We start from the raw sequence: 112,843 nt of genomic DNA, 5'->3' as shown, positions 1-112,843 counted from the left end.
GGCGGCCCACCGAGGCGGGACTAGGGCAAGATCTACTTGTACCGGTAGACGATCCGGCCACGCGTGAGGTCGTACGGAGACAGCTCCACCACGACCCGGTCGTCAGGGAGGATGCGGATGTAGTGCATGCGCATCTTGCCGCTGATGTGTGCCAGGACCTGGTGGCCGTTCTGGAGCTCGACCTTGAACATGGCGTTCGGCAGAGACTCGACGACAGTGCCCTCGATCTCGATGGCACCTTGCTTCTTGGCCACGCTTCGCCCTTCGAATCGACTACCTTGATCGACTTCCGTGCCCGCATGGAGACATGCGCATACACGAGAGCCGACGAGTCAGTCTACGTCAGTACCCCCGGAAAGACGAATCTCGTGATTCTGCCCCACCCCGGAGATCACTAAGCCCCGCGGCCCCGCAATCAGCCCAGCGGATCCGGCGCCGCCGTGACACCCAGTTCCGCGAGCTTGGCCTTGCCGCCGTCGGGGGATGTGAGGACGAGAGGGCCCTCCTCCGTGAGGGCGACCGAGTGCTCCCAGTGCGAGGACCACGTGCCGTCCGTCGTGATGACCGTCCAGTCGTCCGAGAGCGTCTCCGTCTTCGGCGTACCGAGGGAGACCATCGGCTCGATGGCGAGGCAGAAGCCGGGGACGAGCTTCGGGCCCTTGCCGCGGCGCCGCTCCACGTAGTTCAGCAGGTGCGGGTCCATGTGCATCTCGGTGCCGATGCCGTGGCCGCCGTAGTCCTCGACGATCCCGTACTTGCCGCCGCCCGGCTTCGGCTGGCGGCGGATGTACGACTCGATGGCGCGGGAGATGTCCACCAGCCGGTTGCCCTGCTTCATCGCCGCGAGCCCGGCCCACATGGACTCCTCGGTGACCCGGGACAGCTCGATCAGCTCCGGAGCGTGACCGGACCCCACGAAGGCCGTGTACGCCGCGTCGCCGTGCCAGCCGTCCACGATGGCGCCCGCGTCGATCGAGATGATGTCGCCGTCCTCCAGGACGACGTCGTCGCTCGGGATGCCGTGCACGACGACCTCGTTCTTCGAGGTGCAGATCGTCGCCGGGAAGCCGCCGTAGCCGAGGAAGTTCGACTTCGCCCCGTGCTCGGCGAGCACCTTGCGGGCCACCTCGTCCAGATCCTTGGTGGTCGCGCCCGGCACGGCCGCCTCACGGGTCGCCGCGTGGATCGCCGCGACGACAAGCCCCGCCTCCCGCATCTTGCGAATCTGGTCGGGGGTCTTGATCTGCACCATGGGGGCCTGCGCTCTCCGTCATCCGGTACGAGTACGAGGGTTACGTACGTCCAGTACCCACCAACACTAAGGCCGCGGCCCCCTCGACGGGGAACCGCGGCCTCAGGCACGTACGAAGGAAGCGCTCAGCGCTTCAGGGCCTCCATGGCCCGGCCCGTGACTTCCTCGACCTTGCCCAGGGCGGAGATCGTCACGACGAGCCCCTGCTCCCGGTAGTAGTCGATGATCGGCTCGGTCTGCGTGTGGTAGACCTCGAGCCGCTTGCGCACGGTCTCTTCCTTGTCGTCGTCACGCTGGTACAGCTCGCCGCCGCAGGTGTCGCAGACACCCTCGGTCTCGGGCTGCTTGTACGTGACGTGGAAGACGTGTGCCGAGTCGTTACGGCAGATGCGGCGGCCGGCGATGCGCTTGACCACCTCGTCCTCGGGGACCTCCAGGTCGAGGACCGCGTCCAGCGTGACGTCGTCGGCCTTGAGGGCGACGTCGAGCGCCTCGGCCTGCGAGACGTTGCGCGGGAAGCCATCGAGCAGGAAGCCGTTCACGGCGTCCGCCTGCTCCATGCGGTCCTTCGCCATCCCGATGGTGACCTCGTCCGGGACCAGCTGGCCGGCGTCCATGTAGGACTTGGCCTTCTTGCCCAGCTCCGTGCCCTGGCTGATGTTGGCACGGAAGAGGTCGCCCGTGGAGATGTGCGGAATCGACAGGTTCTTGGCCAGGAACGCGGCCTGCGTTCCCTTGCCAGCACCGGGCGGCCCGACGAGGACGATTCGCATCAGCGGAGGAACCCTTCGTAATTGCGCTGCTGGAGCTGGCTCTCGATCTGCTTCACCGTCTCCAGGCCGACACCCACGATGATCAGGATGCTCGTGCCACCGAACGGGAAGTTCTGGTTTGCCCCGAAACCAACCAACGCCATCGTCGGCACGAGAGCGATCAGGCCCAAGTACAGCGAACCCGGCCAGGTGATCCGGTTGAGCACGTACGAAAGGTACTCAGCGGTCGGTCGGCCAGCCCGGATGCCCGGGATGAAGCCACCATACTTCTTCATGTTGTCGGCGACTTCCTCGGGGTTGAACGAGATCGCCACGTAGAAGAACGCGAAGAAAACGATCAGGAGGAAGTACGTGACGATGTAAATCGGGTGATTTCCCTTGGTCAGGTGGTCGTCGATCCACACCTTCCACTGCGAATCTCCACCGGCGAACTGGGCGACCAGGGCCGGAATGTAGAGCAGCGAGGAGGCAAAGATGACAGGGATCACACCCGCCTGATTCACCTTGAGCGGGATGTACGTGGACGTACCGCCGTAGGAACGGCGGCCGATCATGCGCTTCGCGTACTGCACCGGGATACGGCGCTGGGCCTGCTCGACGAAGACGACCAGGGCGACCATGACGAGGCCGACGAGGATGACCGTGCCGAACTCGATCCAGCCGTCGGCCAGCGAGCCCTGCTTCTTGATGGCCCACAGGGCGGACGGGAAGGTGGCGGCGATCGAGATGAACATCAGGATCGACATGCCGTTGCCGATGCCCTTGTCGGTGACGAGCTCGCCGAGCCACATCATCACGCAGGTACCGGCGGTCATCGTGATGACCATCGTGATCGTGATGAAGATCGACTGGTCCGGGACGATCTCGCTGGCGACCGGGCAGCCCTGGAAGAGCGCGCCGGTGCGGGCGGTGGCGACGAGGCCGGTGCCCTGAAGGATGGCGAGCGCCACGGTCAGGTAGCGGGTGTACTGCGTGATCTTCGCCGTGCCGGCCTGACCCTCCTTCTTGAGGGCTTCCAGACGCGGGATCACCACGGTGAGCAGCTGCAGAATGATGCTCGCGGTGATGTACGGCATGATGCCGAGCGCGAAGACCGTGATCTGCAGCAGCGCGCCACCGCTGAACATGTTGACCAGACCGAACAGGCCGGAGCTGGAGTTGGCCTGGTTCATGCACGTTTGGACGTTCTGATAATCCACGCCGGGGATCGGGATGTGCGCCCCGAGCCGGTAGATCACGATGATGCCCAGCGTGAAGAGCAGCTTCTTGCGCAGGTCGGGCGTCTTGAACGCCCGGGCGAACGCGGTGAGCACGGTGCCTCCTGCGACCCCCGCGCGCGTGCGTCAGAGGTGACGGTCTTGAGGATTCGACAAATACGTAAACGGTCTAACGGCCAAGACCCGGGATTGGTGCCGGGGGCACACAAAGCCCGGAACTTAACAGCGGACGCCACCTTACCGGCGTAACTGCCCCCCTTGGAACGACCAACCGGGGATGCCCCATATGTGGGGCATCCCCGGTAGGGACGTTCACGTCATCAAGACGCCTGATTGGCTCAGACGAGCTCGGTGACCGTACCGCCCGCGGCGGTGATCTTCTCCTTGGCGGAGCCGGAGACGGAATCGACCGTCACCTGCAGCGCCACGGAGATCTCGCCCTGGCCCAGGACCTTGACGAGGCTGTTCTTGCGCACGGCACCCTTGGCCACGAGGCCCTCGACCGTGACCTCGCCACCCTCGGGGTAGAGCGAAGCCAGCTTGTCCAGGTTCACGACCTGGAACTCGGTCTTGAACGGGTTCTTGAAGCCCTTGAGCTTCGGGAGACGCATGTGGAGGGGCATCTGGCCACCCTCGAAGCGCTCCGGAACCTGGTAACGGGCCTTGGTGCCCTTGGTACCACGACCGGCCGTCTTACCCTTCGACGCCTCACCACGACCGACACGGGTCTTGGCGGTCTTGGCGCCGGGGGCCGGACGGAGGTTGTGGATCTTGAGCGGGTTCTGCTCACCCATGATCAGTCGACCTCCTCGACCGTCACGAGGTGGCGGACGGTCTGCACCATGCCGCGGAACTCGGGACGATCCTCCTTGACGACCTGCGTGTTGATGCCCTTGAGACCAAGGGAACGCAGGGTGTCACGGTGGTTCTGCTTGCTGCCGATGTACGACTTCGTCTGCGTGATCTTGAGCTGCGCCATTACGCACCAGCCCCGGCACGCGCACGCAGCAGGGCCGCGGGAGCGACGTCCTCGAGGGGCAGACCACGGCGAGCCGCGATCTCCTCGGGACGCTGCAGACCACGCAGGGCCTCCACCGTGGCGTGCACGATGTTGATCGCGTTGTCGGAGCCGAGCGACTTCGACAGGATGTCGTGAACGCCGGCGCACTCGAGCACGGCGCGCACCGGACCACCGGCGATAACACCGGTACCCGGGGACGCGGGCTTGAGCAGCACGACGCCGGCAGCCTTCTCACCCTGGATCGGGTGCGGGATGGTGCCCTGGATACGGGGGACCTTGAAGAAGTGCTTCTTGGCCTCCTCAACACCCTTGGCGATGGCGGCCGGCACCTCCTTGGCCTTGCCGTAACCGACACCCACGGTGCCGTCACCGTCGCCCACTACGACGAGCGCAGTGAAGCTGAAGCGACGACCACCCTTCACAACCTTGGCGACGCGGTTGATCGCGACAACGCGCTCAACGTACGCGGTCTTCTCGGCGGCGTTGCCACCGTCGCGACCCTTCCGGTCCCGCCGCTCGCCGCCACCGGCACCGCCACCGCGGCGCTGGGGTCCAGCCATTGGAATTACCTCTCTCTGTTTCCGCTAGCTACGCAGCATCAAAAAGCGCTGCGCGAACGGGCAAGACTCAGAACTTGAGTCCGGCTTCGCGGGCGGCGTCCGCCAGGGCAGCGATGCGCCCGGCGTACTGGTTACCACCACGGTCGAACACGACAGCCTCGACACCGGCGGCCTTGGCGCGCTCGGCGACCAGGGCGCCGACCGACTTGGCCTGCGCGGACTTGTCGCCCTCGCCGCCGCGGATCGACGTGTCCAGGGTCGACGCCGACGCGAGGGTGTGACCCTTAACGTCGTCGATGACCTGCGCCACGATGTTCCGGTTCGAGCGCGTCACGACCAGGCGCGGACGCTCGGCCGTACCCGACATGTTCTTGCGGATACGAATGTGGCGGCGCTTGATGGCCGCACGCTTGTAAGCGTCGCCCTTAGCGATCTTCTGACCGTATGCCATGGCTTACTTACCCGCCTTTCCGACCTTGCGGCGGATGACTTCGCCTTCGTACTTGACGCCCTTGGCCTTGTACGGGTCGGGCTTGCGCAGCTTGCGGATGTTGGCCGCAACCTCGCCGACCTTCTGCTTGTCGATGCCCTCGACCGAGAACTTGGTCGGACCCTCGACCTTGAACGAGATGCCCTCGGGCGCCTCGACCAGGATCGGGTGGCTGTAGCCGAGCGAGAACTCCAGGTTGGAGCCCTTCGCCAGGACGCGGTAACCGACACCGCTGATTTCGAGCTTCTTCACGTAACCCGTGGTCACGCCGGTGATCATGTTCGCCACCAGCGTGCGGGACAGGCCGTGGAGGGCCTTGTTCTGACGCTCGTCGTTCGGGCGGGTGACGGCCAGAACGCCGTCCTCACCCTTGGCGATCTCGATCGGCGCCGCAACGGTGTGGCTCAGGGAACCCTTGGGGCCCTTCACCGAGACCGTCTGGCCGTCGATGGTGACGTCCACGCCGGCGGGAACCGTGATGGGGAGCTTGCCAATACGCGACATAGCTGTTTCCTCCGATTCCTTCCGCTACCAGACGTAGGCGAGGACTTCCCCACCCACGCCCTTCTTGCCTGCCTGCTGGCCGGTCAGGAGACCGTGCGACGTGGAGATGATCGCCACGCCCAGGCCACCGAGGACCTTCGGCAGGTTGGTGGACTTCGCGTAAACACGCAGACCCGGCTTGGAGATGCGCTTGATGCCGGCGATCGAACGCTCACGGTTCGGGCCGAACTTCAGCTCCAGGACGAGGTTCTTGCCGACCTCGGCGTCCTCGACCTTCCAGCCGGTGATGAAACCCTCCTGCTGGAGGATCTCCGCGATGTGCGACTTGATCTTGCTGTGCGGCATCGACACGGAGTCGTGGTATGCCGAGTTCGCGTTCCGCAGACGCGTAAGCATGTCTGCGATCGGATCAGTCATGGTCATGAATTGGCCTTCGGCCTCTCTCGCCGGGGTTTCCTGTATGCGCCATCCCTCTCCCCACACAGGGGCGGGACGGGTGCGGCGCGGGGACCTACGGCGTAGTAAGTCGGTCAGGGCGGCAGAAGCGCCCAACCCTCCTAGCGTAAGCCATGAGAGCTGGGGCCTCTGCCGACCCTCTACTTACCGAGAGATCCGGGCAATCCCAATTAAGGGACTACCAGGAGCTCTTGGTCACGCCCGGCAGCTCGCCACGGTGAGCCATCTCACGAAGGCACACGCGGCAGAGGCCGAACTTGCGGTACACGGAGTGCGGGCGGCCGCAGCGCTGGCAGCGCGTGTAGCCCCGGACACCGAACTTCGGCTTACGAGCAGCCTTGGCAATAAGAGCCTTCTTCGCCATCTCGCTTACGCCTCCTTGAACGGGAAGCCGAGGTGACGCAGAAGGGCACGGCCCTCGTCGTCGTTGGTCGCCGTGGTGACCACGGTGATGTCCATACCCCGGACGCGGTCGATCTTGTCCTGGTCGATCTCGTGGAACATGACCTGCTCCGTGAGACCGAAGGTGTAGTTGCCACGGCCGTCGAACTGCTTGGGGGACAGGCCGCGGAAGTCGCGGATGCGCGGCAGCGCGAGCGACAGGGTGCGGTCCAGGAACTCCCACATGCGGTCGCCACGGAGCGTGACGTGGGCACCGATCGGCTGACCCTCACGCAGCTTGAACTGCGCGATGGACTTGCGAGCCTTGGTGATGGCCGGCTTCTGGCCGGTGATCGTCGTGAGGTCACGGACGGCACCGTCCATGAGCTTCGAGTCACGGGCGGCGTCGCCGACACCCATGTTCACGACGACCTTCACGAGACCGGGAATCTGCATGACGTTCTCGTACGAGAACTCCTCCTGCAGCTTCGCCGTGATCTCCTCGCGGTACTTCGTCTTGAGACGCGGAGTGGTGGTGGTCGTCATCAGATGTCCTCACCCGTCCGCTTGGCAACGCGGATCTTGTTGCCCTCGTCGTCGAAGCGGTAACCGACGCGCGTGACAACCTTGTTGCCGTCCTTCTCCACGACCAGCTGGACGTTGGAGACGTGGACGGGGGCCTCGGTGGTCACGATGCCGCCGGCCTGCGAGCCGCTGGCGGTCGGGCCGGCCTTCGTGTGCTTCTTGACCCGGTTGACACCCTCGACCAGGACGCGCTCGTCGCGCGGGTAAGCGGCAATGACCTTGCCCTGCTTGCCCTTGTCCTTACCGGTGATGACCTGGACCAGGTCGCCCTTCTTGATCTTCATGCTTACAGCACCTCCGGCGCGAGCGAGATGATCTTCATGAACTTCTTCTCGCGCAGCTCACGGCCCACCGGGCCGAAGATACGGGTGCCGCGAGGGTCGCCGTCGTTCTTCAGAATGACGGCGGCGTTCTCGTCGAAGCGGATGTACGAGCCGTCCGGACGGCGGCGCTCCTTGACGGTGCGAACGATGACCGCCTTGACGACGTCACCCTTCTTCACGTTGCCACCGGGGATCGCGTCCTTGACGGTGGCGACGATGACGTCACCGATGCCCGCGTAGCGGCGACCCGAGCCACCGAGAACACGGATGGTGAGAATTTCCTTCGCACCCGTGTTGTCGGCGACGCGCAGTCGCGACTCCTGCTGGATCACGTCTATCTCCTGTTTGTCTGCCGGTTCCCGGTGCAGAAGCGCTAGTGACTAGCGCTTCTGCACCGAGCCTGGCGGAACGAACTCTGAGGGATGCCTCAGAGAATTACTTGGCCTTCTCGAGGATCTCGACGATGCGCCAGCGCTTGCTCGCCGACAGCGGACGCGTCTCCATCAGGAGGACGCGGTCGCCGACACCGGCAGCGTTCTGCTCGTCGTGCGCCTTGAGCTTGTTCGTACGGCGGATGACCTTGCCGTACAGGGCGTGCTTGACGCGGTCCTCGACAGCGACGACGACGGTCTTGTCCATCTTGTCGCTGACAACAAGGCCCTCACGGGTCTTGCGGAAGCCGCGGGCGGCGGTCTCTTCAGTCACAGTCTTCTCGCTCATCAGGCGCTCTCCACCGTCTCGATGCCCAGCTCGCGCTCGCGCATGAGGGTGTAGATCCGCGCGATGTCCTTGCGGACGGCCTTGAGCCGGCCGTGGTTCTCGAGCTGACCCGTCGCCGCCTGGAAGCGGAGGTTGAACAGCTCTTCCTTGGCCTCGCGGAGCTTGGCGACAAGCTCCTCGTTGCCCAGCTCGCGCAGCTCAGACGCCTTGGTTCCGGCCGACATCACGCTTCACCTGCCTCGCGCTTGACGATCTTGCACTTCATCGGCAGCTTGTGAGCTGCACGAGTCAGCGCCTCGCGCGCGGTCTTCTCGTTGGGGTACGACAGCTCGAACATCACGCGTCCGGGCTTGACGTTGGCGACCCACCACTCCGGGGAACCCTTACCGGAACCCATGCGGGTCTCGGCAGGCTTCTTGGTGAGGGGGCGGTCCGGGTAGATGTTGATCCAGACCTTGCCGCCACGCTTGATGTGACGCGTCATGGCGATACGAGCGGCCTCGATCTGACGGTTCGTCACGTACGCCGGGGTGAGGGCCTGAATGCCGTACTCACCGAACGCAACCTGCGTGCCACCCTTGGACATACCGCTGCGCTTCGGGTGGTGCTGCTTGCGGTGCTTGACCCTACGGGGGATCAGCATTTCGGTCAGGCCTCCGTTCCGGTGCTCTCAGCCGGAGCAGCGGCGGGCGCCTCGGCCTTGGGGGCCTCGGCGGCCGGAGCCGACTGCTGCGGCTTGCGACCGCGACCGCCACGCTCGCCACCACGGCCACCACGGGCCGGGCGGTCGTTGCCGCCACGGGCCGGACGGTTGCCGGCGCGGGCTGCGGCGTTCTCGGCGCGAACCTCGGCGATGTTCTTGACGTCGCCCTTGTAGATCCAGACCTTCACGCCGATGCGGCCGAAGGTCGTCTTGGCCTCGAAGAAGCCGTAGTCCACGTTGGCGCGGAGCGTGTGCAGGGGCACGCGGCCCTCGCGGTAGAACTCCGAACGGGACATCTCGGCACCGCCGAGACGACCGCCACACTGGATCTTGATGCCCTTGGCGCCGGCCTTCATCGTGCCCTGCATGCTCTTGCGCATGGCACGACGGAAGGAGACGCGGGAGGACAGCTGCTCGGCAACGGCCTGGGCAACCAGCTGAGCGTCGGTCTCGGGGCTCTTGACCTCGAGGATGTTCAGCTGGACCTGCTTGCCCGTGAGCTTCTCGAGGTCACCGCGGATGCGGTCGGCCTCGGCGCCACGGCGGCCGATGACGATGCCGGGACGAGCGGTGTGGATGTCCACACGCACGCGGTCACGGGTGCGCTCGATCTCAACCTTCGAGATGCCGGCGCGCTCCATGCCGGACGTCATCATCCGACGGATGGCGACGTCTTCCTTGACGTAGTCCTTGTACAGCTTGTCGGCGTACCAACGCGACTTGAAGTCGGTCGTGACACCGAGCCGGAACCCGTGCGGGTTTACCTTCTGGCCCATTACCGGGTTCCTTCCTTGCTGCTGACGACCACGGTGATGTGGCTGGTCCGCTTACGGATCCGGTAGGCACGGCCCTGAGCACGCGGACGGAACCGCTTCAGGGTCGGGCCCTCGTCCACGTACGCCTCGCTGATGAACAGCGAAGAGGCGTCAGGGTGGTCGTAGTTGTGCGCGGCGTTGGCGATGGCGCTGTCGAGCACCTTGCCCACCGGCTGGCTAGCGGCCTGCGGGGCGAAACGCAGGACCGCCTGAGCCTCCGTGGCATCCATGCCACGGATGAGGTCCACCACGCGGCGGGCCTTCATGGGCGTGACGCGGATGTACCGCGCCTGGGCCCTGGCTTCCATGGTTGTCCCTTCGGTGTTAGTCATAGTCGATTCCACCCCGCCTTAGCGGCGCTTCGACTTCCGGTCGTCCTTGACGTGACCCCGGAAGGTGCGCGTCGGCGAGAACTCGCCGAGCTTGTGGCCGACCATCGACTCGGTGACGAACACCGGGATGTGGGTCTTGCCGTTGTGCACCGCGATCGTGTGACCCAGCATGCTGGGGATGATCATCGAGCGGCGGGACCAGGTCTTGATGACGTTCTTGGAACCGGCTTCGTTCTGAGCGTCCACCTTCTTCACGAGGTGGCCGTCGACGAAGGGTCCCTTCTTGAGACTGCGCGGCATCTAAACCCGCTCCTAGCGCTTCTTGTTCGACTTGCGGCGGCGGACGATGTACTTGTTGCTCGCCTTGTTGCGATCACGAGTACGACCCTCCTTCTGGCCCCACGGCGAGACCGGGTGGCGACCACCGGAGGTCTTGCCTTCACCACCACCGTGCGGGTGGTCGACCGGGTTCATGACGACACCACGCACGGTCGGGCGGACGCCCTTCCAGCGCATGCGGCCGGCCTTGCCCCAGTTGATGTTGCTCTGCTCGGCGTTGCCGACCTCGCCGACGGTGGCGCGGCAGCGCACGTCGACCAGGCGGATCTCGCCGGAGGGCATACGAAGGTGGGCCATCGAGCCCTCCTTCGCGAGCAGCTGCACGGAGGCACCCGCGGAGCGGGCGAACTTGGCGCCACCACCGGGACGGAGCTCGATCGCGTGGATCGTGGTACCGACCGGGATGTTGCGGAGCGCCAGGTTGTTACCGGGCTTGATGTCGGCAGCGGGGCCGTTCTCCACCTTGGCGCCCTGCGCGAGACCGCGCGGGGCCAGGATGTAGCGCTTCTCGCCGTCCGCGTAGTGCAGGAGCGCGATGCGCGCAGTGCGGTTCGGGTCGTACTCGATGTGAGCGACCTTCGCCGGCACGCCGTCCTTGTCGTGACGACGGAAGTCGATCACTCGGAAGGCGCGCTTGTGTCCGCCACCCTGGTGGCGAACGGTGATCCGACCGGCGTTGTTACGGCCGCCCTTGCTGTGCAGCGGGCGGACCAGCGACTTCTCCGGCGTGGACCGCGTTACCTCGACGAAGTCGGCGACGGAGGAGCCACGGCGGCCCGGCGTCGTCGGCTTGTACTTGCGGATTCCCATTTCTCAGTCCTCGTCCGATATTCGGACCAGGGTCTCCGTTAGGAGGCCTGGCCGAAGATGTCGATACGGTCGCCCTCAGCGAGGGTCACGATGGCGCGCTTGGTGTCGGCACGCTTGCCGAAACCGGTGCGCGTACGCTTCCGCTTGCCCTGACGGTTGATCGTGTTGACGCCGGTGACCTTGACCGAGAAGACCGCCTCGACGGCCTGCTTGATCTGGGTCTTGTTGGCGCCGGGGGCCACGACGAACGTGTACTTGCCCTCGTCGAGCAGCGCGTACGACTTCTCGGAGACGACCGGCTTGACGAGGACGTCGCGCGGGTCCGAGAAGGACTTGCTCAGCGGGGTCGGCTCAACGGCGACCTTGCCCTCGGTCGCGATGCGCTTCGCCTTGGCGACGCGCGCGGCCTTGGCGGCCTTCGCAGCCTTGGAGGCAATGCTCGGGTGACGCGTAGCCATCAGGCCTCGCTCCCTTCGGTGTCAGCGGCCTTGGGGCCAGACACGAAGGACTCGAAAGCGGCCTTGGTGAAGACCACGTCGTCCGAGACGAGAACGTCGTACGTGTTCAGCTGGCCCGGCTCCAGGATGTGGACCTGGGGCAGGTTGCGGGCGGAGAGCCACGCGGCCTCGTCGGCGCGGTCGGCGACCAGGAGCACGTTCTTGCGCTCCGAGATCTTGCCGAACAGCGTCTTGGCGGCCTTGGTGGAGACCTCGCCCTCGACCACGCCGGAGACGACGTGGATGCGAGCGTTGCGGGCCCGGTCGGTGAGGGCGTGACGCAGCGCGGCAGCCTTCATCTTCTTCGGGGTCCGCTGCGAGTAGTCACGCGGCACGGGGCCGTGGACGACGCCACCGCCGGCGAACTGCGGCGCACGGGTCGAGCCCTGACGGGCGCGGCCGGTGCCCTTCTGGCGGTACGGCTTCTTGCCACCGCCGCGGACTTCGCCACGGGTCTTGGTCTTGTGCGTGCCCTGACGGGCAGCGGCCAGCTGTGCGACGACGACCTGGTGGATCAGCGGAACGCTGATCTTCTCAACGTCGAAGATCTCCGCGGGGAGCTCGACGGACCCGGCCTTGTCGCCCGCCGGCGAAAGGATGTCAACAGTGCTCATCGGTTACCTCAGGCCCCCTTGGTCGCGGTACGGACCAGGACGAGGCCGCCGTTCGGACCAGGAACCGCGCCCTTGATGAGCAGCAGACCCTTCTCCGCGTCAACGGCGTGGACGGTCAGGTTCTGGGTGGTGACCCGCTCGTTGCCCATGCGGCCCGCCATGCGGGTGCCCTTGAACACACGGCCGGGGGTGGCGCAGCCGCCAATGGAGCCCGGCTTGCGGTGGATGCGGTGGGCACCGTGGGAGGCCTTGCCGCCCTTGAAGTTGTGCCGCTTCATGCCACCGGCGAAGCCCTTGCCCTTGCTCTGGCCGGTCACGTCCACCTTGACGCCGCCGTCGAACACCTCAGCGGTGATCTCCTGGCCGAGGGTGTACTCGGACGCGTCCGGCGTACGAATCTCGACGAGGTGGCGACGGGGGGTGACATCGGCCTTGGCGAAGTGGCCCTTGAGGGGCTTGTTCACCTTGCGCGGGTCGATCTCGCCGAAGGCGAGCTGGACGGAGTCGTAACCGTCGACGTCGTTGGTACGAACCTGGGTGATCACGTTCGGACCGGCCTTGACGACGGTGACCGGAACAACACGGTTGTTCTCGTCCCACACCTGCGTCATGCCGAGCTTCTCGCCCAGGATGCCCTTGATCTGCTTAGTCATCTTCAGATCACCGGCCCTCAGAGCTTGATCTCGATGTCGACGCCGGCCGGAAGGTCGAGTCGCATCAGGGAGTCAACGGTCTTCGGAGTCGGGTCGAGGATGTCGATGAGGCGCTTGTGCGTGCGCATCTCGAAGTGCTCGCGAGAGTCCTTGTACTTGTGCGGCGACTTGATGACGCAGTACACGTTCTTCTCGGTAGGCAGCGGCACCGGGCCCGCGACCGACGCACCAGTGCGGGTCACCGTCTCGACGATCTTCTTCGCCGAGGAGTCGATGACCTCGTGGTCGTAGGCCTTGAGCCGGATGCGGATCTTCTGTCCCGCCATGGCTACTTAGTAGTCCTGTCTCTCGTAACGCTCTGGAACCCGGGGGCCCTGTTTCACACTTCCTCCGCCCCACGCGGTCGGGCGTGTCGCAGTCCCGCTCACAGAAATATCCGCATGGATTTCCCTGCTAAGGGTCTGCGGCCGAAACCGCATGCACGGGGGAAGAAACCCACCGAGCGCCTGGTCGGGGAACCGCGCTGAGCTTCCCGGAAGATTCCCGTACGTCCGGCCGATTGCTACCCCGAGGGATAGATACAGCCGACGAGTACTGTGGGACTCGCTTCCGGTCCTCCCGGCGGGAGGCGCGCAGCATCGGCACTCAACCGAGCAACCCCGACAGTCTGCCACACAGGGCACGTCGGGGGCCAATCGAGCCGAAGAGAGTACCCCCTCAGTGACGAAGGTCAAACCAGGGGTGTCCGTGTCGCGCTGCCGCGTCCCCTCACCGTACGCCCCGCATTGGCCTGTACCAGCCCCTTGCTCCCGTTGCCCGTACGCCTCAAGCTCCCTTCATGGAGCTGGAGTTGCGGCATCTCAGGACGGTCCGGGCGATCGCCGATGCGGGCAGCCTCACCCGGGCGGCGACCGCGCTGGGGCTCGCGCAGCCCGCACTGAGCGCCCAGCTCAAGCGCATCGAACGAACACTCGGCGGAGAACTGTTCGAGCGCGGTCGGCACGGGGTGCGCGCCACCGCCCTCGGCGAGCTGGTCCTGGAGCGCGCCCGGATCGTACTGCCCGCCGTGTCCGGGCTGCAGCAGGAGGCGACCCGGTTCTCCCGCTCCCGGCGGGCCCATGAGCGGCTGCGGCTCGGCGGCACGCACGGCCCGCTGCTCGGCGCCCTGGTCGACCGGCTCGCCGAGGAGCTGCCGGACACCGCCGTGACCACTCGCGCCTCCTGGTCCGAGCGGGAGCTCGCGGACCACGTGGACCAGGGCCTGCTCGACTTCGCCCTGCTCGGCACCTGCGGCACCGCTCCCCCGCCGGGCCCCGCCCACCTGGAGTGGCGGGAGATCGCCCTGGACCCGGTCTGCGTGATGCTGCCTGACGGGCATCCGGCGGCGGACCGCGGCGAGGTCGAGCTCGCCGCGCTCGCCGTCGAGGCCTGGGCCTGTGTGCCGGGCGACGGCTGCTTCGCGGACTGCTTCACGGCGGCGTGCGCCCGCGCCGGCTTCACCCCGCGCCGCATGTACGAGACGGACACCGCGTCCTGCGCGCACCTGGTGCGGGTCGGCCGGGCGGTGGGCCTGTGCCGGGCCACGTTTCCGCCGACGCCGGGCATCACCGTGCGCCCGCTCGCCGGGACCCCGCTGCTGTGGCGGCATCTACTGGGGCTGCACCCCGGCGCCCAGCACCCGGACACCGCCGCGCTCCTGTTCGCGCAGGCACGGGCCGCGCACGCGGACGCCGCGCGCACCGCCGCGCGGCTTCCATAACGCCGGCCCCCGGGGTCGGCCGACGTCTTATGCGGCCCGGCCCCGACTCCTACGGTTTCGGCACCTCCCCACCGACACGACCGAAACCGAGGAGACGCCATGCTCCACAGACGCACCAGGGCCGTGTGCGCGGCCCTGACGACGTCGGCCGCGCTGATCGTCGCGGGGCTCGGCAGTTCCGCGACGGCCGCGCCCACGCCCCCGGCCGCCGAGACCCTCCGTACCGACGAGGCCCCGCCCGCCCTGCTGAACGCCATGCAGCGGGACCTCGACATCGACCGCGCGCAGGCCCGTGCGCGCCTGGCCAACGAGGCCGACGCGGGCGCCACCGCCGGGAAACTGCGGCTCGCGCTCGGCCGGGACTTCGCGGGTGCCTGGGTGCGCGGCGCCGAGTCCCAGCGGCTGACCGTCGCGACGACCGACGCGGCCGACGTCCCCCGTATCGAGGCGGCGGGCGCCCGCGCCGCCGTCGTGGCCCGCACGCTGTCCGCGCTCGACGCCGCCAAGGCCCGCGTCGACCGGGCCGCGAAGAGCCACGACACCACGAAGACACCGGTCTGGTACGTCGACGTGGCCTCCAACTCCCTTGTCGTGGAGGCGAGTCGGAGCGCTGCCGCGTCCGCGCTGCTGAAGGCCGCGGGGGTGGACCCCGGGCTCGTACGGGTCGTCGCGTCGAAGCAGCAGCCGAGGCCCCTGTACGACCTGCGCGGCGGCGACGCGTACTACATCAACAACTCAAGCCGCTGCTCGATCGGCTTCCCCGTCACCCGCGGCACCACGCAGGGCTTCGCCACGGCCGGGCACTGCGGGCGGGCGGGCAGCAGCACCACCGGGTCGAACCGGGTCGCGCAGGGCACCTTCCAGGCGTCGACCTTCCCGAGCAACGACATGGCGTGGGTGGCCGCCAACTCGTCCTGGACCGCGACCCCGTACGTGAACGGGTCGAGCGTCCAGGTCGCCGGCTCCACCCAGGCGCCGGTCGGCTCCTCCGTGTGCCGCTCAGGCTCCACGACCGGCTGGCACTGCGGCACGGTCCAGCAACTCAACACCAGCGTCACCTACCCCGAGGGCACGATCTCGGGCGTGACCCGCACCTCGGTGTGTGCCGAACCGGGCGACTCCGGCGGCTCGTTCATCTCCGGCAGCCAGGCCCAGGGCGTCACCTCGGGCGGCTCGGGCAACTGCACCAGCGGCGGCACCACGTTCTTCCAGCCGATCAACCCGCTGCTGCAGAACTACGGCCTGACGCTGAAGACCACGGGCGGCAGCGACCCGGGCGACCCCGGAGACCCCGGCGGCACCTGGGCCGCGGGCACCGTCTACCAGTCCGGCGCCACGGTGACGTACGGCGGAGCCACCTACCGCTGCCTCCAGGCCCACCAGGCCCAGCCCGGCTGGGAGCCGCCGAACGTACCCGCCCTCTGGCAGCGCGCATGACCGCGCCCTGAGGACACACCTCTCCGTCGGCGCCACGGGGGCCGGCGGCGAGGCACGCGCGGGAGCGTCCGGCAAAGGCCCGGTACAGAGACCGAGGTCACCGGAACCCGCGCATCCTGTTGCCCCTCTGTGGAGGTGAACCACCTGAACAGAGGCGAGCGCCCCACTCCCGAACGCTGCCTCGGCAGCGAACGGAGTGCACGCCACCGTGCGGGAAAGACCTGCAACACCCCAGCCGTACATATCCGTTGGGCGCGGCCCCGGCCGTCGCGGCGCCCTCGTCGGCGGCGCCGCGCTCGCCGCCGCGGGCGCCCTCTCCGCCTGTTCGCGCACCTCCCCCGCGCCGCCCCGCACCACCGTCCCCTCCCCCGCCACAGGACGCGCCGCCGCACAGGCCGAGCGCGCCCTGCTGCTCCAGGTCCTCGCCCACCCCGACGACGACCTGTACTTCATGAACCCGGACACCCGGCAGGCCCTCGACGCGGGCACCCCGGTCGTCTGCGTGTACGTCACCGCGGGCGAGGCGGACGGCCGCAACAAGACGCCCGCCGAACGCGACCCGGCCCCCGACAAGGCCGCCTACTCCTCGGCCCGCCACCAGGGCCTGCGCCAGTCGTACGCGACCCAGCTCGGCCTCCCCGCCTTCACCCGCTGGACCACGAACGCCGTCCGGCTCCCCGGCGGCTTCCAGGTCGAGGTCGACTCGCTCCAACACCGGGGCCGCAGCGTCGAGTTGGTGCACCTGAACCTCGGCATGCACACCCCCGAAGGGCACATGGGCGTCCCCGCGCTCTGGCGCGAACCGGGCCTCCTGCTGCGCACCCTCGTCCCCGTGGGCTCCCCACTCCGCGCCGTCCAGACGTACGACCGCGAGTCCCTGGTCGACGTCCTCGTCGCGCTCTTCGAGCGGTACCGCCCGACCGTCGTGCACACCCTCGACCCGGACCCCGACATCCAGCACAGCGACCGGCTCACGCGGATCCGCGACAGCGAGCAGCCGGGCTACTCCGACCACGCCGACCACACGGCCGTCGCCTGCTTCAGCTGGGCCGCGCTGATCCGCTGGTCGCAGCGGGCCAAGGGCGGTCCCCCGGCGTTCGCCGCCACCGCCTTCCGCGGCTACTACAACAACCACTGGCCGAAGAACCTGCCGCCCCAGGTCCTCGAGGAGAAGGCCGCCCAGCTCGTCCCGTACGGCGCCGCCCCCGACTGGAACTGCGGCAACCCGTCCGGCTGCGGCGACTACAACGTCGGCGGCGACCGCCCCCTCACCAACCGCAAGGGCTGGGTCCGCGCCACCCACTACCGGTATCCCGGGCCCCGGCTCGCCCTGGTCCCGGGCGCCGGCGGACGGCTCACCGCGTACGGGGTGCTGGGCCTGCGCGCCGTCCGGTACACCGAGAAGGACGGGGAGTTCGGGGACCCGGCCGACCTGGGCGGCGGCCCCCTCGCCCCCTCGCTCACGGCGCTCGCGCTCCCCGACGGCCGCCACCTCGTCATCGGTCTGCGCCTCGCGTCCGTCCAGGACGGCGACGACGTGCGCGAGATCGTGGCCCTGGAGCGGCAGGCGTGGAAGGGCCTCGGCAACCCGGAGAGCGATCCCGACCGCGGCCGCCGCATCGGCGTCCCGGTGGCCGTCGCCGCCCCGGACGGCCGCGTCCACCTCTTCGTACGCAATGCGGGGCAGGGCATCAGCACGCGGGTGCGGGACCTCTCCGGGGCCTGGTCCCCGTGGCGCGACCTCGACGGCGGACCGGTGCAGGACGGGCTCACGGCGGTCGTCCACGACGGGCAGGTGCACGTCTACGCCCCCGGGCGCGACACCGTCCACCACTGGGCCCCGGACGGGCCCGCGCCGCTGTCGGGGCTGCCCGCCCCGGCCGACGCGGTCGCCGTGTCCGGCGGCCGCCTCCACTACCGCCCACCGGCCTCCGCCGAGCTGCTGTCCCCCGGCGGCCCGCGCATCGACTTCCCCGGCTACGGGCCGGTGGTGGCCGCCGGCACGCACCTCCTCGGCCGGGACACGAGCGGCCGGATCCAGCTCCACCACGCGGGCCGCACCACCCGCCCGAGCACGGCACCGGTCACCCTGGACGGCCCCGCCCTGGCCCTGACCTCCCGCGGCCCGGCCGCGGCGGGCCTGTCCCCCGACACACGGCCGTGGCTGTGGCGGCCGACGCAGGTGCGCGCGTAACAGCGGGAGGACAGCAGAAAGGGCCCGTACGACCGAAGTCGTACGGGCCCTCTCAGGTGCTCTATGAGCAGGTGCTCCAGGAGCTACCAGGCATCAAGCCCAACAGGTAAGTGAGACTTACTTGTTGATCTTGGTGACCTGGCCGGCGCCCACGGTCCGGCCACCCTCACGGATGGCGAACTTCAGGCCCTCTTCCATGGCGACCGGCTGGATGAGCTGGACGGACATCTCGGTGTTGTCGCCCGGCATGACCATCTCGGTGCCCTCGGGGAGGGTCACAACGCCCGTCACGTCCGTCGTACGGAAGTAGAACTGCGGACGGTAGTTGTTGAAGAACGGCGTGTGGCGGCCACCCTCGTCCTTGGACAGGATGTAGGCCTGGGCCTCGAACTCGGTGTGCGGCGTGACCGAACCGGGCTTGATGATGACCTGGCCGCGCTCGACGTCCTCGCGCTTGATGCCACGGAGGAGGAGACCGACGTTCTCACCGGCCTGGCCCTCGTCGAGCAGCTTGCGGAACATCTCGATGCCGGTGACCGTGGTGGTGGTCTTCTCGGTCTTGATGCCGATGATGTCGACGGTCTCGTTGACCTTGAGGACACCACGCTCGATACGACCGGTGACGACCGTGCCACGACCGGTGATCGTGAAGACGTCCTCGATCGGCATCAGGAACGGCTTGTCGACGTCGCGCTCCGGGGCCGGGATGGCCTCGTCGACGGCGTGCATGAGCTTGAGGACCGAGTCGCCCCACTCCTTGTCGCCCTCGAGCGCCTTGAGCGCCGAGACCTTGACGACCGGAACGTCGTCGCCCGGGAACTCGTACTCGGAGAGGAGCTCACGGACCTCGAGCTCGACGAGCTCCAGGATCTCCTCGTCGTCCACCATGTCGGCCTTGTTCAGGGCGACGACGATGTACGGAACGCCGACCTGGCGGGCCAGGAGCACGTGCTCCTTGGTCTGCGGCATCGGGCCGTCGGTGGCGGCGACCACGAGGATGGCGCCGTCCATCTGCGCGGCACCCGTGATCATGTTCTTGATGTAGTCCGCGTGACCCGGGCAGTCGACGTGGGCGTAGTGACGCGCCTCGGTCTGGTACTCGACGTGCGCGATGGAGATCGTGATACCGCGCTGGCGCTCCTCAGGAGCCTTGTCGATCTGGTCGAAGGCCGAGGCCTCGTTCAGGTCGGGGTACGCGTCGTGCAGCACCTTGGTAATGGCGGCCGTGAGGGTCGTCTTACCGTGGTCAATGTGACCGATGGTGCCGATGTTGACGTGCGGCTTAGTCCGCTCGAACTTCGCCTTCGCCACTGGGTCCTCCTGTGGAGTGGTTCTGTACGCCTTGCTTCATCGGCGCCAGGTGATCTTTGCTGGAAAGCCGGGTTCCCGGGGCAATTCGCGGCTGTTGCCGCGAATTGCCCCAAGAGCTCCGGAGTCAAGCCTAAAGCGTGAACTCTAGTGAGTTACTCGCCCTTGGCCTTCGCGATGATCTCCTCGGCGACGTTCCGCGGAACCTCGGCGTAGGAGTCGAACTGCATCGAGTAGCTCGCGCGACCCGACGTCTTGCTGCGGAGGTCGCCGACGTAGCCGAACATCTCCGAAAGCGGGACCAGGCCCTTGACGAGGCGGGCGCCCATCCGCTCCTCCATGGCCTGAACCTGGCCACGACGGGAGTTGATGTCACCGATGACCTCGCCCATGTAGTCCTCGGGCGTGGTGACCTCGACGGCCATCATCGGCTCAAGGAGCACGGGACCGGCCTTGCGCGCGGCCTCCTTGAACGCCTGCGAACCGGCGATCTTGAAGGCGAGCTCGGAGGAGTCGACCTCGTGGAAGGCACCGTCGAGCAGCGTGATGCGAACACCGGTCATCTCGTAACCGGCGAGGATGCCGAACTGCATGGCCTCCTGGCAGCCGGCGTCGACCGAAGGGATGTACTCCTTCGGGATACGACCACCGGTGACCTTGTTCACGAACTCGTAGCTCGCGTCGCCACCCTCGATCGGCTCGATCGAGATCTGCACCTTGGCGAACTGGCCGGTACCACCAGTCTGCTTCTTGTGCGTGAAGTCGACCTTCTCGACCGTCTTGCGGATGGTCTCGCGGTACGCGACCTGCGGCTTGCCGACGTTGGCCTCGACCTTGAACTCGCGGCGCATGCGGTCGACGAGGACGTCGAGGTGGAGCTCACCCATACCACCGATGATGGTCTGGCCGGTCTCCTCGTCCGAGTGCACCTGGAAGGAGGGGTCCTCCTCCGCGAGACGCTGGATGGCGACACCCAGCTTCTCCTGGTCACCCTTGGACTTGGGCTCGATGGCGACCTGAATGACCGGCGCCGGGAAGTCCATGGACTCCAGGATGACCGGGTTCTTGTCGTCGGACAGCGTCTCACCGGTGGTGGTCTGCTTCAGGCCCATGACGGCGACGATGTCACCGGCGCCCACCGACGCGATCTCCTCACGCTTGTTCGCGTGCATGCGGTAGATCTTGCCGATGCGCTCCTTCTTGCCCTTGACGGAGTTCAGCACCGCGGTGCCGGCCTCCAGGCGACCCGAGTAAACCCGGATGAAGGTGAGCTTGCCCAGGTGCGGGTCGCTCGCGATCTTGAACGCGAGGGCCGCGAGCGGCTCCTCCTCGGACGGCTTGCGCGCGACGACCTTCTCCGGGTCCTTCACGTCGTGACCCTCGATGGAGTCGACGTCAAGGGGGGTCGGCAGGTAGCGCACGACCGCGTCGAGCAGGGGCTGAACGCCCTTGTTCTTGAACGCGGTACCGCAGAACACCGGGGTGACCGTGGTGTCGGCGGACTTGCCGGACGCGATGGTGATGCGACGGATCGCGGCGTACAGCTGCTCCACGGTGGGCTCGGTGCCCTCCAGGTACAGCTCCATCATGTCCTCGTCGTTCTCCGCGACGGCCTCGAGGAGCTTGCCGCGGTACTCGTCCGCAGCCTCCTTGTGCGTGTCGGGGATCTCGACGGTGTCGTAGGCCTCGCCCTTGGCGGCCTCGGCCGACCAGACGTACGCCTTCATCGTGACGAGGTCGACGACACCCTGGAAGTCGGCCTCGGCCCCGATGGGGAGCTGCATGACGAGCGGCTGGGCGCCCAGGCGGTCCGAGATCATGTCCACGCAGCGGTGGAACTCGGCGCCGGTACGGTCCAGCTTGTTGACGAAGCAGATGCGCGGCACGCCGTAACGGTCGGCCTGACGCCACACCGTCTCGGACTGCGGCTCGACACCGGCGACACCGTCGAACACCGTCACGGCACCATCGAGCACACGCAGGGAGCGCTCCACCTCAACGGTGAAGTCGACGTGCCCCGGGGTGTCGATGATGTTGATCGTGTAGTCGTTGTTCTCGAGCGGCCAGTGGCAGGTGGTGGCAGCAGACGTGATCGTGATGCCACGCTCCTGCTCCTGCTCCATCCAGTCCATCGTGGCGGCGCCGTCGTGGACCTCACCGATCTTGTACGAAACGCCGGTGTAGAACAGGATCCGCTCGGTGGTGGTCGTCTTGCCCGCGTCGATGTGGGCCATGATGCCGATGTTGCGCACCTTGGCCAGGTCAAGCGAAGTGGTAGCCATAAGGCTTCAGTCTTCTCTCGGTCTCGATGTGGGTTGCGACTACCAGCGGTAGTGCGCGAAGGCCTTGTTGGACTCGGCCATCTTGTGCGTGTCCTCGCGCTTCTTGACGGCAGCACCGAGGCCGTTCGAGGCGTCGAGCAGCTCGTTCGTCAGACGCTCGGTCATCGTCTTCTCGCGGCGAGCGCGCGAGTAGCCGACGAGCCAGCGGAGCGCGAGGGTGTTGGCGCGGCCGGGCTTGACCTCAACCGGCACCTGGTAGGTCGCGCCACCGACACGGCGGGACTTGACCTCGAGGGTCGGCTTGATGTTCTCAAGCGCGCGCTTCAGCGTGATGACCGGGTCGTTGCTGGTCTTCTCACGCAGGCCCTCCATGGCGCCGTACACAATGCGCTCGGCGGTGGAGCGCTTGCCGTTCAGCAGCACCTTGTTGATGAGGGAGGTCACCAGAGGAGAACCGTAGACCGGGTCGATGATGACCGGGCGCTTCGGGGCGGGGCCCTTACGAGGCATTCTTACTTCTCCTTCTTGGCGCCGTAGCGGCTGCGGGCCTGCTTGCGGTTCTTGACACCCTGGGTGTCGAGCGAACCGCGGATGATCTTGTAACGAACACCGGGCAGGTCCTTCACACGGCCGCCGCGCACGAGCACGATGGAGTGCTCCTGCAGGTTGTGTCCCTCACCCGGAATGTAGGCCGTGACCTCGATGCCGCTGGTCAGACGCACACGCGCGACCTTACGGAGGGCCGAGTTCGGCTTCTTCGGGGTGGTCGTGAACACACGCGTGCAGACGCCACGGCGCTGGGGCGAACCCTCGAGTGCGGGCGTCTTGTTCTTCTCGACCTTGTCCTGCCGGCCCTTCCGGACCAGCTGCTGGATCGTAGGCACTACTTCTCCGGTTTCTGTGTGCCGAGTAGTAAAGCTAACCTGGAACGTTTCCCGACCCACGCGGTCGGGTGTGTCGAATACTGCAGACCCCCACCGAAGGCGGGAAGGCGGCAGATTGCGGTGGCCATGATCGGACTCGCCGTGCGGCTGAAGACACGCACACGAGCCCAGGCACACCCCAGGCACAAGGTCTGAGCGTACCTATCTCATACGCTGTGGTCAAAACAAATACCCCGGAGCCAGGACACGCCGGGCGCGACCGCTCCTACTGGCCGGCCGCCGACACCACGGCCGCGACGATGATCAGCGTCCAGAAGGCCACGCCCAGCCAGCCGAGCACCAGCCCGGCCACCGCCATGCCGTCCCCGGTCTCGCCCCGCTCGCGGATCTCCTTGCGTGCCATGTGGCCCAGGACCACCGCGGGGATGCTGGAGGCCCCGGCACTGAAAATCGTGCCCACACCGCACACCAGGGCCCCGATCGCCTTGCCGTTGGTGGCCGGCGGGGGCGGCGGCAGAAACGTCCGCGGCACACCCGTCATCTGCATCTGCTGCTGCGGCGCGGGCCCCTGCGGCAGATCGGCGACGAGCATGCTCAGCTCCCCCACGGTGCGCGCCTGGTAGGCCCGCTCGATCCGCTTCTCGTACTCGCTCTGCTGCAGCCGCCCCTCGGCGAACCCGGCACGCAGCACATCGACGGCGCGCTCCCGGTCCGCGTGCGCGGCCAGCATCGACGGCTGATGACCCTGCTGGCCCGGCCACGGGACCGGCTGCCACGACGGATTCGACACGAGACCACTCCCCCGGGACCCGACTGCACAAGTCTTCTGCCCTCAATAATGCTTCAACGCCGATTATCCGCCACTGGTTCCCAAGTCAGTTCCACTACGGCTGATTGTTGCCAGTCTCTGCGCCGTGGCCCTCACGTACGTTGAATGGTTGCGAATCCAACATGGCTGATCACGGGGGCGGTGGATGTCGGCGGGGCGTACGCGCGCGTGGGACGACGACGGTTTCGATGACGGCGTGCCGTTCCTGGCCAGGCTGGAGAAGGAAGACCGCGCGGCCCTGTTGGAAGTGGGTCACCTCATGCGCTATCCGACGCGCAGTGTGCTCATGCACCAGGAAGAGCCATCCACCCATGTCCTGCTCCTGCTGCACGGCTGGACCAAGGTCACAGCCATCGCGGCGAACGGCTACGAGGCCCTGTTGGCGCTGCGCGGCCCCGGGGACATCATCGGGGAGGGCGCGGCGCTCAGTGGTCGGCACCGCTCGGCGACCGTGTCCACCCTGGAACCCGTCGAGGCGGTGGTGGTGGACGAGACGCGCTTCACCGCTTTCCTCGCCGCCAACCCGCACGTCGCGCTCCGTCTGTTGAGCCTGACCACCGACCGGCAGCGTGCGACCGACCGACGACGGCTCGAATGGGCGGCTCTGACGGTGCGCGAACGGCTCGCCGTCCTCCTGCTGGAGCTCGTCCGCACACACGGGCATCGCACCGCCGACGGCATCGAGCTCACGGTCCGGCTCAGTCAGCAGGAGTTCGCGGGCTCCGTCGGCTCCTCCCGTGAAGCAGTGGCTCGGCTCCTGAAGGAATTACGGGACAAGCGTGTAGTGGTCACACAGCGCCGCCGCATCGTCGTACTGCGGCCCGAGGTGTTGCGCCGCATCGTCGGCGAGCAGCCTGCCTGACCGCCGCGCAAGTTCTGTGCACACGGTCACAGTTCGTCAGTGTCATCGGTCCTCGGCCATTTCTCCTGGTCGCGCCATCGTGCTGCATACACGACAGCGACCCGCGAGAGGCAGACCATGACCGATCCCATGCACCGGACCATCCTGCTCTTCGACATCGAACGGTTCGGTTCCCGCGACGACGTGGAGCAGGGCATCCTGCGGCGGCTCCTGTACGAAGTCGTGGACTCCACGCTGCTCGCCGCCGGCATCCAGGAGTCCGCCTGTCTGCGGGCAGACCGTGGCGACTCAGTCATGGAACTGGTGGACGCGCAGGCCTCGGTGCCGGCACTGGTGAAGACGCTGCTGACCGAGACGCCGGCCCAGCTGCACAACAAGAACCGCTTGATGGCGGCAAGCGCGCAGATGCGTCTGCGCATCGTTCTCTCCGCCGGGTACGTCGCCATCGACGACCTGGACGGCTGGGTGGGCTCGGACCTCAACCATGCGGTGCGCCTGCTGAACTCCGACCCGCTGCGCGACGCGCTCAAGCGGAACGAGGACGCCAGTGCCCTGTGCGTGTCCGACGGCATCTACCAGGGCGTCGTACGTCACGGCCCGCTGGGCGTACGCCCGGACGACTTCCACCGGATCACAGTGGAGACGAAGGAGGGGCCGACGGTGGCCTGGCTGCATGGGCAGCCGAGTACATCGGAGGACGCCGCCGACTCGCGCACCGCGTCCCCCGCACCCGCACCCGCACCCGGTCAGACGCTGATCGGCGGCAACCAGTACGGGCAGGCCGGTGGGACCAACCACGGCGACATGACCTTCACCTTCGGTGACCGCGAACGGGGCGGGTCTCGGTGAGCCCGGCCGAGGCAACCGCCGCGGCGGACAATGCGCAGGACGGCGAGCAGAAGCAGGAAGAGGCGGCGGAGTCACAGGAACAGCAGCGCCAGAAGGCCTGGGCCGCACGTCAGGCACTCATCACGCACGGCCCCGACTTCATCTCCACCCTGGTCGGCGGAGATCAGTTCGGCCAGAGCGGGGGCATGCATTTCGGCGACACGATCCTGCACATCGGCGGCCGCTCGGAGGCTCCGCGTACGAGGTCGGGACCGATCCCGCAGGCACGCGTCGTGGAACTGGTCGATGTCTTCCGGGAGACCCCGGCCTTCCACAAGGCTCTGGCCCGCCTACGGACCGACCGGGTCGTCCTCCTCGTAGGCGGACGGGAAACAGGCCGCCGTGCCGCCGCCATGATGTTGCTGCACCAGCTGGGCATCGAGGGACTGCGTTCCCTCGCGCCTGGCATCGCCTTCGCGGCGCTGCCCGAGCACGTCGACGCGGCAGGCGGATACATCGCACGCGACCTGGCCGTCAGCAGGAACCGCCCGCTGCACGAAACGCATCTGCATGCCTTGCAAGAACAGTTGGACCGCACCGGCGCGTACCTGGTGATCACGGTCGAACCCTCCGCAGCCCTCAACGGCGTCCCGTGCGAACGCTGGGAACCGCCGGCAGCCGAGGACATGCTGCACGCGCACGTCACCGCGGCCGTCGGCCCGGCCGACTGGGACACGGTGTGCGGACGTGCACCGGTACGGGAATTCCTCGCTCGCCGTCCCTCACCGCGTGAGGTCAAGCAGTTCGCGCCGCGGCTCGTCGCTCTGCACCGTGGCGAGATGGACGAGGGTCAGCTCGCGGCATTCGGGGAGCAGGCCCTGACCGAGCGGGTCTCCCGCTGGCTCACCGAGGACAAGCCGATCCTGCGCGACAAGGCGTTCCTCGTGTCCATGGCCGTCTTCGACAAGGCGCCGTACGCGGTGACCGCCGAGTTGAGCGACGACCTGTTCGTCCTGCTGCAGGCGATCGAGGACCCTCGTGCGGCGCCGTGCATACCCGTCTTCGGCAGTCCCCGGGAAGAACGCATCCGCCTCGCAGACGCCGTGGGATCGGTGACCACGGTGGTCACCGAGTGGGGGCCGCTCCAGGGCCAGTTCGTCGCCGAGTTCCGCGACAAGGAGGCGGCGAACGCCCTGCTGACACAAGTCTGGAATCTCCACCCCTCCGCGCGCCCCGCCCTCGCGGAGTGGATCCGGCAGCTCGCCCAGGACCGCCGTCCGCTGGTGCGGACCCGAGCGGCCGCCGCGGTCGCCCAGCTCGCCACCGCCGACCTGACGTCCGCCATGGCCCACTTCGTCGAGCCGTGGGCCGACGCCAACGACGCGAACGCCTGGCTGACCGCGGCCAACGCCCTCACCATGGCCCAATTGCTGGGCGTGCCGACCATCCCCCAGATCCTGCACGGCTGGTGCACCGGCGAGCGCAAGGGCAGGCGCTGGACGGCCATCCGCACGTACGGCCTGCTGGGCCCCCTGTACCACAAGGAGGCTCTGGAAGCCCTCCTCGACGCCATTCACCAGCAGGTCTACGTGGACGGTGACCTGGCGGACACGGACGAGGAGGACACGAAGGAGGAGGCCAGCCAACTCGCCGACGCGCTGCAGCTGCTGCTCCTGGCGGTCGAGGGACCCGTGCTGACGGCCTTGGCCGAACGTCTCGACGACAAGAAGGTCCGCGCCCACGCGGTGTTCGCGTTCCTCCGGGCCTGTGGGCAAACGACCGAGGCCGGCGACCGGCCCTTTGTCCTGGACTGGTACGCGCGCGCCACAGAGACCGGGGACACCGAAGCCACCCGCGCCCTCACCACGTTCTGGCAGGCGGTGCTGAAGGACCGCGCCCGCACAGCGCAAGCTCTGCACGTACTGGGCAGCTGGGTGCTCACCGCCGACGTCGAACCGTGGGCCGAGTCCGCGCTCGCCGCCCTGCTGCCCAGCCTGGTCGGGACCGGCGACGGCACCGACTACCGACGCATCAGCCACCTGCTGCGTACGGTGCGCAACTCCGACGGCGAGCCCTCCCCCGCAGGCGACCGACTGCACGCCTGCCTCACCGCCCCATGACTCCCGCACCCCTTCCTTCTGCCGAGAATCCCGACGCGCCCAGGAGGCCCGTCATGGAACAGACCAACATCCCACCGGAAGATCTCCACTGGCTCCATCAGGAACGGCAATACCCGGCCACCCACGACGAGACCGGCGCCGATCCCGTGCAGCGGGTCTGGCAACTCCCGATGTTCCGCCTCGGCAGTCGCCGTTTCATCGGCCAGGCTGACCACGCCCTCGTCTTCATCACCCGCAAGGGCGCCTACGAGACGTTCCGGCCGCCCGCACGCCCCTTCAGCGTGCGGCGGTATGTCGCCCTGTACGAGGTGAACACCGACCCGCACACCTTCCAGCTGCGCGTTCCGCTGCCCAGTCGGATCGACAGCTTCGAGTTCGAGGTCACTGCCGACATCACCTGGCGGGTCATGGATCCAGAGGCATTCGTCAGGAGCCAGGAGCGCGATGTGCCGGGCTTCGTGACACGTCGGCTGCTGCCGCGCATGCAGACGGTCGGCCGCGAGCACCCCGCGGAAGCGAGTGCCGAGGCGGAGCGCGCCATGCAGCGTGCGGTGGACGAAGCCGCCCCGGTCGGAGAGGCGCAGGGCCTGGACGTCGCCTGCACCGTACGGCTCCGGCGCGACGCCGCCGCGCGTTCCCACCAGGCCCGCCTGCGCACGGCCCGGCACGAGGCGGAGGCCGCCGGGCCCGAGCACGAGGCGGCCCTGCTGCGGGAGAAGTACGAGACAGAGCGCAGGACCGAGAAGATCAGGTTCTACGAGAGCCAGCTGGCTCAGGGCGGCACCACCGCGCTGGCCCTGCACCTGGCCACCCACCCCGAGGACACGAAGCTCGTCCTGGACCACCTGCGAGACGAACAGCGCCAGATCGTGGCCCAACAGCTCCATCTGATCGACCATGTCCTGGACAGCGAGAAGCTGGAGAACTTCGAGCTCGAGGAGCCACACCGCCTGATCATCGAGCGGATGACTGCGATCCTCCGCGGCACGGCGGACCCAGCCAACAAGGTGCCACCGCCGTACCCGGAGCTGCCGGAGCCATCCACTCCTGCGGACCCACCGACTCCTCGCCTGCGCAAGGACCAGGAGCCCGGCACATGACCCCGCCGTCCCCAGCCACCGAAGACCCACGGCTGCAGGCCGGCGCCCAGCTCCTCGCTGATCTGCGGACGGAGATCGCCCGGGCCGACACCAAGGCGACGGTCCTGGTCGGAGCGCTGGGCATCGCGGCCGGAGGCATGAGCACACTGCTGACCAACCGTTGGACGCCCGGCGCCCTGGGGCCGACAGCCTCCCTGCTGCGGTGGTCGGGAGCGATCATGCTCGTCACCTCGCTGCTCTGCCTGCTCCTGGCCGTGGTGCCCCGCTACCGCAGGAGCTGGTCCCCGGGCCAACCCCTCACGTACTTCGGCGACATCCACCACGCGGTCCGGACAGCTCAACTCGCCACCGCACTCACGGACACCGGGCACGACCCCGCACACGGCCTGCTCCTCTCCCTCGCGGAAACGAGCCGCATCGCCACTCGCAAGCACTTCTGGATCCGAGCCGGCGTGACCGTCTTCGCAGGTGGGGCGGTCCTGCTCACCGGATCACTGTTGCTCGCCTGATCAGCGCCCTTCCCCTCACCGGCGGTCTGGAGACCGAGTCCCTGGAGGACCAGACATGTCCCTGCCGTACGACCCGACAGAACCCGAGAACCGACGGCGGCCCGGCTCCACCGGCCCGAGGCCGCGTGAGGACCTTCCGCACCGCACTGGCCGCATCCACATCAGGGCACGTCAGCGTGGAGCCGATGCCGCCGCACTGGCCCGGGTGGCACTCCATCTCCCGCACATGGCCGCGAGTCTGGTCGTGGTCTTCGTGCTCACGTACACCCTCGATCAGCTCGGTGGTCCACCCTGGTGGATACCGCTCGGCTGCTGGGCGACGAGCGGGGTCCTCGTCTTCCATCGGCCCTTCGAGCGCCTGATGGCACGCCTGCTCCTCGGCCTTCGCCACCCCGCCCCTGACGAGGCCAGGACTCTACGGTCCGTCTGGCATGAGGTGACCGCCCGAGCCGGAGTCGACGGCGACGCCTACCAGTTGTGGATCGAGGAGAGCCACAAGGTCAACGCGGCTGCGGTCGCCGGGCACATCGTGGCCGTGACCAGCCATTCCCTGGCCGCACTGCCGCCCACCCAGCTGGCGGGCGTACTCGCCCACGAGCTCGGGCATCACACGCGGGGACACGCATGGGCCACGCTGCTCGTCTTCTGGTACGCGCTGCCCGGGCGCCTCACCTGGCGACTGCTGCTGCGGCTGGCCTCTCGAGTCGACCGACTCTCCGCAGGAGCCACGGCAGCGGTCGTCGCCGTGGCGGCCGCCGCACTGATCACGCTGACCACCATCACGTACGGTCTCGTGTTCCTTCCGCTGGCCACTCCGTACCTGGCAGCGGCCCTGTCCCGACGTGCGGAGCTGCGAGCCGACGAGCATGCGGCGAGCCTCGGGTTCGCGAGTCAGCTGATGGCCGTACTGCAGCAGGAACACACCCACGAGACCGTCGGCAGGGCCGCTTCGCCGGCCGGCGTCCATTTCGAGAAGCAGGGAGTGATCACACGACTTCTCGACTCGCATCCAGACGTCCACACCCGGCTCCATCACCTTCAGGCGTTCCTGGAGAACAGGCGCTGAACACGCCGAAGGGCGGCCACCCCGAGGGGTGACCGCCCTTCAACTCAAGCGACTCGCTTACTGGTTGTACGGACCGTAGTCGTAGTCCTCCAGCGGGACGGCCTGGCCGGAACCGGTGCCGAACGGCGAGTAGTCGATGTCGTCGTAGCCGACGGCCGAGTACATCGCGGCCTTGGCCTCCTCGGTGGGCTCCACCCGGATGTTGCGGTAGCGGGACAGACCCGTACCGGCCGGGATGAGCTTACCGATGATGACGTTCTCCTTGAGGCCGATGAGGCTGTCGGACTTGGCGTTGATCGCCGCATCCGTCAGGACTCGGGTCGTCTCCTGGAAGGAGGCGGCCGACAGCCAGGACTCCGTCGCCAGCGAGGCCTTGGTGATACCCATCAGCTGCGGACGGCCGGAGGCGGGGTGACCGCCCTCGGTGACCACACGACGGTTCTCGCCCTCGAACTTCGAGCGCTCGACCAGCTCGCCGGGCAGCAGCTCGGCGTCGCCGGACTCGATGATCGTCACGCGGCGCAGCATCTGCCGGATGATGATCTCGATGTGCTTGTCGTGGATCGACACACCCTGCGAGTTGTAGACCTTCTGGACCTCGCCGACCAGGTGCACCTGAACCGCACGCTGGCCGAGGATGCGCAGCACGTCGTGCGGGTTGGTGGCACCCACGGTCAGCTTCTGGCCGACCTCGACGTGGTCGCCCTCGCCCACCAGGAGACGGGCACGCTTCGAGATCGGGAACGCCGTCTCGTCGCTGCCGTCGTCCGGGGTGACGACGAGCTTCTTGGTCTTCTCGGTCTCCTCGATGCGGACACGGCCCGCGGCCTCGGAGATCGGGGCGACACCCTTCGGCGTACGAGCCTCGAAGAGCTCGACGACACGGGGCAGACCCTGGGTGATGTCGTCACCCGCCACACCACCGGTGTGGAAGGTACGCATCGTCAGCTGGGTACCGGGCTCACCGATGGACTGGGCGGCGATGATGCCGACCGCCTCACCGATGTCGACCAGCTTGCCGGTGGCCAGCGAGCGGCCGTAGCAGAAGGCACAGGTGCCGACCGCGGACTCACAGGTGAGCACCGAGCGGGTCTTGACGATCTCGACGCCGTGGGCGACGAGCGCGTCGATGAGCACGTCACCGAGGTCGACGTTGGCCGGCGCGATGACCTTGCCGTCGACGACGATGTCCTCGGCGAGCATGCGGGCGTAGACGCTGGTCTCGACGTCCTCGGTCTTGCGCAGCACGCCGTCGGCGCCGCGCTCCGCGATCTGGAGCTTGAGGCCGCGGTCGGTGCCGCAGTCCTCCTCGCGAATGATGACGTCCTGCGAGACGTCCACCAGACGACGGGTCAGGTAACCCGAGTCGGCGGTACGCAGGGCGGTGTCAGCCAGACCCTTACGAGCACCGTGAGTCGAGATGAAGTACTCCAGCACCGACAGGCCCTCACGGAAGGAGGCCTTAATCGGACGCGGGATCGTCTCGTTCTTGGCGTTCGACACCAGACCACGCATACCCGCGATCTGACGCATCTGCATCATGTTTCCTCGGGCACCCGAGTCAACCATCATGAAGATGGGGTTGGTCTTCGGGAAGTTCGCGTTCATCGCCTCGGAGACCTCGTTGGTCGCCTTGGTCCAGATCGCGATGAGCTCCTGAGTGCGCTCTTCCTTCGTGATGAGACCGCGCTCGTACTGCTTCTGGACCTTCTCGTCCTGCGCCTCGTAGCCCGCGACGATTTCCTTCTTCGCCTCGGGAACGACGACGTCGGAGATGGCCACGGTGACGCCGGAGCGGGTGCCCCAGTAGAAGCCGGCCGCCTTCAGGTTGTCGAGCGTCGCCGCCACGATGACCTTGGGGTAGCGCTCCGCGAGGTCGTTGACGATCTCGCCGAGCTGCTTCTTGCCGACCGAGTAGTCGACGAACGGGTAGTCCTCGGGCAGCAGCTCGTTGAAGAGCGCGCGGCCCAGGGTCGTCCGCAGGCGGAAGCTGTCACCCGGCTGGTACTCGGGCTCACCCTCCTCGACGGGCGGCGGGGTCCAGCCGCGCGGCGGCATGGTGCCCACCGGGAAGCGGATGTCCACGGCCGACTGAAGAGCCAGCTCGCCGGCGTCGAACGCCATGGTCGCCTCGGCCGTCGAGCCGAACGCGCGGCCCTCGCCCTTGACGTCACGGAGCTCACCGTCGGTGGTGAGGAAGAACAGACCGAGGACCATGTCCTGGGTCGGCATCGTCACCGGACGGCCGTCGGCGGGCTTGAGGATGTTGTTCGAGGACAGCATCAGGATGCGGGCCTCGGCCTGCGCCTCCGCGGACAGCGGCAGGTGCACGGCCATCTGGTCACCGTCGAAGTCCGCGTTGAACGCGGTGCAGACGAGCGGGTGGATCTGAATGGCCTTGCCCTCGACCAGCTGCGGCTCGAAGGCCTGGATGCCGAGGCGGTGCAGGGTGGGAGCACGGTTCAGCAGAACCGGGTGCTCGGCGATGACCTCTTCGAGGACGTCGTACACGACCGTGCGGCCGCGCTCCACCATGCGCTTGGCGCTCTTGATGTTCTGCGCGTGGTTCAGGTCGACCAGACGCTTCATCACGAACGGCTTGAAGAGCTCCAGCGCCATGGCCTTCGGGAGACCACACTGGTGCAGCTTCAGCTGCGGACCGACGACGATCACGGAACGCGCGGAGTAGTCCACACGCTTACCGAGCAGGTTCTGACGGAAACGACCCTGTTTGCCCTTGAGCATGTCGCTCAGGGACTTCAGCGGACGGTTGCCGGGACCGGTGACCGGGCGACCACGACGGCCGTTGTCGAAGAGGGCGTCGACCGCCTCCTGGAGCATGCGCTTCTCGTTGTTCACGATGATCTCGGGCGCACCGAGGTCGAGAAGGCGCTTCAGGCGGTTGTTGCGGTTGATGACGCGGCGGTACAGGTCGTTCAGGTCGGAGGTCGCGAAGCGGCCACCGTCCAGCTGCACCATCGGACGCAGGTCCGGCGGGATGACCGGCACGCAGTCGAGCACCATGCCCTTGGGGCTGTTGCTGGTCTGCAGGAACGCGGAGACGACCTTGAGGCGCTTGAGCGCACGGGTCTTCTTCTGGCCCTTGCCGGTACGGATGATCTCGCGGAGGCGCTCGGCCTCCTCCTCGAGGTCGAAGGTCTCCAGGCGCTTCTGCAGCGCCGCGGCACCCATCGAACCGTCGAAGTACGTGCCGAAGCGGTCACGGAGCTCGCGGTAGAGCAGCTCGTCGCCCTCGAGGTCCTGGACCTTGAGGTTCTTGAAGCGCGACCAGACCTCGTCCAGACGGTCGATCTCGCGCTGCGCACGGTCGCGCAGCTGCTTCATCTCGCGCTCGGCACCCTCGCGCACCTTGCGGCGCACGTCGGCCTTGGCACCCTCGGCCTCGAGCTCGGCCAGGTCGGTCTCGAGCTTCTTGGCGCGGGCCTCGAGGTCCGAGTCGCGACGGTTCTCGATCTGCTGACGCTCGACCTGGACGTGCGCCTCGAGGGAGGGCAGGTCGCGGGTACGACGCTCCTCGTCGACGAACGTGATCATGTACGCCGCGAAGTAGATGACCTTCTCGAGGTCCTTCGGGGCGAGGTCGAGCAGGTAGCCCAGACGCGACGGAACGCCCTTGAAGTACCAGATGTGCGTGACGGGAGCGGCAAGCTCGATGTGACCCATCCGCTCACGGCGCACCTTGGCGCGCGTGACCTCGACGCCACAGCGCTCGCAGATGATGCCCTTGAAGCGGACACGCTTGTACTTGCCGCAGTAGCACTCCCAGTCCCGGGTCGGACCGAAGATCTTCTCGCAGAAGAGCCCGTCCTTTTCCGGCTTGAGCGTGCGGTAGTTGATGGTCTCGGGCTTCTTGACCTCGCCATGGCTCCACTGACGGATGTCGTCAGCGGTGGCCAGACCGATCCGGAGCTCATCGAAGAAGTTGACGTCGAGCACTATGCGTCAATCCCTCTCAGGGTTGTAAGTCTGTGGTCTGAAACGGGGGTCGAGGGGTCGGCGGGGGCCCGTTTCCGGGCCCCTACCGGACTCCCGTCAGACCTCTTCGACGCTGCTCGGCTCGCGCCGGGACAGGTCGATGCCGAGCTCCTCCGCTGCGCGGAAGACGTCCTCGTCGGTGTCGCGCATCTCGATGGACATGCCGTCCGAGGACAGCACCTCCACGTTGAGGCACAGGGACTGCATTTCCTTGATGAGCACCTTGAAGGACTCGGGAATGCCGGGCTCGGGGATGTTCTCGCCCTTGACGATGGCCTCGTAGACCTTCACGCGGCCCGTGACGTCGTCGGACTTGATCGTCAGCAGCTCCTGGAGGGCGTAAGCGGCGCCGTACGCCTCCAGCGCCCACACCTCCATCTCACCGAAGCGCTGACCACCGAACTGAGCCTTACCACCCAGCGGCTGCTGGGTGATCATCGAGTACGGACCGGTCGACCGGGCGTGCAGCTTGTCGTCGACCAGGTGGTGCAGCTTGAGGATGTACATGTACCCGACCGAGATCGGGTCCGGGAACGGCTCACCGGAGCGGCCGTCGAACAGCCGCGCCTTGCCGGACGGGAGGACCATGCGGTCGCCGTCGCGGTTCGGCCGGGCGTTCGCGAGCAGACCCGCGAGCTCGTCCTCACGCGCACCGTCGAAGACCGGGGTCGCGAGGTTCGTACGAGGCTCGACCTGGTCGGCGCCGATCGCCTGGAGGCTCTGGGCCCACTGCTCGCTCAGGCCGGAGACGTCCCAGCCCTGGCTGGCGAGCCAGCCGAGGTGGATCTCCAGGACCTGTCCCGGGTTCATTCGGGACGGCACACCCAGCGGGTTGAGGATGATGTCGACCGGGGTGCCGTCCTCCAGGAACGGCATGTCCTCGATCGGGTTGATCTTCGAGATGACGCCCTTGTTGCCGTGACGGCCGGCGAGCTTGTCACCATCGGTGATCTTGCGCTTCTGGGCCACGTAGACACGAACCAGCTGGTTCACGCCCGGCGGCAGCTCGTCGCCCTCTTCGCGGTCGAAGACGCGGACGCCGATGACCTTGCCGATCTCACCGTGCGGCACCTTCAGGGAGGTGTCGCGGACCTCGCGCGCCTTCTCACCGAAGATCGCGCGGAGCAGGCGCTCCTCCGGCGTCAGCTCGGTCTCACCCTTGGGCGTGACCTTGCCGACGAGGATGTCGCCGGCGACGACCTCGGCACCGATACGGATGATGCCGCGCTCGTCGAGGTCGGCGAGGACCTCCTCGGAGACGTTCGGGATGTCCCGGGTGATCTCCTCCGGGCCGAGCTTGGTGTCACGGGCGTCGACCTCGTGCTCCTCGATGTGGATCGAGGAGAGGACGTCGTCCTGCACGAGGCGCTGCGACAGGATGATCGCGTCCTCGTAGTTGTGACCCTCCCACGGCATGAACGCCACGAGCAGGTTCTTGCCGAGGGCCATCTCGCCCTCTTCGGTCGCGGGACCGTCGGCCAGGACCTGGCCGGTGATGATCCGCGCGCCCTCGTCCACGACGACCTTCTGGTTGACAGAAGTGCCCTGGTTCGAGCGGGAGAACTTGTGCAGGCGGTACGTGCTGTACGTGCCGTCGTCGTTGGCGGTCGTGATGTAGTCCGCGGAGACCTCCTGGACCACACCGTCCTTGTCGGCCTTGAGCACGTCGCCGGCGTCGGTGGCGCAGCGGTACTCCATGCCGGTGCCGACGAGCGGCGCCTCGGACTTAATCAGCGGCACGGCCTGACGCATCATGTTCGCGCCCATGAGGGCACGGTTGGCGTCGTCGTGCTCGAGGAACGGGATCATCGCGGTCGCGACCGACACCATCTGGCGCGGCGAGACGTCCATGTAGTCGACGTCGTCACCGGGGACGTAGTCGACCTCTCCGCCACGGCGGCGGACCAGGACGCGGGCCTCGGCGAACTGGAGCTCGTCCGTCAGCGGCGCGTTGGCCTGCGCGATGACGAAGCGGTCCTCCTCGTCGGCCGTCAGGTAGTCGACGTCGTCGGTGACGACGCCCTCGACGACCTTGCGGTACGGCGTCTCGATGAAGCCGAAGGGGTTGATCCGGCCGTACGAGGCGAGCGAGCCGATCAGCCCGATGTTCGGGCCTTCGGGGGTCTCGATCGGGCACATGCGGCCGTAGTGCGAGGGGTGCACGTCTCGGACCTCGAAGCCCGCCCGCTCACGGGACAGACCACCCGGGCCGAGGGCGTTCAGACGACGCTTGTGCGTCAGCCCCGACAGCGGGTTGTTCTGGTCCATGAACTGGGACAGCTGCGAGGTACCGAAGAACTCCTTGATCGACGCCACGACCGGGCGAATGTTGATCAGGGTCTGCGGCGTGATCGCCTCGACGTCCTGGGTCGTCATGCGCTCGCGCACGACGCGCTCCATACGGGCGAGACCCGTACGGACCTGGTTCTGGATGAGCTCGCCGACGTTACGGATACGACGGTTGCCGAAGTGGTCGATGTCGTCGGTCTCGACGACGATCTCCCGGCCCGACTCGCCCACCGTCTCCGTCTCGCCCGCGTGCAGCTTCACGAGGTACTTGATGGAGGCGATGATGTCGTCGGTCGTGAGCACGCCGGCGTCCAGCGGCTCCTCGGCACCGAGCTTCTTGTTCACCTTGTAGCGGCCGACCTTCGCGAGGTCGTAGCGCTTCGGGTTGAAGTAGAGGTTCTCGAGCAGCGTCTGCGCGGCCTCGCGCGTGGGCGGCTCGCCCGGACGCAGCTTGCGGTAGATGTCGAGCAGCGCGTCGTCCTGGCCCTGGGTGTGGTCCTTCTCCAGGGTGGCGCGCATGGACTCGTACTCGCCGAACTCCTCGAGGATCTGCTCGGTCGTCCAACCGAGAGCCTTCAGGAGAACGGTGACGGACTGCTTGCGCTTGCGGTCGATGCGGACACCGACCATGTCGCGCTTGTCGATCTCCATCTCCAGCCAGGCACCCCGGGACGGGATGATCTTGGCGGAGAAGATGTCCTTGTCGGACGTCTTGTCGATGGAGGAGTCGAAGTAGACACCCGGCGAGCGGACCAGCTGGGAGACAACGACACGCTCGGTGCCGTTGATGACGAAGGTGCCCTTGTTCGTCATGAGCGGGAAGTCGCCCATGAAGACCGTCTGGGACTTGATCTCGCCGGTCTCGTTGTTGGTGAATTCGGCGGTGACGAAGAGCGGAGCCGCGTACGTGAAGTCGCGCTCCTTGCACTCGTCGATGGAGTTCTTCGGCGGTTCGAAGCGGTGGTCGCGGAAGGTCAGGGACATCGACCCGGAGAAGTCCTCGATCGGGGAGATCTCCTCGAAGATCTCCTCCAGACCGGACTTCGTGGGGACGTCGTGACCCGACTCCAGAGCCTCCTCGACCCGACTCTGCCAAGCGGTGTTGCCGAGCAGCCAGTCAAAGCTCTCGGTCTGCAGCGCGAGCAGGTTCGGAACCTCGAGAGGCTCCTTGATCTTTGCAAAGGAGATGCGCAGCGGGGCGGTGCTGGCGCCGTTGTTCGTATTCGCGATCGAGGCGTTGCGCGAGGCGGCCAAGAGGGGGTCCTTCCGAGGGCTCGGACTCACTACGCGCGTACCGGTCCCAAGCCATACCCGGGACAGAGCCACTGATCTGGCGTATGGCCAGGTCAGAGCCGGTTCAATCCACGGTGCTGAGGCGAGGGCATGCCCCTGGTGACGGGCAGGGAGCAGCTAACAGGCAGCGCAAAGGGACAGTGTAGCCAGAAGGCCCACTGATGTCCAGTGCGGGTTTTTTGAGACCCTCGTTGTTCTCAACCGTTCACCGTCTGCGGCGTTCCCTGTGCGCTGAGCGCACATCCTTACTGCCCTCTTCGCCGTCGATCCATGCCTCGGATCCGGATCGTTGTGACGACGCGTCCTGAGAATTGCGCGCTGCGTGCTGTTCGTCAAGGCCCCCTCTTGGCCGAACAGGGGTGGCGCCAGGCACAACGAAGATCACCATACTCTGCACGCCCGACAGCGCAAGGCACCCTCGGCCAGCGATCCGGACAACGCCGAAGGGCGACCACCCAACTGGGTGATCGCCCTTCGGTACCTCGGCGTTACAGCTCCCGGGGGAGCAGTTTCACCGGAGAAGAGTCGGCAGACTCGAAGAGGTCTTACTTGACCTCGACGGCCGCGCCGGCGCCCTCGAGCTGCTCCTTGGCCTTCTCGGCAGCGTCCTTGGCGACCTTCTCGAGGACCGGCTTCGGGGTGCCGTCGACGAGGTCCTTGGCCTCCTTGAGGCCCAGGGAGGTGAGCTCGCGCACGACCTTGATGACCTGGATCTTCTTGTCACCGGCGCCGGTGAGGATGACGTCGAACTCGTCCTGCTCCTCGGCGGCCTCGGCGGCGGCGCCACCAGCGGCACCACCGGCGACGACGACCGGGGCGGCAGCGGCAGCCTCGACGTCGAACTTGTCCTCGAAGGCCTTCACGAACTCGGAGAGCTCGATGAGGGTCATCTCCTCGAACTGCGCAAGCAGCTCGTCCTGGGTGAGCTTCGCCATGATGGCGGTCCTTCCACTAAATCGGCAGGTGCCGTATGTACTGGGTGAGGCGGGCGTATGCCTGTCGGCATTACGTCGTAGACGTGCGGCCCGCTGCGATCCCTGCCGCCGTCTCAGGCGGTGGGGATCAAAAAGCGAGCCGAGTTACTCGGCACCGCCCTGCTCGTCCTGCTTGGCACGGAGCGCGTCCACGGTGCGGACGAGCTTCGTCGGCAGCGCGCTGAAGACGGAGGCAGCCTGCGACTGCTTCGCCTTGAAGGCACCGGCCAGCTTGGACAGCAGAACCTCGCGGGACTCGAGGTCCGCAAGCTTCTTGATCTCGTCGGCGGACAGCGCCTTGCCGTCAAGGACACCGCCCTTGATGACGAGGTTCGGGTTGTCCTTGGCGAAGTCACGAAGACCCTTCGCCGACTCCACCGGGTCACCGGTGACGAAGGCAACCGCCGTCGGACCGTTGAACAGGTCGTCGAGCGTGTTGATCCCGGCCTCGTTGGCCGCGATCTTGGTCAGCGTGTTCTTCACCACGGCGTACTCGGAGTTCTCACCGAGCGAACGGCGCAGCTGCTTGAGCTGGGCCACGGTGAGACCCCGGTACTCGGTCAGCACGGCGGCGCTCGAGCTGCGGAACTTGTCCGTGAGCTCGGCTACGGCGGCAGCCTTGTCGGGCGTCGGCATAGAGCGTCAGCCTCCTTCCGGGTGATGAGGACCGCTCGCAAGGAGGCTGGGAAAACGAAACGCCCCGGCGCAGGCGCACGGGGCGTGAGCTCGACCGGATCCCCGAGGGGTTCCAGGAGCACTTCCACAGTCACCTGCGCGGGTCGTCCGCAGTTTCAGCGGATCCTTCGGCCACCGAACTCTCTTGCGAGCGGACGGCAACGACCAGCGGTCTTTGGCTTCTGTGGAAGGTTACGTGAAACGGAGCGTGTCAAGCAAATCCGCTCAGACGCCGCTGTCGGCACCGGAGGAACCGGCGGTGCTACCTGCGCCGGAGGCCCCGCCGAGCTCCTTGAGCATCTGCATCATGTCGAAGGTCTGGCTCGCCGGCGGCACGTCGGCCTTCACGGGGGTGCCGTAGTCGGAGAACTTCTCGGACACCTCGACCGGACCCTGCTTGCTGTCCATCGTGACGTCGAGGCGGACCGGAAGGTCGTCCTTGTTGATCCACAGCTCGGTGTCGTACGTCTTGATACCGGCCTTCTTGACGCTCTGGAGCATCTGGTCGCGCTCGGACTTGCTGAGGACCTTCAGCGAGTCGTTCTTCGCCAGCATCTCGTCGACCGTCAGCTTGCCCTTGTAGTGCTCGGTCTCGGTGCCGTCCACCGTGGCCGAGCCGAGGTGCTTCAGGTTCGGCGAGTCGAGCAGGACCGCGATCTGCTTGGCCGGGTCCTGGTTCATGTTGTCCAGGCTGCCGGTCATCTGGCGCGCCATCTTCTCGTCGCCGGACTTCTTCGCCATGGCGGCGAGGTCCATCTTCATCCAGCGCTTGCCGTCCATGGACTTGGCCGCGTTCGCGCCCATGTCCATGTACATCACGTTGTCCCGCATGAGCATGCGGATGTTCTTGGGCGAGTCCGGGCCGCCGGCCGAGAGCGCGGCGCCCGACATCGTCATGTCCATGGTGGTCGGGTCCCAGCCCATGGTGCCGGACATCTTCATGTCGCCGCCGCCCTGCGCGGCCGTCGGCATCTTCATGGTCATGTCGACCTTCGCCGACTTGGCGTCGGAGGTCTTCTTGAACGCGGCCGACACGGCCTGCGCGACCGACTGGGACCCCGACCCGGAGGCCTTCTTCCCGCCCTTGTCGTCCCCGCCACCACAAGCGGCGACGGCGGAACACAGCAGCGCGGTGGCAGCGGCGGCGCCGACCACTCGTCGTACGGAAACAGTCATCTTGAATCCCACCCCTTGGTGCGTCTTGATCTGTCCGCACGATAGCGGACGCCTCGGACAGCCCGCCCACAGCTTCAGCCGGCCCCCGTGACCTCCGTGAAGTCGACGGTGTCCCGTGCTGCCGGGCGTTCGGCGGCCGCCGGGGCGCCGTAATCGCGGTAGTGGACGGTCACCGTGAAGTCGCCCACGTGCTGGGTGCGCCGCACCAGCCGCTGCCGGGCGTCGAGCCATACGTCGATGTGCCCGCGGCCCGACGTCCCCCGGTAGTGGGTGGCCCGCGTGCCGCGCACGGTCTCCCGTCCCACCCTGTGGACGTCCTCGGCCCCGATGAGCGCCTTGAGCGAGTCGGCCGGGGTGAGGTCGCCGCGGGTGTCGTACGGGCGGCGGATCCAGTGGCGGCCGCCCTGCAGCTCGGCGAACCGGTCGCTCATACGGGTGTACTGGGCGTCCGGGAGGAACCGCGTCTGGGACGGGTCGCCGCCCAACGCGCGCGTGGAGGCGGCCAGTTCACCGCCCGTGACCCGCACGGTCAGGGTGCCCTCGACACCGTCGGCCCAGCTGAGCGCGCCCGTGCTGCGTGAGGTCAGCCGCTTGCCCGTGGTCATCGTCGCGTCGACGCGTGCCGATCCCGCCGCGACGACCTTCTGCCTGGCCGTGCGCAGCGCCTCGCGGGCCTCGTCGGCCCCGTGCTCCTGTGTCCCGCCGCAGGCGGTCAGCAGGACGCCCACGACGGCCATGGTCACCACGCGCGCGTACCGCAGCATCCGCTCCCCCAGTCGGTCACCGCGAAGCTAGCGCAGCAGGCCCGCCCCGCGGACCGGAAAAGCGGAACGGGCCCCGCACCTCGAAAGGTGCGGGGCCCGTAGCGACTACAGCGAGCCTTGAGGGGCTCAGACCGCGGCCGGGTCCTCCTCGACGAGGAGGTTCCGGGTGCGGTTGGAGTCGAGCTGAATGCCGGGGCCCATCGTGGTGCTGATGGCGGCCTTCTTGATGTAGCGACCCTTGGCGGCGGACGGCTTCAGACGGAGGATCTCCTCCAGGGCCGCGCCGTAGTTCTCCACCAGCTTGGCGTCGTCGAAGGACACCTTGCCGATGATGAAGTGCAGGTTCGCGTGCTTGTCGACGCGGAACTCGATCTTGCCGCCCTTGATCTCGGTCACGGCCTTGGCCACGTCCGGGGTCACGGTGCCGGTCTTCGGGTTCGGCATCAGGCCACGCGGACCGAGCACGCGGCCGAGGCGGCCGACCTTGCCCATGAGGTCCGGGGTGGCGACAACGGCGTCGAACTCGTTCAGACGGTCACCCTTGGCGATCTCGGCGATGAGCTCGTCGGAGCCGACGATGTCGGCGCCGGCGGCTTCCGCGGCCGCAGCACGGTCACCGGTCGCGAAGACCAGGACCCGGGCGGTCTTACCGGTGCCGTGCGGGAGGTTCACGGTGCCACGGACCATCTGGTCGGCCTTGCGCGGGTCAACGCCCAGGCGGAAGGCGACCTCGACGGTGCCGTCGAACTTCGACGTGGAGGTCTCCTTGGCGAGACGGACGGCCTCGAGCGGGGCGTAGAGCTTGGCCCCGTCGACCTTGGCGTCCGCAGCGCGGAGAGACTTGCTGCGCTTGCTCACTTGCTTCTCCTGAGTTCTAGAGGAGTCGTGGTGCGGGCCGAGCAGGCCCTGCCACGGATGGATCTGCGAGGTGGAGGTCAGCCCTCGACCGTGACGCCCATGGAACGGGCGGTGCCGGCGATGATCTTGGACGCGGCGTCCAGGTCATTGGCGTTGAGGTCGGGCATCTTGGTGGTGGCGATCTCGCGGACCTGCGCCTCGGTGATCTTGGCGACCTTGGTCTTGTGCGGCTCGCCGGAGCCCTTCTCGACACCAGCGGCCTTGAGGATCATCTTCGCGGCCGGCGGGGTCTTGGTGATGAAGGTGAAGGAACGGTCCTCGTAGACCGTGATCTCCACCGGGATGACCCAACCGCGCTGCGACTCGGTCGCGGCGTTGTAGGCCTTGCAGAACTCCATGATGTTCACGCCGTGCTGGCCCAGCGCGGGGCCGACAGGCGGGGCCGGGTTGGCGGCGCCGGCCTGGATCTGGAGCTTGATGAGCCCCGTGACCTTCTTCTTCTTGGGAGGCATGTGCTCTCTCTCCGGGTCTTAGTGAGAGTGTTCAGCCGCCATCCTCATGAACGATCGTTGGGATCATCCGGATGGAGGCATACCGCACAACGATAACGGGTATCCATGCGCGGCTAAAAACCGAGCAGGTCAGACAGGCTTTGCAGCCCGTCTGACCTGTTCGGAAGCGTGTGCCCAGAAGGCGCCGGAAGGGCTAGTTCTTCTGGATCTGGTCGAAGCTCAGCTCGACCGGGGTCTCGCGGCCGAAGATCTCGACGAGGCCCTTGACCTTCTTCGAGTCGGCGTTGATCTCGTTGATCGTCGCCTGCAGCGTCGCGAACGGGCCGTCGGTGACGGTGACCGAGTCGCCGACCTCGAAGTCCAGGACCTCGACCGTGACCTTGCGGGCCGGAGCCGGCTTGCCCTCGGCCTCGGCGGCCTCCTTGGCGGCCTTCTCCTCGGCCTCCGGGGCGAGCATCTTGACGATCTCGTCCAGGGTCAGCGGGTACGGGTCGTAGGCGTTGCCCACGAAGCCGGTGACGCCGGGCGTGTTGCGGACGACGCCCCAGGACTCGTTCGTCAGGTCCATGCGGACGAGCACGTAACCGGGCAGCTTGTTCTGCCGGACGTTCTTGCGCTCGCCGTTCTTGATCTGGACGATCTCTTCCTCGGGGACTTCAGCCTGGTAGATGAATTCCTCGACGTTGAGCGAGACGGCGCGCTGCTCCAGGTTGGCCTTCACGCGCTTCTCGTAGCCCGCGTAGGTGTGGATGACGTACCAGTCACCGGGCAGGAACCGCAGCTCGTCGCGGAGCGCGGCGATCGGGTCGACCGGCTCCTCCTCGACGGCCTCGACGGCTTCCTCGGCCTCGGCCGGGGCGTCCTCCGCCTGGGCTTCCTCGGCCTCGGCGTCGGCGTCCGCCACGGTCTCGACCGCGGCTTCCTCGGCGGGCTCGCCGGCGGCGATGTCGGCAGCCTCGGCCTGGTCCGGGTCCTCGGCGTCCGCCGCCTCGACGATGTCGAGCTCGTCCTCAGCGGACTCGACCGGCTCGATCGCCTCGTTCAGGTTCGGGTCAGACACTGTGGCTGCTTCTTCCTGGATACATAGGGGTGGAACGCGCGAAAGGGGCGCCGGACACGGCGCCCTCCGCTTTTCGGCTCAGCCGAATACGTACTTGACAAGGTGGTTGAAGCCATAGTCAATCACGGTGACAAGACCGATCATGATGACGACGAACACAATCACCACTGTGGTGTACGTCGAGAGCTGACTGCGAGTCGGCCAGACGACCTTGCGGAGTTCCGCGACGATCTGGCGGTAGAAGAGCGCGAGACGGCCGAAGGGGCCCTTCTTGCCGCGCTTTCCGCCCTTGCGGGCCTTCTTGGACTCCGGTGCCTCGGCATCAGGCTTGTCGATGGAGCCCACGGCGTCCGTCACTCGTCCTCACCTGATTCCGGGTCGTGGCCGTGCCGCGCCCGGTGGAGCCGCACGGCGGTGCAATGCAGTACGTACATGCGCACACATCCTGGCGAAGGAGTGTGTAGCAGGGCCGGAGGGACTTGAACCCCCAACCGCTGGTTTTGGAGACCAGTGCTCTACCAATTGAGCTACGACCCTTTGTCTCCCCCAACGTACCGCATCCGCCCGGACGCACGGAGTGCAGTCGGAAGGCGCGGCCGTTGAAGGCCAACGAGCAGTGAGTGTACGTGTTCCTGGGCCCTCCGTCGAACGAGCAACATCCGCAAGTGGATCAAGAAGTGGATCAAGAGCGGTTTCTCGCTCTTCGAAACCCGTGTGCCCGGCGCCTTTCCGGTCTGGAACGATGGGGCCATGAGCGCTGCAACTCCTTCTCCGTCCGCAGGTTCCTCTCCCACCGAGCGCCGGGTGTCGGCCCGGGTCGGCTCGATCTCCGAGTCCGCGACCCTCGCCGTCGACGCCAAGGCCAAGGCCCTCAAGGCCGCCGGGCGCCCGGTGATCGGCTTCGGCGCCGGTGAGCCCGACTTCCCGACGCCGGACTACGTGGTCGAAGCGGCCATCGAGGCCTGCAAGAACCCGAAGTTCCACCGCTACACCCCCGCCGGCGGCCTGCCCGAGCTGAAGGCCGCGATCGCCGCGAAGACGCTGCGCGACTCCGGCTACGAGGTCGACGCCTCGCAGATCCTGGTGACGAACGGCGGCAAGCAGGCCATCTACGAGGCGTTCGCCGCGATCCTCGACCCGGGCGACGAGGTCATCGTCCCGGCCCCGTACTGGACCACGTACCCGGAGTCGATCCGCCTCGCGGGCGGTGTCCCGGTGGAGGTCGTCGCCGACGAGACGACCGGCTACCGCGTCTCCGTGGAGCAGCTGGAGGCCGCGCGCACCGAGCGCACCAAGGTCGTCCTGTTCGTGTCGCCCTCGAACCCGACGGGCGCCGTGTACAGCGAGGCCGACGCCGAGGCCATCGGCCGCTGGGCCGTGGAGCACGGCCTGTGGGTGATGACGGACGAGATCTACGAGCACCTCGTCTACGGAGACGCGAAGTTCACGTCGCTGCCCGCGCTCCTTCCGGAGCTGCGCGACAAGTGCATCGTGGTCAACGGCGTGGCGAAGACGTACGCGATGACCGGCTGGCGCGTCGGGTGGATCATCGGCCCGAAGGACGTCGTGAAGGCCGCGACGAACCTGCAGTCGCACGCGACGTCGAACGTCTCCAACGTGGCGCAGGCGGCCGCGCTCGCCGCCGTGTCCGGGGATCTGACGGCCGTGGAGAAGATGCGCGAGGCCTTCGACCGGCGTCGTAAGACGATCGTGCGGATGCTCAACGAGATCGACGGCTTCGTGTGCCCGGAGCCCGAGGGCGCGTTCTACGCGTACCCGTCGGTGAAGGGCCTGCTCGGCAAGGAGATCCGCGGCAAGCGTCCGCAGAGCTCCGTCGAGCTCGCCGCGCTCATCCTGGAGGAGGCCGAGGTCGCGGTGGTGCCGGGCGAGGCCTTCGGTACGCCGGGTTACCTGCGTCTGTCGTACGCGCTCGGTGACGAGGACCTCGTCGAGGGTGTCTCGCGCATCCAGAAGCTGCTCGCCGAGGCGCGCGACTGAGCTTCCTGAACGTCTCGCGAGCGGGCCGCCTCCTTAAGGAGGCGGCCCGCTTGTTCGTTCGGGCGGGGCCCCGAAGGTGGAAAGGCGCTACCGGTACGACAGGTGTGTACGGCAGGATCTTGGGATGGAGCGTGTAGGACGTGATGTACGTCAATTGCCCAAGGCCCACCTGCATCTGCACTTCACCGGGTCGATGCGGCCCACGACCCTGCTGGAACTCGCCGACAAGTACGGAGTGCGGCTCCCCGAGGCGCTGACCGGGGCGGAACCGCCGAAGCTGCGGGCGACGGACGAGCGCGGCTGGTTCCGCTTCCAGCGGCTCTACGATGCGGCGCGTTCCTGCCTGCGGGCCCCCGAGGACATTCAGCGTCTGGTGCGGGAGGCCGCGGAGGAGGACATCGCGGACGGCGGCGGCTGGCTGGAGATCCAGGTCGACCCGACGTCGTACGCGCCGATGCTGGGCGGTCTCATCCCGGCCCTTGAGGTCATCCTCGACGCCGTCGACAGCGCCTCGCGCGAGACCGGGCTCGGGATGCGCGTCCTGGTCGCCGCGAACCGCATGAAGCATCCGCTGGACGCCCGCACGCTGGCGCGGCTCGCGGTGCGGTACGCGGACCGGGGCATCGTCGGCTTCGGGCTCTCCAACGACGAACGGCGCGGCATGGCCCGGGACTTCGACCGGGCCTTCCACATCGCGCGCGAGGGCGGGCTGTTGAGCGCTCCGCACGGCGGCGAGCTGACCGGGCCCTCGTCCGTGCGCGACTGCCTCGACGACCTGGACGCCACGCGGGTCGGCCACGGTGTGCGGGCCGCCGAGGACCCGCGGCTCCTGAAGCGTCTCGCGGACGGGGGCGTGACCTGCGAGGTGTGCCCGGCTTCGAACGTCGCCCTGGGCGTCTACGAGAAGCCCGAGGACGTGCCGCTGCGCACGCTGTACGACGCCGGGGTGCCGATGGCGCTGGGCGCCGACGACCCGCTCCTGTTCGGCTCTCGGCTGGCCGCCCAGTACGACATCGCGCGCCGCCACCACGGCTTCACGGACGCCGAACTGGCCGAGCTGGCCCGCCAGTCGGTGCGCGGCTCCGCTGCCCCGCACGACACCAAGGAGAAGCTCCTGGGCGGCATCGAGGAGTGGCTGGCCGCCTGACCCGCCGGAGGGCTCAGGCGATTCCGCGCAGCAGGGTGCGCGCGATGTGGGCCGCGAACTCGTCCACCGGCTGGGGCGGCTTGCCGTCCGGGGACATCTCGTAGGCGAAGGCGCGTTGTGAACACGCGCCGAGCAGGAGCGAGGCGGCGGCGTACGTGTCGACTTCGGCACCGATGCGTCCGGCCTTCTGTTCGGCCCGCAAGTAGGCGTCCAGGCCCTGGATCGGCTTGTGCGGCCCTGTGCCCAGTTCGCGCATCACCTCTTCGTGGCGGCGCTTGAGCTTGGGCTCCGCGTACAGGGACGCGGCCATCGGGAACGTCTGCTCATAGAAGAGCGCCGCTTCGTGGGCGATGTCGGTGAGGTTCTGCTCGACCGTGCGGTCGGGGTCCCCAGCGCCCTCCTTGAGGAGCCTGCCGAGCAGGGAACCCAGCTTCGGGAGGCGCTCGCCCAGCACCGTCACGAAGAGCTCCTCCTTGTTGGCGAAGTACTTGTAGAGCGCCGCTTCGGAGCAGCCCGCCGCCTTGGCGATCTCCTTGGTGGTCGTCCTGGCGAGGCCGATGCTCAGCATGAGTTCGTGGGCCGCGTCGACGATGCGGACACGGGCCGGCTTCTGATCCATGCAGGCTCCAACAATGCTTGACGCGGGGGTGAGTACTCACTCACTCTAAGGGTCAACGGGGGTGAGTGAGTACTCACCCACCATGCGACGCACACCTGGAGGCACGCCATGAAGCTCACGGTTTTCGGTGCGACGGGCGGAATCGGACAGGAGATCGTCAAGCAGGCCCTGGAAGCGGGGCACGAGGTGACGGCGGTGGTCCGCGACCCCGCGCGGCTCACGGTGACCGGCGAGCGCCTGGAGGTGGTCCGCGCCGACCTGAAGGACCCCGAGTCGCTGCGTCCGGCGGTCGCGGGCCGGGACGCCGTACTGTCCGGCCTGGGCGCTCGCAAGAAGGCGGACGCGGGCATCGCCACGGAGCTGACGCGGTCGGTCCTGAAGGCGATGGAGGCGGAGGGCGTGCGCAGGCTGGTGGTGGTCAGCGCGGCGCCGGTGGGCCCGCAGCCCGCGGACTCGCCGCTCGCCGACCGGCTGATGCTCAAGGTCGTCGGCGCGTTCCTCAAGGACGTCTACGTCGATCTGGCCGCCATGGAGGCCGAGTTGGCGCGCAGCGCGACGGACTGGACCTCGGTGCGGCCGCCCCGCCTCCAGGACAAGCCGGTCACCGGGTCCTACCGCACGGTCGTGGGCGGCTTCCCGCGCGCGGGGCGCTTCGCCGGCCGCGCGGACGTGGCGCACGCGATGCTGGCGACGGTGGACGACCCGGCGACGGTGAAGCAGGGCGTCGGGGTCGCCTACTAGGGCCGGGGCCGCGGGCGGCTCAGAGGCTGACGCCGACCGTCACCGGCTCGTTGACCAGCGTCACGCCGAAGACGTCCCTGACCCCGGCGACGACCTCGCGGGCGAGCGCGAGCAGGTCCTCCGTGGTGGCCTCGCCGCGGTTGGTCAGGGCGAGGGTGTGCTTGGTGGAGATGCGGGCGGGGCCGCTCCCGTACCCCTTGGTGAAGCCCGCCTTGTCGATGAGCCAGGCCGCCGAGGTCTTGGTGAGGCCCTCACCGGCGGGGAACGCGGGGGCCTTCGCGTCCGCCCCCAGACGCTCGACCACGCGCGCGTGGAAGGCCGCGAACTCCGCATCCGTGAGGATCGGGTTGGTGAAGAACGAGCCCGCCGACCAGGTGTCGTGGTCCTCCGGGTCCAGCACCATGCCCTTGCCGCCGCGCAGCTTCAGGACGGTCTCGCGCGCGAGGACGGCCGGGACCCGCTCGCCCGCCTCGACACCGAGGGCGCGCGCGGTCTCCGGGTACTTCAGGGGCGCGCTGAGCCCGCCCGCGTCCTCCAGCTCGAACCGCACGCGCAGCACTACGTAGCGGTCAGGTTCGGCCTTGAAGCGGCTGTGCCGGTACGAGAAGGCGCACTCGGCGTTCGGGATCGTGACGGTCTCGCCGGCCGTGCGGTCGTAGGCGACCACCTCGGTGATCGTGGCGGAGACCTCCTGGCCGTACGCCCCCACGTTCTGGATCGGCGTCGCGCCCGCGGAGCCGGGGATCCCGGCGAGGCACTCGACGCCCGCGAGCCCGGCTTCGACGGTGCGTTCGACGGCGTCGGTCCAGACCTCGCCGGCCGCCAGCTCCAGCTTCGTACCGTCGAGTTCGAAGCCCTTGGTGGCGATGCGCAGGGCGGTGCCCGCGAAGCCCTTGTCGCCGATGACGAGGTTGCTGCCGCCGCCGATGATCAGCAGCGGCGTACCGGAGGCGTCGGCCTCGCGCACCGCTTCGATCACCTCGGCGTCGGTGGTCGCGGTGAGCAGCCGGGTGGCGGGCCCGCCGAGCCGGAAGGTGGTCAGGGGGGCGAGAGGGGCGTCGTGGAGTTCCTGCACGCGCTCAAGGGTACGAGAACGGCCCCGCCGCTCGGACGGGGCCGTTGCTGCCGTGGCCGGGCTCACTCGAAGCGCGACAGGACGTCCTTCCAGTGGAGCGGCAGCTCGTCGGTCGACGCCTTCCAGGTGAGGAAGGTCGAGTCCTTCATCTGTGCCCGCAGGCCCGCGGAGATCCCCGCGTGCGGCGCGGTGGCCGCGAAGTCCCGCAGGGCCTTGGGCGACTCCCAGACGGACAGGGTCCAGAAGGTGCGCCGCAGGGGCGTCGCCTTCAGGGTCGCTCCGTAGGCGCCCGGTGCCCGCCCCACCTGTCGCCAGATGGCGGGCGTGCGGGCGAAGAACTTCAGGGCGCCCCACAGCGTGCGGGTCTCGAAGCGGGAGGCGAAGACATGGGCCTCCACGCGCGCGGGCGGGGTGTTCGGGGTGGTCCAGGGCAGGGTCGGCATGGCGTTCCTCCCGGATGGGCTGCGGTGATCAGGCGTTTTCCAGGACAGGGGCGGGATCGGCATCGTGCGTGACGGGCGTCGTGCGCCCCGCCCGTGGGATGAACAGGGCGGCGACACCGGCCACGGCCACGATCCCGGCGCCCACCCACAGCGCGGGCTCGATCCCGTTCACGAAGTGCTGCGCGGAGTCGTAGCCGCCCTGGGCCGAGAAGACCGACGACATGACCGCGATGCCGAGCGCGCCGCCGACCTCGCGCAGTGCGTTGTTGGCGCCGGAGGCGATGCCCTGCTCCTGGGGCAGGACGCTGGACATGACCAGGTTGGCGGCCGGGGCGAAGTAGAGGGCCATGCCGATGCCGCTGACGATCAGGGCGGGCAGTTGAGCGGCGTACGAGACGTCGGCGGAGACCACGGCGGCGAACCAGCCGAGCCCGACCGCCTGGAGGAAGAGCCCCGCCGCGACGACGGGCCGGCCGCCGATGCGGTCCGAGAGGATCCCGGCGATCGGCGCGACGAGCATCGGCATGCCGGTCCAGGGCAGCATCCTGAGGCCCGCCTCGGTCGGCGAGTAGCCGAGCACGCCCTGCAGGAACTGGCTGAGCAGGAAGATCGAGCCGAACATCCCGAGGAACATCAGCAGGCTCGCGGCGTTGATCCCGGCGAAGGCGCGGGAGCGGAAGAGCCGCATGGGCAGCATGGAGTGCTCGTTGCGGATCCCGTGGCGCACGAACCCGACGAGCAGCGCCGTGCCCGCGAACAGACCGATCAGCACGAGGGTGTCGGTCCAGCCGACGACGGGCGCGCGCACCAGGCCGTACACGATGCCGAACAGACCGCCGCTGGCGAGCAGGGTGCCCACGATGTCGAGGCGGGCGCCGGCGCCGTACGACTCCTTCAGGCGCAGCCGGGCGAGGGGCAGCAGGGCGAGGCCCAGCGGAACGTTCAGCCAGAAGATCCAGTGCCAGGAGACGTGCTCGGTGAGGCTGCCGCCGATGAGCGGTCCGGAGGCGACCGCGAGCCCGTTGACCGCGCCCCAAATGCCGTACGCCAGGCCGCGCTTGGCCGCCGGGACGGCCGCGGTGAGCAGGGTCAGCGTGAGCGGCATCATGATCGCGGCGCCGACGCCCTGCACGGCGCGGGCGGCGATCAGCGAGTCGATGCCGGTGGCCAGGGCCGCGGCCGCGGAGGACCCGGTGAAGATCGCGAGCCCGACCAGGAAGAGCCGCCTGCGCCCGAAGCGGTCCCCCAGCGCCGCACCGAACATCAGCAGGACGGCGAAGGTGAGCGTGTAGGCGCTGACCGTCCACTCCAGGTCGTCGAGCGCGCCGCCGAGGTCCTGGCGGATGGACGGCAGGGCCGTCGTGACGACGAGGTTGTCGAGGGCCGCCATGAATCCGGCGACGCTGGTGATGAGGAGCGCCCAGAGGGCTCCTCCGCGCTGTGCTGGTGCTGTTGTCCGTGCCATTGCTTCCCCCAGCGATCGCTTGGTTAGTTATTGATGACTAACTTGCGCGGGCAAAAAAAACACCTCTGCGCCGCGCGGTCTCACTTCTCCTCCGCCGCCTGCGCCTGCGTCGCCTCGTGGAACCCGGCCCAGACCCGGTGGTCCGGCTTGAAGCCCATGGACACCAGGACATTGATCAGCATCCCGAAGGCGAGGAACTGCGTCGTCTCGCCGGCGTCCGCCCCCATCGCCAGGTTGGCCACGTCGTACATCTCCATCCAGGAAGCGCGAAGCGACTCCCCGAACTCCCGGTCCCCCGCCGCTTCGGCGGCGGCCACGGCGACGTAGATCTGCATCTGCATGAGCAGCTTCTCGGGATCCTCGGCGATCAGTGCCTGGTACGCGTCCCCCATGCACTGCAACGCCTCCTCCCCCTCGGCACCCTCGGACGCCCGCTGGAAGACCTTGGTGATGTCCTGACAGCAGCGCTGGGCGGCCGCGAGAAAGATGGCCTGCTTGCCCGGGAAGAGCCGGAAGAGATACGGCTGCGAGACACCGACCCGCTTGGCGATCGCCTCGGTGGACGTGCCGTTGTAGCCGCCGCGGGCGAACTCCGTGATCGCCGCGCGGACGACGCTCTCGCGCCGCTCCTCCGCACTCATCCTGACCATGCGACCAAGTTAGTGGCCAATCACTACCTACGTCAACCCCTTCGGGAGCCGGCACGCGTAAGGGGCGCCCCACCATGGAGGACGCCCCTTACACACAGCTACGTAGGCAGCGCTCAGACCAGCTGAACGACCGCCCGCGACATCCCGAGCACCTTCTGCCCAGCGCTCGTCGCGACCAGGTCGACCCGTACGCGGTTGTCGTCGAGCTTGGCCGCGACCTTGGCGCCGACCTCGATCTCGGCACCCTTGTCGTCGTTCGGGACCACGACCGGCTTGGTGAAGCGGACGCCGTACTCGACGACGGCGGCCGGGTCGCCGGCCCAGTCGGTGACGACGCGGATCGCCTCGGCCATCGTGAACATGCCGTGCGCAATCACGTCCGGCAGACCGACCTCGACCGCGAACTTCTCGTTCCAGTGGATCGGGTTGAAGTCACCGGAGGCGCCCGCGTACTGCACCAGCGTGGCGCGGCTCACAGGGAAGGTCTGCGCGGGCAGCTCGGTGCCGACCTCGACGTCGGCGTACTTGATGGTCGTCGCCATGGCGATCAGGCCTCCTCAGCGGCGCGCGAGACGAGCTTGGTCCAGGCGGTCACGACGTGCTCACCGGCCTCGTCGTGCACCTCGCCCCGCACGTCGATGATGTCGTTGCCCGCGAGCGACTTGATGCCCTCGATGGTCGAGGTCACGGTCAGCCGGTCACCGGCGCGCACCGGACGCGTGTAGGCGAACTTCTGGTCGCCGTGCACGACGCGGCTGTAGTCCAGACCCAGCTCCGGGTCGTGGATCACCTCACCCGCGGCCTTGAAAGTGATCGCGAACACAAAGGTCGGTGGGGCGATCACATCGGGGTGGCCGAGCTCCTCGGCGGCGGCGCGGTCGAGGTATGCGGGATTCGCGTCCCCCACGGCCTCCGCGAACTCACGGATCTTCTCCCGGCCGACCTCGTACGGGGCGGTGGGCGGATAGGTCCGCCCCACGAAGGACTGGTCGAGCGCCATGGGCTCGGCACCTCCTGGAAGTGTTCTCGATCTGCCTGATCTACGAAACGACACGAGGCCGCCCCCGAAGTGGGGACGGCCTCGTGTACGAGCCTGATTTATCGCGTTTCGCGGTGCGCGGTGTGCGCGTTGCAACGCGGGCAGTGCTTCTTCATCTCAAGACGGTCCGGGTTGTTACGCCGGTTCTTCTTGGTGATGTAGTTCCGCTCCTTGCACTCCACGCAGGCCAGCGTGATCTTCGGGCGGACGTCGGTGGCAGCCACGTGAGTGCTCCTTGACGAACGGATGGGACAAAAGGTTTAACACATAGAAGAGTAGCCGATCGAAGGACCGACCCCACAATCGGCTACTGTCAGTAGCGGTGACCGGACTTGAACCGGTGACACAGCGATTATGAGCCGCTTGCTCTACCGACTGAGCTACACCGCTGTGATGCAAGCGACGCGAACGACGTCTGCACCAGAGCCCCAATGCGGAATCGAACCGCAGACCTTCTCCTTACCATGGAGACGCTCTACCGACTGAGCTATTGGGGCGAGCGAGGAAGACATTACACGGTTGCGCGCCGATCGCCCAAATCCGTTTCGCGCCCCCGCCCGCCGGGAACGACGCCGCCTTCTCGCGCCAGGCACATGAGCCTCTCGGACCCCACCAGTACGACTATTTCGGCGGTCCTCGAAGCGGCCCTGTCGCGGTCCTAGGCTCGACGCGCCCTGCGTGATCTTGTTCCGTGCGACCCGCGTCCACGCGATCCGCGTCCCCGCCGAGCCCTCAGGAGCGCGATGCCCCACAGCCCCTCGCAGCAGCCACCGTCACCCGGCGTGCCCGAGGGCTCCGGGCTGCTGCTGAGCGGAGCCCGGCTCACCGACGGCAGGGTCGTGGACGTGCGGCTCGGCGGCGGGCGGATCGAGGCGGTCGGCACGGCCGGCAGCCTCACCGCGCACGGCTCGCGCCTGGACCTCACCGGCTGCCTGCTGCTCCCGGCCCCCGTGGAGGCGCACGCGCACGGCGACACGGCCCTGTCGGCCGACTGCGAGGGCCCCGTCCCGTGCGACCCGGAGGACGTCCAGCGCCGGGCCACCGAGAGCGCCCTGCTGCAGCTCGGCCACGGGGCCACCGCCCTGCGCACCCACGTGCGGATCGGCGACATGGAGGGGCTCGGTTCGATGGAGGCGGTGCTCCAGGCGAGGCGTTCGCTGGTGGGGCTCGCGGATCTGCGCACGGTGGCGATGCCCCGGCTGCTGACCGGGCTCGCCGGGGCCGACGGGCTCGCCATGTTGCGCGACGCCGTCAAGATGGGCGCCTCCGTAGTGGGCGGCTGCCCCGACCTGGACCCCGACCCAACGGGCTACGTGGAGGCGGTGGTCGAGGTCGCCGCCGAGCACGGGTGCCCGGTCGACCTGCACACGGACGGGGCCGATCCGGCACGGCTCGGGCGGCTCGCGGCGGCGGTCGGCGGGCTGCGCACGGGCGTCACCGTCGGGCCGCTGGGCGGGCTCTCCCGGCTTCCTGAGGAGGCGGCGCGGCCCGCCGTTGACCGGCTCGCGGCCGCGGGCGTGACGGTGATGTGCCTGCCGCAGGGCGGGTGCGCCGGGGTGGACGAGCGGGGCGTCGCGCCGGTGCGGCTGCTGCGGGCGGCCGGGGTGCCGGTCGCGGCGGGCAGCGGCGCGCTGCGCGACGTGTCCAACCCGGTGGGGCGCGGCGACCCGCTGGAGGCCGCCTACCTGTTGGCATCGCTCCACGGGATGCGCCCCGAGGACGCCTACGAGGCGGTCGGTTCGACGGCCAGGGCGGCGCTCGGTCTGCCGGAGGTGCGCGTGGAGGCGGGGTTCCCCGCGGAGCTGCTCGCGGTGCGGGGCGACCGGCTCGCGGGGGCGCTCTCCCTCGCATACAGCCGGATCGTCGTGCACCGGGGGCGTGTGGTGGCGCGGACCAGCGCCGTGCGGGAGTACTGCGACTCCGCCGCGGCGGTCGCCCTCGACCTGCCGCGGCAGGGGCGGGCGGCCAAGTACGGGGGCGGCGGCCCCGCTTGAGCGACCGGACGAGTGTCCGGGTGAGTGCCCGGGTGAGTGCCCGGATCGAACGGGTGGACGCTGCCGGGGCACGCTTGGTTGCACGGTGAACCGTCCGCCTCGGGCGTACCGTCGAAGGCATGCGCATTGTCATCGCTGGGGGTCATGGTCAGATCGCGCTGCGGCTCGAGCGGCTGCTCTCCGCGCGCGGGGACGAAGTCGCGGGCATCATCCGCAGGTCGGAGCAGGGTGACGCCCTGCGCTCCGCCGGTGCGGAACCCGTCCTGTGCGACCTGGAGTCCGCGTCCGTGGAGGAGGTCGCGGCGCATCTGCAGGGTGCGGACGCGGCCGTGTTCGCGGCGGGCGCGGGGCCGGGCAGCGGAGCCGGCCGGAAGGACACCGTGGACCGGGACGCCGCCGTGCTGTTCGCGGACGCCGCGGAGCGGGCCAAGGTGCGCCGCTACGTCGTGGTGTCGGCGATGGCCGCGGACGCCGCGCACCAGGGCGACGAGGTCTTCGACGTGTACCTGCGGGCCAAGGGCGCGGCCGACGACGACGTACGGCGCCGTACCGGGCTCGACTGGACGATCCTGCGGCCCGGTCAGCTGACGAACGACGCGGGCAACGGGCTCGTCCGTCTGGAGGCCTCGACCGGGCGCGGGCCGGTGCCGCGCGACGACGTGGCGGCCGTCCTCGCGGAACTGGTGGACACGCCCGCCACGGCAGGGCTGACGCTGGAGCTGATCTCCGGCTCCACGCCGGTCACCGTCGCCGTGAAGTCGGTCGCGGGCAACTGAGCCGCGTACGCCCGCAGAACGGCGGCGCCGTTCAGAACGGCGTCGTTCAGAGCAGCGCCGTTCAGAACAGCGGCATCTGGCCCGGCACGTGCGGGACCACGTAGCCGTCGAGCGCGTCCTGGACGGCGCCGAGCTGGGCGGGGCGGCGTGAGCCGGGGCAGGAGACCAGCTCTCCCGCGGCGCGGGAGCCGGGAGGATCGTGGCGGGCGAAGCGGCCCGCCACGACCGCGATGTCGCGGCGGCATTCGGGGCAGTTTCGGCGGCGGGTTGTCGTCGGCATGGGTTCAGTCTGCGTCGTGATCGTCGCGGGCACACGGTGAAACCCCCTCAGGAAGGACCCTGAGCGGGCTTCTCGCGGTGCGACACGGCGTCAGATGTCCACTGTCAGATGCCCATGCACGGCACGGGCCAGCGGCGCATCCGTGGGGGCAGCGCCACCGCCCATCCGTCCACGATCAGCGCGAGCCCTTCCTCCGTCAGATGGCGGGCCGCCTCCTGGTGGGCGGGGACGAGCGTGTCGAGCGGGGTGGCGTCGCTCAGCGTGTCGAAGGCGGCGAGCAGGTCGGGGTGGTCGAGCGTGAATCGCGCCGATGCGGGGCGCTCCCGGCGGTCCATGACGGTGACGAAGCCGGGGCCGCGGCGGTGGTAGAGCATCCCGTAGGTGTGCGTGGCGCGCCAGGTCGTCAACTCGCCCGGTTCCTCGGCCTGTTGGGAGGGGGGCGGGAGGTGGTGCAGGGTGCGGAGGTCATACGTATGACGCTCGGCGGTGACGGCCGCACCTGCCGTGTCCGCTTCCCAGTGGGTGCGCAGCCCCGAGGCCTGGCACTCACGCAGGAACTGGACCGCGCGCGTGGTGGTGCGGCCGTCGCCGTGCAGGGGCAGCGGCTCGGTCACGCGGACACGGGTGCCGATGACGCGGTGCGGGACGAGGGCGGGGAGCGCGGTCATCCGGAGGCCGCCGGGGCGGAAGGGCTCGAGGGCGGGTCCTCGACGCGGATCGGTGCGGTGCGGGTGGGCAGCGACACGTAGGTGCCGGTGTCCCGGAAGAGGAGGCCGAACATGACGGCCTGCGCGACCCACTCCCCCAGCTCCTCAGCCGGTACGTCGTGCCCCGCGGCAGCGAGTTTGCGCTGCAGGGCGGCTTCGCTGCCGCCCTCCTCCAGGATGCGCAGGGCGGCCGCCTCCCAGCCGTTGAACCAGTAGGTGCGGCGCGGCCAGCCCTCGCGGCGGTCCCGTACGAGGAGCGTGTTCTCGTCCTCGCCCGCCTGTTCCATGACGAGGGTCGACGTGGCGTGCTGCGCGCGCCATTGCGCCACGGCCCGCAGCAGCCGGTCCTCCGTGTCGCCGCCGATGCCGGCGTCCTCGGTGTCGAACAGGTAGACCAGGTCGGCGAGTTCGGCCTCCGGGAGCTCGTACACGTGCTGGTACATGTCGGCGGGGCGTCGCTTGCCGAAGCCCAGGGCGGGGTCGGTGAAGTGCGGGCTGAAGCGCTCCAGCTGGATGCGGAAGGCGCCGCTCGGCGGCTGGAGGTGCACGAGGGCGGGCAGTTGGTCGAGCACGCGCGCGTAGTCGCGCACGGTCTCGCCGGGGAATCCGTAGAGGTAGTTCCAGGTGCAGGTGATCTCGTGGTTGTCGAACTCGCGCAGCGTGCGGATGTTGCGCGCGCCGGTGACGCCCTTGTCCATCAGGTCGAGGACGCGGTTGCTGAGGCTCTCGATGCCGGGCTGGATGAGGACGACGCCCGCGGCGGCGAGCGCGGCGATCTGCTCCCGGTTGAGGTTGGACTTCACTTCGTAGTGGATCCGCAGGTCCCAGCCGCTGTCGGCGGCGAGCGGCAGGAAGTCCTTGAAGTACGCCATGTCGATGATGTTGTCGACGGTGACGATGTCGAGGATGCGGTGGCGGCGCACGAGGCGTTCGATCTCGCTCCACAGCCGCTCGCCGGGCTTGGCGCGAAACGCCATGGTGCTGCCGTTGAGGCCGCAGAAAGTGCAGTGGTGCTTCTCGCCCCACCAGCAGCCGCGGGCCCCCTCGACGACCAGCTTGGGGTACACGTACTCGAGGACCGACGACGCCTCGATCTCGGCCTGCCACTGGTCGTAATCGGGCGAGGGTATGTGGGCCGGAGCCACAGTGCGCTGCGGCTCGGTGTTGACCCGCGAGACGCCGTCGTCCCACCAGCAGAGCCCGGGAACGTCGTCGGGGGCTGTGCCCGCGTCCAGGTGGGCGAGGAGCGCCGGGAAGGCGTACTCCCCTTCGCCGCGCACGACATGGTCCACGTAGGGGTGGTTGCGGTGCAGGGCGTGCCCCATGGGGCCCTCGCAGTTGCTGCCGCCGAAAACGACGGTCAACTCCGGCCGCCGGAGCTTGAGTTCCTTGGCGAGTGCGAGGGAGGGCACGTTCTGCATGAACGTGCTCGTGAACCCGACGAGGTCGGGCTCGTGCGCCAGCACCTCGGTCGCGCAGCTCTCGATGTACGCGGCGGCGTGGCGGCGCATCTCGAAGGCGGTGTCGAGGGTGTCGCCGGGCACGCCGCGCTCGCGGGCGTACGACCGCAGCTGGGCGGCGCCCCAGTCCTCGTCGCCGTAGAGGACTCCGGAGAACACCCAGTCACCGATCCCGTGGAAGATCGAGTCGCTGCCGATCGCCTCGTAGTCACTGGGGCTCAGCCGGCCGCCCGAACGTTCGAGCAACAGCTCCGCCCAGCGCAGCGAGCCGTGGAACTCGCGCACCTCGTCCGCCGGGCGTACGTCCCGGAGCAGCTGGTGCAGCAGGCCCACCTGGAGGGAGGGCAGGTCGATCGGATGCCAGGGCATGGTCACCAGCCCAACACGCATGCCGCCCCGCCTCTTCTTGCCGCTGCTCTCCGCGATGTGCCCCGCCGCGCAGTGCCGCGTACCGTCACTCGCGGCTGCCCGCGGCGCCCAAGACCGCCTCGCCACCGCCCGCTCCCGGGCCGTAACCGAGTCACAAGGCGGTTCACCATATGGGCGCCCCATCCCCCACACAAGGGTGTTCCGGCGGCCTACAGGGGATCGCCACATGTGCGGGCGACTACTACCCCGGCGACCTGCTGGGAGCCGTGCTGCAGGTACCGACGGGCTTCTGGACACAACGCGGGTAACTGGCGTCCGAAGCCGAACGGACCGCCTCCGGGAGTGGCACGGCTAGGCCGTCCCCGGGGGACGCCTGGGGGACACGCGTGACTCAGGCCTGGGACTCGCCCGAGGCGGGGTGAGACAGGTCACGCGCTCCCGGCCACTCGTCGGAGATCAGCGCGCAAACAAAAAGAAGACCCCTCCGGACTACGTTTCCGCAGTTCGGAGGGGACTTTCCCAAGTGTGGCGGCGCCAGGATTCGAACCTGGGAAGGCTGAGCCGGCAGATTTACAGTCACCTAAAGATCAGGCATGGGCAAGCATTCTGACCTGCGTAGATACCCAACCGGCGCAAGTGACAGGTACCGCCGTCCACACGTCGTCCATAGCCGCGCGCTGCGTGGGCCTCACGCCCGCAGGGTGGGGCGCCCGAATACAGCCCAACTCCTGATGCTGGACCGGTCGAGACGGAGGCCTGTCCCCACCGCAGTCATAGTTCACCGAAGGTCAACCATGAAGTGTGGAGCAAGCCGCGATCACAGTAGCCCGTCACCACACGCCCAAAAACCAGGTGCACAACCCCATTGAGCCGCGCGCACCCGCGCAGGCACCCATCCCGTCCACCTGCCCGTCGACATCACCGCCGCCGGGCAGTACCTCTACGCCACCCAGCCCGCTCCCCCGGCCGCCCCGCAGCAGGCCCCGCTCGTAGCCCCGGCCCTGGGGCGCCTACATCGCCGGCGGCTGCCTCTGCATCGTCGCCCTCGCGATCCTGGCCGTCATCTGCATGGCCCTGCTCTTCGGCTTCGCCATGCTGGCCTCCGTACTCACCCTCGTAGCCGTCGCGTTGACCATCTGCGTGCTCGTGCTGCGGGGAATGTGGCAGGAGAGTCGGTCCGAAGCGCGAGACCGGTAGGGCCTGAATGTCCTCGCGGGGGAACACCTCTGGCTCCGTGCGGTCTTGTTGCCCCCATGTGATCCAGCCAGGATGTGATCGCTTGTCGATGTGCATGCCGAGGAGGGGCTGGGACTGTGAAACTGCTGATGCCACCCGCGCGAATCGCATGGTATGCCCTGGCTGTCATCGTGACCGTTCTGGTCGCCGCGACCCCGTTCCTCTTGCGGTGGGCCGCGCCCAGCGGCATGGACTGGGGCAAGCTCAGCGATATCAGCCAGACCTACGGCGGTCTGGGGGTGCTCTTTTCAGGCGTAGCGCTCATTGGGATCGTCGTATCCATCCGTCAGCAGAACCTCCAATCGCAGGTAGCACTCGCTGAGGCCCAGAGGACGACACATCGCGAAACCACGTTCGCGGTCATCAATCAGCCGGAACTCATACCGTGCATGGAGCCGGTTTACAGGGGCGTATCGGAAACACGCTGGAAGCAACTGATGTTCACGAACCTGCACCTGTCCACGTTTCGCACTGACTACGTCTTGGGCCGATCCAACGACGCCGCTATGCGGGTCCTCATCGAATTCCACTTCAGGGGTGAGATCGCCCGCCAGCACTGGCAGTACAGCCGCACCCAATGGATAGCGCTCGGTGAGGCAGAGGGGCAGGCTGGAGCCAGGTTCGCTGCTCTGGTCGACGAGGAGTACGCGCGTGCGGTTCGAACGAGACCGCCTGTGCCAGCGGACGCCTACGTCGTTCCGGAAACCTGACCTCGTGAAGCAGCGGAGCCGAGGCGCCACTCGCACCCGGACGCACCATGGGCAAGACGGATGACCCCGTGCGCGAGAAGTAGTACGGCACCAAGGTCGTGGTCACCGTCCAGCGCGGGGCAACCAGCGATCGCAGCGCCATCCGCTGTTTCATTCGGCGCCGAGGAAACATCTCAGTACCGGGGACGAGCAAGCGGTGGCAGCCGCCTATACGTGAGGTCGAGAGCCAATACGTTGAGCTGCGCGCGCTGCATCCCCTACACCAGCGGGTTGCGTTACTCGTCGCCTGGCTCCTGATCGTCTTCGCAGCGTCCTCGCTCCCCACTTCGGCCCTCGCTGACCGGATGCGGGTACGCGAAGCGCTTGACGCTCTCACAAAGAAGTTGGACGGCACGACTGCCGCGGCTTCCTCCATCCGCCGCAAGCGCGCAATCTTCCACAACGCGCTCGTCTATGCGGTCGACGCCGGGCTTCTGAACGACAACCCGCTCCCCCAAGTCCGGTGGAAATTGCCGGAGCAGGTCGAAGAGGAGGTGGACCCGGAATGCGTGCCGGACCCCGAGCAGGGTGCGGCACTCCTGACGGCTGTGCGCGAACAGAGTCCTCGGGGACGCCGACTCGTGGCGTTCTTCGGGTGCATCTACTACGGGGCGACGCGGCCGGCCGAAGTCATCGGCCTACGTGAGCAGGACTGCGAACTTCCGCGCCGAGGCTGGGGAACCCTGCGGTTGCGGGAAACACGCCCGCGCTCAGGGTCGGCGTGGACGGACAGTGGCGAGGCTCACGAAAAGCGGGGCCTGAAGCACCGCCCGCGAAAGGCGATGCGGGCCGTCCCCATCCCACCAGAGTTGGTCGCGCTACTGCGCTGGCACATCACGGCATACGGCACCGCGCCCGATGGTCGCCTGTTCCGTACGAGCCGCGGCGGCCTGATCCAGGACACCGGGTACGGGGAGGTCTGGGCAGAGGCCCGTAGGCGGGCTCTCACGGCCGCGCAACAGAAGTCCACTCTCGCCAAACGCCCGTATGACCTTCGCCATGCGGCAGTCTCCACCTGGCTGAGCTCTGGCGTGGAGCCTCAGCTAGTGGCCAAGCGGGCCGGACACAGCGTCGCAGTGCTGTGTCCAGGTGTACGCGAAGTTCCTCAGCGACGGAGACGAGGCCGCGAATGCCAAGATCTCCGCACGACTCAACCGCAGGTAGTGCCTATCTCCGACGAGTAGGAAAGGGCGAAGGCTGCGACGTGATGCTGGCCCTGGCCGCGTCCTCGAACGCGGTCAGGGCTCGCTTGTGAGCGTCGTGGTAGCTCTGCCAGTCGACGTCCTCTTCCTCGTCTAGCTCCATGCCGGCACGCTCGGCAACGTGGTACTCGAGATGAGAAACGATCTTCCGGGCGAGTTCATCATGCGCTTGGCCCTCAGCCTCCAGTGCACGCGTGAGTGGTAGTTCGATCAGGGCAAGTTGAGCGCGAGCTACTTTCCAATCATCGCCAGCCTGGACAGCTCCGACACGAGCAGCGATAGACCAAACGTGGGCGCTGATGGCTTTCTTCTTCTCTTCGGGCGACAACTCAGAGCTCAGATCAGGGACTGGGCTCTTGTACGTCTCCGCTATCCACTGGCCAACAAGCTGTTTGACCCGACGGGTGGCCTCCAGCGCGTCCACGCAGGCAGCTGCCTTGCGTTCGCGCAGCCAGCGGACATGTTCTAGGTCTCCCTGATCGAAGACCTGCTGTCGCTGAGCGCGGGCGCTCAGCCGCGCGGCAAGGAGTGTTCCTCCGACACCCGCAATGGCGATCACACCCGTCACAGCTGAGGAGACGACAGCTGCTACCCCCTGGTCCATGACGCCATGGTGACAGTGGATTCGTCTCGCCGAGGAGCCGATGTGCATGGCGATCTTGCCGTGAAGCAAGTGCGCCCGAGACGAGGCGCTCGCTCAGGCTTCCACCGGCTCCTGGAGGCCGTGCCGACGATGCCCGCTATGACTTCCATCACCCAAGGGCTCTGAGTGCCGCGTGGCACCTAACTCGAACGCAGCCAGATAGAAGCGGCACCATCGCCGGGAGGCGTCGAGAGTCGACTGAGATCCCGTCCACACCCCGTCCACACACTCTGAGACGGAGCGTTCGAACCCGAGAAAGAGTGAGACAGTCCAACCCCGCTCAGAGCACACACCAAAAAGGCCCCTGGCCTGCTGTTTCAGCAGGCCAGGGGCCTTTTTGCTTCCAAGTGGCGGCGCCAGGATTCGAACCTGGGAAGGCTGAGCCGGCAGATTTACAGTCTGCTCCCTTTGGCCGCTCGGGCACACCGCCTTGGGTTCGCTGCCTCGGGCCCCGCTTTGCGGCGGTGCTCGCTGGCAACGACGTAAACAATACCTGATGCACGGGGGTGCTTCGCCACCCGATTGATCGGCGGCCGGGCACGGCACGGTGGCTAGGCTGCTCTCGGCGCGGCTTCCCCAGTGCGCAACCCGGTCGGAAGCCGAGCAGTACCCGATCCACCCCCGATACAAGGAGCCACAGGACATGGCCGACTCCAGTTTCGACATCGTCTCGAAGGTCGAGCGGCAGGAGGTCGACAACGCCCTCAACCAGGCCGCCAAGGAGATCTCGCAGCGCTACGACTTCAAGAACGTGGGCGCATCCATCTCCTGGTCCGGCGAGAAGATCCTGATGGAGGCCAACGGCGAGGAGCGGGTCAAGGCCATCCTCGACATCTTCCAGACCAAGCTGGTCAAGCGCGGGATCTCGCTGAAGTCGCTGGACGCGGGCGAGCCGCAGCTCTCCGGCAAGGAGTACAAGATCTTCGCCTCCATCGAGGAGGGCATCTCCCAGGAGAACGCCAAGAAGGTCGCGAAGACGATCCGCGACGAGGGCCCCAAGGGCGTCAAGGCGCAGGTGCAGGGCGACGAGCTGCGCGTCAGCTCGAAGAGCCGTGACGACCTGCAGAGCGTCCAGCAGCTGCTCAAGGGCAAGGACTTCGACTTCGCGCTGCAGTTCGTGAACTACCGGTAGGACCGGAGCGCGCAAGCGAAAGGGGCGGCACCCGGCGGGTGCCGCCCCTTCCTGCTGCCGGCTGCAGCTCAGCGGCGACTGCGCGAGTCGCCGAAGAAGATGCGGTAGGCGATCAGCAGGACGAGGGCGCCGCCGATCGCGGCGACCCAGGTGGCCCCGTCGTAGAAGTCCGTGGATATGGGGCGATCCAGCCAACGGGACGATATCCAGCCGCCGATGAAGGAACCCGCGACACCGATGAGGGTGGTGCCGATCAGGCCGCCCGGATCCCGGCCGGGCAACAGGAACTTGGCGATGGCACCGGCCAGCAGTCCAAGGATGATCCAGCCGATGATGCCCATGCCGCGTTCTGCCCTTCTGTAGTGCTGTGGCGCCGACTGCCTTGCTGTGGCGCCTCGTTGCTCGTTCTCGCCGGGCGCCCTGTGCGTCACCGTCGTGGCCCCCTGCTGCCCAGAAGGACGACGGGTAGGCCTGGTGCGGTTGCACGCGCCCTTTAGGGTGCGGCGCATGACACAGTCGGGGACTCCCCTTCGCCGGGCACTGGGTGTGCGGGACGCCGTGGTCGTCGGGCTCGGGTCGATGATCGGGGCGGGCGTCTTCGCGGCGCTCGGTCCCGCCGCGCGGGCGGCCGGCACGGGGGTGCTGTACGCGCTCGCGATGGCGGCCGTGGTGGCCTACTGCAACGCGATGTCTTCGGCACGGCTCGCGGCCGTGTATCCGGTGTCCGGAGGCACGTACGTGTACGGCCGGGAGCGGCTCGGGCCCTTCTGGGGGTATCTGGCGGGCTGGGCGTTCGTCGTCGGCAAGTCCGCCTCGTGCGCGGCGATGGCGCTGACCGTGGGGACGTACGTGTGGCCGGGGCAGGCGCACGCGGTGGCGGTCACGGCCGTGGTGGCGCTGACGGCCGTGAACTGCTTCGGCGTGGAGAAGTCGGCCTGGCTGACGCGGATCGTCGTCGCGGTCGTGCTCGCCGTCCTGGCGGCCGTCGTGGTGGCCTGTGCGGGCTCGGGGAGCGCCGAGGGGGCCCGGCTCACTCCCGGGCTCTCGGAGGGCGTGAGCGGCGTGCTCAGCGGCGCCGGGCTGCTGTTCTTCGCGTTCGCGGGGTACGCGCGCGTGGCGACGCTCGGCGAAGAGGTGCGGGACCCGGCGCGGACCATCCCGCGGGCGATCCCGGTCGCGCTCGGGATCACCCTGGTCGTGTACGCGGCCGTGGGCGCCGCGGCCGTCGCCGTGCTCGGCACGGACGGGCTCGCGCGGGCTTCGGCCCCGCTGGCGGACGCCGTACGGGCGGCGGGCGGCGACGCCCTCGTGCCGGTGGTGCGGGCGGGGGCGGCGGTGGCGGCGCTCGGTTCGCTGCTGGCACTGATCCTGGGGGTGTCCCGGACGACGCTCGCGATGGCGCGGGACCGGCATCTGCCGGGCGCCCTGGCGGCCGTGCACCCGCGCTTCCAGGTGCCGCGGCGGGCCGAGCTCACGGTGGGGGCCGTGGTGGCCGTCGTGGCGGCCCTCGGCGACGTACGCGGGGCGATCGGGTTCTCGTCGTTCGGCGTTCTGGTGTACTACGCGATCGCCAACGCCTCGGCGTGGACGCTGAGTTCCGCGGTACGCGCGCGGGTGCTGCCTGCGCTCGGGGTCGCGGGGTGCCTGGCGCTGGCGTGCTCGCTGCCCCTGTCGTCCGTCGCGGCGGGGGCGGGTGTCGTCGCCCTGGGGGCGCTCGCCTACGTGGTCCGGCTACGCGCGCGTGGTGCGGGGTTTGAGTAAAGCCCTAGCGGGGCCCTAGCGCGCCGCGAACGGCTGGTCCGTGGGCACGATCTCGCGGCCGAGCGGCAGCAGCGAGATCGGGATCATCTTGAAGTTCGCGATGCCGAACGGGATCCCGATGATCGTCACGCACAGGGCGAGGCCCGTGACGATGTGCGCCAGGGCGAGCCACCAGCCCGCGAGGATCAGCCACAGGACGTTGCCGACGCAGGAGGGCGCGCCCGCGTCCCTGCGCTCGACCGTCGTCTGCCCGAAGGGCCACAGGGCGTACAGGCCGATCCTGAAGGAGGCGATGCCGAACGGGATGCCGATGATGGTGATGCACAACAGAAGACCGGCCAGAACGTAGCCGAGGAACAGCCAGAAACCGCTCAGGATCAGCCAGATGACGTTGAGGATTGTCTTCACTGTTGGCGACCTGCCATCTGCTCGAGCCGGGAAATGCGCTCCGCCATCGGCGGGTGCGTGGAGAACATCTTCGACATTCCCTGGCCGGGTCGGAAGGGATTGGCGATCATCATGTGGCTCGCCGTCTCGATGCGCGGCTCGGGCGGCAGGGGCAGCTGCTTCGTGCCCGCCTCGAGCTTGCGCAGGGCGCTCGCAAGGGCCAGCGGGTCGCCGGTCAGCTGGGCGCCCGAGGCATCGGCCTCGTACTCGCGGGACCGGCTGATGGCGAGCTGGATCAGGGACGCCGCGAGCGGTCCAAGGATCATGATCAGGAGCATGCCGAAGATGCCGGGTCCGTCGTCGTCGTTCGAGCGGCCGACCGGGATCAGCCACGCGAAGTTGACCAGGAACATGATCACGGAGGCGAGGGCGCCGGCGACCGAGGAGATCAGGATGTCGCGGTTGTAGACATGGCTGAGCTCGTGCCCGATGACGCCGCGCAGCTCTCGCTCGTCCAGGATGCGCAGGATTCCCTCGGTGCAGCACACCGCGGCGTTGCGCGGGTTGCGGCCCGTCGCGAACGCGTTCGGCGCCTCCGTGGGCGAGATGTACAGGCGCGGCATCGGCTGACGCGCCTGCGTGGAGAGCTCGCGCACCATCCGGTACAGCGCCGGTGCCTCGAACTCGCTCACCGGGCGGGCGCGCATCGCGCGCAGGGCCAGCTTGTCGCTGTTCCAGTACGCGTACGCGTTCGTCCCCAGGGCGATGACGAGTCCGACGATGAGCCCCGTACGGCCGAAGAAGCTGCCGATGACGAGGATGAGGGCGGACAGGCCTCCGAGGAGTACGGCGGTCTTCAACCCGTTGTGCCGGCGGTGCACGGTACGTCCTCCTGATGGTGCGGCAGGGGAACCCACTGCTTGCTTGACTGCTGCTTCCACTGGGTCTGGAGCCTGTGCGTGTTTCCACGTCCAGTGGACCCTCCCTGACTGGTCAACGCCAGACGAGGAGGACGAGTTCCCTTGGCCGCCCGGGGCGGACCCGTGCGGGTGTGTAGGCCGACCGGGTCAGCGCTGCTGCGGCAGACCCGCCAGTTCCAGGGCCTCCGGGTCCGGCTCGATCTCGCTCGTGCAGTGCGCGCAGCGCGTGGCGACGCCGGGGATCTGGGTGTAGCAGCGCGGGCAGTCGCGCAGGGCCGCCTTGATGTCGACGGGCTTGCCGCGGTCCAGGCGCGCCTGGAGCTTCATCATCGGGACGACGATGCAGAAGTAGAGCACCGCGGCGGTGATCAGGAAGGCGATGATCGCGCTGACGAACTTGCCGTACGGGAAGTCGGTGCCCTCGACCGTGAAGTGTGCCTCGCTGAAGTCACCGGTCGACCGCGTGGCGATACCGATGAGCGGCGCGATGAACGCCGTGCTGAGTGCGGTGACCACAGCCGTGAACGCGGTTCCGACCGCGAGGCCGATGGCCATCGTGATGATGTTTCCGCGAAGGATGAAGTCCTTGAACCCGCTCAGCACGACGCCTGTCTCCTTGATGTGGGGCTGTGATCGTTGACGTGGGGCCTGTGGGGCGGCCCGTACGTGTGGTGCCGTACGAGGGTGCCTAGAAGAGGCCCGTCGAGGCAAAACGCAGGGCCATCTGGGGTGCGCCGGAGAGCGCCACCGCGATGACCGCGGTGAGGACGATCGCCGCCGTGAGGGGCCTGGAGGCGCGGTGGGCGGCCGGTTCGCCTTCAGGGGCGCGGAAGAGGGTCGCGGTCCACTGGAGGTAGTAGAAGAGCGCGATCACGACGTTCACGGCCATGACGACGGCCAGCCAGCCGAGCCCCGCGTCGACGGCCGCCGAGAAGACCGTGACCTTCGCGAACAGGCCGATGATGCCGGGCGGCAGCCCCGCGAGGCACAGCAGGAAGAAGCCCAGGGCGAGCGCGGCGAGCGGGTGCGAGGCGTACAGCCCCCGGTAGTCGCTGATGCGGTTCAGCGGCTTCGTACGGGCGACCAGGGCGGCCACGGCGAAGGCGCCGAGGTTCACCGCGGCGTACATGAGGGCGTACGCGAGCGTGGAGCCGATCGACTTCTGGGGGTCGTCGGAGTAGGCGGCCGCGGCGATCGGCACCAGGAGGTAGCCGGCCTGGCCGACGGAGGACCAGGCGAGCAGGCGGACGGCGCTGTACGCGCGCGTGGCCTGTTGGCGCAGGGCCGCCGCGTTCCCGAGGGTCATGGTCAGCGCGGCGAGCACGGCGAGGGCCGGACCCCACACGTCGGCGTACGAGGGGAACGCGACGACCGTGACGAGGATGAGGCCGGAGAAGCCGACCGCCTTGCCGATGACCGACAAGTAGGCGGCGATCGGCAACGGCGCGCCTACGTAGGTGTCGGGTACCCAGAAGTGGAACGGCACGGCGGCCGTCTTGAAGGCGAAGCCCACCAGGGTGAGCGCGACGCCGGTCTGGGCCAGGGTGTGGAGCTGTCCGTCCACGTGGGTGAGCTCGGTGGCGACCCTGGTGAGGTGCAGGCTGCCCGTGGCGGCGTAGACGAAGCTCACGCCGAGCAGGGTGACGGCGGTCGCGGTGACCGAGGAGAGGAAGAACTTCAGGGCCGCGTCGGAGGAGCGCCTGTCGCCCTGCTTGAGGCCCACGAGGGCGAAGGCGGGCAGCGAGGCGACTTCCAGGGCGACGACGAGCGTGGCCAGGTCGCGGGACGCGGGCAGCAGGGCCGCGCCCGCCGCCGAGGACAGCAGGAGGAACCAGAACTCCCCTTCGGGGAAGGGCCTGCCCGCGTTCTTGGCGTCCTTCAGGGAGCCGATCGAGAGCAGCGCGGTGAGCAGGGCACCGGCCAGGACCAGGAACTGGACGACGAGCGTGAAGCGGTCCGCCGTGTAGCTGCAGGCGTCGTACGGCACACCCTTGAGGCAGAACGTGGAGCGCTCGTCCCCGATCAGCGGCAGCAGCGCGAGCGCCGCGGCGGCCAGCCCCGCGACGGAGATCCAGCCCAGGAGCGGCTTGCGGCGCTCCGCCAGGAACAGGTCGGCGACCAGCACGACGAGGGCCACGACCGCCGCGATCGTGGGCGGCGCGATGGCGACCCAGTCGACGGACTGGACGAGGGACGCCACGGAGGGCGCGGCGACGGCGATCACTGGAGGCCTCCTGCGAGGAGCTTCTGCACGGCCGGGTTCGTGAGGCCGAGCAGGGCGGCGGGCCACAGGCCCGCGAGCACGGTGAGGGCGACGAGCGGGGTCCAGGTGGCGAACTCGTAGCCGCGCACATCGACGAGGACGGGCGCCTCCGGAGCCGCCGGGGCCTCCTTGGGGCGGGGGCCCATGCAGACGCGGCGGACCAGGATCAGCATGTACGCGGCAGTGAGCAGCGTGCCGAAGGCCGCGATCGACATGAAGACGAGGAACGCCGGGCGGCTGAGGTCGTCGGCGGGCTTGAACGCGCCGAACAGGGCGAGCATTTCACCCCAGAATCCGGCGAGCCCCGGCAGGCCGAGCGAGGCGACCGCCGCGAAGGCGAGGAGGCCGCCGAGGCGCGGCGCCTTGCCGTACAGGGCCATGCCGCCCTGGTCGGCAAGGGCGTCGAGGTCGCTGGTACCGGCCCGGTCCTTGAGCGCGCCGACGAGGAAGAAGAGCAGGCCGGTGATGAGGCCGTGGGCGATGTTGGCGAACAGCGCGCCGTTCACGCCGGTCGGGCTCATCGACGCGATGCCGAGCAGCACGAAGCCCATGTGGCCGACGGAGGAGTACGCGATGAGGCGCTTGAGGTCGCCCTTCGCGCCCTGCTTGGCCAGGTTCAGGCAGGCCAGGGACCCGTAGATGATGCCGATGACGGCGAGTGCGGCGAGATAGGGCGCGAAGGTCCGCATCCCGTCGGGCGCGATGGGGAGCAGGATCCGGACGAACCCGTACGTACCCATCTTCAGCAGGACGCCGGCGAGGAGCACCGAGCCGACGGTCGGGGCGGCGGTGTGGGCGTCGGGCAGCCAGCTGTGCAGCGGCCACATCGGGGTCTTCACCGCGAGCCCGATCCCGATCGCCAGAACGGCGATGACCTGCACGGATGCGGTCAGTCCCCGGCCGTTGTCAGTGGCGAGTGCCATCATGTCGAACGTGCCCGACTTAACGCCGATAAGGAGGAGACCCAGCAGCATCACGACCGAGCCGAGCAGCGTGAACAGGATGAACTTCCAGGCCGCCTGCGCCCGTTGCTCGCCGCCCCAGCGGGCGATGAGGAAGTACATCGGGATGAGGACCATCTCGAACGCGAGGAAGAAAAGGAGCAGGTCGAGGACGGCGAACGTCGCGAGCGTGCCCGATTCCAGGACGAGGATCAGGGCGACGAACGCCTTGGGGGACGGCCCGGCCGGCATGTGGAAGTAGGAGTACAGCGCGCACAGGAACGTGAGCAGTGCGGTCAGGACCAGGAGGGGGAGGGAGATGCCGTCGATGCCGAGGTGGATACGCACGTCGAGCGCGGGGATCCAGCTGATGTCGGTCGTGGCCTGCATCCTCGACGGCTGGTCGTGGTCGAAGCCGAGCGCGAGGACGATCGCGGCGATGAGGATCACGCCGGTCACGAGCACGCCGTGGCGGAGCACGGCCTGGTCGGGCGACTTCCCCTTCAGCCCGGGCGGGGCGGGGAGAAGAGCGGTGACGGCGCCGATGAGCGGGCCGACGACGATCAATGCGAGAAGAAGCTGCATCACGGATTCGCTGATATCGATCACGGCTGCTCACGCTCCGGCGGTGGCGAAGAGGACGACGGCGACCACCAGGACGACGGTGCCTGCGAGCAGTGCGCTGAGGTAGGTCTGCACGTTGCCGGTCTGGGCCCTGCGCACGGCCCAGCCCAACGCCTTGGGGGCTTCGGCCGCTCCGCGTACGTAGGTGTCGACGACGGCGCGGTCGAGGAAGCGGACCAGCGTGGCGCCGGCCTGCACCGGGCGGACGAAGAGCGCCGCGTAGACGGCGTCGAGGTGGAAGCCGACGGCCGCGTGGCGGTGCAGCGGGCCGAGCAGCAGACGGCCGGGGTCGGCCGGGTCGGGGGCGCTCGCGACATCGCCGTACGCGGGGGCGTGCGTCGCGATGGCCTCGGCCTCGACCAGGCCCGCGTCGCCGGACCCGGTGTCGACGGCGACGGCGCCGATCGGGGTGCGGCGGGCGGCCATCGCGGTGGTGTGCCGCCAGGCCGCGTACGTGACCAGGCCGCCGACGAGCGCGAAGCCGGTGCCGAGGACGGAGGTGGTCAGTGTCGGAGTGAGGGAGCGTCCGTCGAACCAGTCGGGGAGCACGCCCGCGAGCAGTCCGAAGCCGAGGGAGGGGATCGCCAGGACCCACAGGACGACGTTCATCGCGACCGGCTGCCTGCCGTGGTCAGGGGCCTCGCCGCCCCGGCCGTTGAACGCGAGGAGCCACAGGCGGGTCGCATAGGCGGCGGTGAGCACGGCGGTGAGCAGGCCCGCGACGAGGACGATCCAGCCGGACGCGGCGGGGGCGGCCAGGGGGCCGCTGTCCTCGCCGATGGCGGTGTGCTCGGCGGCGCCGAGGACGGCCTCCTTGGAGAAGAAGCCGCTGAAGGGCGGGATCGCGGCGAGCGCGAGCAGCGCCACGGTCATCGTCCAGAAGGCGTCGGGCACGCGGTCGCGCAGGTTCTTCATGCGGGACATCGCGGCCAGCGAGTTGGTGCCGGCGGCGTGGATGATCACGCCCGCCGCGAGGAACAGCAGCGCCTTGAAGGCGCCGTGCGACAGGAGGTGGAAGACGGCGGCGTCGCGGTTGCCGACGGCGAGGGAGCCGGTCATGTAGCCGAGTTGGCCGACGGTCGAGTACGCGAGGACGCGCTTGATGTCGTCCTGGGCGAGCGCGGCGAGGGCCGAGCCGAGCATCGTCACGGCGGCCATGACCGCGAGCACGATCAGCGCTGCCTGGGAGGCGGCGAAGACCGGGAGGAGGCGGGCGACGAAGTAGACGCCGGCGGCGACCATCGTCGCGGCGTGGATCAGTGCGGAGACGGGCGTGGGGCCCGCCATCGCGTCGGGCAGCCAGGTGTGCAGCGGGAACTGCGCGGACTTGCCCGCCACACCGGCGAGGAGCAGGAGGGCGATCAGCGTCGGGTGGTCGAGGCCCGCGTCGCTGGTGACCTTGCCCAGGATCGTCGTGATGCGGAACGAGCCCGTGTCGACGGCGAGCGCGAACAGGCCGATGAGGAAGGGGACGTCGCCGAGCTTCGTGACCAGGAATGCCTTGAGGGAGGCGGCCCGCGCCTCGGGGGTCTCCCAGTAGTGGCCGACGAGGAAGTACGAGCAGATGCCCATGACTTCCCAGCCGACCAGCAGGACCATCAGGTCGCCCGAGTAGACGACCAGGAGCATCGCGGAGGTGAAGAGCGAGACGAGCGCGGCGTACGAGGGGTAGCGCGGGTCGTCGCGCAGATAGCCCGTCGAGTAGATCTGCACGCAGGTAGCGACCAGGCCGACGAGGACGGCGACGAGGGCGGCGAAGCCGTCGATGTGCAGGGCGAGTTCGATCGGCACGGAGCCGGTCGGGGCGAGCTGGGTGTGCGCGTCGAGGGCGGCTGTGCCATTGCCCGTGCCGCCGCCCTGGTCGAGGGCGACCACGACGGCGAGGGCCAGCGCGGCCAGCGTCGGCAGGACGGCCAGCGGTCGGACGAAGCCGGGGGCCGTGCGGCCGAGGAGCAGTCCCGCGACGGCGCCGAGGAACGGCAGGAGGGGGACGAGGACGGCGAGGGTCGTCGTGGTCACGCGGTGGCCTCGGCCTTCTCGTCCGTGGTGCCGGCGGTGGCGGCCGCCGGGGTCTCGGACGGGTCGTGCGGGTCGTCGTCCGGGTCGTGGGGCTCGGCGGAGTCGCGGAGCTTGTCGATGTCCGACGTGCCGCGACCCCGGTAGACGGCCAGGACGATCGCCAGGCCGATGCCGATCTCGGCGGCGGCGATGGCGATGGTGAACAGGGTGAGGGCCTGGCCCGCGTGGAGGGTGTCGCGCAGCCAGACGTCGAAGGCGACGAGGTTCAGGTTGACGGCGTTGAGCATCAGCTCGACCGACATCAGGACCAGGATCGCGTTGCGGCGGGCCAGTACGCCGTACAGGCCCGTGCAGAAGAGAAGGGAGGAGAGGACTGCGGGGTAGGCGAGGTGCATCAGCGGGTCGCCTCACCTTCGGGCGCGCCGGGCGCGTCGGCCGCCGGGGCGGCGTCGGCGTTCTTCTTGCGGGACAGGACGATCGCGCCGACCAGGGCGGCCAGCAGCAGGACCGAGAGCGCCTCGAACGGCAGGACCCAGTGCTTGAAGAGGATCGAGCCGGTGACGTCCGTGCTGCCCTGCACCTCGTCGAGGTCGATCCAGGTCGTGCGGAACGCGTCGACGACGACCCAGACCAGGGCGGCGGCGGAGGCGACGGCCACGGTCAGGGCGGCCCAGCGGTTGGGGCTGTCCGCGTCCGGGGAGCGGCCGATGGGCGCGCGGGTCAGCATCAGGCCGAACAGGAGGAGGACCACGACGGAACCGACGTAGATGAGGACCTGCACCCAGGCGATGAACTCGGCGGTGAGCAGGAGGTACTCGACGGCGAGGCCGCCGAGGGCGACGACGAGCCAGAGGGCTGCGTGCACCAGTTGCTTCGTGGTGACGGTGACGATCGCGGCGGCGAAGGTCACCAGGCCCACGAGCACGAAGGCGATCTCGACGCCCGACGGGGAGAGGAACCCGGGGCTGTCGGCCGCCGCTGCCGTGGCGACGGACGCCGGTACGGCGAGGGTCATGCGGAGGGCTCCTCTCCGGGATCGCGGGGGGTGGCCTTCGGACCGGCCGGGGGCGCCTCGGCCGGGGGCTCCTGGGCGGCCGCGAGCTTGTCCGCTGCCTTGCGGGCCGCCGTGAGTTCCTTGGGGTCCTCGGCCGCGGGGTCGAGGGCGGGCGGGGACGGGACGGTCCACATCCACTCGCGGAGCTTGTCGCGCTCGTGGGTGAGCTCGCGGATGTCGGTCTCGGCGTACTCGAACTCCGGGGACCAGAACAGCGCGTCGAAGGGGCACACCTCGATGCAGATACCGCAGTACATGCAGAGGGAGAAGTCGATGGCGAAACGGTCGAGGACGTTGCGGCTGCGCTCGCGGCCACCGGGTGCGGCGGGCGGCACCGTCTCCTTGTGGGAGTCGATGTAGATGCACCAGTCGGGGCACTCGCGGGCGCACAGCATGCAGACCGTGCAGTTCTCCTCGAACAGGCCGATCACGCCGCGGGTGCGGGGCGGGAGTTCGGGCTGGGCCTCGGGGTACTGCTCGGTGACGGTCTTGCGCGTCATGGTGCGGAGGGTGACGGCGAGGCCCTTGGCCAGGCCGGACCCGGGGAAGTTCGCGGGCATCAGTTGATCGCCACCTTCACGATTCCGGTGAGCGCGATCTGCGCGAGGGCAAGGGGGACGAGGGTGGTCCAGGCGAGCTTCTGCAGCTGGTCCTCGCGCAGTCGGGGGTACGTGACGCGGAGCCAGATCACGATGAACGCGAGGACCGCCGTCTTGAGCAGGGTCCACACCCAGCCCAGACCGTCCGCGCCCCACGGTCCGTGCCATCCACCGAGGAAGAGCACCGTGGTCAGGCCGCAGAGCACCACGATGCCCGCGTACTCGGCGAGCAGGAACAGGGCGAAGCGCAGGCCCGTGTACTCGGTGTAGGCGCCGAAGATGATCTCGGAGTCGGCGACCGGCATGTCGAAGGGAGGGCGCTGAAGTTCGGCGAGACCCGCCACGAAGAAGACGAGCGCGCCCACGATCTGCCAGGGCAGCCACCACCACTCGAAGGCGTCGAGGATGCCGGGAAGGGAGACCGTTCCCGCGGCCATGGCCACGGAGGCCGCCGCGAGCAGCATCGGGAGTTCGTACGCCAGGAGTTGGGCGGCCGTGCGCAGGCCGCCCAGGAGGGAGAACTTGTTGGCGCTCGCCCAGCCCGCCATCAGCGAGCCGAGGACACCGACACCCATCACCGCGAGGACGAAGAAGATGCCCGCGTCGATGACGGTGCCGACCGCGCCGTCGCCAGGGCCGATCGGGATGGCCACCAGGACGAGGAGGTAGGGAAGGAGGGCAATCGCGGGGGCGAGTTGGAAGACGCGACGGTCGGCGTCGGCCGGGACCACGTCCTCCTTCTGCGCGAACTTGACGCCGTCGGCGACCAGTTGCGCCCAGCCGTGGAAACCGCCCGCGTACATGGGGCCGAGGCGGCCCTGCATGTGGGCCATGACCTTGTGTTCGGTCTGGCCGACGATCAGGGGCAGCACCAGGAAGGCGACGAAGACGACGACGAGGCGCAGGGCGACGTCGAGGGCGTCGGTCACGCGTTGCCTCCGTTGGTGTCTGTCGGATTCTCGTCCGGAGCGGAATCAGGGGTGGCTCCGGGAGCGGCCTCCGGAGCGGCTTCCGGCTTCTTCGGTTCCTCGTCGAACGCGGGCTTGGCGTGGTGCCAGGGCGCGTCGCTCGAACGTGGTGCCGTCTCCGGAGCCGGGGTCGGCTCTTGGGCCTCGGCGGGCGTGGCGCGTTGTTGCGAGGCCGAGCCCTGGGACGCGCTGCGGGAGCGCCGCACCGGACGCGGCGTCGCCTCCGGGGCCTGCGCTTCCGGGGCCTGCGAGGCTTCACCCGCTTCGGTCGCAGGCGTGGCCGCCTGGCTCGCCGAGCCCTGGCTCACGGACCTGGTGCGCCGCGCGGGCCTCTCCCCCGCGGCACCCGCCGCACCGGCGCCGGCTCCGGCGCCCGCGGCTCGCGCGCCGCGGGCGGGCCGCGCCGGGGCGGGCGGCAACTGCCCCTTCAGCGGCCCCCATTCGTTCGGGTCGGGGACGCCGGGCGGCAGCATCTGGCGCCGCTTGGGGCCGCCGTGCTCGGACTCACCCGGCTCCTTCGCGCCGGGCCACGCCTTCGCGACGCGGGCCGCGAGCACGAAGTCCTTGCGCAGCGGGTGCCCTTCGAAGCCGTCGGGCAACAGGAGCGGGTCGAGGCCAGGGTGGTCGGTGAAGTCGACGCCGAACATCTCGTGCGTCTCGCGCTCGTGCCAGGCCGCGCCCGCGTACACCTCGACCGCCGAAGCGAGCACGGGGGCCGCGTGCGGAACGGTCGTGCGCAGCAGCAGGCGGCGTACGGAACCGGGGGCGACGGCCGCGACGTGCGCGCACACCCGGAAGCCGTCCGCCGGCTCGTCGACGGCGCTCAGCCAGTCGAAATAGCTGCACCCCAGGGTCGTACGGGCCGTCTCCAGGGCCTGGATCCACTGCGCGGCGGGGACGTCGACCGTGAGCAGGTCGTACGCCTCCTCGACCGTCGCGTCCGCTCCGAACAGCTCGTCGACGGGTGCCGGGAGCCAGCTCATCGCTCACCTCCGGACGAACTCACGGACGAGCTTCCGGAAGGCGCCGGCGGCTGGACGAGGCCGCTGCTCAGCGCCGCCGCCGAGGGCCGGCCCGCCGCCGCGTCGGCGGACGCGTACCGCTCGCCGAGCGACTCGCGGGCGATCTTCTCCTGGAGCTTGAGGATGCCCTGGAGCAGTGCCTCCGGACGGGGCGGGCAGCCGGGCACGTAGACGTCGACGGGGATGATCTGGTCGACGCCCTTGGTCACCGAGTACGAATCCCAGTACGGGCCGCCGCAGTTGGAGCAGGCGCCGAACGAGATGACGTACTTCGGCTCGGGCATCTGCTCGTAGAGCCGCTTCACGGCGGGCGCCATCTTGTCGGTCACCGTGCCGGACACGACCATCAGGTCGGCCTGGCGCGGGCCCGGCGCGAACGGGATCACGCCGAGCCGGATGAAGTCGTGGCGCGCCATGGACGCGGCGATGAACTCGATGGCGCAGCAGGCGAGGCCGAAGTTGAAGACCCACAAGCTGTAGCGGCGGCCCCAGTTGAGGACCACCTTCATCGGCTCGGGGGCGAGCCGCGAGAGCACGCCCAGCTTCTTCGGCCCGATCGGGTCCGGCAGGTCCACGGGGGCGGAGGTCCCGGTGGCAGGGGTCTCGGGAGCAGGAGTCACGGCGCTCACGTCCACGTAAGGACGCCCTTCTTGTATGCGTACAGCAGGCCCACGGTGAGGAAGCCGAGGAAGACGAACATCTCGACGAGGGTCGTCGCGCCGTATCCCGGCGCGGCGAAGACCGTGGCCCAGGGGAAGAGGAAGATCGAGTCGACCGCGAAGATCACGTAGAGGAAGGCGTACACGTAGTAGCGGACCTGGGTGTGGGCCCAGCCGTCCCCGACGGGGTCGACGCCGCATTCGTACGTGAGGAACTTTTCCCTGGTGGGGACCACCGGGCGCAGCAACCTGCCCGAGCCGAAGGCGACGGCGACGAAGAGCACGCCGACGACGGCGAGCAGTCCGACGACCGAGTACGACTGGAAGTAGTCCGCCGCGATGACGGTCCCGTCCGATCCCGTCACGTACCTGCGCCCCTCGCGAGTTCGTTGTGTTCGACGATCTGTACGCACGGGAGTCTAGGCCCTGTTAAAGGGACGGTAAGCAGCCCGGGGCCGAGGGGCTTGGGCGCGGCCGGGTTCGCGGTGGGGCCCGTGGTGGGGTTAACCCCCGCTGAAGTTGGCGGCCGTCCTCATGGCGCCCCGCCCCGGGCCAGGGCACTCTTGCCGCTATGACCGAGCCACTCGACACTCCCGAAGACCACCCGGTGCTGCCCCCGCCTCGACTCGGGTACGACAGCGCCACGTGGAAGGAGATCGCCTATCTCCTGAGCAGCTTCCCGCTGTCCATCTTCGGATTCGTCTACGCCGTCACGATGGTGGCGCTCGGCGCGGGGCTCACGGTCACGGTGATCGGGCTTCCGCTGATCGCCGCCGGGCTCAGGGGCGCGCGGCTGCTCGGCAAGGCGGAGCGCGGGCGGGCCCGGGCGCTGCTCGGCGTGCGCATCGAGGAGCCGAGCCCGCTGCCGGTGCGGCGCGCGGGCGGCTTCTTCGGCTGGCTGTGGACCGGACTCAAGGACCCGGTGGGCTGGCGCACGGTGCTGTACGAGGTGATCCGGTTGCCGTGGGCCGTGCTGACGTTCGCGATCACGCTGGTCGGCCTCTTCGTGCTGTGGCCGGTGCTGCCGTTCATCGCACGGGGGCTGGGCAACGCGGACCGGGCGATGGTGCGGGCACTGCTCTCCCCCTCCGACGAGTTGGAGCGGCGGATCGCGCAGCTGGAGTCGGACCGCGGCGTCGTCGTCGACACGGCGGCCGCCGACCTGCGGCGCATCGAGCGGGATCTGCACGACGGGGCGCAGGCCCGCCTGGTCAATCTGGCCATGGGGCTCGGCCTCGCGAAGGAGAAGCTCCTGGAGGGCCAGGCCGACGACGCGGTGGCGGCGATGGTCGACGAGGCGCACGGCGAGGTCAAGCTCGCCCTGCAGGAACTGCGGGACCTGGCGCGCGGCATCCATCCGGCGGTCCTCACCGACCGGGGGCTCGACGCGGCGCTGTCCTCCGTGGCCTCGCGCTGCACGGTGCCGGTGAAGGTGACGGCCGAGCTGCCGGGCCGGCCCGCGGAGGCGATCGAGGGCATCGCCTACTTCACGGTCTCCGAGCTGCTCCAGAACGTGAGCAAGCACAGCGGCGCGCGCTCGGCCTCGGTGGACGTGTGGCGGTCGCGGGACCGGCTGCTCATACAGGTGTGGGACGACGGCCGGGGCGGCGCGAGCCTGGACAAGGGGACCGGCATGTCGGGCCTCGCGGAGCGGCTCGACGCGGTGGACGGACTGTTCGTCGTGGACTCGCCGGAGGGCGGACCGACCACGATCACGGCGGAGCTGCCGTGGCGCGATCGGACCGAGCCGATACCGCAGAGGTAGGGAAAACCCCCGGTCGAAGACGCCGACCCGCCGCATGGTCGCGGACCCGCCCCGCGAGGAGGCTTGAAGCAGCACCACCGCACCCCGGCAGACCCGAGCAGAACGGACGGACACCGATGGCCACGCACCAGTACGGATACGGCGAGGAACGTGACACGTACGCGTCCCCGTCACCGTCCTCGTACGCCTATGAAGAGGACCGTCGCGGCGGCGGTCCGCGGCAGCCGCGCGGGCTGAACCGGCTGCCGGCCGGGCTGCGGGCGCCGATCGAGGGGCGGACGTGGCGGGAGTTCGGGTATCTGATGCTCAGCCTGCCGCTCAGCATCATCGGGTTCGTGTGGGCCGTGACGATGACCTCGCTCGGTGTGGGCCTGCTGATCACGTTCATCGGGGTTCCGGTGCTCGCGGCGGCGCTCGCCGGGGCGCGCGGGCTCGGGGCGCTGGAGCGGGTGCGGGCGCGCGGGCTGCTCGGCGTCGAGGTCGGCACGCCGGAGCCGCTGCGGCCGCGCACGGGCGGGCCGATGGGGTGGATCGGGGCGACGCTCAAGAGCGGCGTCTCGTGGCGGCATCTGCTGTACGGGGTGCTGCACATGCCGTGGGCGGTGTTCGGGTTCGCCGTGGGGCTGAGCTTCTGGGCGACCGGCTGGACGATGCTCACGTATCCGCTGTGGCGCTGGGTGTTCCCCACGTACGTGGGGCAGGACGGCATTCAGTTGTACGGGGACTCCGGCCACGCCGTGTACCTGGACAACCCGTTCGAGATCGCGGTGACCGCGGGGCTCGGGCTGCTCGTCACGCTGGCCACGCCGTGGGTGATCCGGGCGCTGACGACGGTGGACCGGCTGATGGTGGTGGGGCTGCTCGGCCCCTCGCGGCTCGCGTCGCGCGTGGTGGAGCTGGAGTCGGACCGGGGCGTCGTGGCCGACACGGCGGCGGCCGACCTGCGGCGCATCGAGCGCGATCTGCACGACGGGGCGCAGGCCCGCCTGGTCAGCCTGGCCATGGACCTCGGTGTGGCCAAGGAGAAGCTGAGCGAGGACCCGGCGACGGCGGCGCGCATGGTGGACGAGGCGCACGGCGAGGTGAAGACGGCGCTTCAGGAGCTGCGGGACCTGGCGCGCGGGATCCATCCGGCGGTGCTGACCGACCGGGGGCTCGACGCGGCGCTGTCCGCGGTGGCCTCGCGGTGCGCGGTGCCGGTGCAGGTGGAGGTCGACCTGGCGGAGCGGCCCGCGCCGGCCATCGAGGGCATCGCCTACTTCACGGTCTCCGAGCTCCTGCAGAACGTGAGCGAGCACAGCGGGGCGACGCGGGCGGAGGTCGATGTGTGGCGGGCGCAGGACCGGTTGATGGTGCAGGTGTACGACAACGGGGGCGGCGGAGCGGTGGCCTCCGGCGGGTCCGGGTTGGCGGCGCTGGCCGGGCGTCTCGATGCGGTCGACGGGATTCTGGTGGTCGAGTCGCCCGCGGGTGGGCCCACCCGGGTGACGGCGGAGCTGCCGTGGCGGCGGGCGTGACACCGGGGTGAGCCGGGGGTGCGGTTGCGCGGCGCCGCGCCTTCCCCGGCCGGCCCGTGGCCGGGGCCCTCTTCCCGTTGCGCGGCACTGCCCCTCCTCCGGCCCACCCGTGGCCGGGCCCCCTCAACCGTTGCGCCGCACCGGGGTGCCGCCTTGCCCACCCTGCCGCCCAAGGCGGCAGATTGCCCAAGGCAGCGGCAGCCGACCGCAGCGGGAGGGGAGCCGTGGTTGGTGGCGGACCACGCAAGTCCGTGACGGCACCCGATACCCCGCGAGGCCGACGCCCCCGGAGGGGGTGGGTGGGAGATGGGCGGGGTGCGGGCGGAGCCCCGAGAGCGTAACGCCGGTTCGGCAAATTCAGCCCCGCCGGCGATTGAGGCGCGGGGTCCGGGGCAGAGCCCCGAGGCCGCCACGCCGGTGCCCGCAAACCGAACCCGCCCCGCGGCTGAGCCGCCCGCGATCCCCCACCTCCAGGCCCCACCCCCAGGCCCCACCCCAAGACCCGCCCCCCGAACCCGCCCACCCCCACCCCCCGATCCTGGGATGCTGAAGGCATCAGGATCGATCGATCCCGGCGCGCACCGCGTCGGGACGCTCGTGCGCTGGGGGGCCTAAGAACGTGGAGGACAAGGTGCGGGTCGTCATCGCCGAGGATTCAGTGCTGCTCAGGGAGGGCCTGACCCGGTTGCTCACGGACCGCGGGCACGAGGTCGTCGCGGGTGTCGGCGACGGGGAAGCGCTGGTCAAGACCATCATCGAGCTGGGGGCGCAGGAGCAGCTGCCGGACGTGGTCGTCGCGGACGTTCGGATGCCGCCCACGCACACGGACGAGGGCGTGCGCGCGGCGGTGCGTCTGCGGGCCCGGTTCCCCGACCTCGGGGTGCTGGTCCTTTCGCAGTACGTGGAGGAGCAGTACGCGACCGAACTGCTCGCCGGGTCGAGCCGTGGCGTCGGGTACCTGCTCAAGGACCGGGTCGCGGAGGTGCGGGAGTTCGTGGACGCGGTGGTGCGGGTCGCCGAGGGCGGCACGGCGCTCGACCCCGAGGTGGTCGCGCAGCTGCTCGGGCGCAGCCGCAAGCAGGACGTGCTGGCGAACCTCACGCCGCGCGAGCGCGAGGTGCTGGGGCTGATGGCGGAGGGGCGTACGAACTCGGCCATCGCCCGGCAGCTCGTGGTGAGCGACGGCGCGGTCGAGAAGCACGTCAGCAACATCTTCCTGAAGCTGGGGCTTTCCCAGAGTGACGGGGATCACCGCCGCGTACTGGCCGTCCTGACCTACCTGAACTCCTGATTACCTGACACCCTGTCAGATATGGCGGGCATCGAGGGCCACTGAGGAACCACCGACGAGCAGCGAAGAACCACCGACCGATCGAGCGCGTCCTCCACAAACACAGGGGAATCACCGTACAAATCGGGGCGACCCGCCGTCTCATTTGGCGGTCCACCATGCGAATCGCCTCAGGAAGGCGACCCTTACAGACGTAGGGTGGGCCGTGGGTGGGCCGGTGGGACGGCCGTGCCCGCACAGCCGCCTCGAGGGAGGTCCAGTTCAGTGACCAGCCAGGTCAGTAGCACCACCGAGCAGGCCGACGGAACCGACAGCGCTGTCGTCGGCGGGCAGCGCACTTCGGCCGGTGAATCGAGCAAGGACGTACGGCGCGTGGACCGGGTGATCATCCGGTTCGCGGGTGACTCCGGTGACGGCATGCAGCTCACGGGGGACCGCTTCACTTCGGAGACCGCGTCGTTCGGCAACGATCTGTCCACGCTGCCGAACTTCCCGGCCGAGATCCGCGCCCCAGCAGGGACGCTGCCGGGCGTGTCCTCCTTCCAGTTGCACTTCGCCGACCACGACATCCTCACGCCGGGCGACGCGCCGAACGTGCTGGTGGCGATGAACCCGGCCGCGTTGAAGGCGAACATCGGGGACGTGCCGCGCGGCGCCGAAGTCATCGTCAACACCGATGAGTTCACCAAGCGGGCGATGCAGAAGGTCGGTTACGACACCAGCCCGCTCGAGGACGGCTCGCTCGACGGGTATCACGTGCACCCCGTGCCGCTGACGACGCTCACCGTCGAGGCGCTGAAGGAGTTCGAACTCTCGCGCAAGGACGCGGGGCGCTCCAAGAACATGTTCGCGCTCGGCCTGCTGTCGTGGATGTACCACCGGCCGACCGAGGGTACGGAGAAGTTCCTCAAGGCCAAGTTCGCCAAGAAGCCCGAGATCATGAAGGCGAACCTGGCGGCGTTCCACGCGGGCTGGAACTTCGGCGAGACGACCGAGGACTTCGCGGTCTCCTACGAGGTCGCCCCCGCCGCCACCGCCTTCCCCACCGGCACGTACCGCAACATCTCCGGGAACCTGGCCCTGTCGTACGGGCTGATCGCCGCCTCGAAGCAGGCGGATCTCCCGCTCTACCTGGGCTCGTACCCGATCACGCCGGCGAGCGACATCCTGCACGAGCTGAGCAAGCACAAGAACTTCGGCGTGCGGACCTTCCAGGCCGAGGACGAGATCGCCGGGATCGGCGCCGCGCTCGGCGCGGCCTTCGGCGGCAGCCTGGGCGTCACCACCACCTCCGGCCCCGGCGTCGCGCTCAAGTCCGAGACCATCGGCCTCGCCGTCAGCCTCGAACTGCCGCTGCTCGTCATCGACATCCAGCGCGGCGGCCCCTCGACCGGCCTGCCGACCAAGACCGAACAGGCGGACCTGCTCCAGGCCATGTACGGGCGCAACGGCGAGGCACCCGTGCCGGTCGTCGCGCCCCGCACCCCCGCCGACTGCTTCGACGCCGCGCTGGAGGCCGCCCGGATCGCGGTCACCTACCGCACGCCGGTCGTGCTGCTCTCGGACGGCTACCTGGCCAACGGCTCGGAGCCGTGGCGCATCCCGGAGGTCGACGAACTCCCGGACCTGCGCGTCCAGTTCGCCTCCGGCCCGAACCACACCACCGAGGACGGCGCCGAGGTCTTCTGGCCGTACAAGCGCGATCCGCAGACCCTCGCCCGCCCCTGGGCGATCCCCGGCACGCCGGGCCTCGAACACCGCATCGGCGGCATCGAGAAGCAGGACGGCACGGGCAACATCTCGTACGACCCGGCCAACCACGACTTCATGGTCCGCACCCGGCAGGCGAAGATCGACGGCATCGACGTGCCCGACATCGAGGTCGACGACGCCACCGGCGAGGCCCGCACGCTCGTCCTCGGCTGGGGTTCGACGTACGGACCGATCACGGCCGCGGTGCGCCGCCTGCGCGCCGCCGGTGAGCACATCGCGCAGGCCCATCTGCGCCACCTCAACCCGTTCCCCCGGAATCTGGGCGAGGTCCTGAAGCGTTACGACAAGGTGGTGATCCCCGAGATGAACCTCGGTCAGCTCGCCACGCTCGTACGGGCGAAGTACCTGGTGGACGCGCACAGCTACAACCAGGTCAACGGAATGCCGTTCAAGGCTGAGCAGCTCGCCACCGCTCTCAAGGAGGCCATCGATGGCTGACACGCAGACCAGGGAATCCCGGGAGGCCGGCGGCCACGCGGCGGAAGAGGCCGCGGGAGACGCCGGGGACGGCGCGGAGACGCTTCTGTCGCTGGTCCCCAAGGCCGAGGCCAAGCAGTCCATGAAGGACTTCAAGTCCGACCAGGAAGTGCGCTGGTGCCCCGGCTGCGGCGACTACGCGGTCCTCGCCGCCGTGCAGGGCTTCATGCCCGAGCTCGGACTGGCGAAGGAGAACATCGTCTTCGTCTCCGGCATCGGCTGCTCGTCCCGCTTCCCGTACTACATGAACACGTACGGGATGCACTCCATCCACGGCCGCGCCCCGGCCATCGCCACCGGACTCGCCTCCTCCAGGCGGGACCTGAGCGTATGGGTCGTGACCGGTGACGGCGACGCGCTGTCCATCGGCGGCAACCACCTCATCCACGCGCTGCGCCGCAATGTGAACCTGAAGATCCTGCTGTTCAACAACCGGATCTACGGGCTCACCAAGGGCCAGTACTCGCCCACCTCCGAGGTCGGCAAGATCACCAAGTCGACGCCGATGGGCTCGCTCGACGCACCCTTCAACCCGGTGTCGCTCGCCATCGGCGCCGAGGCCTCCTTCGTGGCCCGCACCGTCGACTCCGACCGCAAGCACCTCACCTCGGTACTCCGGGCGGCCGCCGACCACCAGGGCACGGCGCTCGTCGAGATCTACCAGAACTGCAACATCTTCAACGACGGCGCCTTCGAGGTCCTCAAGGACAAGCAGCAGGCCGAGGAGGCGGTCATCCGCCTCGAACACGGGCAGCCGATCACCTTCGGGTCCGAGGCCTCGAAGGGCGTCGTGCGCGACCCGGCCACCGGCGACCTCAGGATCGTGCCGGTCACGGAGGACAACAAGGCGGACATCCTGGTCCACGACGCCCACGCGACGTCCCCGACCACCGCCTTCGCGCTCTCCCGGCTCGCCGACCCCGACACCCTGCACCACACCCCCATCGGCGTCCTGCGCGACGTCGTGCGCCCGGTCTACGACGTACAGATGAGCGACCAGCTCGACGCCGCGATCGAGCGGGACGGCAAGGGCGACCTCGGCGCGCTGCTGGCCGGGGGCGACACCTGGACCGTGGTGGGCTGACCCCTTCACCGGACACCGCACGGCCGTCAGGACCGTATGGCGATACGGGCATGACGGAGTGGGCCCGGCGGCGCTACCTTCGTGGTGGCCGCCGCCGGGCTGCCGTGTGTCACGAGGAGGGGTCATGCAGGACAGGGCCGGGGCGGCGCCGGGGCTGCGGGGGCAGGGGAAGAACGAGGGGCGAATCGGCCTCCTCAACGGTTTCGCGGCGTACGGGATGTGGGGCCTCGTCCCGCTGTTCTGGCCACTGCTCAAGCCCGCCGGATCGGCGGAGATCCTGGCCCACCGGATGGTGTGGTCCCTGGCCTTCGTGGGCATCGGCCTGCTCTTCATACGGAGATGGGGCTGGGCGAAGGAGCTGCTGCGCCAGCCCAAGCGGCTCGGGCTCGTCACCGTCGCCGCGGCCGTCATCACCGTCAACTGGGGCGTCTACATCTGGTCGGTGAACTCCGGCCATGTCGTCGAGGCCTCGCTCGGCTACTTCATCAACCCGCTCGTCTCGATCGCGCTCGGCGTGCTGCTCCTGAAGGAGCGGCTGCGGCCCGCGCAGTGGGCGGCCGTCGGCACCGGCCTCGCCGCCGTCCTCGTGCTCGCCATCGGATACGGGCAGCCGCCGTGGATCTCGCTCGTGCTCGCGTTCTCCTTCGGCACGTACGGGCTCGTGAAGAAGAAGGTGAACCTGAGCGGGCTCGAATCGCTCGCCGCCGAGACCGCCGTGCAGTTCCTGCCCGCGCTCGCCTATCTGCTGTGGCTCGGGGCGCAGGGCCGGTCGACGTTCGGGGCGGAGGGCGTCGGGCACGGCGTGCTGCTCGCGTCGGCCGGGCTGATCACGGCGATCCCGCTGGTCTGCTTCGGGGCGGCGGCGATCCGGGTGCCGCTGTCGACGCTGGGGCTGCTGCAGTACCTGGCGCCGGTCTTCCAGTTCCTGCTGGGCATCTGGTACTTCCACGAGGCGATGCCGCCCGAGCGGTGGGCCGGGTTCGCGCTTGTCTGGCTGGCGCTGATCCTGCTGACGTGGGACGCGCTGCGCACCGCGCGGATCAACCGGGCCCGCCTTGCCAGGGCCGAGGCGGAGGCCGCCGCCCATGTCCCGAATTCCGCACACACGGGCGAGGTTCGACCTATAACTGGTGCATGACACTGCACTGGAAGCTCGTCGTGGACGCCGCCGACCCGCACGCGCAGGCCGAGTTCTGGGGAGCCACCCTCGGCTACGAGATCGAGGACAACGCCGCGCTGATCGAGCGGCTCCTCGGCTTCGGCGCGGTGAGCGAGGCGGAGACCGTGTCGCGCTGGGGCCGCCGGGCCTTCCGCGACCTGGTCGCCGTGCGCCACCCGGACGACCCGGTGGACGCGGACACCGGCACGGGGCTCGGCCGCCGGATCCTGTTCCAGCGGGTGCCCGAGGCCAAGAGCGGCAAGAACCGGCTGCACATCGACGTGCACGCCGAGGCCGGGCAGCGGGCGGCCGAGGCCGAGCGGCTCACCGGCCTCGGCGCGCGCGTGCTGAACGAGGTCAAGGCGCAGGGCGGCGAGTGGCTGGTGATGGCCGACCCCGAGGGGAACGAGTTCTGCGTGCAGTGACCCGGCGCGGGGTCGGGTGACCCACCATTGCGAACGCGGCGCGGGGTCGGATCCCCCACCATCGCGAACGCGGCGCGGGGTCGGATCCCCCACCATTCCGACCCGGCGCGCGGTCGGTCACCAACTCTTCGCGGAATCACCCCTGTTCACCACTCTGCGCTCCTCCTAACCGTCGGTAACCTGTGTGCGACCGTCCGGGCGGTCGATGCCGATCCCGCGTCCCGCCCGCGCCTTGCCACTCGTTCTGCTCCTGGAGGAGCCTTGACCTACGGACGCCTCCTGGGCGCCTGCGCCGGACCGCGCCCGGAACACGGGGGCGGTGCGTGATGGGGGCCCTCAACGACGGACTCACCGTCTCCCTGCTGCTGTTCCTGCTCTTCATCGGCGCCTGCCTGTTCCTGTCGATGTGGGCCAGCCCCGACCTCCGCGTCGGCGACGAGTTCTTCCGCGTCGGCGAGAACAACCGGCTCGGGGCCCGCCTGATCGGGCTCGCCTACGCCGGTGACATCGCGAACGCCGCCGCGGTCATGTTCCTCGTCGGGGTCGTGGCCGTGGCCGGCGGGGACGGGATCGCCGTCGCCACGTGCGCCGCACTGTCACCGCTCCTGATGCGGCAGTGGCTGGCGAAGCGCCTCGCGGGCATCGGCGGACGGTCGTTCGGCGAGACCGTCACCCGTCATCTGCCCCCGGGACCCGGCCGCCGTGCCGCCGGCGTCGCCCTGCTCACCGCGACGGTGCCGCTGATCACCGCCCAGTTGCAGCCCATCGGCGACACGGCCCGGATGGTCGGCATCGACGACCTCGCGACCCGGCAGATCCTCATCGTGCTGATGGGCGCCCTGATCGTCGCCTGCGCGGCGATCGGCGCCACCCGGGGCGCGACCGTGCTGCAACTCGTCAAGATCGGCGGGCTGATGCTCATCGCCCCGATCCTCGCCCTCCTGGTCGTGATCAGGTTCGGCGGGGACTTCGGCGCGCTCGTCCACGCCGCCGACCAGCACCGGACCGGCTCGGTGGGCTTCCTGGAGATGGGCCAGCTCTTCGGCAACGGCCCCATCGGATTCATCGACCTCGCCGCGTTCTGCTCCTGCGTACTGACGGGCGCGGCCTTCATGCCGTACCTCATCGCGCGCTTCACCGACGCCCCGCATCCGCGCGCCGCCCGCCGCGTCGCGGGCGTGGGCTTCGCCGTCATCGCCCCGCTGTGCGCCCTGGCGGCCCTCATCGGCTTCGGCGCGGCGGCCCTCGTGCCCGAAAAGGACCTCGTGTCCCAGGGGCAGTTCGGCGGAAACATCATCACCCGCCTCGCCATCGCACTGGACGGCTCGGAGGACGGGCTCGGCAAGTGGCTGCTGTTCGGGCTCTGCACCACCTTCCTGACGGTCCTCGCGGCCGCCTCCGTCCTCCTGCTGTCCACGGCCGCCTCCGTCGTCCGCGACCTCGGCGCCGGCGGCCCTGTGGCCAAGCCGCAAGGACTCAAGGCCGACGGCACGACGAGCGTCAGCGCGGGCCGCGCCCGCCTCACCATGAGCATCGTCGGCGGGGTGAGCATCCTGCTCGCCGCCCTCACTCCCGACGTCAGCCCGATGTTCTGGCTGGTCCTGTCCTACACGGTGACCACGTCGTCGGTCCTCCCGCTCGTGATCCACTCGCTGCGCAGCGACCGTCCCATGTCCGCGGCGGCCATGAAGCGCTGCGTCTACGGGAGCACGGCGGCGATCCTGCTCGCCACCTTCTTCTCCCCGTCGGTCTCGGGAAACCCGTACGCGGTCTTCCCCGACCTGGACTGGAGCTTCTGGCCGTTCTACTCCTCGGTCCTGGTGAGCGCCCCCGTCGGCTTCCTGCTCGCCCGGCCCCGCCGCGGCGACCACCCGACCCGGGGCGCCGGCGCGGCCCAGGGCCGCAGCGAGGCCCCGGCGGGGTTCATGCGGTGATGTCCTTCGCCGTGAACCGCGCCCACGCCGCCGAGCCGAACACCGCCGCGTACAGGGCCTGCAGTTCGAGGTTCTCGACCACGTCGTCCCAGTAGACCGGCGCCCGCATCAGGTCGGCGAACGACAGCCACTGATGTGAGAAGAGGTAGGGCTGGATCCCGTGCAGCTGCGGGATCTGGTCGAGGATCTGGACGGTGATCAGCAGGCCCACGGTCGTCGCCATCGCCGCGATGCCGCTGCCGGTCAGCGTCGAGATGAAGAGCCCGACGGCGGCGATGCCGACCAGGGACGCCGCGACCACGAGCGCGATCAGGAACGCCCGCCACAGCCCCTCGCCGAAACCGATCCGGGTGCCGGAGATGGTGACCAGGTCGCCGAGCGGGAACAGCAGCGCCCCGGTGAGGAGCGCCGAGACCGCCACCACGAGCGTCGCGAGCAGGCAGAAGGCGAGCACGGTGGCGTACTTGGTCACCAGCAGACGGGTCCGGCCCGCGGGGGCGACCAGCAGATAGCGCAGCGTCCCCGCGTTCGCCTCGCCGGCCACCGCGTCGCCCGCGACGACGCCGACCGACATGGGCAGGAAGAACGGGAGCGTCGCGGCGAGCGCGGTGAACACCAGGAACAGGCCGTTGTTCGTGATCTGCGCGATGAACGCGGGTCCGCCGCCCCCGCCCGCCGCCTCGTCCCCGCTCGTCTCGATCTTCACGGCGACGCCGATCAGGACCGGCACGCCGGCGAGGACCGCGAGCAGCGCGAGGGTGCGCCAGCGGCGCAGGGTCACGGTCAGCTCGCTGCGCAGCAGGCCGAGGGTCCACAGGGGGTTCGGCCTGGGGGCCGCCGCCTTGTCCGCCGTCTCCACCGTGTCCGCCGTCTCCGCCGTCTCAGCCGTCTCAGCCGTCTCCGCCGTCTCAGCCCGCGACATCGAAGCCCTCCCCCGTCAGCGCGACGAACGCGTCCTCCAGCGAGGCCCGCTCGACGCCGAAGCCGCGCACGCGCACGCCCGCGGTGACCAGTGCCGTGTTGAGATCCGCCAGATCCGTCTCGGGCGGCGGTGGTTCGGCCGTGACGCGCTCGTCCTCCGTGCCGAGGACGGTCAGCCCGTGCTCCTTGAGGACGCGGGCGGCGTCGGCCGGATCCGGAGTGGTGACGGCGAGCTTTCCGCGCACGCCCGAGGCCAGTTCGGCGACCGGTCCCTGGGTGAGGAGACGGCCCTTCGCCATGACCGCGGCGTGCGAGCAGACCTGCTCGATCTCGTCGAGGAGGTGCGAGGAGAGGAAGACGGTGGTGCCGTCGGAGGCCAGCTCCCGCACCAGGGTCCTGATCTCGCGCATGCCCTGCGGGTCCAGTCCGTTCGTCGGCTCGTCCAGGACGAGCAGGCGGCGCGGTGTGAGCAGGGCGGCGGCCAGGCCGAGCCGCTGCTTCATGCCGAGCGAGTACGCCTTGGCCTTCTTGCCCGCCGCGGCCGTCAGGCCCACCCGGTCGAGCGCCTGTCCGACCCGTTCCTTGCGGGTGCGGGGATCGGCGGTCGGATCGGCGGCGTCGTAGCGCAGCAGGTTGTCCCTGCCGGTGAGGAAGCCGTACAGGGCGGGCCCCTCGATCAGCGCTCCCACCTGCGGCAGCACGGTCCGTACCGCGCGCGGCATGGAGTGGCCGAGCACCCGGGCGGACCCCGAGCTCGGCTCGATCAGGCCCATCAGCATCCGGATGGTGGTGGTCTTTCCGGAGCCGTTCGGCCCGAGGAAGCCGAAGACGGCGCCGCGCGGGACGCTCAGACTGAGCCCGTCGACGGCCAGTTGCCCGCCCCGGTACCGCTTGCTGAGCTCCCGCGTCTCGATGACCGGCTGCTCCTCCATGCCCCTCCTACGCATACGGGTGAGGGGGTGGTGCGCACCACCCCCTCACCGTGAACCACCGCTGACTCAGCCCGCGTTCGCCGCCTTCACCAGCGCGTCCTTGGTGACCGCACCTGCGTACGCCTTCCCGTCCTCGGTGACCAGGACGTTCACGAGGCGGGTCGAGTAGACGGTGCCCGAGCCGAACTCGCCCTTCACCCGGTCGCCCAGGGAGCTCAGGAACTTCTGCGCGTCGGGCGGCATCTCGGCCGAGCCCTTGCCCGCCGCCAGGCCCGCGGCCTCCTTCGGCAGCTTCAGCTCGGCGACCGAGGTCCAGCCCTTGCCGATGACGTTCAGGCCGTCGAGACCGCCGGCCTTCAGGTCCTCGGGCTTGGCGACGCCCTCGTGCCGCTGCGCCTTCTTCAGCTCGCCGGACTTCATCCCACCGGACTTCATCTCGTCCGCCTCGGTGACCTTCGTGCCCTTCGACGGCTTGAAGTCGAAGGTGGAGGCCGCCGGCTTCGCGAAGTCGACCTTGGTGAAGCCCGCGTCGACGACGGCCGCGCCGCCGCCCGCCGGGGTGAGGCTGAACTTGAGCGGCGTACCGGTCTTCGCGTCCACGGACACGGTGATCGCGCCGACCGTCGAACCGGACTGCTTCGGCTTGATCTGCAGCCGGTACGCGTCCCGGCCCGCGACCTGCGAGGTGCCGTCGACCGAGAACGACGTGGTGTCGCCGCCCGCCTTGAGGATCTCGTCCGTGAGCTCCTTGGGCGTGGCCGGAACTCCCTTCGGAGCCTTCTGCTCGTGGTCGTCGGAGCCCGCGCCCTGCTTCTGCTTCGCGTGGTACGCCTCGTCCGACTTGCTGTCGTAGGCCCACACGTCGTCGCCGTTGTGGATCACGCTGTACTCGGACGTGTCGTCGAGGACCGACAGCTTCTGCTTGTCCGGGCCGTCCGCCGCGACGCGCAGCGTGTGCGAGCCGGTGGCCAGCTCGGTCAGCTTCGACTGCGGGTCGGCCGAGGACTTGCCGCCCTCGTGCTCCCCGCCGCCCATGAGTCCGCCGCCCGCGGCGCCGCCCACCGAGGGCAGGCCCAGGTCCGTCGAGATCTTCACGGTGCCGGAGAGCTGCTCGGTGTCCGACTTCGCGATCTTCTCGATGAGCTGACGTGCGGTGATGTCGGGAAGGTCCGGGTCGCCGGAGCTGGCGAGCGCCGGAACGAGCCCGATGGTCGCCGCGGCCACCCCCACCACGGCGACGGGGACCGCGTAGCGCACGGCCTTGCGGCGGCGCGTGCCGCTCTCGCTGTCTTCGGATGCGTACGGTGCCATCTTCTTGCCCTACCTCCGTGATCGGCGGCGGCTTACCGTCCTGTGCACTCGTCCAGTCTGCGTCCACCCCGAGCCGCCATTCTCACCCGGATTGGTCTGGAGTGGTGTACCCAATCTGACCAAACCGGCCACGAGGAAGCGTCAGACCCCGGGATCAACTCCGCGTACACCTACGGGATGACACACCACGGCGGCGCCGCCCCCGACCCGTAGGGGGCGACGCCGCCGATCGCGGTACGCGGACCTGGTGCGCTCAGCCGTTCACGAACACGTAGTCCGCCTTGTAGGGCACGCCCACGATCGCCCCGGGGTCACAGCTGCCCGAAGGGGCCACTCCGCCCACGGTGTTGAGGCGCAGGATCTCGGCGGTGCCCGCGAGCAGTCCGCGCGACTTCCCTGACTGGGTGGCCTTGAGGTCCAGTTCGGCGATGTTGTCCGCACCGTTCGGCGTACGGGAGACGACCGCGCCGGTCACGGCGCTGCCGTCGGGTGCCACCCACTGCGGCACGCCGGAATCGGGCGCGGTGAACGAGTGCCGGATGTGCCCCGCGAGCACGGCGCTCACATCGCGCTGCGCGAAGGCGGCCTTGCCGGTGGCGGGGTCCACCTTGCACTCGTAGATCTGCCGGCCGCGCACGACGGACGCCTGGAAGTTGTCGAGGGCGCGGCCGAAGTCGGTCGGCTCGGTGACCCGGTGGAGCTGCCCGCGGACGGCGCCGTCGGGGAAGGCGGCCGTGTGCAGATTGGCGTAGAACGCTCCCGGGTCGCTGGTCAGCCGGTCCAGGAGCGCGGCGTCCTCGACGGTGACGGAGCCGGTGGCGCGGTGGCCCTTGGCGCCGCCGAGCACCTTGGTGAAGTCGACCCGTACGCCGCCGTTCGCGCCCTTGGCGCCCTCGTGCAGGTGCAGGGCGGTCGGCTTCCCGACGCCCCGCCACTTCACGGCGACGGACACCTGATCGCCCTTGACCTGGACGAACTCCAGGGCGGCACCGTCCTTGTCCCCGCCGCCCACTTCATTGGCCCCGTTGAGGCTGGTGGCGAGGACGACCTCGCCGGAATCCGCGGCGAAGGCCTGCGGCGCGGCGAGCCCGGTGACAGCCGCGGCACCGACGGCCGCGGCGACCGCGATCGTGCGTGTACCCAAAGTCCCCATGTTCAGTTCTCCCCCTGTCACCCCGACGCCCCCTGCGCCGGGCTTCGGGGGTGGGTACGGCCGGGCCGGGGGCAGCACTCACCCCAGAAAGGTGACCTGCGTCATACACTCAGCCCAATTCAAGCCCCGCTCTTGGACGAGAGCCCGCGGGGTCCGGGGCGGAGCCCCGAGACCGGAGGACGGTCAACCCGCCCGATGCACCACCGCGTCACACAGCTCCACCAACGCCGCCTTCGCCTCACACTCCACCAGAGGCACGAGCGCCGCCCTCGCCTCCTCCGCGAAGCGCACCGTGTCCCGCCGAGCCTGCTCCAACGCAGGATGCGCCCGCAGCCGCGCGACCGCCTCGGCGAGCCGCTCGTCGTCCCCGAGGTCCGAGTCCAGGAGCTCGACCAGCTCCTTGTCCTCCGCGAGCCCGAGCCGCTCGGCCCGCTCCCGCAGCCGCAGGACCGGCAGCGTGGCGATGCCCTCGCGCAGGTCCGTGCCGGGCGTCTTGCCGGACTCGTGCGAGTCGGAGGCGATGTCGAGGACGTCGTCGGCCAGCTGGAAGGCGACGCCGAGCCGCTCCCCGTACTGGGTGAGGACGTCGACGACCGTCTCGTCCGCGCCGGACATCATCGCGCCGAAGCGGCAGGCCACGGCGATCAGCGAACCGGTCTTGCCGCTGAGCACGTCGAGGTAGTGGTCGACCGGGTCCCGCCCGTCGGCAGGCCCCGCCGTCTCCAGGATCTGGCCCGTGACCAGCCGCTCGAACGCCTCCGCCTGGATCCGTACGGCGTCCGGGCCGAGGTCGGCCAGTATGTGCGAGGCGCGGGCGAACAGGAAGTCACCGGTGAGCACGGCCACCGAGTTGCCCCAGCGCTGGTTGGCGCTCGGCACCCCGCGCCGCACGTCCGCCTCGTCCATCACGTCGTCGTGGTAGAGCGTCGCGAGATGCGTCAGCTCGACGACGACGGCCGAGGGCACGATGCCCGGGGCGTACGGGTCGCCGAACTGGGCCGCGAGGGTCACGAGCAGCGGCCTGAACCGCTTGCCGCCGGCCCGCACCAGGTGCTGGGCGGCCTCCGTGATGAAGGGAACCTCGCTCTTGGTGGCCTCGAGCAGTCCCTCCTCGACAGCCGTCAATCCGGCCTGGACATCGGCTTCGAGAGCCTGGTCCCGCACGCTAAGACCGAAAGTCCCGACGACGGTCACGAGTGGGTCTCCTGTCTGCTGACGATCACATGGCGAACTCGGTCGATCATTCGGTCGATGACACGGTTTGTCGATGTGTCGCTGCCATCACTCAAGTCAGCGTATCCGGTCGCGTTTCGATCACAGGTGGCGCCCGCCCGAACACCCTGGACCAGGCGGCTTCGCGACACCACCGGTATGTTCTTGATCAGCACAGACGACCTGGAGTACGCACTTTGTCCCGCACCGAGAACGACACGGGCAGCGCACCGCCCCCTGGTGACGACACGGCCTTCTTCGGCCAGCCGAGGGGCCTGCTCACCCTTTCCGGCCTGGAGGTCTGGGAACGGTTCTCGTTCCTCGGCATGCAGGCCATCCTCGTCCTGTACTTCGCCGACACCGTCGCGCACGGCGGCATGGGCATGGACCCGGGCAACGCGGCCTCGGTCTCGGCGGCGTACGGCACGCTCGTCTACCTCGTCTCGGTCGCGGGCGGCTGGCTCGCCGACCGGATCCTCGGCTCGTACCGCGCCGTCCTGTGGGGCGGCATCCTCATCGCCTGCGGACATTACTCGATGGCGGTCCCCACACCCACGATGACGTGGGTCGGGCTCGGCCTGATCAGCGCCGGTACCGGCCTGCTCAAGCCGAATGTCGCCTCGATGGTCGGCAAGCTGTACCGGACCGCCGACGAGCGCCGCGACGCCGGCTTCGCGCTCTACTACATGGGCATCAACATCGGCGCCTTCGCCGGACCGCTGATCACCGGCTGGCTCGGCGACCACAAGGGCTGGCACTGGGGCTTCTCGGCCGCCGCCATCGGCATGACGCTCGGCCTGATCCAGTACGTCGCCGGGCGCCGTCACCTGGCCGGGCGCACGGACGCCGCCGAGTACGCGCTGCCGCCCGAGGGGATGCGCAGGGCGGTGCGGCTGATGGTCGTGGGCGCGGTCGTGGTGGCCGCCGTCGCGGTCGCCCTGGCCCTCGCCGGGTGGCTGACCATGGGCCGCTTCGTCGACCTCCTCACGTACATCTCGGTGATCGCGCCGGTCGTGTACTTCGTGGTGATGTTCAAGAGCCCCCGGGTGACGGCGGAGGAGCGCGGCCGCCTCAAGCCCTACCTGGTGCTCTTCATCGCCTCGGTCGCCTTCAACTTCATCCTGTTCCAGGCGTACTCGACGATGATCCTGCTGGCCTCGACGAACGCCGAGACGACCATCCTCGGCTTCGACTTCCCGGCCGGCTGGTACGCCTCCGCGCTCGGCGCCTTCGAGGTGGCGCTCGCGCCCGTCGTGGCCGCCGTCTGGGCGCGGATGGGCCCGCGCCAGCCGCACGCCTCCAACAAGATCGCGTTCGGCGTGGTCCTGGGCGGTCTGTCGTTCCTCCTGATGGTGCTGCCGACGTCCGGGCACAGCGACGACACGTACAAGATGGCGGTCTGGTGGATCGTCGGCTCGTACCTGCTGCTCGGCCTCGGCGACATCCTCGTGGAGACGTCCGGCATGTCCGCGACGACCAAGCTCGCCCCGCAGGCCTTCGCCAGCCAGACCATGGCCCTGTGGTTCCTCTCGCTCGCACTTGCGAACGGGATCCAGGCCCAGGTCGTCAAGCTCTACGGCGAGGTCTCGAACCCCGCCTACTTCGGCGTCAACGGCGCCATCGCGGTCGCGGTCGGTATCGCCGTGATCGCTCTGGCGCCCTGGCTGCGCCGCACCATGCACCCCGTTCACTGAGGTTCTCCCATGACGACGACTCCCACCATCCGGACCGAGTTCCCCTTCGGAACGGTCCGCGAGGACATCCGCGTACCCCTGTCCGACGGGACGACGCTCTTCGCCCGCGTGTGGCGTCCGGTGACCGAGGAACCGGTGCCGGTGCTCCTCGAATACCTCCCCTACCGGCTCTCCGACTGGACGGCGCCCCGCGACTGGCAGCGCCACCCCTGGTACGCGGGCCACGGCTACGCCTCCGTGCGCGTGGACGTGCGCGGCCACGGCAACTCCGAGGGCATGCCCACCGACGAGTACTCCGAGACGGAGCTGGCCGACGGCGTCGAGGTCGTGAACTGGCTCGCGGCGCAGCCCTGGTCGTCCGGCAAGGTCGGCATGTTCGGCATCTCCTGGGGCGGCTTCAACTCGCTGCAGATCGCGGCCCTGGCCCCCGAGCCGCTGAAGGCGATCGTGACCGTCTGCTCGGCGGACGACCGCTACGACAACGACGTGCACTACATGGGCGGCTCCGTGCTCGCCGTGGACATGCACGCCTGGGCGGCGACGATGCTCGCGTTCGTGTCCCGCCCGCCGGACCCGCAGTTCGTGGGCGACGGCTGGAAGGACATGTGGACGGAGCGACTGGAGGCCGTCGACCCGTTCATCCACACGTGGCTCGACCACCAGACCCGCGACGACTACTGGCGGCACGGCAGCGTCTGCGAGGACTACTCCGCGATCAAGGCGGGCGTGCTCGCGGTCGGCGGCTGGCACGACCCGTACCGGGACACGGTGCTGCGCCTCGCCGAGCACCTCCCGGACGGGCAGATGCGCGGCATCATCGGCCCCTGGTCGCACCAGTACCCGGACCGCGGCCTGCCGCCGGGCCCGGCCATCGGCTTCCTCCAGGAGACGCTGCGCTGGTGGGACCACTGGCTCAAGGGCGCCGACACGGGCGTGATGGCGGAGCCGAAGCTGCGCTCCTGGATCAGCGACTCGCACCCTCCGGCGACCGTGTACCCGCAGCTGCCGGGCCGCTGGGTCGGCGACCCGTCGTGGCCGTCGCCGAACGTCGCTCCCGTCTCGTACGCGCTCCAGGGCCCGCCGCAGATCGTGCGCTCCCCGCAGCACACGGGCCTCGACGCGGGCCGCTTCTTCCCGTTCGGGAACGACGCGGACCTGCCGCCCGACCAGCGCGAGGAGGACGCGAAGTCGGCGTGCTTCGAGTTCGAGGTGCCCGACGAGGTGCGGGTGCTCGGCAGACCGCGCGTGACGCTGCGGCTCACGTGTCCGGTGGAGCGTGGGCAGGTCGTGGCGCGGCTGTGCGACGTGGCCCCTGACGGCTCCTCGACGCTGGTGACGCGGGGCGTCCTCAACCTGTCCTCCCGGCACGGCCGTTCCGAGAACGTGCCGTGGACCCCGGACGCGACCGAGGACGTCACCTTTGAGCTGAACGGCATCGGCCACGCCTTCCCGACCGGCCACCGCATCCGGCTCGCGGTCTCGTCCGCGTACTGGCCGTGGATCTGGCCGCAGGCCGGTTCGGAGGCCGGGTTCACGCTCGACCCGGTGGGCAGCGCGCTCGAACTCCCGGTGCGGGGGCCGGCGACCGACGCGGCGATCTCCTTCGCCGAGCCGGAGCAGTCGGAGCCGCTGGGCGTCGTCTACCCGGAGACGCTGGAGGGCCCGCGGCCCGAGCGCCTCGTCGTACGGGACGTGGCCAAGGGCGAATGGCGCCTGGAGGTCGACCCGCGCTACGGCGGCACGCGCCTGTACCCGGACGGCCTGGAGTTCACCGAGGACGCGCTGGAGACGTACGTCATCGACGAGGCCGACCCGCTGTCGGCCCGCACCCGCTCCGACTGGACGATCCGCCTGCACCGCCCGGACCTGGCCTGGGACGCCCGCGTCGAAACCCGCTCCGAAATCACCTGCACGGCCACGGAGTTCCTCACGTCGAGCGAGGTGGTGTGCCGGGACGGGGACGAGGTGGTCTTCCACCGGACGTGGGAGAAGCGAATCCCGAGGACAGCAGGGTAATTTCAAACCGCCCTGCCGAGGGGGGGCTTGCTCAAGCCCCCCCCTCGGCAGGGCTTGAGCAGCCCCCCTCGGCAGGGCTTGAGCAAGCCCCTCGGCGGCGGGTGAGCAAATCAAGCCCCTGCGGCGATTGAGCAGCGGGGTCCGGGGCGGAGCCCCGAGGCGTAGGGACGGACTACCGGAAGAGGCGGTCAAGGACGACCGCCACCCCGTCCTCCTCGTTCGACGAAGTCACCTCGTCGGCGACCGCCTTGAGCTCAGGGTGCGCATTGGCCACCGCCACCCCGCACCCCGCCCACTCGAACATCGGCACATCGTTCGGCATGTCGCCGAAGGCAATCGTGTCGGCGGCCCCCGCCCCGAGCCGCTCCGCCGCGAGGCTGAGCCCGGTCGCCTTGGTCACGCCGCGCGGCTGCAGCTCCACCGTCCCGGGCCCCGACATGGTGACCGTGGCGAGCGGCCCCACCGCGGCTCTCGCCACCGCGGCCAACTCGTCGTCGGACAGCGACGGATGGCGCAGCAGCACCTTGCTGATGGGCCGCTCCCACAGCGCGGCCCGCCCCTGGACCCGTACGGCGGGCAGCGTCGGATGCGGCATGAGGTAGCCGGGCTCGATGAGCGTGAGGCCCTCCACCCCGTCCTGGTCGACGGCCGCGTACAGCTGACCGATCTCGGCCTCGATCTTCCCGATGGCCTGCTCGGCGAGTTCCCGGTCGAGGGTGAGCGACCACAGCAACCGGTCGCGCACGCCGTCGTACAACTGCGCCCCCTGCGCGCACACGGCGAGCCCGCTCCCGCCCAGCTCGTCGAGGATCGGCTTCACGCGGGGCGCGGGCCGCCCCGTCACCACGATGTGCCGGGCGCCCGCGGCGACGGCCGCCGCCAGCGCGGCGCGGGTCCGGTCGGAGACCGTGTCGTCGCCGCGCAGCAGCGTGCCGTCCAGGTCGGTGGCGATAAGTGCATATGCGGGTGCGGGCATGATCCGAAGAATACGGACCGGCCGTGCCCGGGACCCGTCGAGTACCGGCCGCCCTGGCGAGGTACGGCCGGTCACGACGGGGGTGATGTCATCTGTTCGGGTTACCTCCCCAGTCGGTCAACCGCGTTGAACCCACCGGTGGTTACCGAGGCCTCCTGGTCAATCGGTCAGCCGTGCGCCGCCGCCAGATGCCGGGCGAGCCGCGGCGAGGCGAACTCCGTGCCGCAGACGAAGCGCATGACAGGACCGTACGAGGACCCGCCCAGCATGCCCGTGAAGTACAGGCCGGGGACGGACGACACATAGCCGGCGCCGAGCCGCGGCGTGCCCCGGCTGGTGGCGAGCCGCGTGCGCAGCCCCTCCCCCAGGAACGGCATCGCCGCCAGGTCCACCCGGTACCCGGTCGCCGCGATGACGTGGTCCGCGGACAGCTGGTCGGCGCGGCCGCCGAGCGTGCGCACGCCCAGGACGGGCGCGCCCCCGGACACCGCCACCCGCTCGATCCCCGCGACGTCGCGCACCGCGACCTTGCCCTCGAACCGGTCCTTCAGCCACCACGCGCCGAGCGGCCCGAGCACCCGCCTGACCAGGAAGTGCCGCGCCTGCGGCGGGAGATGACGGTACGGGTGCGGGTAGTACGTCAGCGCGTAGAGCGACCACGCATTACCGAACGGGGTCTCCGGGCGGAACCTCGGCTGCTGCCACGGCGGCGCCCCGAAGCGCACCCGGCCCGCGCCGCGCGCGACCACCGTCACGCCCGCGCCGGCCTCCGCCGCGAGCGCCGCCGTCTCGAGCGCGGACTGGCCCGCGCCGACGACGATCAGCTCCTTGCCCGCGAACCGGGACAGATCGTGGTGCTGCGCGCTGTGCGAGACCGGGCCCGTGGGGGCGGGTCCGTCCGGCACGGCCGCTGCGAACTCCTCCGGCAGATGCTCAAGACCGGACAGGCCGGTGGCGACGACCACCGCCCGCGCCGTGAACTGCTCGCCCGAGTCCAGCTTCAGCTCGAAGCCCTCCCGGCCGCGCCGGTCCACGGAGACGACCGCCACCCGCTCAAGATCGGGCACCAGCTTCTTCTGGAACCAGTCCCCGTACGCGACGAACGTCTCGGCCGATATCAGGTCCTCGTCCGTGACGAGCCGCTTGATCCCCGCCACGTCGCAGTAGTCGACCAGGTTGTGCCCGCGCTGCGGCGCGTCGATGTTCGACGCGGACGGCACGGACTTGAGGATCATGCCTTCGGGCATGTGCGAGCGCCAGCTCACCATGGGTTCCCCGAAGACCCTGACGGGTATCCCGCGCGCCCTCAAGTGCGCCGCGGTGGACAGGCCGTAGGGGCCCGCCCCAATGACAGCTACCGGATGATTCACGAAGCCCCTCCCCAGGACGACGTCGCGTCATCAACTTCGCCTGCCGCGGCGGCCGCTCCGCCACAGCTGGTACAGATGCTTCGCCCCCGGCCGCACGAACCGGGCGAGCATCGTGAAGAACGGCCGCGGATCGTCGGCCGCCCACCACGCGAGCTCCGTCCCGCTGGCTCGGGACGGGGCGTGCGGGGTCGTATAGCCGCTGCGCCGGTACGCCAGCAGGGCCGGCAGGTCGATGTTCTCCACGACGTAACGGTGTCCCGCCCGCTGTTCCCCCTCCGGAACGGTGCGGCCGGTGAGTGCGAGGTGCATGGCGCGGACGACGTCGATCCCCGCCTCGTTCTCGAAGAGGCGGAACTGGGCGCCCATCCGCGGATTGAAGTCGAGCAGCTTGTACTGGCCGTCGCGCCGGTCGAAGCGCAGGTCGAGGTCGATGATTCCGGTGAAGCCGATCTGTTTGATGAAACGCGCGGCGACGTCCGCGAGTTCCGGATTGTCGACCACGTACGCGTTCGCCGTCATGCCCGCGTGCGGCGGCCAGGAGCGGACCTTGACCCCGGTGAACATCGCGAGCGGCGTGGAGTCCTGGTCGAAGTACGCGTGCACGATCCAGTCCTCGGCCTCCTCGCGCGGCAGATACTCCTGGAGGATCACGCCGGGCCGCTCGCCCCAGTCGAGCGCGAGGCGGCGCAGCCCCTCCGGGGTCGCGATCCTCGTCGTCCCGTTGACGGCGGGCCGCGAGCGGCGCGTGAACGCCTCCCGGTTCTTCGCCACGACCGGAAACCGGGCCTTCGCCGCGAACTCCTCGATGTCCGCCGGGCTTTCGGGAAAGGCCGCCGTCGGCGACGGGATGCCGTGCTCCACGCACAGCTCGTGCAGCCCCTGTTTGCTGGCGAGGCGGCGCGGCAACTCCCGCTCCACGCGCGGGAAGAGCAGCCCCGCGGCGGCGAGCGGGTCCTGGTGCTCGGCGATGAGGACGGCGGCCTCCTCGTCCGTCGGGATCAGCACCGCAGGCCGGCCGATCCGGCGGGCGACCCGCAGCAGCCCGTCGACGAGCCGCTCCGGCTCCTCCGTCCCCGTCGTGCGCCAGGGAAAGGCGCGGCGCAGATAGCGCGAGGCCGCGGCGGGCGTGTACCGGTCCTCGGTGATCGCGTACATCGGCACGCCGAGGCGCCCGAGACTGCGGATCGCGCCCACCCCGCCGTGGTGCAGCGGGTAGTCGCCGAACTTCACGATCAGGCCCGGGACATCACGGTCCACGGCGAACGGCACGCTTCCGGCACTGCTGACACTCCCGGCGCTCCTGGCCACGGGTCCCCCCACGTGTCCCCCCTTGGACCCGGACCTTGAATACGGGGTCCAGCCCCGTCCGTGCCCACCGGACAATGACGCTAAGCCGGAACCCACCACTCCATCAACGGGTCATTCGGACATTGCGAACTCTTTAGACACTGCCGCGAACCGCCGCCTCCCACGTAACGTGTGGCGCACCCGAATGGAAAGTGAGGCCCGCAGGCATGGCACCCGCAGCCACCTCCGAGTCCGCGTCCGAGCACACCCCGCTCGACCGTCTCGACCCACTCGACCTTCCCGAAGGCCACCCCTTCGGCCCGCACAACCTTCCGTACGGAGTCTTCTCCCTCGCCTCGTCCGAGAGCGCCGAGCGCCGCGTGGGCGTCCGGATAGGGGACCACGTCCTGGACGCGGGCGCCGCCGCCGCGGCCCTCGGCTCCCCCTACGTCTCGGTCCTGGCCCGCCCGAACCTCAACTCCCTGCTTGCGGCGGGTCGTACGACCTGGTCGGACGTGCGCCGCGCGCTGACGGCCTGGGTCACGGTCCCGGCCCACCGCGAGGTCGTCCGCCCCTTCCTGCACCCCCTGTCCTCGGTCACGCTGCACCTCCCCTTCGAGGTCGCGGACTACGTCGACTTCTACGCCTCCGAGAACCACGCCTCGAACCTCGGCCGGCTCTTCCGCCCCGACGAGGAGCCCCTCAAGCCCAACTGGAAGCACCTCCCGGTGGGTTACCACGGCCGCTCCGGCACGGTCGTCGTCTCCGGCACGGACGTGGTGCGCCCCTCGGGCCAGCGCAAGGCCCCGGCCGACCCGGCCCCGGTCTTCGGCCCCTCCGTCCGCCTCGACATCGAGACGGAGGTCGGCTACGTGGTCGGCGTCCCGTCACGACAGGGCACTCCGGTCCCGCTCTCCTCCTACCGGGACCACGTCTTCGGCATCTGCCTCCTCAACGACTGGTCGGCGCGCGACATCCAGAACTGGGAGACGGTGCCGCTCGGCCCGCACCTCGGCAAGTCGTTCGCCACGTCGATCTCCGCGTGGATCACCCCCCTTGAGGCCCTGGACGCGGCCCGCGTGGGCCCGCCGGAGCGGACGGTGCCGCTGCTCCCCTACCTGGACGACAGCGGCCCCGAGGCGGCCGCCGACCCGGCCGGCTACGACCTGCGCATCACAGTCACCCTCAACGGCCAGGTCATCTCCGAACCCCCCTTCTCCGGCATGTACTGGACGGGCGCCCAGATGCTCGCCCATATGACGGTCAACGGCGCCTCCCTGCGCACCGGCGACCTCTACGGCTCCGGCACGATCAGCGGCCCCGAGGACAACGAACGCGGCTCCCTGATCGAGATCACCTGGAACGGGCAGCAGCCACTCGACCTCCCCGACGGCAAGCGCGGCTTCCTGGAGGACGGCGACGTGGTCACCCTCTCCGCCTGGGCCCCCGGCCCGGACGGCGCGAGGGTCCAACTGGGCGAGGTCACGGGGCGGATCGTGCCGTCGGCATCGTGAGCTCATTAAGCCCCGCCGGCGATTGAGGCGCGGGGTCCGGGGCAGAGCCCCGAGACCGCAACGCCGTGCTACCAGTCAACATCCTCCGGCACCGGCTCATCCTCCGGCGGCGGCTCCTGGCCCACATAGTCGGGCCAGGGCTCGTCGTCCCGCCCCGCCCCGGAGGACCCGGTCGCCCCGGAGGACTCGCCTCTCAGGCCCGCCAGCACACCGAGGACGCCCTCGCCCCACGTCGCCAACTTCTTCTCACCGACCCCACCGATCGACCCCAACTGCGCCAGAGACGTGGGCTGTTGCTGCGCGATCTCGGCCAGCGTCGTGTTCTGGAAGATGACGTACGCCGGCACCCCGTGCTCCTTCGCCTGCGCGCCGCGCCAGGACCGCAGCGCCTCGAAGACCGGCGCCACCTCCGGCGGAAGCTCGACCGCGGGCGACTTCGCCCTGCGCTCACGGGCCGCCGCCGCACGGGGCGCCGGCTTCGGCTCCTTGCGCAGCCGCACCTCCCGCTGCCGCGCAAGGACGGAGCCGCTCTCCTCGGTGAGCACAAGCGTCCCGTACTCGCCCTCGACCGCGACTAGCCCCTGCGCCAGCAACTGCCGCACCACGCCCCGCCATTCGACCTCGGCCAGCTCCTCGCCGATCCCGAACACGGAGAGCTGGTCGTGGTCGAACTGGATGACCTTGGCGCTGCGCCTGCCCAGCAGGATGTCGATGATCTGGCCCGCGCCGAACTTCTGCCGCCGCTCCCGCTCCAGGCGCACCACCGTCGACAGGATCTTCTGCGCGGCGACCGTGCCGTCCCACGTCTCGGGCGGCGACAGGCACGTGTCGCAGTTGCCGCAGGACTCGGCGCCCTCCTGCCCGAAGTACGTGAGCAGCTGGGCCCGGCGGCACTGCGCCGTCTCGCACAGCGCCAGCATCGAGTCGAGGTGGGCGGAGGCGCGGCGCCGGAACGCCTCGTCCCCCTCCCCCATGTTGATCAGCTTCCGCTGCTGCACCACGTCCTGCAGCCCGTACGCCATCCACGCCGTCGACGGCAGTCCGTCACGCCCGGCGCGGCCCGTCTCCTGGTAGTAGCCCTCGACGGACTTCGGCAGGTCGAGGTGGGCGACGAACCGTACGTCCGGCTTGTCGATGCCCATGCCGAACGCGATGGTCGCGCAGACGACGAGGCCCTCCTCGCGCAGAAACCGCGACTGGTGCGCCGCACGCGTCCCCGCGTCCAGGCCCGCGTGGTACGGCACCGCCTCGATCCCGTTCTTGCTGAGGAACTCGGCCGTCGCCTCCACGGACTTGCGGGACAGGCAGTAGACGATGCCCGCGTCGCCCTCGTGCTCCTGCTTGAGGAAGCTCAGGAGCTGCTTCTTCGGGTCGGCCTTGCCGACGATCCGGTACTGGATGTTGGGCCGGTCGAAGCTCGCCACGAAGTGCTTGGCGTCCGGCATGCCGAGGCGCTGGGTGATCTCCTGGTGCGTGGCGTGCGTCGCCGTCGCGGTCAGGGCGATGCGCGGCACGTCCGGCCAGTTCTGCCCGAGCACGGAGAGCGTCAGATAGTCCGGGCGGAAGTCGTGGCCCCACTGCGCCACGCAGTGCGCCTCGTCGATCGCGAAGAGGGAGATCTTGCCGCGCGACAGCAGCCCGAGCGTGGAGTCGAGGCGCAGCCGCTCCGGCGCCAGATAGAGCAGGTCGAGCTCGCCCGCGAGGAACTCCGCCTCCACCAGGCGGCGCTCCTCGAAGTCCTGCGTCGAGTTCATGAACCCGGCGCGCACGCCGAGCGCCCGCAGCGCGTCCACCTGGTCCTGCATCAGCGCGATCAGGGGCGAGACGACGATCCCCGTACCGGCTCTGACCAGCGCCGGGATCTGGTAGCAGAGCGACTTGCCGCCGCCGGTCGGCATGAGCACGACGGCGTCCCCACCGCCCACCACGTGCTCGATGATCGCTTCCTGCTCACCGCGGAAGGCGTCGTACCCGAAGACCCGGTGGAGCGTGGCTAGCGCCTCGCTCCCGGTCACCTCGCTCATACTCTGTGTCCCGTCCATCGCCCTGCCCCCGTGCGTCCAGCTCGTCTCGACTTCTCCAGTAACGATAGGGGTCCGGACCGACACCCCGGAAAGTTATCCACAGGCTGGGGGCATCCCGCACGCACGGAGGCCCGGCCCCCTCCCAGGGACCGGGCCTCCACCACGCGCGACGGCGGCGGTACCGCTACCGCACGAACACCCCGGCCTGGCTCGCCAGGTCGAGGAAGTACTGCGGCGCGAGGCCGAGCACGATCGTGACGGCCACGCCCACGCCGATCGTCGTCATGGTCAGCGGCGACGGCACGGCCACGGTCGGCCCGTCCGTCTTCGGCTCACTGAAGAACATGAGAACGATCACGCGGATGTAGAAGAACGCGGCGATCGCCGAGGACACGACACCGACCACGACGAGCACACCCGCGCCGCCCTCCGCCGCCGCCTTGAACACGGCGAACTTCCCCGCGAACCCGGAGGTCAGCGGGATGCCGGCGAAGGCGAGCAGGAACACCGCGAAGACCGCGGCGACCAGCGGCGACCTGCGCCCGAGCCCCGCCCACTTCGACAGGTGCGTCGCCTCGCCGCCCGCGTCGCGCACCAGCGTCACCACGGCGAAGGCGCCGATGGTCACGAAGGAGTACGCGGCCAGGTAGAAGAGGACGGACGAGATCCCGTCGGGCGTCGTCGCGATGACACCGGCCAGGATGAAGCCGGCGTGCGCGATCGAGGAGTAGGCGAGGAGCCGCTTGATGTCGGTCTGCGTGATCGCGACGATCGCGCCGCCCAGCATCGTGACGATGGCGATGGCCCACATGACCGGACGCCAGTCCCAGCGCATGCCCGGCAGGACGACGTACAGCAGGCGCAGCAGCGCGCCGAAGGCCGCGACCTTCGTGGCGGCCGCCATGAAGCCGGTCACCGGCGTCGGAGCGCCCTGGTACACGTCCGGCGTCCACATGTGGAAGGGGACGGCGCCGACCTTGAACAGCAGGCCCATGACGACCAGCGCCATGCCGATGAGCAGCAGCGCGTCGTTGCCCATGGTGTCGGCGAGGGCCGGGTCCACGTTCTGGATCGAGCCGTCGACGACGCTCGCGATCGTGGCGTACGAGACGGAGCCCGCGTAGCCGTACAGGAGCGCGATGCCGAACAGGGTGAAGGCGGACGCGAAGGCGCCGAGCAGGAAGTACTTGACCGCGGCCTCCTGCGACATGAGCCGCTTGCGGCGGGCCACGGCGCACAGCAGGTACAGCGGAAGCGAGAAGACCTCGAGCGCGATGAACAGCGTCAGCAGGTCGTTCGCCGCGGGGAAGACCAGCATTCCGGCGATCGCGAACAGCGCCAGCGGGAACACCTCGGTGGTGGTGAACCCGGCCTTTATGGCCGCCTTCTCGCCGTCGCTGCCGGGCACGGAGGCGGCCTGCGCGGCGAACGAATCGACGCGGTTGCCGTGCGCCTCCGGGTCGAGCCGCCGCTCGGCGAACGTGAAGATCGCGACGAGACCGGACAGCAGGATGACGCCCTGGAGGAACAGCGCCGGGCCGTCGACGGCGATCGCGCCCATGGCCGCGATGTGCGCCTTCGTCGTCCCGTACCCGCCCGCCGCGAGCCCCACGACCGCCGCGAAGGCGGCCGCGAGCGCGACGACAGAGAGGAACACCTGCACGTAGTAGCGGGACCGGCGCGGCACCAGGGCCTCGACCAGGATCCCCAGGACGGCGGCACCGATGACGATCAAGGTCGGCGACAATTGCGCGTACTCGATCTTCGGTGCGTCGATCTTGGAGATCGGGTCGGCGGCAGTTGTCCACAGACTGTGGACGGCTGACGTAGTCACTTGTGAGCCGCCTCCACTTCCGGCTTCGGGTCCTTCTTGTGGACGTCGGACAGGGTGTGCTTGACCGCCGGGTTCACCAGCTCGGTGACCGGCTTCGGATACACACCGAGGAAGATCAGTACGCCGATCAGCGGGACCACGACCGCGAGCTCACGCACCTTGAGGTCCGCGATGCCCTCGGTCGACGGCTTCACCGGGCCCGTCATGGTGCGCTGGTAGAGGACCAGCGTGTAGAGCGCGGCGAGCACGATGCCGAACGTGGCGATGATGCCGATCACCGGATAGCGCGTGAACGTGCCGACCAGGACCAGGAATTCACTGACGAAGGGCGCGAGCCCCGGCAGCGAGAGGGTGGCGAGGCTTCCGACGAGGAAGGTCCCCGCCAGCACCGGGGCGACCTTCTGCACGCCCCCGTAGTCCGCGATGAGCCGCGAGCCGCGCCGCGAGATCAGGAAGCCGGCGACCAGCATCAGCGCCGCCGTCGAGATCCCGTGGTTGACCATGTAGAGCGTCGCACCGGACTGGCCCTGGCTGGTCATCGCGAAGATGCCCATGATGATGAAGCCGAAGTGCGAGATCGACGCGTAGGCGACCAGGCGCTTGATGTCGCGCTGGCCGACCGCGACAAGCGCCCCGTAGACGATGCTGATCAGGGCGAGCACCAGGATCGCCGGCGTCGCCCACTTGCTCGCCTCCGGGAAGAGCTGGAGGCAGAAGCGGAGCATCGCGAACGTGCCGACCTTGTCGACAACTGCCGTGATCAGTACGGCGACCGGGGCCGTGGCCTCCCCCATCGCGTTCGGCAGCCAGGTGTGCAGCGGCCACAGCGGGGCCTTCACCGCAAAGGCGAAGAAGAAGCCCAGGAAGAGCAGCCGCTCGGTGTTGGTCGCCATGTCGAGCGAACCGCTCGCGCGGGCCTCGGCGATCTCCGAGAGCGAGAAGCTCCCGGCGACGACGTAGAGGCCGATGACGGCCGCCAGCATGATGAGGCCGCCGACGAGGTTGTAGAGGAGGAACTTGACCGCCGCGTACGAGCGTTGGGTCGCGGCCTCCTTCTCGCCGTGCGGGCCCGCCCGGTCGCCGAAGCCGCCGATGAGGAAGTACATCGGGATGAGCATGGCTTCGAAGAAGATGTAGAAGAGGAAGACGTCGGTGGCCTCGAAGGAGATGATCACCATCGCCTCGACGAGGAGGATCAGGGCGAAGAAGCCCTGGGTCGGCCGCCACCTCGTGTTCCCCGTCTCCTGCGGGTCGGCGTCGTGCCAGCCCGCGAGGATCACGAACGGGATCAGCAGCGCGGTCAGCGCGATGAGCGCCACCCCGATGCCGTCCACGCCCAGCTCGTAACGGACCCCGAAGTCGGCGATCCACGCGTGGGACTCGGTGAGTTGGAAGCGTCCGCCGCCCGGGTCGAAGCGGACCGTGACCACCGCCGCGAGGACCAGAGTGGCGAGCGAGAACAGCAGCGCGAGCCACTTGGCCGCGGTGCGCTGCTTCGCCGGCACGGCGGCCGTGGCGATCGCGCCCACGGCCGGCAGTACCGCCGTCGCTGTCAGCAGAGGAAAGGACATCGGTATCAGACCGCCCTCATCAGCAGGGTCACCGCGGCGATGACCGCCGCGCCGCCGAACATCGAGACGGCGTACGAGCGCACGTAGCCGTTCTGGAGTTTGCGCAGCCGACCGGAGAGGCCTCCGACCGAGGCCGCCGTCCCGTTGACCACCCCGTCGACCAGGGTGTGGTCGACGTACACGAGGGAGCGCGTCAGGTGCTCGCCGCCGCGCACCAGGACCACGTGGTTGAAGTCGTCCTGGAGCAGGTCGCGCCGGGCGGCGCGGGTGAGCAGCGAGCCGCGCGGGGCGACGACGGGAACCTCGCGGCGTCCGTACTGGACCCAGGCGAGCCCCACACCGATGAGCAGGCACACCATGGTGGCTCCGGTGACCACGCCCGCGCTGATGGGCGCGTGCCCGTGGTCGTGCCCGGTGACCGGCTCCAGCCAGTGCAGGAAGCGGTCCCCGATGGAGAAGAAGCCACCGGCGAAGACGGAGCCGACCGCGAGCAGGATCATCGGGATCGTCATCGAGGACGGGGACTCGTGCGGGTGCGGCTCATGGCCTTCCGCGTCCGGCTGCCAGCGCTTCTCGCCGAAGAAGGTCATGATCATCACGCGGGTCATGTAGAACGCGGTGATGGCCGCGCCCAGCAGGGCCACACCGCCGAGGATCCAGCCCTCGGTGCCACCCTTGGCGAACGCCGCCTCGATGATCTTGTCCTTGGAGAAGAAGCCGGACAGTCCCGGGAAGCCGATGATGGCCAGATACCCGAGGCCGAACGTCACGAAGGTGACCGGCATGTACTTCCGCAGGCCGCCGAACTTCCGCATGTCGACCTCGTCGTTCATGCCGTGCATGACCGAACCGGCGCCCAGGAACAGGCCCGCCTTGAAGAAGCCGTGCGTCACCAGGTGCATGATCGCGAAGACATAGCCGATGGGGCCGAGGCCCGCGGCGAGGATCATGTAGCCGATCTGCGACATCGTCGAGCCGGCCAGCGCCTTCTTGATGTCGTCCTTGGCGCAACCGACGATCGCACCGAACAGCAGCGTGACCGCGCCGACGATGGTGACCACCAACTGCGCGTCCGGCGCCGCGTTGAAGATCGCGCCGGACCGGACGATCAGGTAGACGCCCGCGGTGACCATGGTCGCGGCGTGGATGAGGGCCGAGACCGGGGTCGGGCCCTCCATCGCGTCCCCGAGCCAGGACTGCAGCGGCACCTGGGCCGACTTGCCGCACGCGGCGAGCAGCAGCATCAGGCCGATGGCGGTGAGCTTGCCCTCGCTGGTGTCACCGGTGGCCTCCAGGACAGGACCGAAGGCGAACGTCCCGAACGTCGTGAACATCAGCATGATCGCGATGGACAGGCCCATGTCGCCGACGCGGTTGACCAGGAAGGCCTTCTTCGCCGCCGTGGCCGCGCTGGGCTTGTGTTGCCAGAAGCCGATCAGCAGGTACGAGGCGAGGCCCACGCCCTCCCAACCGACGTACAGCAGCAGGTAGTTGTCGGCGAGGACCAGGAGGAGCATCGCCGCGAGGAAGAGGTTCAGATAGCCGAAGAAGCGGCGGCGCCGCTCGTCGTGCTCCATGTACCCGATCGAGTACAGGTGGATCAGCGTGCCCACACCGGAGATCAGCAGTACGAACGTCATCGACAACTGGTCGAGATGGAACGCGACGTCCGCCTGGAAGCCCTCGACTGGGATCCAGCTGAACAGGTGCTGGCTGAGCGTGCGGTCCTCCGGGCCCTTTCCGAGCAGGTCGGAGAAGAGCACGACGGCGATCACGAAGGAGACGGCCGCGAGCAGCGTGCCGAGCAGATGGCCCACCCGGTCCAACGCCCGCCCGCCGCACAGCAGTACGGCCGCTCCGAGCAGGGGCGCCGCTACCAGCAGCGCAATGAGATTCTCCACTGGTTACGACCCCTTACAGCTTCATCAGGCTGGCGTCGTCGACCGAGGCCGAGTGGCGGGAACGGAACAGCGACACGATGATCGCGAGCCCCACCACGACCTCGGCGGCGGCGACGACCATCGTGAAGAACGCGATGATCTGGCCGTCGAGATTGCCGTGCATGCGGGAGAACGCGACGAACGCGAGGTTGCACGCGTTCAGCATCAGCTCGATGCACATGAACACGACGATCGCGTTCCGCCTGATGAGCACGCCGGTGGCGCCGATCGTGAACAACAGGGCGGCGAGATACAGGTAGTTGACCGGATTCACTTCGACGCCTCCTCGGCCCGGTCGCGGTCCGAGCGCTCCAGGCGGTCGGACGACCGCTGCTCGAGAGCCTTCAGATCGCTCATCGCCTCACCGGAGACATCCCGGATCTGACCGCGCTCACGGAGCGTCTGCATGACCGTGAGCTCCGACGGGGTGCCGTCGGGCAGCAGACCCGCGATGTCCACCGCGTTGTGCCGGGCGTAGACACCCGGGGCGGGCAGCGGCGGCAGGTGCTTGCCCTCGCGCACGCGCTCCTCGGCCAACTCGCGCTGGGTCTTGGCCCGCTCGGTGCGCTCGCGGTGCGTGAGCACCATCGCGCCGACCGTGGCCGTGATCAGCAGGGCGCCGGTGATCTCGAAGGCGAAGACGTACTTGGTGAAGATGAGGGACGCAAGGCCCTCCACGTTCCCCCCGGCGTTCGCCTTGCCGAGGCCGTTGAACTGCTTCAGCGAGGCGTTGCCGATCCCCGCGATGAGCAGCACCCCGAAGCCGAGCCCGCACAGGGCGGCCAGCCAGCGCTGCCCCTTGATGGTCTCCGTCAGGGAGTCGGCCGCGGTGACGCCGACGAGCATCACCACGAAGAGGAACAGCATCATGATCGCGCCGGTGTAGACGACGATCTGCACGATGCCCAGGAAGTACGCCCCGTTGGCCAGGTAGAAGACCGCCAGGATGATCATGGTGCCGGCCAGGCACAGGGCGCTGTGCACGGCCTTCTTCATCAGGATCGTGCACAGGGCGCCGATGACGGCGACCGTGCCGAGGATCCAGAACTGGAAGGCCTCGCCGGTGGAGGTGTTCGCGGCCAGCGTCGTCGCGAGCTGCGCGCTCATGCGTCCACCTCCGCCTCGTCATCGGAGACCGCCTCGTCGGGCTTCTCGCCCTTGGAGACGGCCACTTGGCGCTCCGTGCCGGGCGCGGCCTCGGTGACGAGCCCCCGGTAGTAGTCCTGCTCGTCCATGCCGGGGAAGATCGAGTGCGGTGACTCGACCATGCCCTCCTCCAGACCGGCGAGCAGCTGCTCCTTGGTGTAGATGAGGTTGGCGCGGCTGCTGTCCGCCAGCTCGAACTCGTTCGTCATCGTCAGCGCGCGCGTAGGGCACGCCTCGATGCACAGGCCGCACAGAATGCAGCGCGCGTAGTTGATCTGGTAGACGCGGCCGTAGCGCTCACCCGGTGAGTAGCGCTCCTCCTCGGTGTTGTCCGCGCCCTCCACGTAGATCGCGTCCGCCGGGCAGGCCCAGGCGCACAACTCGCAGCCGACGCACTTCTCCAGGCCGTCCGGATGGCGGTTGAGCTGGTGCCTGCCGTGGAAGCGGGGAGCAGTGGTCTTCGGTTGCTCCGGGTACTGCTCGGTCAGCCGCTTCTTGAACATGGCCTTGAAGGTCACGCCGAAGCCGGCGACGGGGTTCTGGAACCCCGGCTCGGTGTCCTTCTGCTGGCCGGAGCCGGTCTCGTCAGCCATCGGACGCCTCCTTTCCTTCGCGAGATCCGCCAAGCGACTCGTCACTCTGAGTATCGGGGCCGCCACTGACAATCAGCTCCCGCTCCCGGCGGGACCGCCTGCGCGGCACGGGCGGCAGCGTCTGTCCGGGCAGCGGGGGCACGGGGAATCCGCCCGCCATCGGGTCGAAGGCGGCGGGCTCTTCGGCGGCCTCGCGCTGCTTGGCCCCGCGGTCGCGGAAGATGTCCACGACGAACGACAGGAGCAGGACCACAAGGATCGCGGCCCCGACGTACAGGGCGATGGAGGCGAAGTCGTAGTTCTCGTTGCGCAGCGTCCGTACGGTCGCCACCAGCATCAGCCACACCACGGAGACCGGGATGAGGACCTTCCAGCCGAGCTTCATCAGCTGGTCGTAGCGCACTCGCGGGAGCGTGCCGCGCAGCCAGATGAAGAAGAACAGCAGCAGCTGGACCTTGATGACGAACCAGAGCATCGGCCACCAGCCGTGGTTCGCGCCCTCCCAGAACGTGGAGACCGGCCACGGTGCGCGCCAGCCGCCCAGGAAGAGCGTCACGGACACCGCGGAGACCGTCACCATGTTCACGTACTCGGCGAGCATGAACATCGCGAACTTGATGGACGAGTACTCGGTGTTGAAGCCGCCGACGAGGTCGCCCTCGGACTCCGGCATGTCGAACGGGGCGCGGTTGGTCTCGCCGACCATCGTCACGATGTAGATCAGGAACGAGACCGGCAGCAGCACGATGTACCAGCGGTCGTGCTGCTGGGCGACGATCTCCGAGGTCGACATCGAGCCCGAGTAGAGGAACACCGAGGCGAAGGCCGCGCCCATCGCGATCTCGTACGAGATCATCTGCGCGCAGGAGCGCAGGCCGCCGAGGAGCGGATACGTCGACCCGGACGACCAGCCCGCGAGGACGATGCCGTAGATGCCGACGGAGGCGACCGCGAGGATGTAGAGCATCGCGATCGGCAGGTCGGTGAGCTGCATCGTCGTGCGCTGGCCGAAGATCGAGATCTCGTTGCCCGCGGGGCCGAACGGGATCACGGCGATCGCCATGAAGGCGGGGATCGCCGCGACGATCGGCGCAAGGATGTAGACCACCTTGTCCGCGCGCTTGACGATCACGTCTTCCTTGAGCATCAGCTTGATGCCGTC

The 112,843-nt window shown here is 69.2% G+C and carries 110 protein-coding genes and 4 tRNA genes (1 of these 114 cut by a window edge); 28 read left to right on the top strand and 86 right to left on the bottom strand.

Annotated elements, in window-relative coordinates; all coding sequences use genetic code 11:
- Positions 1-32: 32 nt before the first annotated feature.
- From infA to rpsJ, 25 genes are all read right to left on the bottom strand, one after another.
- On the bottom strand, positions 33-254 hold the full coding sequence (gene infA / locus ACZ7L4_RS21665) for a translation initiation factor IF-1 (RefSeq protein WP_003948620.1): 222 nt from the start codon (positions 252-254) through the stop codon (positions 33-35).
- Positions 255-415: 161 nt separating this feature from the next.
- Positions 416-1,252 (bottom strand): type I methionyl aminopeptidase, encoded by an 837-nt coding sequence (map, locus tag ACZ7L4_RS21660; protein ID WP_472104679.1) that lies wholly within the window; start codon positions 1,250-1,252, stop codon positions 416-418.
- Between the two features lie 125 nt (positions 1,253-1,377).
- Positions 1,378-2,025, bottom strand: a complete 648-nt coding sequence (locus ACZ7L4_RS21655) for an adenylate kinase (RefSeq protein WP_472104677.1) — start codon at positions 2,023-2,025, stop codon at positions 1,378-1,380.
- Entirely contained in the window at positions 2,025-3,338 is a 1,314-nt protein-coding gene (gene secY, locus ACZ7L4_RS21650; protein WP_385755895.1) for a preprotein translocase subunit SecY, read from the bottom strand. Before secY ends, ACZ7L4_RS21655 begins: the two co-directional genes overlap by 1 nt.
- A gap of 242 nt (positions 3,339-3,580) precedes the next feature.
- A complete protein-coding gene (gene rplO, locus ACZ7L4_RS21645; protein WP_385755893.1) occupies positions 3,581-4,036 on the bottom strand; it encodes a 50S ribosomal protein L15 in 456 nt (151 codons plus the stop codon).
- Between the two features lie 2 nt (positions 4,037-4,038).
- Positions 4,039-4,221, bottom strand: coding sequence for a 50S ribosomal protein L30 (gene rpmD, locus ACZ7L4_RS21640; protein WP_030567278.1), 183 nt, complete (start codon positions 4,219-4,221; stop codon positions 4,039-4,041).
- On the bottom strand, positions 4,221-4,823 hold the full coding sequence (rpsE, locus tag ACZ7L4_RS21635; protein ID WP_306320975.1) for a 30S ribosomal protein S5: 603 nt from the start codon (positions 4,821-4,823) through the stop codon (positions 4,221-4,223). Before rpsE ends, rpmD begins: the two co-directional genes overlap by 1 nt.
- A gap of 67 nt (positions 4,824-4,890) precedes the next feature.
- Positions 4,891-5,274, bottom strand: a complete 384-nt coding sequence (gene rplR, locus ACZ7L4_RS21630; RefSeq protein WP_326020847.1) for a 50S ribosomal protein L18 — start codon at positions 5,272-5,274, stop codon at positions 4,891-4,893.
- A 3-nt stretch (positions 5,275-5,277) separates the two neighbouring features.
- Complete coding sequence (gene rplF, locus ACZ7L4_RS21625; protein WP_450816576.1) at positions 5,278-5,817, bottom strand: 50S ribosomal protein L6; 540 nt, start codon at positions 5,815-5,817, stop codon at positions 5,278-5,280.
- A 24-nt stretch (positions 5,818-5,841) separates the two neighbouring features.
- The gene (rpsH, locus tag ACZ7L4_RS21620; RefSeq protein ID WP_158989430.1) at positions 5,842-6,240 is read right to left on the bottom strand and encodes a 30S ribosomal protein S8; all 399 of its coding nucleotides are present in this window, start codon (positions 6,238-6,240) and stop codon (positions 5,842-5,844) included.
- A gap of 211 nt (positions 6,241-6,451) precedes the next feature.
- Positions 6,452-6,637 (bottom strand): type Z 30S ribosomal protein S14, encoded by a 186-nt coding sequence (locus ACZ7L4_RS21615; RefSeq protein ID WP_003948630.1) that lies wholly within the window; start codon positions 6,635-6,637, stop codon positions 6,452-6,454.
- Between the two features lie 5 nt (positions 6,638-6,642).
- A complete protein-coding gene (gene rplE, locus ACZ7L4_RS21610; protein ID WP_389270534.1) occupies positions 6,643-7,200 on the bottom strand; it encodes a 50S ribosomal protein L5 in 558 nt (185 codons plus the stop codon).
- Positions 7,200-7,523 (bottom strand): 50S ribosomal protein L24, encoded by a 324-nt coding sequence (gene rplX, locus ACZ7L4_RS21605; RefSeq protein ID WP_016645174.1) that lies wholly within the window; start codon positions 7,521-7,523, stop codon positions 7,200-7,202. Before rplX ends, rplE begins: the two co-directional genes overlap by 1 nt.
- 2 nt (positions 7,524-7,525) lie before the next feature.
- Positions 7,526-7,894 carry a 50S ribosomal protein L14 gene (rplN, locus tag ACZ7L4_RS21600; RefSeq protein WP_003974257.1) on the bottom strand — a complete coding sequence of 123 codons (369 nt, stop codon included), beginning with the start codon at positions 7,892-7,894 and terminating at the stop codon, positions 7,526-7,528.
- 103 nt (positions 7,895-7,997) lie between these two features.
- Positions 7,998-8,282 carry a 30S ribosomal protein S17 gene (gene rpsQ, locus ACZ7L4_RS21595; RefSeq protein WP_266713085.1) on the bottom strand — a complete coding sequence of 95 codons (285 nt, stop codon included), beginning with the start codon at positions 8,280-8,282 and terminating at the stop codon, positions 7,998-8,000.
- Positions 8,282-8,506, bottom strand: coding sequence for a 50S ribosomal protein L29 (gene rpmC / locus ACZ7L4_RS21590; RefSeq protein WP_017949657.1), 225 nt, complete (start codon positions 8,504-8,506; stop codon positions 8,282-8,284). The genes rpsQ and rpmC overlap by 1 nt, the downstream gene beginning before the upstream one ends.
- Entirely contained in the window at positions 8,506-8,925 is a 420-nt protein-coding gene (gene rplP / locus ACZ7L4_RS21585; RefSeq protein WP_018528356.1) for a 50S ribosomal protein L16, read from the bottom strand. Before rplP ends, rpmC begins: the two co-directional genes overlap by 1 nt.
- 5 nt (positions 8,926-8,930) lie before the next feature.
- Positions 8,931-9,761 (bottom strand): 30S ribosomal protein S3, encoded by an 831-nt coding sequence (rpsC, locus tag ACZ7L4_RS21580; RefSeq protein ID WP_472104671.1) that lies wholly within the window; start codon positions 9,759-9,761, stop codon positions 8,931-8,933.
- A complete protein-coding gene (gene rplV / locus ACZ7L4_RS21575) occupies positions 9,761-10,108 on the bottom strand; it encodes a 50S ribosomal protein L22 (RefSeq protein WP_385755885.1) in 348 nt (115 codons plus the stop codon). Before rplV ends, rpsC begins: the two co-directional genes overlap by 1 nt.
- 42 nt (positions 10,109-10,150) lie before the next feature.
- Positions 10,151-10,432 carry a 30S ribosomal protein S19 gene (gene rpsS, locus ACZ7L4_RS21570; RefSeq protein WP_018528354.1) on the bottom strand — a complete coding sequence of 94 codons (282 nt, stop codon included), beginning with the start codon at positions 10,430-10,432 and terminating at the stop codon, positions 10,151-10,153.
- Between the two features lie 12 nt (positions 10,433-10,444).
- Positions 10,445-11,281: a 50S ribosomal protein L2 gene (rplB, locus tag ACZ7L4_RS21565; RefSeq protein ID WP_266713074.1), complete on the bottom strand. Its 837-nt coding sequence runs from the start codon at positions 11,279-11,281 to the stop codon at positions 10,445-10,447.
- 38 nt (positions 11,282-11,319) lie between these two features.
- Positions 11,320-11,739, bottom strand: coding sequence for a 50S ribosomal protein L23 (gene rplW / locus ACZ7L4_RS21560; protein ID WP_399227913.1), 420 nt, complete (start codon positions 11,737-11,739; stop codon positions 11,320-11,322).
- Entirely contained in the window at positions 11,739-12,392 is a 654-nt protein-coding gene (gene rplD, locus ACZ7L4_RS21555; RefSeq protein WP_450816578.1) for a 50S ribosomal protein L4, read from the bottom strand. The genes rplW and rplD overlap by 1 nt, the downstream gene beginning before the upstream one ends.
- An 8-nt stretch (positions 12,393-12,400) precedes the next feature.
- On the bottom strand, positions 12,401-13,045 hold the full coding sequence (rplC, locus tag ACZ7L4_RS21550) for a 50S ribosomal protein L3 (RefSeq protein ID WP_422408941.1): 645 nt from the start codon (positions 13,043-13,045) through the stop codon (positions 12,401-12,403).
- Positions 13,046-13,062: 17 nt separating this feature from the next.
- A complete protein-coding gene (gene rpsJ / locus ACZ7L4_RS21545; RefSeq protein WP_003948644.1) occupies positions 13,063-13,371 on the bottom strand; it encodes a 30S ribosomal protein S10 in 309 nt (102 codons plus the stop codon).
- A 512-nt stretch (positions 13,372-13,883) separates the two neighbouring features.
- Between rpsJ and ACZ7L4_RS21540 the strand changes: the two genes are divergently transcribed.
- The 3 genes from ACZ7L4_RS21540 to ACZ7L4_RS21530 all read left to right on the top strand — a co-directional run bounded on the left by ACZ7L4_RS21540 (position 13,884) and on the right by ACZ7L4_RS21530 (position 18,435).
- A complete protein-coding gene (locus ACZ7L4_RS21540; RefSeq protein WP_472104668.1) occupies positions 13,884-14,804 on the top strand; it encodes a LysR family transcriptional regulator in 921 nt (306 codons plus the stop codon).
- Positions 14,805-14,903: 99 nt separating this feature from the next.
- A complete protein-coding gene (locus ACZ7L4_RS21535; protein ID WP_472104666.1) occupies positions 14,904-16,241 on the top strand; it encodes a trypsin-like serine protease in 1,338 nt (445 codons plus the stop codon).
- Positions 16,242-16,449: 208 nt separating this feature from the next.
- Entirely contained in the window at positions 16,450-18,435 is a 1,986-nt protein-coding gene (locus ACZ7L4_RS21530) for a PIG-L family deacetylase (RefSeq protein ID WP_472104664.1), read from the top strand.
- 117 nt (positions 18,436-18,552) lie between these two features.
- Here ACZ7L4_RS21530 and tuf read toward each other — a convergent pair whose 3' ends face one another.
- From tuf to ACZ7L4_RS21505, 5 genes are all read right to left on the bottom strand, one after another.
- On the bottom strand, positions 18,553-19,746 hold the full coding sequence (gene tuf, locus ACZ7L4_RS21525) for an elongation factor Tu (protein WP_399227927.1): 1,194 nt from the start codon (positions 19,744-19,746) through the stop codon (positions 18,553-18,555).
- Between the two features lie 152 nt (positions 19,747-19,898).
- Entirely contained in the window at positions 19,899-22,025 is a 2,127-nt protein-coding gene (fusA, locus tag ACZ7L4_RS21520) for an elongation factor G (RefSeq protein WP_450816584.1), read from the bottom strand.
- Positions 22,026-22,064: 39 nt separating this feature from the next.
- The gene (gene rpsG / locus ACZ7L4_RS21515; protein WP_399227929.1) at positions 22,065-22,535 is read right to left on the bottom strand and encodes a 30S ribosomal protein S7; all 471 of its coding nucleotides are present in this window, start codon (positions 22,533-22,535) and stop codon (positions 22,065-22,067) included.
- Positions 22,536-22,537: 2 nt separating this feature from the next.
- A complete protein-coding gene (gene rpsL / locus ACZ7L4_RS21510; RefSeq protein WP_003948652.1) occupies positions 22,538-22,909 on the bottom strand; it encodes a 30S ribosomal protein S12 in 372 nt (123 codons plus the stop codon).
- A 265-nt stretch (positions 22,910-23,174) separates the two neighbouring features.
- Positions 23,175-23,699, bottom strand: a complete 525-nt coding sequence (locus ACZ7L4_RS21505; protein ID WP_472104662.1) for a DUF1707 and DUF4190 domain-containing protein — start codon at positions 23,697-23,699, stop codon at positions 23,175-23,177.
- 184 nt (positions 23,700-23,883) lie between these two features.
- Here ACZ7L4_RS21505 and ACZ7L4_RS21500 point away from each other — a divergent pair, with 184 nt between their 5' ends.
- The 6 genes from ACZ7L4_RS21500 (at position 23,884) to ACZ7L4_RS21475 (ending at position 30,223) form a co-directional block, all read left to right on the top strand.
- Positions 23,884-24,600 (top strand): Crp/Fnr family transcriptional regulator, encoded by a 717-nt coding sequence (locus ACZ7L4_RS21500; protein ID WP_472104660.1) that lies wholly within the window; start codon positions 23,884-23,886, stop codon positions 24,598-24,600.
- Between the two features lie 117 nt (positions 24,601-24,717).
- Positions 24,718-25,449: a hypothetical protein gene (locus tag ACZ7L4_RS21495; protein ID WP_472104658.1), complete on the top strand. Its 732-nt coding sequence runs from the start codon at positions 24,718-24,720 to the stop codon at positions 25,447-25,449.
- Positions 25,446-27,548, top strand: a complete 2,103-nt coding sequence (locus ACZ7L4_RS21490) for a hypothetical protein (protein ID WP_472104656.1) — start codon at positions 25,446-25,448, stop codon at positions 27,546-27,548. Before ACZ7L4_RS21495 ends, ACZ7L4_RS21490 begins: the two co-directional genes overlap by 4 nt.
- Before the next feature lie 53 nt (positions 27,549-27,601).
- Positions 27,602-28,648 (top strand): hypothetical protein, encoded by a 1,047-nt coding sequence (locus tag ACZ7L4_RS21485; RefSeq protein ID WP_472104655.1) that lies wholly within the window; start codon positions 27,602-27,604, stop codon positions 28,646-28,648.
- Positions 28,645-29,157 carry a Pycsar system effector family protein gene (locus ACZ7L4_RS21480; RefSeq protein ID WP_472104653.1) on the top strand — a complete coding sequence of 171 codons (513 nt, stop codon included), beginning with the start codon at positions 28,645-28,647 and terminating at the stop codon, positions 29,155-29,157. Before ACZ7L4_RS21485 ends, ACZ7L4_RS21480 begins: the two co-directional genes overlap by 4 nt.
- A 55-nt stretch (positions 29,158-29,212) precedes the next feature.
- Complete coding sequence (locus ACZ7L4_RS21475; RefSeq protein ID WP_472104651.1) at positions 29,213-30,223, top strand: M48 family metalloprotease; 1,011 nt, start codon at positions 29,213-29,215, stop codon at positions 30,221-30,223.
- 57 nt (positions 30,224-30,280) lie between these two features.
- Here ACZ7L4_RS21475 and ACZ7L4_RS21470 read toward each other — a convergent pair whose 3' ends face one another.
- The 11 genes from ACZ7L4_RS21470 to ACZ7L4_RS21420 form a co-directional block, all read right to left on the bottom strand.
- Positions 30,281-34,180 (bottom strand): DNA-directed RNA polymerase subunit beta', encoded by a 3,900-nt coding sequence (locus tag ACZ7L4_RS21470; protein WP_385755864.1) that lies wholly within the window; start codon positions 34,178-34,180, stop codon positions 30,281-30,283.
- A 96-nt stretch (positions 34,181-34,276) separates the two neighbouring features.
- Complete coding sequence (gene rpoB / locus ACZ7L4_RS21465; protein WP_450816587.1) at positions 34,277-37,762, bottom strand: DNA-directed RNA polymerase subunit beta; 3,486 nt, start codon at positions 37,760-37,762, stop codon at positions 34,277-34,279.
- 584 nt (positions 37,763-38,346) lie between these two features.
- Complete coding sequence (gene rplL / locus ACZ7L4_RS21460) at positions 38,347-38,736, bottom strand: 50S ribosomal protein L7/L12 (protein ID WP_385755860.1); 390 nt, start codon at positions 38,734-38,736, stop codon at positions 38,347-38,349.
- A 144-nt stretch (positions 38,737-38,880) separates the two neighbouring features.
- Positions 38,881-39,411: a 50S ribosomal protein L10 gene (gene rplJ, locus ACZ7L4_RS21455; RefSeq protein ID WP_472104650.1), complete on the bottom strand. Its 531-nt coding sequence runs from the start codon at positions 39,409-39,411 to the stop codon at positions 38,881-38,883.
- A 264-nt stretch (positions 39,412-39,675) separates the two neighbouring features.
- A complete protein-coding gene (locus ACZ7L4_RS21450) occupies positions 39,676-40,626 on the bottom strand; it encodes an SCO4651 family lipoprotein (protein WP_472104649.1) in 951 nt (316 codons plus the stop codon).
- Between the two features lie 74 nt (positions 40,627-40,700).
- Entirely contained in the window at positions 40,701-41,390 is a 690-nt protein-coding gene (locus tag ACZ7L4_RS21445) for an SCO4651 family lipoprotein (RefSeq protein WP_472104648.1), read from the bottom strand.
- Between the two features lie 126 nt (positions 41,391-41,516).
- The gene (rplA, locus tag ACZ7L4_RS21440; protein ID WP_385755853.1) at positions 41,517-42,248 is read right to left on the bottom strand and encodes a 50S ribosomal protein L1; all 732 of its coding nucleotides are present in this window, start codon (positions 42,246-42,248) and stop codon (positions 41,517-41,519) included.
- 77 nt (positions 42,249-42,325) lie between these two features.
- Complete coding sequence (gene rplK / locus ACZ7L4_RS21435) at positions 42,326-42,760, bottom strand: 50S ribosomal protein L11 (protein WP_040252631.1); 435 nt, start codon at positions 42,758-42,760, stop codon at positions 42,326-42,328.
- Between the two features lie 193 nt (positions 42,761-42,953).
- Complete coding sequence (gene nusG, locus ACZ7L4_RS21430) at positions 42,954-43,820, bottom strand: transcription termination/antitermination protein NusG (RefSeq protein WP_472104647.1); 867 nt, start codon at positions 43,818-43,820, stop codon at positions 42,954-42,956.
- Positions 43,821-43,898: 78 nt separating this feature from the next.
- On the bottom strand, positions 43,899-44,177 hold the full coding sequence (gene secE, locus ACZ7L4_RS21425) for a preprotein translocase subunit SecE (RefSeq protein ID WP_399227942.1): 279 nt from the start codon (positions 44,175-44,177) through the stop codon (positions 43,899-43,901).
- A gap of 107 nt (positions 44,178-44,284) precedes the next feature.
- Positions 44,285-44,357, bottom strand: a tRNA-Trp gene (locus ACZ7L4_RS21420).
- A 213-nt stretch (positions 44,358-44,570) separates the two neighbouring features.
- Here ACZ7L4_RS21420 and ACZ7L4_RS21415 point away from each other — a divergent pair.
- Together ACZ7L4_RS21415 and ACZ7L4_RS21410 are read left to right on the top strand one after the other, a co-directional pair.
- Positions 44,571-45,818 (top strand): pyridoxal phosphate-dependent aminotransferase, encoded by a 1,248-nt coding sequence (locus ACZ7L4_RS21415; RefSeq protein ID WP_385755847.1) that lies wholly within the window; start codon positions 44,571-44,573, stop codon positions 45,816-45,818.
- A 124-nt stretch (positions 45,819-45,942) separates the two neighbouring features.
- Positions 45,943-46,965 (top strand): adenosine deaminase, encoded by a 1,023-nt coding sequence (locus tag ACZ7L4_RS21410; RefSeq protein ID WP_472104646.1) that lies wholly within the window; start codon positions 45,943-45,945, stop codon positions 46,963-46,965.
- Positions 46,966-46,978: 13 nt separating this feature from the next.
- On the opposite strand, the gene ACZ7L4_RS21405 is transcribed toward ACZ7L4_RS21410, so the two are convergent.
- On the bottom strand, positions 46,979-47,584 hold the full coding sequence (locus tag ACZ7L4_RS21405; RefSeq protein WP_472104645.1) for a TetR/AcrR family transcriptional regulator: 606 nt from the start codon (positions 47,582-47,584) through the stop codon (positions 46,979-46,981).
- Between the two features lie 108 nt (positions 47,585-47,692).
- Between ACZ7L4_RS21405 and ACZ7L4_RS21400 the strand changes: the two genes are divergently transcribed.
- Positions 47,693-48,325: an NAD(P)-dependent oxidoreductase gene (locus tag ACZ7L4_RS21400; protein ID WP_472104644.1), complete on the top strand. Its 633-nt coding sequence runs from the start codon at positions 47,693-47,695 to the stop codon at positions 48,323-48,325.
- Between the two features lie 19 nt (positions 48,326-48,344).
- Here the strand turns inward: ACZ7L4_RS21400 and ACZ7L4_RS21395 are convergent, their stop codons facing one another.
- The 9 genes from ACZ7L4_RS21395 to ACZ7L4_RS21355 form a co-directional block, all read right to left on the bottom strand.
- On the bottom strand, positions 48,345-49,400 hold the full coding sequence (locus tag ACZ7L4_RS21395) for a UDP-N-acetylmuramate dehydrogenase (RefSeq protein WP_472104643.1): 1,056 nt from the start codon (positions 49,398-49,400) through the stop codon (positions 48,345-48,347).
- A 62-nt stretch (positions 49,401-49,462) separates the two neighbouring features.
- Entirely contained in the window at positions 49,463-49,843 is a 381-nt protein-coding gene (locus tag ACZ7L4_RS21390) for a DUF3291 domain-containing protein (RefSeq protein ID WP_472104642.1), read from the bottom strand.
- A gap of 28 nt (positions 49,844-49,871) precedes the next feature.
- Positions 49,872-51,308, bottom strand: a complete 1,437-nt coding sequence (locus ACZ7L4_RS21385) for a DHA2 family efflux MFS transporter permease subunit (protein WP_472104641.1) — start codon at positions 51,306-51,308, stop codon at positions 49,872-49,874.
- An 80-nt stretch (positions 51,309-51,388) separates the two neighbouring features.
- Complete coding sequence (locus ACZ7L4_RS21380) at positions 51,389-51,958, bottom strand: TetR/AcrR family transcriptional regulator (protein WP_472104640.1); 570 nt, start codon at positions 51,956-51,958, stop codon at positions 51,389-51,391.
- Positions 51,959-52,071: 113 nt separating this feature from the next.
- Positions 52,072-52,500: a MaoC family dehydratase gene (locus ACZ7L4_RS21375; RefSeq protein ID WP_450817701.1), complete on the bottom strand. Its 429-nt coding sequence runs from the start codon at positions 52,498-52,500 to the stop codon at positions 52,072-52,074.
- A 5-nt stretch (positions 52,501-52,505) separates the two neighbouring features.
- Positions 52,506-52,958, bottom strand: a complete 453-nt coding sequence (locus ACZ7L4_RS21370; RefSeq protein ID WP_385755830.1) for an FAS1-like dehydratase domain-containing protein — start codon at positions 52,956-52,958, stop codon at positions 52,506-52,508.
- A gap of 98 nt (positions 52,959-53,056) precedes the next feature.
- Positions 53,057-53,221 (bottom strand): 50S ribosomal protein L33, encoded by a 165-nt coding sequence (rpmG, locus tag ACZ7L4_RS21365; RefSeq protein WP_003948671.1) that lies wholly within the window; start codon positions 53,219-53,221, stop codon positions 53,057-53,059.
- Positions 53,222-53,314: 93 nt separating this feature from the next.
- Positions 53,315-53,387 (bottom strand) — tRNA-Met (locus ACZ7L4_RS21360).
- A 34-nt stretch (positions 53,388-53,421) separates the two neighbouring features.
- Positions 53,422-53,494 (bottom strand) — tRNA-Thr (locus ACZ7L4_RS21355).
- Between the two features lie 246 nt (positions 53,495-53,740).
- Between ACZ7L4_RS21355 and ACZ7L4_RS21350 the strand changes: the two genes are divergently transcribed.
- Together ACZ7L4_RS21350 and ACZ7L4_RS21345 are read left to right on the top strand one after the other, a co-directional pair.
- A complete protein-coding gene (locus ACZ7L4_RS21350; RefSeq protein ID WP_472104637.1) occupies positions 53,741-54,991 on the top strand; it encodes an amidohydrolase family protein in 1,251 nt (416 codons plus the stop codon).
- 119 nt (positions 54,992-55,110) lie between these two features.
- Positions 55,111-55,767, top strand: coding sequence for an SDR family oxidoreductase (locus ACZ7L4_RS21345; RefSeq protein WP_472104635.1), 657 nt, complete (start codon positions 55,111-55,113; stop codon positions 55,765-55,767).
- 61 nt (positions 55,768-55,828) lie between these two features.
- Here the strand turns inward: ACZ7L4_RS21345 and ACZ7L4_RS21340 are convergent, their stop codons facing one another.
- From ACZ7L4_RS21340 to ACZ7L4_RS21330, 3 genes are all read right to left on the bottom strand, one after another.
- Positions 55,829-56,047, bottom strand: a complete 219-nt coding sequence (locus ACZ7L4_RS21340; RefSeq protein ID WP_450817704.1) for a hypothetical protein — start codon at positions 56,045-56,047, stop codon at positions 55,829-55,831.
- A 104-nt stretch (positions 56,048-56,151) separates the two neighbouring features.
- Complete coding sequence (locus ACZ7L4_RS21335) at positions 56,152-56,715, bottom strand: DUF5825 family protein (RefSeq protein WP_472104634.1); 564 nt, start codon at positions 56,713-56,715, stop codon at positions 56,152-56,154.
- A complete protein-coding gene (locus ACZ7L4_RS21330) occupies positions 56,712-58,583 on the bottom strand; it encodes a RiPP maturation radical SAM C-methyltransferase (RefSeq protein WP_472104632.1) in 1,872 nt (623 codons plus the stop codon). The genes ACZ7L4_RS21335 and ACZ7L4_RS21330 overlap by 4 nt, the downstream gene beginning before the upstream one ends.
- Before the next feature lie 1,313 nt (positions 58,584-59,896).
- Here ACZ7L4_RS21330 and ACZ7L4_RS21325 point away from each other — a divergent pair.
- Complete coding sequence (locus ACZ7L4_RS21325) at positions 59,897-60,529, top strand: DUF6082 family protein (protein ID WP_472104630.1); 633 nt, start codon at positions 59,897-59,899, stop codon at positions 60,527-60,529.
- A gap of 1,206 nt (positions 60,530-61,735) precedes the next feature.
- Here the strand turns inward: ACZ7L4_RS21325 and ACZ7L4_RS21320 are convergent.
- Complete coding sequence (locus tag ACZ7L4_RS21320) at positions 61,736-62,374, bottom strand: hypothetical protein (protein ID WP_472104628.1); 639 nt, start codon at positions 62,372-62,374, stop codon at positions 61,736-61,738.
- A gap of 387 nt (positions 62,375-62,761) precedes the next feature.
- Positions 62,762-62,843, bottom strand: a tRNA-Tyr gene (locus ACZ7L4_RS21315).
- A 213-nt stretch (positions 62,844-63,056) separates the two neighbouring features.
- Between ACZ7L4_RS21315 and ACZ7L4_RS21310 the strand changes: the two genes are divergently transcribed.
- Entirely contained in the window at positions 63,057-63,545 is a 489-nt protein-coding gene (locus ACZ7L4_RS21310; protein ID WP_385755819.1) for a YajQ family cyclic di-GMP-binding protein, read from the top strand.
- Positions 63,546-63,613: 68 nt separating this feature from the next.
- Here the strand turns inward: ACZ7L4_RS21310 and ACZ7L4_RS21305 are convergent, their stop codons facing one another.
- Positions 63,614-63,886, bottom strand: coding sequence for a GlsB/YeaQ/YmgE family stress response membrane protein (locus ACZ7L4_RS21305; RefSeq protein WP_385755817.1), 273 nt, complete (start codon positions 63,884-63,886; stop codon positions 63,614-63,616).
- A gap of 166 nt (positions 63,887-64,052) precedes the next feature.
- On the opposite strand from ACZ7L4_RS21305, the gene ACZ7L4_RS21300 reads away from it, so the two are divergent.
- Positions 64,053-65,306, top strand: a complete 1,254-nt coding sequence (locus ACZ7L4_RS21300; RefSeq protein ID WP_472104626.1) for an APC family permease — start codon at positions 64,053-64,055, stop codon at positions 65,304-65,306.
- Between the two features lie 15 nt (positions 65,307-65,321).
- Here the strand turns inward: ACZ7L4_RS21300 and ACZ7L4_RS21295 are convergent, their stop codons facing one another.
- The 13 genes from ACZ7L4_RS21295 to ACZ7L4_RS21235 all read right to left on the bottom strand — a co-directional run bounded on the left by ACZ7L4_RS21295 (position 65,322) and on the right by ACZ7L4_RS21235 (position 77,127).
- Positions 65,322-65,714 carry a YccF domain-containing protein gene (locus ACZ7L4_RS21295; protein ID WP_450817709.1) on the bottom strand — a complete coding sequence of 131 codons (393 nt, stop codon included), beginning with the start codon at positions 65,712-65,714 and terminating at the stop codon, positions 65,322-65,324.
- Entirely contained in the window at positions 65,711-66,574 is an 864-nt protein-coding gene (htpX, locus tag ACZ7L4_RS21290) for a zinc metalloprotease HtpX (RefSeq protein ID WP_326020914.1), read from the bottom strand. Before htpX ends, ACZ7L4_RS21295 begins: the two co-directional genes overlap by 4 nt.
- A 186-nt stretch (positions 66,575-66,760) precedes the next feature.
- On the bottom strand, positions 66,761-67,216 hold the full coding sequence (locus tag ACZ7L4_RS21285) for a large conductance mechanosensitive channel protein MscL (RefSeq protein ID WP_450817711.1): 456 nt from the start codon (positions 67,214-67,216) through the stop codon (positions 66,761-66,763).
- A gap of 85 nt (positions 67,217-67,301) precedes the next feature.
- The gene (locus tag ACZ7L4_RS21280) at positions 67,302-68,837 is read right to left on the bottom strand and encodes an NADH-quinone oxidoreductase subunit N (protein WP_472104624.1); all 1,536 of its coding nucleotides are present in this window, start codon (positions 68,835-68,837) and stop codon (positions 67,302-67,304) included.
- Complete coding sequence (locus ACZ7L4_RS21275) at positions 68,834-70,426, bottom strand: complex I subunit 4 family protein (RefSeq protein WP_472104622.1); 1,593 nt, start codon at positions 70,424-70,426, stop codon at positions 68,834-68,836. The genes ACZ7L4_RS21280 and ACZ7L4_RS21275 overlap by 4 nt, the downstream gene beginning before the upstream one ends.
- 6 nt (positions 70,427-70,432) lie before the next feature.
- On the bottom strand, positions 70,433-72,460 hold the full coding sequence (locus ACZ7L4_RS21270) for an NADH-quinone oxidoreductase subunit 5 family protein (RefSeq protein ID WP_472104620.1): 2,028 nt from the start codon (positions 72,458-72,460) through the stop codon (positions 70,433-70,435).
- Positions 72,457-72,855, bottom strand: coding sequence for an NADH-quinone oxidoreductase subunit NuoK (nuoK, locus tag ACZ7L4_RS21265; protein ID WP_472104618.1), 399 nt, complete (start codon positions 72,853-72,855; stop codon positions 72,457-72,459). The genes ACZ7L4_RS21270 and nuoK (ACZ7L4_RS21265) overlap by 4 nt, the downstream gene beginning before the upstream one ends.
- Positions 72,855-73,475 carry an NADH-quinone oxidoreductase subunit J family protein gene (locus ACZ7L4_RS21260; RefSeq protein WP_472104616.1) on the bottom strand — a complete coding sequence of 207 codons (621 nt, stop codon included), beginning with the start codon at positions 73,473-73,475 and terminating at the stop codon, positions 72,855-72,857. Before ACZ7L4_RS21260 ends, nuoK (ACZ7L4_RS21265) begins: the two co-directional genes overlap by 1 nt.
- Positions 73,472-74,074, bottom strand: coding sequence for a NuoI/complex I 23 kDa subunit family protein (locus ACZ7L4_RS21255; protein ID WP_472104614.1), 603 nt, complete (start codon positions 74,072-74,074; stop codon positions 73,472-73,474). Before ACZ7L4_RS21255 ends, ACZ7L4_RS21260 begins: the two co-directional genes overlap by 4 nt.
- Positions 74,074-75,042, bottom strand: coding sequence for a complex I subunit 1/NuoH family protein (locus ACZ7L4_RS21250; protein WP_472104612.1), 969 nt, complete (start codon positions 75,040-75,042; stop codon positions 74,074-74,076). The genes ACZ7L4_RS21255 and ACZ7L4_RS21250 overlap by 1 nt, the downstream gene beginning before the upstream one ends.
- Entirely contained in the window at positions 75,039-76,064 is a 1,026-nt protein-coding gene (locus tag ACZ7L4_RS21245) for an NADH-quinone oxidoreductase subunit C (RefSeq protein ID WP_472104610.1), read from the bottom strand. Before ACZ7L4_RS21245 ends, ACZ7L4_RS21250 begins: the two co-directional genes overlap by 4 nt.
- Positions 76,061-76,738 carry an NADH-quinone oxidoreductase subunit B gene (locus ACZ7L4_RS21240; protein ID WP_472104608.1) on the bottom strand — a complete coding sequence of 226 codons (678 nt, stop codon included), beginning with the start codon at positions 76,736-76,738 and terminating at the stop codon, positions 76,061-76,063. The genes ACZ7L4_RS21245 and ACZ7L4_RS21240 overlap by 4 nt, the downstream gene beginning before the upstream one ends.
- On the bottom strand, positions 76,729-77,127 hold the full coding sequence (locus tag ACZ7L4_RS21235; RefSeq protein ID WP_450817721.1) for an NADH-quinone oxidoreductase subunit A: 399 nt from the start codon (positions 77,125-77,127) through the stop codon (positions 76,729-76,731). Before ACZ7L4_RS21235 ends, ACZ7L4_RS21240 begins: the two co-directional genes overlap by 10 nt.
- Before the next feature lie 206 nt (positions 77,128-77,333).
- Between ACZ7L4_RS21235 and ACZ7L4_RS21230 the strand changes: the two genes are divergently transcribed.
- The 8 genes from ACZ7L4_RS21230 to ACZ7L4_RS21195 all read left to right on the top strand — a co-directional run bounded on the left by ACZ7L4_RS21230 (position 77,334) and on the right by ACZ7L4_RS21195 (position 88,187).
- Positions 77,334-78,527: a sensor histidine kinase gene (locus tag ACZ7L4_RS21230; RefSeq protein ID WP_472104606.1), complete on the top strand. Its 1,194-nt coding sequence runs from the start codon at positions 77,334-77,336 to the stop codon at positions 78,525-78,527.
- Positions 78,528-78,643: 116 nt separating this feature from the next.
- Positions 78,644-80,044 carry a sensor histidine kinase gene (locus ACZ7L4_RS21225; RefSeq protein ID WP_472104604.1) on the top strand — a complete coding sequence of 467 codons (1,401 nt, stop codon included), beginning with the start codon at positions 78,644-78,646 and terminating at the stop codon, positions 80,042-80,044.
- 631 nt (positions 80,045-80,675) lie between these two features.
- Positions 80,676-81,335: a LuxR C-terminal-related transcriptional regulator gene (locus ACZ7L4_RS21220; RefSeq protein WP_399228060.1), complete on the top strand. Its 660-nt coding sequence runs from the start codon at positions 80,676-80,678 to the stop codon at positions 81,333-81,335.
- Between the two features lie 264 nt (positions 81,336-81,599).
- A complete protein-coding gene (locus tag ACZ7L4_RS21215) occupies positions 81,600-83,546 on the top strand; it encodes a 2-oxoacid:acceptor oxidoreductase subunit alpha (protein ID WP_472104602.1) in 1,947 nt (648 codons plus the stop codon).
- 121 nt (positions 83,547-83,667) lie between these two features.
- Positions 83,668-84,669 carry a 2-oxoacid:ferredoxin oxidoreductase subunit beta gene (locus ACZ7L4_RS21210; RefSeq protein WP_472105632.1) on the top strand — a complete coding sequence of 334 codons (1,002 nt, stop codon included), beginning with the start codon at positions 83,668-83,670 and terminating at the stop codon, positions 84,667-84,669.
- A gap of 124 nt (positions 84,670-84,793) precedes the next feature.
- Entirely contained in the window at positions 84,794-85,807 is a 1,014-nt protein-coding gene (gene rarD / locus ACZ7L4_RS21205) for an EamA family transporter RarD (RefSeq protein ID WP_472104600.1), read from the top strand.
- Positions 85,804-86,253: a VOC family protein gene (locus tag ACZ7L4_RS21200; RefSeq protein WP_472104598.1), complete on the top strand. Its 450-nt coding sequence runs from the start codon at positions 85,804-85,806 to the stop codon at positions 86,251-86,253. Before rarD ends, ACZ7L4_RS21200 begins: the two co-directional genes overlap by 4 nt.
- Before the next feature lie 326 nt (positions 86,254-86,579).
- Positions 86,580-88,187: an SLC5/6 family protein gene (locus ACZ7L4_RS21195; protein WP_472104596.1), complete on the top strand. Its 1,608-nt coding sequence runs from the start codon at positions 86,580-86,582 to the stop codon at positions 88,185-88,187.
- On the opposite strand, the gene ACZ7L4_RS21190 is transcribed toward ACZ7L4_RS21195, so the two are convergent.
- The 5 genes from ACZ7L4_RS21190 to ACZ7L4_RS21170 form a co-directional block, all read right to left on the bottom strand.
- Entirely contained in the window at positions 88,177-89,109 is a 933-nt protein-coding gene (locus tag ACZ7L4_RS21190) for an ABC transporter permease (RefSeq protein ID WP_472104594.1), read from the bottom strand. The two genes, ACZ7L4_RS21195 and ACZ7L4_RS21190, sit on opposite strands and share 11 nt — an antisense overlap.
- A complete protein-coding gene (locus ACZ7L4_RS21185; protein ID WP_472104592.1) occupies positions 89,096-90,040 on the bottom strand; it encodes an ABC transporter ATP-binding protein in 945 nt (314 codons plus the stop codon). The genes ACZ7L4_RS21190 and ACZ7L4_RS21185 overlap by 14 nt, the downstream gene beginning before the upstream one ends.
- Before the next feature lie 66 nt (positions 90,041-90,106).
- A complete protein-coding gene (locus ACZ7L4_RS21180; protein WP_472104590.1) occupies positions 90,107-91,351 on the bottom strand; it encodes a LolA family protein in 1,245 nt (414 codons plus the stop codon).
- 253 nt (positions 91,352-91,604) lie between these two features.
- Entirely contained in the window at positions 91,605-92,504 is a 900-nt protein-coding gene (locus ACZ7L4_RS21175) for a CHRD domain-containing protein (RefSeq protein ID WP_472104588.1), read from the bottom strand.
- Positions 92,505-92,687: 183 nt separating this feature from the next.
- Entirely contained in the window at positions 92,688-93,698 is a 1,011-nt protein-coding gene (locus ACZ7L4_RS21170) for a polyprenyl synthetase family protein (protein WP_422474787.1), read from the bottom strand.
- Positions 93,699-93,913: 215 nt separating this feature from the next.
- On the opposite strand from ACZ7L4_RS21170, the gene ACZ7L4_RS21165 reads away from it, so the two are divergent.
- The gene (locus ACZ7L4_RS21165) at positions 93,914-95,410 is read left to right on the top strand and encodes a peptide MFS transporter (protein ID WP_472104586.1); all 1,497 of its coding nucleotides are present in this window, start codon (positions 93,914-93,916) and stop codon (positions 95,408-95,410) included.
- A gap of 9 nt (positions 95,411-95,419) precedes the next feature.
- Complete coding sequence (locus tag ACZ7L4_RS21160; RefSeq protein WP_472104584.1) at positions 95,420-97,426, top strand: CocE/NonD family hydrolase; 2,007 nt, start codon at positions 95,420-95,422, stop codon at positions 97,424-97,426.
- A gap of 172 nt (positions 97,427-97,598) precedes the next feature.
- Here ACZ7L4_RS21160 and ACZ7L4_RS21155 read toward each other — a convergent pair whose 3' ends face one another.
- From ACZ7L4_RS21155 to ACZ7L4_RS21145, 3 genes are all read right to left on the bottom strand, one after another.
- Complete coding sequence (locus tag ACZ7L4_RS21155) at positions 97,599-98,402, bottom strand: HAD family hydrolase (RefSeq protein WP_472104582.1); 804 nt, start codon at positions 98,400-98,402, stop codon at positions 97,599-97,601.
- Between the two features lie 167 nt (positions 98,403-98,569).
- Positions 98,570-99,772, bottom strand: coding sequence for an FAD-dependent oxidoreductase (locus ACZ7L4_RS21150; protein ID WP_472104580.1), 1,203 nt, complete (start codon positions 99,770-99,772; stop codon positions 98,570-98,572).
- A gap of 30 nt (positions 99,773-99,802) precedes the next feature.
- Positions 99,803-101,041 carry a carboxylate--amine ligase gene (locus ACZ7L4_RS21145; RefSeq protein ID WP_472105630.1) on the bottom strand — a complete coding sequence of 413 codons (1,239 nt, stop codon included), beginning with the start codon at positions 101,039-101,041 and terminating at the stop codon, positions 99,803-99,805.
- A 245-nt stretch (positions 101,042-101,286) separates the two neighbouring features.
- On the opposite strand from ACZ7L4_RS21145, the gene fahA reads away from it, so the two are divergent.
- Positions 101,287-102,573: a fumarylacetoacetase gene (gene fahA / locus ACZ7L4_RS21140; RefSeq protein ID WP_472104578.1), complete on the top strand. Its 1,287-nt coding sequence runs from the start codon at positions 101,287-101,289 to the stop codon at positions 102,571-102,573.
- A gap of 68 nt (positions 102,574-102,641) precedes the next feature.
- Here fahA and recQ read toward each other — a convergent pair whose 3' ends face one another.
- The 8 genes from recQ to nuoH form a co-directional block, all read right to left on the bottom strand.
- Entirely contained in the window at positions 102,642-104,597 is a 1,956-nt protein-coding gene (gene recQ / locus ACZ7L4_RS21135) for a DNA helicase RecQ (RefSeq protein WP_472104576.1), read from the bottom strand.
- Positions 104,598-104,781: 184 nt separating this feature from the next.
- On the bottom strand, positions 104,782-106,431 hold the full coding sequence (nuoN, locus tag ACZ7L4_RS21130; RefSeq protein WP_472104574.1) for an NADH-quinone oxidoreductase subunit NuoN: 1,650 nt from the start codon (positions 106,429-106,431) through the stop codon (positions 104,782-104,784).
- Positions 106,428-108,002: an NADH-quinone oxidoreductase subunit M gene (locus ACZ7L4_RS21125; RefSeq protein WP_472104572.1), complete on the bottom strand. Its 1,575-nt coding sequence runs from the start codon at positions 108,000-108,002 to the stop codon at positions 106,428-106,430. The genes nuoN and ACZ7L4_RS21125 overlap by 4 nt, the downstream gene beginning before the upstream one ends.
- Before the next feature lie 5 nt (positions 108,003-108,007).
- A complete protein-coding gene (gene nuoL, locus ACZ7L4_RS21120) occupies positions 108,008-109,903 on the bottom strand; it encodes an NADH-quinone oxidoreductase subunit L (protein ID WP_472104570.1) in 1,896 nt (631 codons plus the stop codon).
- A 13-nt stretch (positions 109,904-109,916) separates the two neighbouring features.
- Positions 109,917-110,216, bottom strand: coding sequence for an NADH-quinone oxidoreductase subunit NuoK (nuoK, locus tag ACZ7L4_RS21115; RefSeq protein ID WP_003974374.1), 300 nt, complete (start codon positions 110,214-110,216; stop codon positions 109,917-109,919).
- A complete protein-coding gene (locus tag ACZ7L4_RS21110; RefSeq protein ID WP_472104568.1) occupies positions 110,213-111,049 on the bottom strand; it encodes an NADH-quinone oxidoreductase subunit J in 837 nt (278 codons plus the stop codon). The genes nuoK (ACZ7L4_RS21115) and ACZ7L4_RS21110 overlap by 4 nt, the downstream gene beginning before the upstream one ends.
- Entirely contained in the window at positions 111,046-111,681 is a 636-nt protein-coding gene (gene nuoI, locus ACZ7L4_RS21105) for an NADH-quinone oxidoreductase subunit NuoI (RefSeq protein WP_472104566.1), read from the bottom strand. The genes ACZ7L4_RS21110 and nuoI overlap by 4 nt, the downstream gene beginning before the upstream one ends.
- Positions 111,674-112,843: the 3' portion of an NADH-quinone oxidoreductase subunit NuoH gene (gene nuoH / locus ACZ7L4_RS21100; RefSeq protein WP_450817110.1), read on the bottom strand. Its footprint extends 204 nt past the window's final position; the window shows 1,170 of its 1,374 coding nt (coding positions 205-1,374); the start codon falls outside the window, past its right edge; it ends in the stop codon at positions 111,674-111,676. The genes nuoI and nuoH overlap by 8 nt, the downstream gene beginning before the upstream one ends.

It is taken from the genome of Streptomyces sp. NPDC107575, from assembly GCF_055657265.1.
The sequence above is the reverse complement of the archived record's forward strand: the minus strand, read 5'-3'. Positions and strand labels throughout refer to the sequence as shown.

Bases quoted from the DNA above. Each gene is read 5' to 3' on its own strand.
- ACZ7L4_RS21475 (WP_472104651.1), top strand. From the start codon at position 29,213: ATGTCCCTGCCGTACGACCCGACAGAACCCGAGAACCGACGGCGGCCC.
- ACZ7L4_RS21390 (WP_472104642.1), bottom strand. From the start codon at position 49,843: ATGCCGACCCTGCCCTGGACCACCCCGAACACCCCGCCCGCGCGCGTG.
- ACZ7L4_RS21480 (WP_472104653.1), top strand. From the start codon at position 28,645: ATGACCCCGCCGTCCCCAGCCACCGAAGACCCACGGCTGCAGGCCGGC.
- rplR (WP_326020847.1), bottom strand. From the start codon at position 5,274: ATGGCATACGGTCAGAAGATCGCTAAGGGCGACGCTTACAAGCGTGCG.
- rplC (WP_422408941.1), bottom strand. From the start codon at position 13,045: ATGACTAAGCAGATCAAGGGCATCCTGGGCGAGAAGCTCGGCATGACG.
- ACZ7L4_RS21160 (WP_472104584.1), top strand. From the start codon at position 95,420: ATGACGACGACTCCCACCATCCGGACCGAGTTCCCCTTCGGAACGGTC.
- ACZ7L4_RS21450 (WP_472104649.1), bottom strand. From the start codon at position 40,626: ATGACTGTTTCCGTACGACGAGTGGTCGGCGCCGCCGCTGCCACCGCG.
- ACZ7L4_RS21155 (WP_472104582.1), bottom strand. From the start codon at position 98,402: ATGCCCGCACCCGCATATGCACTTATCGCCACCGACCTGGACGGCACG.
- ACZ7L4_RS21380 (WP_472104640.1), bottom strand. From the start codon at position 51,958: ATGGTCAGGATGAGTGCGGAGGAGCGGCGCGAGAGCGTCGTCCGCGCG.
- rplD (WP_450816578.1), bottom strand. From the start codon at position 12,392: ATGAGCACTGTTGACATCCTTTCGCCGGCGGGCGACAAGGCCGGGTCC.
- recQ (WP_472104576.1), bottom strand. From the start codon at position 104,597: ATGAGCGAGGTGACCGGGAGCGAGGCGCTAGCCACGCTCCACCGGGTC.
- ACZ7L4_RS21225 (WP_472104604.1), top strand. From the start codon at position 78,644: ATGGCCACGCACCAGTACGGATACGGCGAGGAACGTGACACGTACGCG.
- ACZ7L4_RS21375 (WP_450817701.1), bottom strand. From the start codon at position 52,500: ATGGCGACGACCATCAAGTACGCCGACGTCGAGGTCGGCACCGAGCTG.
- ACZ7L4_RS21495 (WP_472104658.1), top strand. From the start codon at position 24,718: ATGACCGATCCCATGCACCGGACCATCCTGCTCTTCGACATCGAACGG.
- rpsC (WP_472104671.1), bottom strand. From the start codon at position 9,761: ATGGGCCAGAAGGTAAACCCGCACGGGTTCCGGCTCGGTGTCACGACC.
- ACZ7L4_RS21300 (WP_472104626.1), top strand. From the start codon at position 64,053: ATGACACAGTCGGGGACTCCCCTTCGCCGGGCACTGGGTGTGCGGGAC.
- ACZ7L4_RS21485 (WP_472104655.1), top strand. From the start codon at position 27,602: ATGGAACAGACCAACATCCCACCGGAAGATCTCCACTGGCTCCATCAG.
- ACZ7L4_RS21335 (WP_472104634.1), bottom strand. From the start codon at position 56,715: ATGACCGCGCTCCCCGCCCTCGTCCCGCACCGCGTCATCGGCACCCGT.
- ACZ7L4_RS21200 (WP_472104598.1), top strand. From the start codon at position 85,804: ATGACACTGCACTGGAAGCTCGTCGTGGACGCCGCCGACCCGCACGCG.
- rplK (WP_040252631.1), bottom strand. From the start codon at position 42,760: ATGCCTCCCAAGAAGAAGAAGGTCACGGGGCTCATCAAGCTCCAGATC.
- map (WP_472104679.1), bottom strand. From the start codon at position 1,252: ATGGTGCAGATCAAGACCCCCGACCAGATTCGCAAGATGCGGGAGGCG.
- ACZ7L4_RS21260 (WP_472104616.1), bottom strand. From the start codon at position 73,475: ATGACCCTCGCCGTACCGGCGTCCGTCGCCACGGCAGCGGCGGCCGAC.
- ACZ7L4_RS21210 (WP_472105632.1), top strand. From the start codon at position 83,668: ATGAAGGACTTCAAGTCCGACCAGGAAGTGCGCTGGTGCCCCGGCTGC.
- ACZ7L4_RS21405 (WP_472104645.1), bottom strand. From the start codon at position 47,584: ATGGATCAGAAGCCGGCCCGTGTCCGCATCGTCGACGCGGCCCACGAA.
- ACZ7L4_RS21175 (WP_472104588.1), bottom strand. From the start codon at position 92,504: ATGGGGACTTTGGGTACACGCACGATCGCGGTCGCCGCGGCCGTCGGT.
- ACZ7L4_RS21655 (WP_472104677.1), bottom strand. From the start codon at position 2,025: ATGCGAATCGTCCTCGTCGGGCCGCCCGGTGCTGGCAAGGGAACGCAG.
- fusA (WP_450816584.1), bottom strand. From the start codon at position 22,025: ATGGCTACCACTTCGCTTGACCTGGCCAAGGTGCGCAACATCGGCATC.
- ACZ7L4_RS21535 (WP_472104666.1), top strand. From the start codon at position 14,904: ATGCTCCACAGACGCACCAGGGCCGTGTGCGCGGCCCTGACGACGTCG.
- rpsJ (WP_003948644.1), bottom strand. From the start codon at position 13,371: ATGGCGGGACAGAAGATCCGCATCCGGCTCAAGGCCTACGACCACGAG.
- rplP (WP_018528356.1), bottom strand. From the start codon at position 8,925: ATGCTGATCCCCCGTAGGGTCAAGCACCGCAAGCAGCACCACCCGAAG.
- ACZ7L4_RS21340 (WP_450817704.1), bottom strand. From the start codon at position 56,047: ATGCCGACGACAACCCGCCGCCGAAACTGCCCCGAATGCCGCCGCGAC.
- rplV (WP_385755885.1), bottom strand. From the start codon at position 10,108: ATGGAAGCCAGGGCCCAGGCGCGGTACATCCGCGTCACGCCCATGAAG.
- ACZ7L4_RS21320 (WP_472104628.1), bottom strand. From the start codon at position 62,374: ATGGACCAGGGGGTAGCAGCTGTCGTCTCCTCAGCTGTGACGGGTGTG.
- ACZ7L4_RS21305 (WP_385755817.1), bottom strand. From the start codon at position 63,886: ATGGGCATCATCGGCTGGATCATCCTTGGACTGCTGGCCGGTGCCATC.
- ACZ7L4_RS21195 (WP_472104596.1), top strand. From the start codon at position 86,580: ATGGGGGCCCTCAACGACGGACTCACCGTCTCCCTGCTGCTGTTCCTG.
- ACZ7L4_RS21180 (WP_472104590.1), bottom strand. From the start codon at position 91,351: ATGGCACCGTACGCATCCGAAGACAGCGAGAGCGGCACGCGCCGCCGC.
- ACZ7L4_RS21345 (WP_472104635.1), top strand. From the start codon at position 55,111: ATGCGCATTGTCATCGCTGGGGGTCATGGTCAGATCGCGCTGCGGCTC.
- rpmC (WP_017949657.1), bottom strand. From the start codon at position 8,506: ATGTCGGCCGGAACCAAGGCGTCTGAGCTGCGCGAGCTGGGCAACGAG.
- ACZ7L4_RS21125 (WP_472104572.1), bottom strand. From the start codon at position 108,002: ATGTCCTTTCCTCTGCTGACAGCGACGGCGGTACTGCCGGCCGTGGGC.
- rplF (WP_450816576.1), bottom strand. From the start codon at position 5,817: ATGTCGCGTATTGGCAAGCTCCCCATCACGGTTCCCGCCGGCGTGGAC.
- ACZ7L4_RS21330 (WP_472104632.1), bottom strand. From the start codon at position 58,583: ATGCCCTGGCATCCGATCGACCTGCCCTCCCTCCAGGTGGGCCTGCTG.
- rpsG (WP_399227929.1), bottom strand. From the start codon at position 22,535: ATGCCTCGTAAGGGCCCCGCCCCGAAGCGCCCGGTCATCATCGACCCG.
- rplL (WP_385755860.1), bottom strand. From the start codon at position 38,736: ATGGCGAAGCTCACCCAGGACGAGCTGCTTGCGCAGTTCGAGGAGATG.
- ACZ7L4_RS21370 (WP_385755830.1), bottom strand. From the start codon at position 52,958: ATGGCGCTCGACCAGTCCTTCGTGGGGCGGACCTATCCGCCCACCGCC.
- nuoK (WP_472104618.1), bottom strand. From the start codon at position 72,855: ATGCACCTCGCCTACCCCGCAGTCCTCTCCTCCCTTCTCTTCTGCACG.
- ACZ7L4_RS21445 (WP_472104648.1), bottom strand. From the start codon at position 41,390: ATGCTGCGGTACGCGCGCGTGGTGACCATGGCCGTCGTGGGCGTCCTG.
- ACZ7L4_RS21385 (WP_472104641.1), bottom strand. From the start codon at position 51,308: ATGGCACGGACAACAGCACCAGCACAGCGCGGAGGAGCCCTCTGGGCG.
- nuoI (WP_472104566.1), bottom strand. From the start codon at position 111,681: ATGGCTGACGAGACCGGCTCCGGCCAGCAGAAGGACACCGAGCCGGGG.
- ACZ7L4_RS21615 (WP_003948630.1), bottom strand. From the start codon at position 6,637: ATGGCGAAGAAGGCTCTTATTGCCAAGGCTGCTCGTAAGCCGAAGTTC.
- rplE (WP_389270534.1), bottom strand. From the start codon at position 7,200: ATGACGACCACCACCACTCCGCGTCTCAAGACGAAGTACCGCGAGGAG.
- ACZ7L4_RS21540 (WP_472104668.1), top strand. From the start codon at position 13,884: ATGGAGCTGGAGTTGCGGCATCTCAGGACGGTCCGGGCGATCGCCGAT.
- rpmD (WP_030567278.1), bottom strand. From the start codon at position 4,221: ATGGCGCAGCTCAAGATCACGCAGACGAAGTCGTACATCGGCAGCAAG.
- ACZ7L4_RS21350 (WP_472104637.1), top strand. From the start codon at position 53,741: ATGCCCCACAGCCCCTCGCAGCAGCCACCGTCACCCGGCGTGCCCGAG.
- fahA (WP_472104578.1), top strand. From the start codon at position 101,287: ATGGCACCCGCAGCCACCTCCGAGTCCGCGTCCGAGCACACCCCGCTC.
- rpsE (WP_306320975.1), bottom strand. From the start codon at position 4,823: ATGGCTGGACCCCAGCGCCGCGGTGGCGGTGCCGGTGGCGGCGAGCGG.
- rarD (WP_472104600.1), top strand. From the start codon at position 84,794: ATGCAGGACAGGGCCGGGGCGGCGCCGGGGCTGCGGGGGCAGGGGAAG.
- ACZ7L4_RS21190 (WP_472104594.1), bottom strand. From the start codon at position 89,109: ATGTCGCGGGCTGAGACGGCGGAGACGGCTGAGACGGCTGAGACGGCG.
- ACZ7L4_RS21410 (WP_472104646.1), top strand. From the start codon at position 45,943: ATGGAGCGTGTAGGACGTGATGTACGTCAATTGCCCAAGGCCCACCTG.
- ACZ7L4_RS21110 (WP_472104568.1), bottom strand. From the start codon at position 111,049: ATGAGCGCGCAGCTCGCGACGACGCTGGCCGCGAACACCTCCACCGGC.
- rplW (WP_399227913.1), bottom strand. From the start codon at position 11,739: ATGGCTACGCGTCACCCGAGCATTGCCTCCAAGGCTGCGAAGGCCGCC.
- rplJ (WP_472104650.1), bottom strand. From the start codon at position 39,411: ATGCCGACGCCCGACAAGGCTGCCGCCGTAGCCGAGCTCACGGACAAG.
- ACZ7L4_RS21245 (WP_472104610.1), bottom strand. From the start codon at position 76,064: ATGAGCTGGCTCCCGGCACCCGTCGACGAGCTGTTCGGAGCGGACGCG.
- ACZ7L4_RS21500 (WP_472104660.1), top strand. From the start codon at position 23,884: ATGTCGGCGGGGCGTACGCGCGCGTGGGACGACGACGGTTTCGATGAC.
- ACZ7L4_RS21255 (WP_472104614.1), bottom strand. From the start codon at position 74,074: ATGCCCGCGAACTTCCCCGGGTCCGGCCTGGCCAAGGGCCTCGCCGTC.
- rpsS (WP_018528354.1), bottom strand. From the start codon at position 10,432: ATGCCGCGCAGTCTCAAGAAGGGACCCTTCGTCGACGGCCACCTCGTG.
- rplB (WP_266713074.1), bottom strand. From the start codon at position 11,281: ATGGGAATCCGCAAGTACAAGCCGACGACGCCGGGCCGCCGTGGCTCC.
- ACZ7L4_RS21185 (WP_472104592.1), bottom strand. From the start codon at position 90,040: ATGGAGGAGCAGCCGGTCATCGAGACGCGGGAGCTCAGCAAGCGGTAC.
- ACZ7L4_RS21415 (WP_385755847.1), top strand. From the start codon at position 44,571: ATGAGCGCTGCAACTCCTTCTCCGTCCGCAGGTTCCTCTCCCACCGAG.
- rpsH (WP_158989430.1), bottom strand. From the start codon at position 6,240: ATGACCATGACTGATCCGATCGCAGACATGCTTACGCGTCTGCGGAAC.
- rplX (WP_016645174.1), bottom strand. From the start codon at position 7,523: ATGAAGATCAAGAAGGGCGACCTGGTCCAGGTCATCACCGGTAAGGAC.
- rpsQ (WP_266713085.1), bottom strand. From the start codon at position 8,282: ATGAGCGAGAAGACTGTGACTGAAGAGACCGCCGCCCGCGGCTTCCGC.
- ACZ7L4_RS21230 (WP_472104606.1), top strand. From the start codon at position 77,334: ATGACCGAGCCACTCGACACTCCCGAAGACCACCCGGTGCTGCCCCCG.
- ACZ7L4_RS21400 (WP_472104644.1), top strand. From the start codon at position 47,693: ATGAAGCTCACGGTTTTCGGTGCGACGGGCGGAATCGGACAGGAGATC.
- ACZ7L4_RS21310 (WP_385755819.1), top strand. From the start codon at position 63,057: ATGGCCGACTCCAGTTTCGACATCGTCTCGAAGGTCGAGCGGCAGGAG.
- rplO (WP_385755893.1), bottom strand. From the start codon at position 4,036: ATGGGTGAGCAGAACCCGCTCAAGATCCACAACCTCCGTCCGGCCCCC.